The sequence below is a fragment of the Flavobacterium resistens genome, assembly GCF_900182645.1.
In the GTDB taxonomy this organism is placed as follows: domain Bacteria; phylum Bacteroidota; class Bacteroidia; order Flavobacteriales; family Flavobacteriaceae; genus Flavobacterium; species Flavobacterium resistens.
In genome coordinates, this window is record NZ_FXTA01000006.1 from 230,685 (window position 1) to 346,027 (window position 115,343).

Genomic DNA, 115,343 nt, shown 5'->3' on the forward strand with positions numbered 1-115,343 from the left:
TTTGATTAAGGCAGATTATTTTAAAGAAGAACATTCGACTGAACTTAAAAAAGCAGCCGATAAAGAAAAGAAAGTCGAAACGGATAAAGGAAATGATTATCACCGTGGCGAACACGATGGTTATAAGAACGCTGAAGTTGTTTTGGAAACCGAATATACGATTCCGACGGAAGTTCATAATCCAATGGAATTAGCCAATATAATCGCAAAATGGGAAGGAAATAAACCAATTTTATATACCAAAAGTCAAGGTGTTGAAGGAACGCGCAGAAGTGTAGCAGGAGTTTTTGATGTTCCTGCGGAAGATGTTGAGGTGCATGCAGAATATGTTGGAGGTGCATTTGGAATGGGATTGCATACTTGGCCCTATGAAATTGCGGCTTTGATTGGTGCGAAAAAATTAAATCGTCCAGTGAAATTGGTTTTGCATCGCGAACAAATGTTTACGAATGTTGGTTTCAGACCTTATACAATTCAGAAAATGGGTCTTGGCGCTACCAAAGATGGAAAACTTACTGGCTTGACGCATGAAGCCGTTGCGATGACTTCAAGCTACGAAGATTTCATGGAAGGAACGGTAAACATGTCTCGTTTTATTTATGATTGTGCCAATGTTTCAACTCGTTATCGTATAGTACCTTTAGATACTTGTACGCCAATCTGGATGCGTGGTCCGGGAGAAGCAACGGGTTCATTTGCACTTGAATGTGCTATGGATGAAATGGCCTATAAATTAGATTTAGATCCAATCGAATTTCGTAAACGTAATTATGCCGAAAAAGATTTGGAACAAAATAAGCCTTGGAGCAGTAAATATCTTTTAGAGTGCTATGAAGGCGGAATGGAACGCATTGGCTGGAAAAACCGCAAAAATAAACCTGGATCAGTTCGTGAAGGGGAATGGTTAGTAGGATACGGAATGGGAACTGGAACTTTTGGCTGTTATAGAAGTCCAACTTCAGTAAAAGCAAAATTTTCGGCCGATGGAAATTTAATACTTCAGTGTAGTGTGAATGATATGGGACCAGGAACGGCAACGATGATGACAGCTATTGGTGCAGAAATTATGGGAATGCCTGTTGAAAATGTAATTATAGAAATGGGTAAAAGTGGTTTGCCGAAAGGTCCTACGCAAGGAGGATCAGCGACGACTTCATCTGTGGGTTCTGCAGTTCATGATTCTTGTAATTTATTAGTAAGCAAAATACTTGGTTTGGCTAATGAAACACCGACTTTTAAAGGAATTCCTATTGCAGATTTGACTTTTGCCAATGGCTTAATTTCTTCAAAAAATAATTCAAAAACGGTTTCTTTGGCTTCGTTATTGGCTTCAAATAAATTAGAAGATTTTGCAGTAGAAAAACAATCTAAAGGAAATGAAGAAGCTAGAAAATATTCAATTTATTCGTTTTCTGTCCACTTTGTAAAAGTTTTAGTTAATCCAAATATTGGAAAAATAAGACTGGCGCATGTGGTTTCTTGTGCTGATATTGGAACTGTAATCAGTCAAAAAACTTCAGCAGGACAAATGTTTGGAGGAGCTGTTGGCGGAATCGGAATGGGATTAATGGAAGCTTTAGAAATCGATCATCGTTTCGGTCGTCCAATCAATAATAATTTCGCCGATTATCATGTTCCTGTAAATGCTGATATTGAAAAACAGGAAGTCTTTTTCGTAAACAAAAAAGATCCAATCAGCAATCCAATGGGAACAAAAGGTTTAGGAGAAACCGCTTTAGTCGGAATGGCGCCTGCAATTGCAAATGCCGTTTTTAACGCAACAGGAAAGCGTGTACGAGATTTGCCAATTACATTGGATAAGATTATTGAGACTGCCAAGGTTTAGGAAATAATATATTTATAAAATTTAAAAATCCGTCTGATTATTTCAGACGGATTTTTTTATGCATTAAAACCATAATGAAAGAAAAAGATTATAATTTGTATTTTGTAAGAAAATTATTTTAATTTAGGTAAAAAAAATTATGAGCAGAAAACATGTAGTAGTTCAAGGTGCAACGCTAAAATGTAAGTTTAGTGAAAAGCCTCAAACGGATATTTTAAAAGTAAAATCACAAAATAAACATTTTGCAAATGACAAAGATGCATCAAAAAAGCTAATTGCAACCACGAAAGAAATAGGACAAACTTTAGAGAAAAACACCTTTGGTAACTGTAAGCTACAGCCTACTGGAAATAGTTACAAACCTTGCCAGGCCGTAATAAATCAATGGAGTGCTTTCTACGAAAAAGTGACTCTAAGTAATCAGGGCAAAATATTAGTTGAAGACAGTAAAGCAACCTGTCCAATTGGAGGGCCAGACTGCATAAGCTTTGTTAAACATGGGCAGAAGGTGGAGATAAGCAAGCAAAATATCAAAAACGCAAGCGAGCTTTTGAGTAATCAGATAAATCCGTTGGTTAATATGGCTGAATTTAAAGAGCGTTTAGAAGATCACGATTCAATTTGTAAGTAAATGTATTATTATGTCAGATTTTAAAATAATAGGAAATCCAAACCCTGTGGTTGGTGTTCTTGAGATATATACTGTAAATGACTTTTTTGAAAAAGTTCCAAGTAGTCCTTTCAACGAAGAAAATAGTTTTTCTTATAATCCTGTTTTTTGGGAAGTTTATGTTTTAGAATTAGGTAAATGGCGAAAAACAAAAGAGAATGATAAAAGAGGAAATAAGGTTTCTTATACTTTTTTGGAAAAAAGCCTGACAAGAAATGGTATTCGTATTTTGGCAAGAAAAGGCGATAAAGTAGCTCGACTCGATATAAAACCACTTTCTGCACAACCTAAAATAGATCATATCGAACTATTAGATAAAAACGGTGCCAAAATAAAAGGACGTTTATCATACGGACAAACTGTTAAAGCAAGGGTATTTTGTTTTAATATGGAAAGACGCAGAGTATCGGTTACCATGTGGGAAGATGATGTAAAAGGTGCTGGGCATAATAAAGCCAATGAAAAAAACTTTATAGAAACACTTTCTGGAATTGTGAAATTCGGAAAGGCGGATATTGATTTTTTATTAAAACCAAGTTTTGCAAAAATTGCTGAAAGAAGAGGTCACGAAAAAGATAAAATTCATGAGTTTTATGTAACCGCAGAGTACAATGATGGCAAAATAGCCAGTAATAATATCAATGTAAATGCGCTTGAAACACCAGTTGCTCCCTACAAAGGAAAAACAACTCCGCATCAGGCTGTTAAAAACAAAACCACAGAGCAGAAACCTAAAAATGATTCACAAAAACCTAATGTGCCAACTGCTATAAAAGCAGTAAAGGGTAAAATTAATGCTGTACATATTACAGATATAGCAGGGAATCAGATTAAAGGTGTGTTTAAAGAAAAACAGATTAAAGTCTGGATAAATTCGACAGGATTAACAGGAAAAGAAGTTCGCCTTAAATTATACGATGAAGATTTGTTTAGCAATGACTTGTTGTTTACTGATAATTTCACTATTAAATCTGACCTTCATACAGTAACAGTACCATTAGATACTATACCAAGAAGCCTAGGCGGAAGCAATTGGGCTGAGGGAAACGAGCAGCAATTATTTGCCGAAATCGAAGTTTTACAAACTCATGATTTTATTAAAAGTGCAATTGTTGATGTTGATGCTACTGTTTTTAAGCAGGATCCCGTTGAAACAACTAATAAGGTTTTGAAGGTTGATGTAGAAGATAGTAAAAAAGATGAAAAAAAGAAAAGTAACTGTTATTGTAATAGGGATTTTACCCTAGAAGAATTTACCAAAATCTTAGAAAAGTTAAGAGATAGTGAATCCATAGTAAAAAAAGCTAGTAAATATACTCTGTTTGGATCTGATAATTGTGAATTAGATTCGAAAGATAAAACTATTGAAAAGTTTTATAACCAATTGAATATTATCTTTAAAAAATATAATATTAATACTTGCTTGAGAAAAATCCACTTTTTATCTCAAGTTTATCTTGAAACGGATAGGTTTAGAACTACAAAAGAATATAGTGAAAAGGGTGAATATAAACCATATTTTGGTAGAGGTCTAATGCAATTGACATGGCAAAGCAATTATGAAATTTATAAAGCTTTTAGCGGTACAGAGTGTGTAGATGATTATGAAGTTATTGCTAATAATTTAGAAAATGCTTTCGACTCAGCGGGATGGTATTGGAAACAAGGAAAAGTTCTTAGTGTCGGAGACAGATGGACACCTGCATCAAGTGCTCCTTCATATGTTACAATTCATAAGCCTAATTATCCTAAAAATAAAATATCATACAAAAAAGGAGATAAAAATATAAATTATGGCACTGTTGATTTTAGTTTAATTGCTGATGATGATAAGGTTGATGTTATTAGTTATTTAGTTAATGGAGGCAGTAACGGATTGTATGAGAGAAGAAATTATGTCACCACTTTAAAAAATATATTTAAATTTCCTCAAGAATGTGATAATAAAGTTTCCGAAAAGGTATCGACAGATACTATTAATGATAAAGCTGTAACTATTCGATTAATTAGGAAGTGGGAAACTAAAAAATCAACAATTGGAGAATTTACAATTGATGGTAGTGAAATAAAGGGATTTATATTGGAAGAAAAAGGGCCCGATACTACTATTTCAGGGATTGAACAAAGAATTCCCATTGGAACTTATAATTTGGCATGGCATAATGGTACAAAGATAAAAAAAGGTTTAAAAGTTTATAATAGTGATGTCTCTAAAGATAGAGCAATTTTAATTCACTCAGGAAATACAGCAGATGATACTGAGGGTTGTCTTTTACCCGGTTCAACTAGATCAGTTGATTTTGTTGGAAATAGTAAAAATAAATTAAAAGAAATTTTTGAATATATCGAAGAAAAAGGAATCGATAATGCCAAAATAATAATAACCCAGAAATATGAATAAGTATATTTTGATATTGCTCTTATTAATTAGTTGTAGAAATTCTTCACAAGAGAATAAAAATGTAATTAATATTAAAAAAGCATATAATGAAAAAAATGAGATTGAATTTTTAAATCAATTCCCTGATAAATTTGAAAATTTAAATGAATATTTTGGATGGAATAATTTAACTGATAAGCCAAATGCTTTATACAATGATGCGAATAAATATATAGATTATTGGTTTTCTTTGCTATTGAAGAAAGAATATAGGCAATACGAAAAAAACATAACAAGTATTTGTTATGGCGGCAAATGGGATGCGGATGCGATTAATTATTTTCAAGATAAGTCAATAAATTATTTTTTGAAAAACAAAAGAATGGAGTTGCTGAATTCTTTAAGTGAAAAAAAAGCTAAATCAGTTCTGTTTTTCCTATTCGATTCACCTCATCCAGAAATGCATAATGAGTTGTTTTTAAAGTTGAACACAAAAAATAAAATTATTGTAAAGAATCTATTTGCAAATAATTTAAAAGGTGATGAAGATGTTAAATATACTATCACCTTTTATGAGAAAAATGACGATTACATTATCAAAACATTGGATATAAATGGAGATGATATTCTTGATAAGCTTATAAGTAGTGCACCTTATAAGGGAAACGAATTGATACTTTTTTTAGGGGATGGAAAAGATTACATTTTTTCTATAAAGACAATTAATTTTTCTGAAGACGGAGGAAATATCGTTTATGATATTGTAAATAATCCTAACACAAAAAAAGGCTTATTAATAAAAACAAAGTTTCCGGATAGAGGATTTTCTGAAAATGATTATTTTATAATATATGAAAATAAAAATTGGGTACTTAAAAATATAGTTTATAAAACACTAACCGACCAAAGTAAAAACGCTATAGAATATTATTGTGATGTATTCCAATATATTAATCTTAAGGAAACAAATATTGAAAGCAAATTAATTTCTATACCTGATGAGTCTGAGAGAGCTAAAAAATGCATAACAAGAAAAAGTAATTTACAAAAATACAGTATTGTAGATTCAGATGGTTATACAAACCTAAGGAAAGAGAAAAATTCATCATCTGAGATTTTGCAAAAAATAATTACAGGATCAGAAGTGGAAGTTCTAAGCAATTCTGGAGATTGGTGGTTCGTTCAAACAAAGGAAGGCAAAAGAGGATATGTATTCAAGACAAAAATAAAGGTAGACTAGTCTGTTGGTTTTGAATAAACTTTTATCGAATGTATTTATAACGTCGCGATATTAAGAATTTATTCTAGAATTATAGTATCTGTGAAAATCTTAAGAAACAAAAAAAAAGAGACATTGAAAAATGTCTCTTTTTTTTATCTGTAAAACGATTAAATTATTTAACCGTAATAGGCAATTCAACTGTAGTTTTATCCCATCCAATAACTAAATTAGCCACATTACCTTGAGTTGTAAAAGCAATAGATAAAGCTTCAATAACATCAGAAACTGGTTTAACAGGAACTGAAACTCTTACAACATCTTTGCTTTCATCATAAGCATATCCGCCCCATAAATCCAATTCTTTATTGATAATGATGGTCCATTTGTCTTTTTCTGGAATAGCAAATAAGCTGTAATATCCAGCAGGGATTTTTTTACCGCCGATTGTTACATCTTTGTAGAATTTGATTTCTGTATTTTCGTTAGCACCAACTCTCCAAACTTCACCAAACTTCACAATATCACCAAAAATAGTTCTCCCTTTTACAGAAGGTCTTGAGTAAAGAACTTTGACAACTGGGTTTGGAGTATCTGTTTTTTTGAATTTAACAGATCTGTTTGGGAAATAAGAAATATCAGCCGGACTTGCATCAAGAGGAGCAAATTTCACCACATCTTGTGCCTGCACTGTAAAAGCAGCAAACAATGTAACTGCTAGTAAATAAATTTTTTTCATAAGGTTACAATTTTTAGAATAACTACAAAGTAAGTTAATAATTAAGAAAAATCATGAAATTACTATTTGTTTTTTGTTAATGAATTGATAACGGTTTATTTGCCCAAAGAATAATTCAATTGTTCTTTTTTCTTCTGTGTGTACCAATCCTGCATGATGTAAAAAGCCTTCTTCTTTTCGCCTTCATTTGAGATTAAGCCTTTACGGTTGTATCCGTCCTGAATACCCGGTAATAATCTTTTTGGTGATCTAAAATCCACTAAAATCCACGGGCTTGTACCACTTAAATGTGGAATTTTTTCAATCATTTTCAAATTCTGGATGTATAAATATTCCTGATATTCTTCGGTCCAACGCTCATTTTTTTCTCCGTGGAAACCTGCTTTTGCATCACCTCCAAATTCAGAAACAACTACAGGTTTGTTATAAGGCGTTTTCCAAAGATTCTTTTCTGCATCTTCAAGTTTGCCACCATACCAGCCTAAATATTGATTGAAGGCGATAATGTCAAGTGATTCGCCAATTTTATCATCAATCACTCCAAAACCGTCTACATGGCGTGTTAGCAAAGCAGCGCTAATTAATCTTGTATTATCTAATGATTTTGTGTGCCTTGCTAAATTCTGGATAAAAGTATTTCTAGCATCTGAAACAGGAGTTTCATTAGCCATTGACCAAATAATAATACTCGCTCTATTTTTATCTCTGGTAATTGCCGCTGTTAATTGATCTTGGGCATTTTGATACGTATTTTTATTAGCAAAATCCACTGTCCAGTAAACCGGAATTTCCTCCCAAACCATTAATCCCAATTTGTCAGCTTCGCGAATAATGTTTTCGTTATGTGGATAATGTGCCAAACGAACATAATTACAGCCTAATTCCTTTGCCCAATTCAATAAGCGTAAAGCATCTTCTTTTGAATTTGCACGTCCGCCTTTTGCATTTTCTTCGTGAATCGAAATTCCTCTCAAAAAGATTTGTTTTCCGTTTAACAGAATTTTGTCTTCCTGAGTTGCAATAGTCCTGAAACCAATTTTATCGGTTAATTTTTGTCCGTTAAAATCAATCGTTACATCATATAATTTCGGATTTTCAGGTGACCAATAGGAGATTTTTTTAGTAGGAATTTCAAAATTTAAGATTCCGTCAGCGCCAACTTTTCCTTTATAATTGATTTTTAATTCGGGAATTGAAATAGAAACTGCATTTTGTGCGATATCTAAATTATTGATTTTGATGAAACCCGAAATGCTATTTGCATTCCCTTTTTTAAGCTGAATATTATAATCTTCTATAAATGAAGCTTCTTCTTCAATCAAAGTCACATCGCGCGTGATTCCTCCATAATTCCACCAATCTGTGTTTACTGTCGGAACATCTTCTTTATGGCGTGTATTATCAACTTTTATGACCAAATAATTGTCATTTGGCTTTACGATTGAAGTGACTTCATAATTAAACGGAGTAAAACCGCCTTCATGTGTTCCTAGTTTTTTTCCGTTTAAATAAACATCAGCTTTATAATTTATAGCTCCTAAATATAAAAACAGACGCTTTTTGTCTTTTAAATTATAATCGAAAGATTTTTTGAACCATACATTTCCTTCATAATATTTTAGTTCAGGAACTTGTGAGTTCCAATCGCCCGGAATAGTAATTGTCGCCGATTTATCAAAATCATATTCTACCAATTCTTGTTTATTGACAGCATGATAATTACTATAAAACGCCGATTTTGGGGCTTTTTCCTGTTTATCATATTGATCTAAATGGAAACTGTAAAATCCGGTTTGGTAAGGATCGATAATGTAATTCCAAACGCCATTTAAAGAAGTTGTATTTCGGTTTGGAACGTTTGAAATTAGGTTTTGTTGTGCAAAAGTAAACAGTGTTGTGGTTAAGAGTACTGCGGTTAATAGTTTTTTCATTTTAATTTGTTTTTTTATTTTTTGCAGAGTGCTAAAGTTTATGGTTTCACGCAGATTTAGCAGATTGATTTTTTAGAAATATTATCATTTCGAGGAACGAGAAATCTCCACGAGAAACTCCACAATAAGAATCCAAGCTTTGTAGAGCTACTTGTAGAGATTTCTCGTTCCTCGAAATGACAAACCACATTTTAAATCAGAACAACGAAAAAAAAATGGTAAATCTGCATGAAATAAAATCTTAATTAACGGGAATCTTCAAATATTCTCCCTTAAAACTTTGGTTGAGTGCCGTCATTTCGATTGGGTTATTTGACCCATCTGGAATTACTTCAATCGAAGCTTTTCCGTTTGCCATTTTGATAGATTCGCTTCCCGTTGGTGTTCCTTGATTTTTCAAAGTTTTTCCGCCTTTCAGACATTGGAAATAAACACTCGCTTCATAATCCAGACAGCGCAAATTATTGTTGTCAATTGCAATTGCAGTTACAAGATAATTCCCGTTTTTTAGTTTTTCTGAAGACAATTGGAGTGAAGTTGCGGCTTCATTTTTCTTAAAGCGATAATTCACTTTTAAAGTATCAGAAACTGTTATTCCTTCTTTGTTTTTTCCAACAGAAACCAAAACGTTTTCTCCTTTTTTGAAATTCACATCCCAAGTGAGTCCATTCGCAGGATAAAGCGCAAGATTGCGTTGTTTTTCGCCTAATGATTTTCCGTCGTGATACAAAGTTACTTTCTCACAATTACTGAAAACATTAATTGTTCTTGGCGTATTTTCAGGACCTTGGCGTTCTGTCCAGGTATGCGATTCAATGTAAGTAAAAGGTTTTTTAGCCCAATAGCTTTTAAAAACGTAATAAGCATCTTTAGGATTTCCGTTTCGATCGGTAAGTCCTTTTTGATTCATATATGGAATATCATCTTCGGGACGGAGCGGCGTTGCAAAATCCTTGAATGCCCATTGAATATTTCCCACAAAATTTGGGTCATTCTCGGATATATGCAAATGCCAGTCAAATAAATCAACAATGTAATTTTCGCTCCAATCACCAATTTGTGCGATATTGGCAATTTTAGTTTGTACAATAGCTTCTTCCCAGCCTTCGGCTTTAATTACATTCTCGCCATTAACAGGGTTTTCACTATGACGGCCAACATGGCTGTCTCCGCCATATTCGGCGTGAATAAAATGGTTGTATTCTTTTTTGTAAACATCAATCGCTTTTTGATAGCTTTTGTAGCTTCCAGAATACCAACCCGACCAGATAGAAGGGGAGAAGACATCAACAATATGCGAGCCTTCATAATATTTTCTAATTGCCGTTTTTCTTGTTGGATCAAGTTTATGGGCAATATCATTTAATTCGGTTAAAAAAGCATTTGTTTTTTCCGGATTATCGCCATCAGGAAAATCTGGAAGCCAGTTCATTTCGTTTCCTAAAGACCAAATTATAATGCTAGGATGATTGTAATTTTGATTGATAATTTCAGCCAACATGTTTTTGGCATTGGTTTTCCAAACCTCATTTCCAATTCCGCCACGACACCAAGGCAATTCGTCCCAAACCAATAATCCTAATTCATCGCAAGCTTTATAAACTTCAGGATCTTGAGGATAATGTGCCAAACGAACGAAATTTGCACCCATTTCTTTAATCGATTCCATATCAGCGCGATGTTGTGCATTTGTCATAGCGGCACCAACTCCGGCTTGTTCTTCATGACGATGCGTTCCTCGAAGAAGCAAACGTTTTCCGTTAAGAAAAAATGGTCCGTGATCTTTAAATTCAAACCATCTAAAACCAACTTTCTCTGTAACGCTATCTTTTACTTGATTTTTTTCAGATAAAGAAGCAGTTAGTTTATACAAATTTGGATTATCTGTATCCCAAAGTTCTGGGTTTTTGATGTTTTCAAATGAGATTGTTGAAGTTTTATCTGAAACTGGAATCGTTTTGCTTGCCACTTTTTTTCCTTTCGGAGTTTTTAAAGTAATCGTCAATGATAAATCTTTTGAGTTATTTGGGTTTACAATTGAAGAAACAATTTGTACTGAAGCCTTTTTAGCTGAAACTTCTGGAGTTGTAATTTTTAGATTTTCAATATGATTTTTGTATTTCGAAACCAACCAGACATCGCGCGTAATTCCGCCATAAATATAGAAATCACTTTTTTGAGAAGGAATAATTTCGATATCATAACTATTGTCAACGCGAACAAAAATATCATTATTTCCTTCTTTAATAAGATTCGTAATGTCAATTGAAAATCCGATATAACCACCAATATGAGACCCGGCTTCTTTACCGTTTACATACACTTTTGTAGTAATATTTGAGCCTTCAAAATACAAGGAATAACGCTGATTTTTATCAATCTGCGGAATATTTAATTTTTTTTGATACCAACTGGCGTCACGTCTGTAGCCCGGATATAAGTCGGTTGCGTCTTCAGCGTTCCAGGTATGAGGTAAATTTAGAGAAACCCAACTTTGGTTTTTTTGAGCTTCGTTTAAGTTTGAAGTATGATTTTCTAAATAAAGCCAATTGTCATTAATATTCATCTTTGTCTGAGCAAAACTGCTGCTCAGACAAATCTGAAAAAAAACAAAAAGCGCAAAATTTGAAAATGTATTGTAGTATTTTGGTTGATAGTTCATAGATTGTAAAGCTTTTTTTAGGTTCAAAGTGACATAGTTACAAAGTGACAAAGGTTTTTGGCCTTTGAAGCTTTGTCATTTTGTATCTCTGTGCCTTTGTTATTTTTTTCTGAGTAATGCTTCCAGAAAATAATAATCAGCGTAAATTATTGGTTCGTCAATTTCATCGTGTTTTGGCCAGTTTCCTGTGCTGTGATCGAGTAGGAAAGGCGCTTTGATATTGGCATTTAAAATATATTTATCAGATTGTACCGAAGTCATTAATTTATCGGCGAAAGCCAAATAACTTTTATTTTTGGTATAACCGTACAATTCATATAATCCTGATGCCATAACCATTGCTGCAGAAACATCTCGAGCAGCATTTGGAATGCTAGGATCTTTAAAATCCCAATACGGAATTCCGTCTTCTGGCAGGTTTTTATTCGACATAAAAAACTTTGCAGTTGCTTCGGCTTGTTTTAAGTAAGTTGGATCTTTTGTATATCGGTAAGACATTGTGAATCCATAAACCGCCCAACCTTGACCGCGTGCCCAAACCGAATCATCATTATAACCCTGAAGTGTAGTTTTCTTTCTGACATTTCCTGTTTTCGGATCGTAATCAATAACGTGATAACAACTATTGTCTTCTCTAAATTGGTTTTTTAAAGTTGTATTAGCATGTTGAATTGCAACTTCACGATATTTTGGATTTCCAGATAATTTTGAAGCTTCAAAAAGCAATTCTAAATTCATCATATTGTCAATAATAACTGGGAAATCCCAGATTTCTTTATTGAAATCCCACGAACGAATAGAACCTACTTTCGGATCAAATCTTGTGCATAAAGTTTCGGCGCCTTTAATAATTACATCTGCATATTCTTTTTTGTTTTCAACTTTAAGCGCTTCTCCAAAACTGCAATACACTTTAAAACCTACATCGTGAGAATTACGGTTGACACTTTCTTTTTTGCTGAAAGCGGTCCATTTTTGAGCTTGTTCTTTGTATTTAGAATCGCCGGTAAGTCGGTATAACTGCCAAAGATTTCCGGCAAAAAAACCGCTTGTCCAGTCTCTCGATGGCACTTTATGTATTTCATTGGTTTTGACATTCATGCTGCGAGGCATCGACAGAGAATCGACTGGATAATCGAGCAACATTTTATAACGTGTATCCAACAGTGTTTTTGTCGTTGGAGAGACAATTGTTTTTTGAGACTTAATTCCGGATTTGCATGCCGTTGTCAGCGATGCAAACCCTAGAATTAAAGAAATGAAACTAACTTTATTCATATTTACTAATTAATCTTTTTTAAAAAACCACAATTACTTGGCTTTAAATTTGGGTTTGGGATCATTTCTATTTTTTTATTAAATGTAATTAAACTATATAAGTTCTTGCGTGTCTATGTGTCAAAAACACACATATCAAAAACACATCATGTGTAGAATTTGATTTTTTGGTTGGTGAACATTCATTATTTTGGTTTTAAGGTTAAGGTTAGATAAAATAGAAAAGCAAAAGACTCATTCCGATTATGATGACGACAAATAAGATTTGAAGAAATAAATAGTTCGGTATTTTGATTTTCATATGGCAAATGTAGATGCCGAAAACGATATAGAAATACAAAAAAGGGTATCTAAAAATACAGATACCCTTTTTTAAGCCCATAAAACAGTGGGATTGCTAAATTACAACAGTAGTTTTGTAAAATTTGTCAGCATATTGTGATGGCGTTTCGCCGTACTTTTTCTGGAAGCATTTGCTGAAATATTTCGGATTATTGAAGCCCACTTTATAGCTGATTTCAGAGACAGTTAACTTATCTTGTTCCAATAATTGAGCGGCACGTTTTAATCTAATTTCATGAATAAATTCGTTTGGCGTGCAATTTGTCCAGGCTTTAATTTTTAAAAAGAGCATGGTTCGGCTGACACCTAATTCGGTACAGAAAAACGGAACATCAAATTGTTCATTCGAAATGTTCTCTTCAACAATTTTAAATGCTTTTTTCAACAATTCTTCATCTATTGAAGAAACTGTAATTTCTGACGGAATAAAACTGTCTTCGCTTGAAAATTTGATTTTTAAACGCTCGGTTGTATTCAAAAGATTTTTGACACGAAGCTTAAATTCCATTAAATTGAAAGGTTTACTAATGTAATCATCGGCACCACTTTCAAGTCCTTCGAATTTATAAACTAATGAAGATCTAGAAGTCAATAAAATAACCGGAATATGACTGGTTTTAATGTTTTCTTTTATTTTAGCGCACAATTCAGTTCCAACCATTTCAGGCATAATAACGTCGCTGATAATCAAATTCGGAACAAATTTTAATGCTTTGTCCAAAGCAATTTTACCATTTTCAGCTTCGATAATATTGTAATCTTTTTTGAGTAGGTTTTTCATAAACTTTCTCAAAACCTTATGATCTTCTACAATTAAAATAGTTTGTTTTTCTTCGTTTACAATTAAATCTTCGATGTCCTCATTTTCTATTGCTTCAGAAGTTTCAAGTTGAGCGTTGTATTGTTCAATATCATCACTGATTTTAAAATCAGAAATAATTTCGCTGTCCAAAAGATGTTCTCGTCCAAGTGGCAAAGTCACTTTGAAAATAACACCGCCAGTTGGTTTGTTCGTAACATCAATTTTTCCTTTGTGAAGCTCAACAATGTTTTTTACAATCGAAAGCCCGATTCCAGTTCCTTTATTATAGTTTTTCTGAACTTGGTTGTGCGTCGGAACTTCAAAAAACAAATCAAAAATCTTATCGATATGTTCCTCGGAAATTCCAACTCCTGAGTCTTCAACGGCTATAAAAAGATGCTGCTGATCTTGATTGATTTTAATGTTAATAGAACCGCCTTTTGGAGTATATCTAAAAGCATTCGAAATCAAATTATAAAAAACACGTTCGAGTTTATATCGGTCAAAATACACCAACATTTCTTCGTTTTCGGCTTCAAATGTATAATCGTAACCTCCATCTTTTGCATATTCGATAAAAGATAAAAAGATTTCTTTTGTGAATTTGACAATGTTTCCGTTTGCAGATTCCAAAGCAACTTGATGATTCTCCAGTTTTCTGAAATCCATTAAACGATTGATTAAACCTAAAAGATGATTCGCGCTTCCTTCTATAACCAAAAGCTTTTTGTACATTTCATTGGTTCCGTTATAATCGGCTAATATTTGTTGCAATGGCCCTAAAATCAACGTTAAAGGTGTTCTGAATTCATGCGAAATATTAGTGAAGAAATCCAGTTTTAATTTGTTGTTTTCTTCAATACGCTGTGTTTCCAGATATTCCAGTTCCAGTTTTTGTTTCAATCTGGCTTTTGATTTCATAATCCAGATCAAACCATATAATCCTAAACCAATTATAATTCCATATAATAAAAATGCCCAAATACTGCGCCACGGAGCCGGATTTACAATAACGGTCAAAGTGGTTGGATTTTTGTTCCAAACCCCATCATTATTCGCACCTCGCACTTCAAATGTATAAGTTCCTGGATTTTGAATAGCAAAATTGGCCTCGCTGTTTTTGGTTATCGTCCAGTTGTTTTCCAGTCCGGTTAAACGATAACTATACTGATTCTTTTTTGATCGAATGTAATTCGGAATCGCAAAACTGATAGAGAAATTGGCTTTATCATAATCCAAAGTGATGGTTTTGGTATATCCAATGCTTTTTTCTAAAATGCCTAAAGAATCATTTGGATTTGTAGTTTTATTTTTGATTTTCAAATCAGTTATCAAAACCTGAGGAGCATATAAATTTTTGGAAATTTTTCGGGAGTCAAAATAAGTTGCTCCGGAAGGGCTTCCGAAATAAAATGTATTGCCATCAAGTTTTAAAGCTGCATTATCATTAAACTCATTATTTGCTATACCATCTTTTTGATCATAACCGACAACTGTTTTTCGGGTAGTGCTGTATTTTAAAATTCCCTGATTGCTGCTAATCCAAAGGTTTTTATCATCATCTTCCAAAATAGAATGGATTGATGTAACAACCATATTTCCAATTTTCAAGTTGATTCTGTTGAATTTCTTTCCATCAAAATAATGCAATCCTTTTGCTTTTGTTCCTACCCAGATTTTATTTTGAGAATCCTGAAACAATGTTAGAATATCATCTCCCGATAAAGCAACATCATCATAAAAGTAATGTTTTACAACATATTTATTGGATTGGAAATTTTGAAGTCCAATAAGATTCAGCCCGCTCAGAGTTCCCACCCAAAGCCTTTTTTGCTTGTCAACAAAGACTGTTCGCACGTAATTATTGGTTAGATAATTTGCCTTTGTAGTATCATTTCTAATAAATTGAAAATCTTTTGAAACAGTATTATAACGAACTAATCCTTTGCTAAAAGTACCCATCCACAATACGCCGTTTCCTTCTGTTTTAATGGAATAAACTCCAACATCTTTAAGTGAATCCTTTAATTTGGATGAAATTCTGTCACTTTCAATATTTTTAGTCTGGGTATTATAAGCTGAAATTCCTTTAGAGAAAGTTCCCATCCACAAAATGTTATTTTCTGCAACGCACATTGATTTAATATCATTTATTGGCGTTTGTCCAATTTTGTTGTTTAGGTAACTTGTAGCTTCTGTATTTTTATTGTAAACGGTGATGCCGCCACCTTCAGTACCAAAATAAATATTCCGATTTTTGTCGGCTACAATAGAACTTACTACATCATAACTCATCGGAATCTTTTTCGAATTCTGATCGTAATTGAGGAAATTTACACTTGAAATATCCCACATATTTACGCCTTTGTAATAACAGCCAATCCAAACGGAACCTTTTTTATCGATGAAAATTGATTTTACTTTTTCGATTCCGGTGTTATGATTACTACTACTGTAACTATTGTTATTGTTTATCTTTTGAATGCTTTTATCTTCTCCTAAAATATAAATTCCGTCATAAGCACCAATCCAGATTGAGCCTTTGCGGTCAATAGCCAAAGCACGAATTTCATTGTTGATTTCTTTGCGTTTTTCCTCAGGTAAAAAAGAAACAAAGCTGTTTGTTGATGGGTTAAATTTTAAAAGCCCTTTGTTTTTTGTTCCAACCCAGATATTATTGAAGCGATCTTCAGCAATTGCTGATACATTTAATACATCAATATTATTTAACGGATAATTTTTAAAAGAAAATTTTCCATTTTTTCTACCTGTAAATAAACACAATCCTTTTGTAGTTCCAATCCAGACTTTGCCTTTTTTTGTTTTAAAAATACTCAGAATATTATTGCTTGGAATTGATGCATTATCAGTAGCAGAATGAACAGCAGAAGAAAATTGTCCTGTTTTTTTGTTATAAACAGACAAACCTTTTGAGGTTCCAAACCACATTTCATCGCCAATTTTCTTGATACACCAAATAGTATTACTATTTATGGTATGATTCGTCTTGTCGGTTAAGTATCGTTTGAAAGTATTACTAACAGGGTCATAACAGTTCAGACCATTATAAGTTCCAATCCATAATTTTCCGGAATTATCTTCTTCAATAGCTAAAATATCATTACTGATAGACGTTTTATTGGCAACATCATTCCTAAAAATGGTAAATCGACTGCCGTCATATTTATTTAGACCGTCGCGCGTACCAAACCACATCTGTCCAAATTTATCCTGATGAATGGCAATAACAGAATTCTGTGAAAGTCCGTCAGTGGTTGAAAAATTTTTAAGTCGGTATTTATTTTGGGAAAACAAATTTCCTGAAATAAAAAGTAAAACTAGAAAGACGCTCGTGTATTTCATAGCATTTATTTTTTTTGGTTAGAGTTATATTCAAGGTGCAAAGGGACAAAGATTTCAACAGAGAAATACCTCTGAACCTTTGTTCCTATTTCATGCGTTTATTTAATTGATAATCGTATAATGATGGAATTTTTTCAATTGGCTTATTTAAAAACTCTATATACGGATCTACGTCATATTTGATTTCAAATTTTGTATTTCCGTGCACACCGATAATTCTTGCGAAAGCGCCGTCTTTCATTCCATACAATAAAACCGGTTTTGATTCATCAGGATTTTCAACCTGAACATTCAAATTCCAAAAAGTACTGTAAGGCGCGTGAGAAGGTTTCCAATATTCTGCTCCGCCGCCACCAAATATGGCATAACTATTATTTTTACCTGCTTTGAAGTGAACGGTAATATTGTCAAATAAATTTTGATGATTGGCTCCCGAATGCTGATCTAAAACAGGATCTTTAAAAATCTCACAGTTTTGATATACGTTTTTAGTCGCAAACGTGTTGAAACTTAACGGATGAACGGCCGAATTATAAATTTTAAGATTCTTAACTAAAATATTATGAACACCACCCAAAGTCACCGTGTAATGTGCTAAATGCGTTCCATCTGTAGTAATATCCTGAATCGTGGTATTAGCAACTTCTTCAGCTAAAATACCGCTATCGGCATTGGTTATTTTGACATCTTTAACCCAGCTATTGAAAAGGCGAGTCAGGAAAATTCCATTATTTCCGGGTTCAACATGATGTGCGACTCTAGGAATATCTGGAAAAGTAAAACGAAGATGCTCAATCCCAACTTCATTTAAATGTTTCCATTCGACTAATTGCGCCTGATAACTTGGTTTAATCGAAATAGTCAACGGCGTTTTTAAAGTGATTTTTGAGCCAGAAATTTTAGTGATTTCAACTTGTTGACGAACAATAGGAAGTTTTGGAAAATTCCAATGGTGCGAACCTGGTTTTACTTTCGCTCCTTGGTATAAATCTTTGATGATTTCGCCATTTTCACCATCTTTATTAAACAACTGCAATTCGACAATATCACCAACTTTTAAGCCTTTTACATCCGAAACCGTGATACTATGTTCGCCCATTTTTCCTGAACTAACTTTCGCCAACGGATTAGATTCAGGCTCATATTTATCCAAATACGATTTCACGCGCTCGCCAGGAACCTGCGTCCAGATAAAACCACCAGACCAAGCATATTGTGAAAAAGGCAAATCAATATTGTTTTCCGATTCACGTTGTCTTTTGTCAAAAGTGGTCAGATATTCACGAAGTTCAGCCAAAGCATCAGAATCTTTAAGATACATCATCGGTCTTGGACAGTATATTTCGGTTCCGTTTTCAGCCGAACCAGCACCGCGAAGCACAAAATTACTTCTTTCGATATACAGAATTTCACTTAGAATAATTCTTCCTGCAGGCAATTGAAGAATTACATTTCCTTCAACTGCATTAGCTGCTTTGAAAGCTTTCAAAAGTGCTTTTGAATCATCTAATTCATCATTAGCTTTTACTCCAAAATCAATGGTATTAATTATTTTTCCATTAGCATCAGGAATTTGGCTTTCGCCGAAATGATAACCAGCATAACTAAAATCCGGAAGATAATTGGTTTTTGGAGAAGTAATAATGGTAGGTAATTCCTGCGCCAGTACGGTATTTATAAAAAGACTACAAGAGATAAAAATGACTTGGCGAATCATGGTTTTGTGGTTTTATGGTTAGTTAGTTTTTTTCACCGCAAAGTCGCAAGGAACGCAAAGTTTAAATTTCTTGCGTACTTTGCGACTTTGCAGTGAAATTTTACACGGATCGCTTAATTCCCAATTCAAGTCCTCGTAGCTCTGCCAAGCCTCTCAAACGGCCAATTGCAGAATATCCTGGATTTGTTTTTTTCTTCAAATCATCCAACATTTGGTGTCCGTGATCTGGACGCATTGGTAATTTGCTGTTATTTCTTTTTTCAACTTCGAGAATCGCTTTTACGACTTCATACATATCAACATCGCCTTCTAAATGATTCGCTTCGTAGAAACTTCCTTCTTCGTCACGTTGCGTGCTTCTTAAGTGAATAAAATTCATTTTATCGCCATGACGTCTTACGATTCCAGGTAAATCATTGTCAGCGCGAACGCCGTATGAACCTGTACACATTGTAAATCCGTTTGATTTTGAAGGAGCCGCATTCATTAATTCAATCAAATCTTCTTCAGTACTAACAACTCTCGGCAAACCTAAAATCGGGTAGGGTGGATCATCGGGGTGAATGGCCATTAAAACACCTTTATTCTCTGCAACTGGAATGATTTCTTTTAGAAAATGAAAAAGATTATTCTTTAAAGCTTGTCTGTCAATATGATTGTAAGCGCTCAAAGTCACTAAGAAATCTTCAACAGTATAAGCTTCTTCAGCTCCCGGAAGTCCTGCTAGAATATTTTGTTGTAATTTGACTTTATCTTCTGCAGTCATGGCTTCAAAATAGCTTTTTGCTTTTTGAATTTGTTCTGAAGAATATTCGTTTTCTGCTCCTGGTCTTTTCAAAATATACAATTCAAAAGCGGCAAAAGCATTAATATCAAAGCGAAGCGCTTTAGAGCCATCTTCAACGGTATAAGATAAATCGGTTCTTGACCAATCTAAAACTGGCATGAAATTATAGCAGACACATTTGATGCCGCATAAAGCCAAATTTCGAATGCTTTCTTTATAGTTTTCAATATATTCCAGATATTTTCCAGTTTGTTTTTTGATGTCTTCGTGAACTGGAATACTTTCTACAACCGACCAAGTCAAACCAGAAGCGCCTTTTTTAGGATCTCCATCTTCGTGTTCGATTTCAACTTTTCGTTTGATAATTTCTTCAATACTCCAAACTTGTCCATTTGGAATGTGGTGTAGCGCAGTTACAATTCCGGTTGCTCCGGTTTGTTTGATATCTTGTAAAGAAACAGGGTCATTTGGTCCGAACCAGCGTAATGTTTGTTCCATTTTTGTGTTTTTAAAAAATTAAATACTCGCAGCGGCAAAACCACCGTCAACTTTTAATACTGTTCCCGTTACGAATTTTGACATATCGCTGCACAAGTATAAAAGTGCGCCGTCAATATCTTCAGGTTTTCCAAATCTTCCCATTGGAGTTTGTCCGATGATTTTTTCACCTCTAGGCGTTAAATTTCCTTCTGGAGTAAGCAGTAAAGCGCGGTTTTGTTCTCCAATGAAAAATCCTGGCGAAATAGCGTTTACACGAATTCCCTCGCCATATTTTGAAGCCAATTCAACCGCCATCCACTGTGTGAAGTTATCAATAGCCGCTTTTGAAGCGGAATAACCAACAACTCTTGTAAGAGGTCTTTGCGCCGATGCCGATGAAATATTGATAATGTTTCCTTGTTTTTGTTCGGCAAAAAGTGCTGAAAAAACCTGTGAAGGCAACATTGTTCCGATGATATTTAAATCAATAACCTGCTGTAAATCTTCGGTTTTCATGTCATAAACCGCTTGATCTGGCTGAATTGTTGCGCCAGGCATATTTCCGCCGGCAGCATTGATCAAAATATCCAGACGACCATATTTTTCAACAATAAAATCTCTTACTTTTTCTACTTCTTCTTTATTCAAAACATTGGCTTGAACCGCAAAAGCCTGGCCTCCGTTTTTTTCTATATTTTGTACTGTATTTTCTGCTTTTTGAAGCGATTGTGAAACAATCCCAACGATTACGCCCTGTTTTGCCAGAACGTTTGCAAAGTTGCTTCCTAATACGCCGGCGCCGCCAGTTATAAGCGCAATTTTTCCTTTTAAATTAAATATTGAATCCATATAAATTATGATTGTTTTCTTAAAGTCTGAATGGTGTCCAGCACTTTTTTAGTTTCATTTTCAATTGTTGCATAATCGCTTTCTTCCATGCGTTTTTTGGTAATCAACTTGCTTCCTAATCCTACTGCTGATACACCAGCTGAAAACCAATTTTGTATGCTAGTAGATGTGGTGTCAACACCTCCGGTTACCATAAAGGTCAAAGAGGGAAAAACATCTTTGATGGCACTCATAAAATCTGGCCCAAGTATGTTTCCCGGAAAAAGTTTAATGAATGTAATGCCTGTATTTTCGGCAGCAATAATTTCGGTAGGTGTCATGCATCCAGGAGCGTAAAATGAGTTTTTGCTTTTTAAAAAATCAGCTACTTCAGGAACAAAGCCCGGACTTATGAAAAAATCAGCACCAGCATTGTGAAAATCTTTGGCTTGTGATTCATTTTTTATTGTTCCAATTCCTAAAAGCATTTCCGGCATTTCAATATTTTTGATTTCTACCATTTTTTTGAAATTCACTAATGCTTCAGAACCGCGGTTTGTATATTCTACTGCTCGTATGCCTGCGTTGTACAAAGCACGAAGCACTTCAACGCTCACATTTTCATCTGTATTGAAATACAAAGGAAGCATGCCTTGTTGTGCTATGATTTCTATTGACTCTTGAATCGATTTCATAACTAAATTTTTACTTTAAAAACTAGTTTTTTCAATGAACCGTCACCAATCATTGCTGCGTGAACATCCTCTGGAAATAAAATGGTGAACTGTTTTTCCTGCAATTGAAAAAACATGTCGGGTTTGTCATGAAAAAAGCGAACATCTTTTTCATCACTATAATCTCCATTTGGATTTACACATTTTTCTCTCGGTTTCCATGCATAAGTTTCCGGACCTTTTACTACAATTTGGATATCAATGTTTTTGTCGTGACATTCAAAACCTTTGATGCTTTCTTCTTTGGTCGTTCCTTCGCCAGCAATTACGATTACTTTTAATCCTTCAGTAATTTCCAAAACGCCTTCCTCCAATTTGCTGATGTCATTTTGCGTTACAAAATCAAAAGCTTTTTTAAAGTTTGGATGCAAACCGTAATATTTTGCGGCATTGTGTAATGAATCTACTATCATTTTATTTGTTTTTATATTTTGTGTTTTTTGAATAATCCTCCTTTGTCAGAAACATCAGGAAAGAAGTCCCATTTTCCAGTTAAATCAAAAAAATGTAACATGCTATTATTGCTATAAAATATTTGAATTTTTAATTTAAATAATTGCATTTAAACAACTGGTTTTTAGTTGTTTGTTGTTTGTTTTTCTGTTTTGTGTCAGATTTTGATTTTTATCCTATATAACTGATTGAAATAGTTTGTCTTATCTTTTTATTTTACTTAAACCAATAATTTAATATATTGAATTAAAATAATTGATTATTAGCTAAATAGAGTCTTTATTTTTTTTAAATGCATTTTAATTTTTTTAAACAATTAGATTAAAAAAAATACAAAAATTATATTGTTGTTTTTATTGTTTGTGTATTTTTGCGTGTACGCACACGGTGTTTTGCAAATGTATATAAAAAGACATGTAAAACAACTTATATTTGATAAAAAAAATAATAATTTTACGCAGCTAATCTATTTTTTTAACCTAAATATCAGAAATATCATAACAATAAAAAAAATAGCAGAACTTGCTAATGTATCACCAGGAACGGTTGACAGGATTATTCATAATCGCGGGCAGGTTGCACAGGAAAATGTAGACAGAGTTAATGCAATTATTGAAGAATATGGTTATAAACGCAATATTTTAGCGAGTAATTTGGCATTAAACAAAAAGTTTCATTTTGCTGTTTTTTTGCCCAAATATGAAAATCTCGAATATTGGAAAAGCCAAATTACAGGCGTAGAAAAAGCAGCTGCCGAATTTGGAAAATTTGGCGTGGTGCTGGATTATTTTTTCTATGATTTTAACAAGGAATCTTTTCAAAAGCAAATTAAAAAAGTAATTGATTTTGACTGCGACGGATTACTTTTTGCTCCAATTTTTTATGAAGATTCTGTTCGTTTTTTGAATGAATATCAAAAAAAACAGATTCCGATTGTCATGATCGATTCAAATATTTCTGACGAAAATGAACATGCTTATGTTGGCCAGAATGCTTTTCAGAGCGGATATCTTGCCGGAAGACTGATTAGTTTTGCCGTAAAAAATGAAAGAAAGGTTTTGGTCTTTAAAATAACAAGAGAAATTGAAAGCACATCAGTTTATCTTCAACGAATCGATGGATTTTATTCTTATTTTAAAGATCATGATGAACTTACCAATTTCAGTTTTTCTGAAATTACAGTTAAAGATTCAGGAACAGATCAATTGTGTATGGAAATGTTTAAAGACATTCATAGCGTTTTTGTGCCCAATTCAAGAGCTTATATTGTAGCCCGTTTTTTGGAAAAAAATAATATAAAAGGCGTGCGAATTATTGGTTTCGATTTATTGAAAGATAATATAGAATACCTGAATAAAGGCATAATCGATTTCTTGATTAATCAGCGTCCGGAAGAGCAAGGATATATGGGAATTAATTATTTGTACAAGAAATTAGTCCTTCAGGAAGAAACGGAATCAACGAATTATATTCCATTGGAAATTATTTTAAAAGAGAATTATTTTCCTGTGAAGAAGTAAAACTCATTTTTGTCATTTCGAGGAACTAGAAATGACAAAAATGAGGGGAAATTAACGAACAATAAATCTATTTCTTAACCTTAACAACAAGCGGATTGTTTATTTTCTCAGCAAATGAACTCAAATAAGTTTCCCATTCTTGTTTGTTTTGAAACGGACTTCCTTTTTTCCATCCAAAACCAGTATAATAGATTGCTTTATTATTTTTAAGCGGAATATTTCCGTACAAATTGCTTAAGTCAGCCTCGTTTGTAACGTGATTATCAAAGCTTGTCATTGCATTTTTTGGAGCAACTAATCCTAAACCAATTTCAGAATCATCGATTGGTTCCCAATAACTCAACCAGCCCTTTTTTAAATCAGTTCCGATGGTTCCTTTTTTCTCATGAAGCGTCAATCCAACCGAAATGCTTTTTGCTCCAGTTATTGTAGTTTCAAAACGAGAAAGATAGCTTCCGTAATCTAAACTGATTAATTTCGATTCCGTTATTTTGTTTCCTTTCGCATCCCAATCGGCGTAAGTCAAAATAAAACTGGTTCTGATTGGTCCGGTTGTAATGGTTTTCCAGCTGACAAAATTCTTTGAAAAATAATATTTCCCATCTGCATTTACTGCAATTCCGCCAATTCCACGACTATCGCCCACATGAAAATTATCCAAACCTTCGCCAGTATCTTTATGGTAAGTTCCTTTTCCAGAAGTCATTTTTTCGTACCATTTGTTGATAATCGGGTAATCTACTCTTTTTAACCAAGCATCCATTCCGCTAGTCAAAGTCCCGCCAGGAATCTTATCTTCAACCATTTTTTGCGCGACAGGACCATAAGTTCTAAAAGCGACTTTGTTGTTTTCCCAAGCATAATCGTCTGTTCTTTCAGGAACAAATCGTGAATAACAGCTTATTGTTGTTGATGCCGAAGGATTTGTTCCAACTAAAACCTCAAAATCCTGTTTTGAAGAAGCTTTGACTTTTGGCTGAAATAAAAGCACATCCATAGTTCCGTCGCCATCATTATCAACTGTTTGGGTTTCTAGAAATGAATTGGAGCTTTTATCCTTTATCGTGTAATTTTCAAGTTTGGCATCGGCAGGCAATCCAAGTATTTTTTTAGTCAATTCGATTGTTTCAAATTCGCGGTCAATTTTTAGGGAATTGCTTACTGTGATTGTTTTGTTTTGAGAATGTATGGCAAATGTGCCAGTCAAAAGAGTTATCAGAAAAAGTTGTTTTTTCACAATTTGTAGTTTTTATTTTTAATAGGTTCGATAGGATTATAAAATTACAAATCAAATACCACATATAAATACAGAAGTGGAGTAATTTTGTACAGAAACATTGAATATCTGGTAGGGTTTGCTTTGCAATGAATTTGACATAAAATATTTTTCGTAAATTTCAATACTTGTCTTTTGTACAAGTATGAATTCTAATTAAATGAAAATCAATAAAATGGTTAAATGTATAATTTTCGATTGTGACGGAGTTTTAGTAGATACAGAAAAAATTGGCAACGGAATATTGCTAGAAATGGCTTCAGAACATGGTTTTGATATGAAAATTGAAGATGCCTACCGCAATTTCAATGGACGAAATTTAAAAGATTGTTTTCGACATATAGAAGAAGCAATCGACCAAAAACTTCCCGAAAATTTTGAAACCGAATACCGCCAAAAAAGCTTTGAAGCATTTAAAACACAGGTAAAACCGATGGAAGGTATTGTTGAATTTATCGGAGATATCGAAAAATTAAAAATCCCATATTGCGTGGCTTCCAGTGGTCCGGTTGAAAAAATAAGACTGAATCTTGAAGTGGCTGGCTTATTGAATAAATTTGAGAATAAACTATTTAGTTCCTATCAAATAAATAGTTGGAAACCAGAACCAGGAATTTTTTTGTACGCTGCCAACGAAATGGGTTTTGATGTAAAAGACTGTATTGTTTTGGAAGATAGCAAAGCAGGAGTAAAAGCCGGAATTAGTGGCGGATTCAAAGTATATGGCTTTGCAAACGGTTATAATAATGAAGATTTAGAAGAAGAAGGAGCGGTACTTTTTCATAGTTATGAGGAGTTGAGTGAATTGCTTGGAGTTTAGTTTTTGTTTCAGGTTTCAAGTTTCAGGTTTCAAGTTTCAGGTTTCAGATTTTGTGAGGCGTGTCTTTGACTTCGCTCAGCCTGACAAGATTGGAGATTAAGTTATTTTTAAGTTGTCAGCCTGAGCGAGGTCGAAGGCACGCAAAGTGTATCTACTTTTTTTGTCATCACTAGTTTCTTAGAATGACAACATTTTACGAATAGAACTTTGTCAAAGTTTAAAACTTTGGCAAAGTTGATTCCTAAAAATTAAAGTTTAAATTTTATCTTACAATTACAAAATTGTTTGATTAAAATGTAATTTGTTGCATTAAAATAAATTTTTATATATTTGAATTTCGACATTCTCTTTTTTATTTTGATAATAATGAATAATTGTTATTAATACATTTAAAATTGAATGTTTTTTGCCTAAAAAGAAATGACTTCTCCCAAAGAGTTGTTTTTTAAAATTGTGATTCCAAAAATCGCAAAATAACCTACAGACAGAAACAAAAATGACGAAATTTATAAGAATTTTAATTTTATCAATATTGCTCATTTCTCCAGTTTTAAATGCGCAGATTAAAAAAATTGGTGTCCCTTTTATAATTAATTATAATCCGAAAACTTACAAAGCCGCTTCCGAAAACTGGGATGTTTTGCAGGATTCTAAAGGAATGATGTTTTTTGCCAATCATTTCGGAATCATGCAGTTTGACGGCGTTCGTTGGAGCATCGTTACACAACCGGAAAACAAGAGTATGGTTCGCTCGCTTGCCATCGATAAAAAAGATAAAATGTATGTTGGCGCCCAGGGCGATTTTGGTTATGCAATTCAATTGCCAAACGGACAGTATCAATATACATCTTTAGTAAAATTACTTCCGGAATCAGCTCGAAATTTTGGAGATGTTATACATACGATTATCCGAAATAATGAAGTGATTTTTTTCTCTTATGAAGAAATTTTTATCTATAATAACAATAAAATCAAGGTTTTAAAGTCTAAAGAAAAATTTGATGATTTCTTCGAAGTCAATAAAGAAATCTATATTTCGCATAATACCAAAGGTTTATTGAAATTAAAAGGCGATAAATTAATTCCGGTTACAAATGGAGAGAAGTTTGCGGGAATGAAAATCAGGAAAATGTTTGAAACTCAAAATGGTCTATTGCTTTTTACGCAAAAAAACGGACTTTTTACGTTTAAAGACAATCAGGTAAAACCATTTTTAAGCGAAGCAGACAATTTATTAAAGCAAAATCAGATCTCGGTTGCGGTTGAACTTTCTGATGGATATTTCGGAATTGGAACCCGACAATCCGGGTTGATAGTTATAGATAGTTCGGGACATTTGATTCAGCATATTGATAAACAAATGGGACTTCAGAATGATTATGTAACGAATCTTAAGGTTGATAAAGAAGGCAATTTATGGGTTACTCTCAAAGAAGGAATTTCACAAATTCAGATTTCTTCGCCTTTATCAAGAATTTTGGATACTTCGAGTTCAGAAACTAAAATATACTGCAGTCAGATTTACCTAAATAAATTATATATCGCCACAGATAACGGTTTGTTTTGGATGGATTGGCAGTCTTATAAAAACGGAAAACATGAAAACGCGAACTTTCAGCACGTTTCTGGAATGTTTGAAAATGTTTGGAATATTAGTGTTTTTGGAAATTCGCTTTTGGCTTTTGAAAAAAATGGAATCTTTGAAGTTTCAGGTAATTCAGCAAAATTACTGGCAAAAGTTGATGGCGCGTGGAAAGGAATTTTGATCCCTAATCATTCTGATTTACTGCTAGTTGGTGGTTATAACGGATTATATCTTCTTAAAAAAATAAATAATTCGTGGGTTTATCAAAACAAATTAAAAGGTTTTGAGGAAAGCAGCCGAGTTATAGAAACTGATAAAAATGGAAATATTTGGATTGCGCATGGCTATAAAGGGATTTATAAAATTCAACTAAATAAAACTTTTGATGCTGTTGCTGATGTTCAGTTTTATAATGATAAAAATGGTTTTCCATCGAGTTTGTTTTTGAATACTTTTAAAATTGACAATCAGATTCTTTTTGGAACTACAAAAGGGGTTTATAAACAAGATTCTCATTCGAAAAAAATGATTCCTGAGCCCGTTTTTAAAAAATATCTGGGAATGGAAAATCATATTCGATTATTAAAACCTGATTATCAAAATAATATATGGTACATTTCTGGAGAAAATACCGGAAAAATGACGAAAAAGCCAAACGGAAGTTTTGAGGTTGAAGAACTTCCTTTTAGAAAACTTCGTTACTTATATGTTCCTGGGTTTGAAAATATTCAAACAACAACCAGTGGTGATGTATTTTTTGGAACACAAGATGGTTTAATTCATTATAATGTCATTAAAAACAAGAAATACAAAACGAAATATAAAGCAGTAATTTCAGAAGTGAAATGTATTTTTCCGAAAGACAGTTTAATATTTTCAAGCCGTTATGATGTGCTTCCGAATAAAACAAAAGATGCAGGAGAAAAAATCTCACATGTTTTATCCCATTCTAACAACGCATTACATTTTTCTTTTTCATCTCTTTTTTATGACGAAGCCGATGCTACAAAATACGAATACTGGCTGGAAGGTTTTGAACCAAAATGGTCGGAATATAGCCTTCAAACTGAGAAAGAATATACCAACTTACCTGAAAATGAATATGTTTTTCACGTAAGGGCAAAAAACATTTATGATGTGGTAAGCGAAGAAGCGGTTTTTCGATTTGAAGTTTTACCGCCTTGGTACAGAACAATCTGGGCTTATATTTTGTATTTTATACTTTACAGTGTTGTCATTTATTTGATTATCAAATATCAAAAATTTGTGGCTGAGGGTGATCGTCAGCAATTGATTCTGAATCAGGAAAAAGAATTATTGCGCGCCCGTGCTGAACTTAACGAACAGCGATTGAATTTGGAACAGGAAAATATGGCTATAGTTCGGGAAAATCTCGAAACAACGATCAATCTTAAGAATGCCAAAGTAGCTTCAAATACTGTGAATCTTATTCATTTAAATGAAATTTTGCTTTCGATAAAAGAACTGATCGGACAGATAGACAAGAAAAATGATTCAAATGTGAATTTTGGTTTATTGAGCAAAATAAACAAACTAATCGATCACGAATTGCAGGGCGACAAACATTGGAACGAATTTGAAGAAATCTTCAATCAACTGCATGATAATTTTATGCAGAGGATGAAAACAACTTATCCGGAACTGACTCCGCGCGATATGCGATTGTGTGCTTACTTGAGAATGAACTTTAATACAAAAGAAATTGCTCCGCTTTTAGGAATTTCTGTTCGTGGAGTTGAAGATACCCGATACAGAATTCGAAAAAAATTACAGCTTCCTTCGGATGCAAATATCACAGAATTCATTCTGAATTTTTAATTTTTTATTATGATGTAAAATCCTAAGTAGTTTTACGTGTTTTTTCTTCATTTTTTTTAGATCACCGTAGTCAAACCGTACTCAAAAATGTAAGTCTAGCCTGATTTATTTGTTAATATTGTCGGATTATTATTAAGATAATTACCTGTTTACTGCAAAATGGGTTTTTATTACGGTAATAAGCTTTACTAACAAAAAACTAAAAAAATGAAACAAAATGACTTTTTTTTCGGCCGACCACCGAAAGACAATTTCTATTATTTTAAACAATTTTTGGCCATAGCTATATTTGTGCTTTTGCCATTTTTAAAAGTTCAGGCGCAATGTAAAACATTGGTTTGGTCTGATGAATTTAACGGTACTACTGTCGACCTTACCAAATGGCAGAGTATTTCCGGAAACGGTTGTCCTTCACTTTGCGGATTCGGAAATGCAGAAGCTCAGCGTTACGATCCAAATCAGGCCACAATTGTAAAAGAAGGAGCAAATAGTTACTTAAACATTGAGGCTAAATATCAGCCGAATGGGTCTTTTCCAGATCAGCCGTATGCTTCTTCAAAATTAACTACAGAAGGAAAGTATTCACTTAAATATGGCAGAGTTGAAGCTCGTATGAAGTTGTCAAACGGACAAGGCGCATGGCCTGCGTTCTGGATGCTTCCCGTTAACGGAAACTGGCCGTATACTGGTGAAATTGATATTATGGAAGCCAAACACAGAAACCCACAATCTGTAGACGGAACGATTCATTATGACGGAAACGGATATCATTTTACAGGAAGAAGTTATAGTTCTCCAACAGATTTATCTACAGACTTTCACATTTATGCGGTAGAATGGGGACCAAACTTTATTAAATGGTATGTTGATGATGTTTTATTTCACACGGCAACTCCAAATACTACAGTAAATGGCGGATGGCCTTTTAATGATAGTCAGTTTTATATTATTTTAAATCTTGCTGTAGGTAGCGCAGGAACGCCTTATACAAGTGTAAATGGAGCAGGAGTAGCGCCAATTCCTGGAGATTTCCCTGCAAAATTACAGGTAGATTACGTTCGTGTTTATGACGGAAGTTATAAATATGCTGTTGCAGGTGATGCAAAAGTGTATCAAAACGAAACTAGCAAAACGTATTCCATAAATGCTATTGCAGGTGCAACTTACAACTGGACAATTCCTGCGGGAGCGACAATTACAGCAGGACAAGGAACAAATGCAGTAACAGTGAATTGGGGAACTTTAGGCGGAGATGTTTCGGTAACGGCAACAACTTCTGGTTGTACTGCAAATACTTATAAATTGGCTGTAACGACAGAAGCTGCAATTCCAGTAGAGAAAATTCAGGAAGATTTTCAAACGAACAGAAATGTTGTTTACGGAAATAAAACGGGAGTTTTGACAGAAGCAATTGCAAATCCATCTGCAACCGGAATTAATACTTCGGCTTTGGTTGGAAGATATGTTCGTAATTCTTCTGAATTGTATGATGTTTTCAATATCAAAAATATTGTAATCAGCAATGCAAATGATTATGTGTCAGGAAGAAAAAGAATCTCTTTTGATTTGTATACTTCGGCGCCAGTTGGAACTAAAATTTCTATGCAGTTAGAAAATAGCAATGTTACAACAGCAACCAATTATCCATCAGGAAGACATAGTGGTTACAAAGCGACTACAACGGTTCAGAATAAATGGGAAACCATTGAATTTGAATTTGAAAAAATTATCGATCCAAACACAAGCGCTTTGACAATCAATAACGTGGCTTTACTTTTTGAATCGAATTCAAATTCGGGAGCAACGTATTATTATGATAATTTGTTGACAAGAGCTACTCCAGAAAAACCAATTGTTGCCACGGACGTATTGCAGAACTACGATGGCATCAATAAAATTATAAAAGGAACTACGACAGGAACTTATACAGTTGTAGCAAATCCGGGCTCAAATTCCGTTAACTCGTCTGTAAATGTGGCGAGATACGTTAGAAATGTAACAGAACAATATGATGTACTTTTCTTTAATACGCAAACATCAATTGAAGATGCTGGTTTATTCAAAAACCAAACAAATAAAATCATGATTGATGTTTATACAACAGCTCCGGTTGGAACGGTTGTTAGCATGAATTTTGAAAATAGTGCGACTTCGCTTCCGGCAAATTACCCAACGGGGAGAAATAGTAATTATGTAGCGATTACAACGAAACAAAATCAATGGGAAACGCTGACATTTTACTACAATTCAAGTCCAGATGCAGGAACTTCTAATTTAGCTATTAACCAAATGGTTTTATTATTCAATTCAGGTTCTTACACAAGCGATACGTATTATATAGATAATATCAGAATTGGTGCAACCAAACTTCCGGATACTTATACTCCTGGGGTTGTTTATGAAGATTATCAAACGGTTCACAATATTACATTTAGAGATGCTATCGGAACGTATACAGCAAACGTAGCAAATCCTAGTGCAACAGGAATTAACACGTCTTCAAATGTTGGAAGATACGTTCGTAAATCAACAGAATTGTATGATAATTTCTCATTCAATACAACTCTAACAAACATTGGAGATTTTAAAGCGGGAACTAAAAAATTCGCCATGGATGTTTATACATCGGCTCCGGTTGGATCAATTATTTCATGGCAAGCAGAAAGCAGTGCTTCAGTTCCGTCAAACTATCCAGTTGGAAGACATAGTATTTATCAGGGAGTTGTAAAACAAACGAATACTTGGCATACGGTAACTTTTACGTATGTAAGTACGCCAGATGCTTCGACTGCAGATAATGAAGTAAACCGTTTTGTTTTCTTATACGAACCGGGAACAAATTCTGGAAACACCTATTATTTTGATAATCTGAGAGCTTTAAATTTAGTTTCTACAGAAACTCCAGTTGGATTGCCTTCGCCGTGGGTTAGTACAGATTTAGGTGCGGTAACGCCAGCGGGAGAAGCCACGCATTCTAACGGAACTTTTACCATTAAAGGTTCAGGAACTGATATTTGGGAAACAAGTGATCAATTTCAATTTGTAAATCAATCCATTACGGGCGATGCTGAAATTATTGCCAAAGTTAATTCGCTTACTAATACAAATACTTATGCAAAAGCTGGAGTTATGTTTCGCGAAACGCTTACACCAACTTCCAAACATGCGATGACCGATGTGACGCCAGCTGCAGGAGTTGAGTTTCTATCAAGAAATGCTACGTCAGGAGTAACAGTTGCTGATGTTGCAGCAGGAACGGCTCCAAAATGGGTTCGTGTAGTTCGCTCTGGAAATGTATTTACATCTTACACTTCTGATAATGGCACAACATGGACACAGCTTGGAACTTCAAAAACAATTACAATGGCAAACACCATTTATGTTGGAATGGCTGTTACATCACACGCAAACGGAACTTTAGGAACAGGAGTTTTTAGTGATGTTATTGTTCGAAATATTACACCAAATCCGAATGTAAATTTAGCTTTAGCTAAAACTGCAACGGCTTCTACAGAAGAAAATCCAACTTTATCAGCGAGTAAAGCGACAGACGGAGACGGAACAGTTTCAAGATGGGCGAGTTCTTTTGCCAATGCTACAGAATGGATTTATGTTGATTTAGGAAGTAATTATAACTTGAATCGAGTGGTTTTAAAATGGGAAGCAGCTTATGCAACGCAATATAAAGTACAGCTTTCTACAGATAATGTTTTCACCGAAAATGAAACTATCAATACACAAACGGCAAGCGACGGAGGAACTGATGATTTAACCGTAAGCGGAACAGGAAGATATCTTCGTATTTTATGTACGACAAAAGCTTTAGCTCCTTACGGATATTCATTGTATGAAATCGAAGCCTACGGATCTGCTTCTGCCGCTAAAAAAGCGAATGTTGTAGTGGAAGAAAGTGCGCCTGAAAATGTTGTTTTTGCAATCTATCCAAATCCGGCGAGTAACTATATTCAAGTTACAATTCCTGAAAATTTAGACAACAAAATCATCACGATTTATGACAATTCAGGAACATTAGTTCTTCAGAATAAACCTGAAAAAGAAGCAAGTGAAAGCGTAATTGATTTGAGCCGACTGAGAGAAGGAATTTATATTCTGAATTTCAAATCAGATCAAAAAAGCTGGACTAAAAAGTTAATTAAGAAATAATTAAAAACAAATTGGGTGTGATGATCCTAAATAGTTACACCCAATTTTTTACACATTTTATTTTCTCATTCTTACTAATTAGAAACAAATTTTTATTAATCAAAAAATCTAAACAATGAGAAATTTTAAGTTACAAAAGAAGTTTTTTTTAGCAGTAATGCTAACATTCCTATCTGTTTTAATGTACGGACAAGGTGCCATTCCTTTTACTATTAGTAATAATTCAACTTTCGCCGACAGCGACTTGTATGTAGCGATTGTTGGAATTGATTACACAACTGGAAATCACGTTTGGGTAAATGCCAAAACAAGTCAGGTTTTACCAATGAGTGCCTCTTACAATACCGTTACAGGACCAACTTATGGCGGAAATACCGGACCGGGGCAAAACTCAAAATATGCGGCGTGTTTTACAAAGCTGAGCGAAATTCCGAATAAAACCTTTACACTGCCTTTAATTGCAGGCTGCAGGGTTTTTATTTCTAAAGGTTCGCAGTTGTATTTTTACTTTTTTGGTGCAAATGGCGCTCCGTCAGGATATGCTTCGCCAAATCCGCAGAATGCAACCGATCCGAATCAGGGAATTTTATATGAAATGATCGAATTGACTAACAATCAATATGGTTTCTTCGGAAATCCAACGCGTGTAGATTCATATAAATATCCAATGGGATTAGAATTATTTGGCGCAAACGGTTACCAAAAAAGAGTTGGAGATTTAAAAAAACATGCTGATATCGTTGCGGCTTTTAAAGCCAATGTTCCGGCAGAATTTCAAGGCTGCGTAAACGATGCAACAGGCGAAATTACAGCTCCTTCTAAAACACCAGCTTATGCAACAGGAGGACCATACGAAAACTACTTAAAATCTTATATCGATGCGATTTGGAACAAATACAAAAACGAAGATTTAATATTTTATGCTGGAGATGCCGGAGTTTTTAAAGGAAGAGTTATTGGCGAACAACTTGAAATGGTTGGACAATCTGGAGGTTTTGTTGGCCGTACAGGAAGGGTTCAATACAGACCAAGTACTCAGGAAGCTCTTGAAGGAAAAGGTGTTTTGGACAGAAGGTTGGTCGACGGAGATTTAGATCTTGTGATTCAGGCACAATTAACAGCGGCAATTAACCGACATGTTGTAAATGTTACAACAACAAATCCTGGACAACAAAATTGGTACGATGCATCAAAATATTATCAAGTAAACCCAACAAACCATTATTCTAAATTTTGGCATTTACCAGGAATTAATGTTGATAATCTGGCTTATGGTTTTGCTTATGATGATGTTGCAGATCAGTCACCATCGCTTCATTCTCCACAGCCAACAAAAGTTATTGCTACTTTTGGAGGTTATGCAGGTACCGTTCCTTCAGTGCCGGCTTCGACAGATGTTATTACAGTTTATAAAGATTGTAACTACACAGGTTTCTCTGGCGGATTAACTATTGGAGATTACAATTTAGCTCGTTTAAATACTTTAGGCGTTTTAAATGATGATATTTCGTCACTTAAAATCACTCAGGGTTATCAGGCAATTTTGTATCAAGATGATAATTTTACTGGAGCTTCAACCGTAATTAATTCTGATAATTCTTGTTTAAACACAACTTGGAATGACAAAGTAACTTCTATAAGAGTTATTGCAAACGGAACTACAACTTTAGGAAACCAGACTTTCTTTTTACAAAACAGAAACAGCGGTTTATACATGGATGTTTGGAATTCAAGTATGGCAAATGCTGCGGGAATCAATCAAGGAGCATTGAATTCTGGTAATAACCAAAAATTTGTATTTACGCATTTAGGTGATGGATTATATAAAATCATTGCTAACCATAGCGGACAATCTTTAGATATCAACAATTTCAATAAAGCAAACGGAGCGCGTTTAGAGCAATATCCCTACAATGCAACTACAAATCAACAATTTGTATTGGTTTCAACTGGAGACGGATATTACAAAATTGTTGCAAGACATAGCGGAAGAATTGTTGAAGTTGCCGGAGCAAGTACAGCTTCTGGGGCAATTATTCAGCAATGGGATAACAACAATCAAACTTGCGGACAATGGAAATTAGTTCCAGCGACAAGTTCTCAAACTTCAGTTTTAATTCAGGCAGAAGATTACTCAGCAATGAGCGGCATTCAGGTTGAAGCAACTACGGATACTGGTGGCGGATCAAATGTTGGTTATACAGAAACTGGCGATTGGTTAGCTTATAACAGCATCAATTTTCCAACAACAGGTTCTTATTTAATTGAATACCGAGTGGCAAGTGCAGTAACTGGAGGGAAATTATCTTCTGATTTAAATGCAGGAGCGATTCTTTTAGGAAATGTTGATATTCCAAATACTGGAGGATGGCAAAACTGGCAGACGGTTTCGCAAACGGTAAATGTAAATGCTGGAACCTATAATTTCGGAATTTACATTCAAAATACTGGAATGAACATCAACTGGATTAAAATTACTAAAGTAGGTGCGGGCGCTGCGGCAAAAACTGCTTTAGCAAAAGCTCCAGAAGAAGAAGCTCCAGTGGAAACAGTTTTAAATGTTTATCCAAGCCCGGTTGAAAATACACTTTATGTAACTACAGATCTTTCTGGAGGAAGTGTAAAAATAGTCGATTCGCAAACGGGATCTACTGTTGCATCTCAAAAAATCAATAATAACAGTTTTGATGTTTCGCATTTGAAACAAGGAATCTATTTTATTGTTTTTGAAAAAGATGGCAAACAAACGATCAAACGTTTCATAAAGAAATAGTTTTAAAAACCGGATTTCTGGCTTTAGATTTTTAGATAATAATTAGGTAGTGTTAGTTCTACGAAATTAGATTGCATAGCCAATCAAATCTAAAATCTAAAGTCTGAAATCTAAAATAAAAAAATATAACTCAATAACCGTCCCCAATATTTACGAGTTTATTAATCTATTAAAACAATTATTATGAAAAACAATTACCGAAGAATGTTGCAGAAATGCATGATTATTTTAGTTTTGAGCGTTTTTAATTTAGCTGCAGCTCAGCAGAAAAAAGTTATAGCCTACATTCCAAACTGGATAGATTTGAATGCTTTTTCAAGTACCATTCAGTACAGTAAATTAACGCACATTAATATTGCGTTCGAAAACCCTGATGCTAATGGATATTTAACTTTTAATTCCGGAAGCAATGCTATTATTAATGCTGCGCATGCACAAAATATTAAAGTTTTTGTTTCGCTTGGAGGAGGTTCTGTTTCAGAAGGCGGTGCCATTCGCGACAATTATTTTAATTTAATTACTCCCGCAAACAGAACGGCTTTTATTCAAAAACTCTACGATTATGTTGTGGCGCACAACTTTGATGGAATCGATGTAGATTTAGAAGGTCCGGCAATCAATGGTGATTACGGCGGATTTGTTATTGCCTTGGCGAATAAATTACATGCCAATGGTAAACTGATCTCAGCAGCGCTTTCAGAAGGATATGGTGGTGCAAATGTACCTGCATCTACTTTTGCGGCTTATGACTGGATCAATATCATGGCATACGATGCAACTGGGCCATGGCAGCCAAACAATCCGGGGCAGCATTCTCCATACAGTATGGCTGTTAACCAATTTAATTACTGGACAGGAAGAGGTTTACCGGCAAGCAAAGCCATCATCGGATTACCTTTTTACGGATACGGTTTTGGAGCATCTGCAAATCAGGGAATTTCTTATGCTAATATCGTAGCACAATATCCGGGAGCAGAAAATCAGGATCAGGTTGGAAACACGATTTATTATAACGGAATTCCAACAATCAAAGCAAAAACAACTTTTGCGATTCAAAACGCAGGCGGAGTTATGATTTGGGAATTATCTCAGGATGCAACAGGTTCAAAATCATTGCTTACTGCAATTAATCAAGTAATTACCGGAAGTAATCCTCCTGGAACAGGAACTTTAATTCAGGCTGAAAGTTACAATACAATGAGCGGTGTTCAAACAGAAGCTACTACCGATACTGGCGGAGGATTAAACGTAGGTTATTGCGATACAGGAGACTGGATGGCATATTACAATGTTAATTTCCCAACTTCAGGAAATTATGTTATTGAATATCGAGTGGCAAGTGCTGTTAACGGAGCAAGAATTTCATCTGATTTAAATGCAGGAACAATTCAGCTTGGAGCAGTTAATATTCCAAACACTGGAGGCTGGCAAAATTGGCAAACGGTTTCTCAAACCGTAAATGTAAATGCCGGAACGTATAATTTCGGAATTTATATCCAAGCTTCCGGAGCCAATATTAACTGGTTCAGAATTACGAAATCGGCTTCAGGTTTAGCTGCAAAATCAGCTGCTCCAACTGCAGAAACTCCTACAGACATTGCAAGTGTTAGTATTTACCCAAATCCAACGGAAGATACACTTTTCTTTAGTTCAGAAGTTTCTGGCGCAAATGTAAGTGTTATCAATTCTGAAGGAGGTGCAACGGTTTCATCTCAAACTGTAAACAATAACAGTATCAATGTTGCTAATTTAAAAAGCGGAATTTACCTGATTTCATTGGAAAAAGATGGAATCAAAACAGTAAGACGTTTTATTAAAAAATAAGTTCTTTTAACCGCAAAGTTCGCAAAGAAAAAACGCAAGGATCGCAAAGGCAATAAAACACCTGGCGAACTTTGCGTATCCCGATAGATATCGGGATTGCGCTCTTTGCGGTTAATTTTTTATCAGAATTGTAACCCCCTTTAACCCCCAAATTATATGAAAAATAGTTACAGATTTCGGTTAAGTTTACTCTTGATCCTCTCTTTTGGATATTTTGCCACGGCACAGACGTCTTTAGGATCGAGCAAAACATTTCTGAACAAGATTAAAAATGAATTAGTTACTTCTACTACTGCAAAAGGCACCGAAAAAACAATTCAGCTTCAGGCAGCCAATTCTAAAAGCTTTAGCGGAAAAATAAATTATAAAGAATCAAATGCATCAAGCGAATTTTTGATTGGAGAAATTAAAAATATTGCAGAATCATCTTTTTATATAAAAGTTCAGGATCAATCTCTGGAAGGTCATATTATTTTAAAGAAAACCAAAGAAGCCTACAAATATTACTCTGATGCAAAAGGAAATGCTTTTGTTTCAAAAGTTGATATCAATACTTTGGTATGTATCGATTATAAAAATGTTCCATCCAAAACCAATACAACAGGTAAAACTGCGGCCGCTGCAGAAATTGCTCCGGCATTATTGAATCTGCAAAGTTTGCCAGGTGCTGCAGGCTGCGTTTTATTAGATTTTGATGGCTATTATATGCCGGCAGGAAACCTTTGGAACAACGGTAACGCTATTAACGCTGCGCCTTCAGGAATGAGTGATGCTGCCGTGCAACAGCATTGGGAAGTAGTTGCAGAAGATTATCGTCCGTTTAATTTAAATGTTACCACAAGCGAAGCCGTTTTTAATTCTTATCCAAAAAACAGAAGAATGCGCGTTGTAGTTACGCCAACAAATACTGCTGCTCCGGGCGCGGGAGGTGTGGCGTATATTGGTTCTTTTAACTGGGATAATGATGTTCCTTGCTGGGTATTTATTACTTCTGGAAAATCTGGTGGAGACGCTTCTTCTCACGAAGTTGGACATACTTTTGATCTTGGTCACGACGGACGTACAAATCCTGCGGAAGATTATTTCTTAGGATTAGACGGAACTTCATATGCACCAATTATGGGCGCTGGTTATTACAGACCTGTTGTACAATGGAGTAAAGGAGAATATAATTATGCGAACAATTTTCAAGATGATGTTGCTACAATTGCCAGTTCAAAATTTGGAGTTGGATATCGAGGTGATGATTATGGAAATAATATCGCTTCAGCAGCAAATTTAGATTATAACGGAAGCGGAGCAATCAATCAAAAAGATGGAATTATTTCAAGTGAAGCTGATTATGATTTTTTCACTTTTACAACCGGAGGAGGAAATGTAGTTATTAACGCTAATACCGTTTCGAGAGACGGAAACCTGCATCTTTTAATGAGATTGTATAATTCATCAGGAACAGAAATAGGAACATTTTGGAACTCTGATCCGTTTGCTTTAAATGCTTCTATGAATGCAAATCTGGCAGCAGGAAGATATTACGTAGGTGTTGATGGAACTGGAGCAGGAAATGTTGGAAGTGGCGGTTATTCAGCGTATGGTTCTATCGGAAGTTATTCTATTACAGGAACAATTCCACCAGGAGGAAATATTAGTTCATCTACAGATGTAATTACGGTTTATAAAGATTGTAACTATACAGGTTTCTCTGGCGGATTGACAATTGGAGATTATAACTTAGCGAGTTTAAATTCTTTAGGAGTTTTAAATGATGATATTTCTTCGCTTAAAATTACACAGGGATTTCAGGCGATTTTATACCAAGATGATAATTTTACCGGAGCTTCCACAGTAATTAATTCTGATAATTCGTGTTTGAATGCAACTTGGAACGATAAAGTAAGTTCAATCAGAGTTATTGCAAACGGTGTTACAACTTTAGGCAATCAAACTTTCTTTCTTCAAAATAGGAACAGTGGTTTGTATATGGATGTTTGGAATGCAAGTATGACAAATGGAGCTGGAATTAATCAAGGTACTCTTAATTCAGGAAACAATCAAAAATTTACATTGACTCACTTAGGAGACGGTATGTATAAAATTATAGCCAACCATAGCGGACAGTCTATGGATGTTAATGGTTTTAATAAAGCGAATGGTACACGCGTTGAACAATATCCTTATAACGGAACTACAAATCAACAATTTATTTTAGTTTCAACTGGAGACGGGTTCTATAAAATTGTTGCCCGTCATAGCGGAAGAATTGTTGAGGTTGCAGGAGCAAGTACAGCTACTGGAGCTATTGTACAACAATGGGACAATAATAATCAAACTTGCGGACAATGGAAATTAATTGCAACAACAACTTCTCAGACATCTACTTTAATTCAGGCGGAAGATTACTCGGCAATGAGCGGAATTCAGGTTGAAGCTACAACAGATACTGGCGGAGGTTCAAACGTAGGTTATACCGAAACTGGAGACTGGCTTGCGTATAACAATATTAATTTCCCAACAACAGGTTCTTATTTAATTGAATACAGAGTGGCAAGTGCAGTGACTGGCGGCAGATTATCATCTGATTTAAACGGAGGAACTATTGTTTTAGGAAATGTCGATATACCAAATACTGGAGGCTGGCAAAACTGGCAGACAGTTACACAAACAGTAAACGTAAATGCAGGAACGTATAATTTCGGAATCTATATTCAAAATACGGGAATGAACATCAACTGGATTAGGATTACAAAAGTTGGAGCAGGAGCACCGTCGGCAGTTATAGAAGATGAAATAAAAGATGTTGCATTTAATGTTTATCCAAATCCGGTTTCAGAAACGCTATTTTTTACAAAAGATGTTTCGGAAGGGAATCTTAAAGTAGTAGATTCTCAAACAGGTTCTATAGTTTCATCTCAAAAAATAAATGACAATAGTTTGAACGTTTCGCATTTGAGACAAGGAATTTATTTTGTTGTTTTTGAAAAAGATGGAGAAAAAATAATAAAACGTTTTATAAAAAAATAATCCATTCGCCATAATGGTTTTATATACATTAAATTTTAGGTTTTAATGTAAAGGCTGTCAGGAATGACAGCCTTTTTTTATAATGAAAATTTTACCGCAATCCCGATAGCTATCGGAATCGCATAAATCTTTTTGGACTTCACGTTTAAAAAAAACCTCAATAAAAACATTATCATTCCATAACAATAGGATAAACTCATTTCATCATTAAATTGATAAAATTGCTGCATATTAAAAGTTTAAAGACTTTTAATAAATTCTCTATTTCCCAAAAGCTTAAATCCTATGAATTTAAAATTTACTTCCCCAATAATTATACTCTTTATATTATTCTTCAATCATACAATTTCAGCCCAAAATCAAAAGAATTTAGACGGTGTACAGGTCGCATTTTTATCCGACGTTCACCTTCAGGATTTGTTTGGGACATTTTCAGATAATGATTTTAAAGGAGTTTTGAATACCAAAACAAAAAAATACACGTTAATAAGAACGATGGCCTCGCAGTTGCATTCGACGAGAATTTTCAACGAAAATTATTTTGCCTTCATCGCCGCTCTTGAAGATATTGCAAAAAGAAAAATAAAATATGTTGCACTTCCAGGTGATTACACCGATGACGGACAGCCAATACACGTGCGTGGATTAGAGAAGATTTTAGATCAATATCAGAAAAAATATGGTATTGAGTTTTTTATAACCACTGGAAATCATGATCCGGTTGGACCATTTGCTCAGGAATCGGGTAAAGAAGATTTTTTAGGAAAAGAAGGAAAAAGCCAACCCATTTTTAGCAAAGACGGCATGTATAAGCCAAACATGAATATCGAACAGCCAGTTGTCATAACAGCCGATATTGCTAAAATGGGTTATTTAGGCATAACAGATGATCTAAAAAATTTCGGATTTTATCCTAATAAAAAATATAAATTCTGGTCGACTCCTTTCGCAAATTATACTTCCCAGAATTATGATTTCAAAAAAGCTGAAGAAGCTTCAAAACTTACTAATAGAGTGTATAATGTTGCGTCTGGATTTGAAGTTCCAGATGTAAGCTATGTCGTTGAACCAATCGACGGACTTTGGTTAATGGCAATTGACGGAAATGTTTATATTCCGAAGAAAACCGATGGTGATCCAAAAGATCCTAAAAATTATTCGGAAGCAAGTACAGGTTATAATAATGTGCTTTCAAACAAAAAACATCTTATAAAGTGGGTTCAGGATATTTCGGCGGAAGCCAAACTTCGAGGTAAAACTTTGATTGCTTTCAGTCATTTTCCGATGATTGATTTTAATGATGACGCTTCTACGGAAATTAAAGAATTATTAGGTCCGAATAAATGGCAATTAAACCGAGTTCCTGTTGAAGAAGTAGCGCAGGTTTTTGCCGATGCTGGTTTGAAAATCCATTTCGGCGGCCATATGCATATCAACGACACGGGATTGCGTACGACGGCAAAAGGCAATACTTTGGTAAATATCCAAACGCCTTCACTTGCGGCTTATATTCCGGCTTATAAATTATTGACTATTCAAAAGGATAATCTGGTCGATATTCAGACTATCACGATTGATAATGTTCCGAGGTTTGATGAACTTTTTGATTTGTATAAAATGGAATATCAGTTTTTAAAAAGTCAGAATACCAAGGATATTTGGAATAAAGCTATTTTAGAAACTAAAAATTATCACGAGTTTACCGATTTTCATTTGAAGGAATTAGTTCGTCTTCGTTTTCTTAAGGACGATTGGCCTTCTGCGTTTAAAGATTTTATTCTGAATGTTTCGGCTCAGGATTTATTGGTTTTGGCGAATATAAAATCGGTTCAGGATTTTGATTTTATTCTGAAAAACAAATCTCAATTTCAGAAAGAATGGAATGAAGCAGAAGCAAAATCGGAACAAATTTTAGCTCAAAATAATCTTAAAAAAGAAGATTTTAATTGGACAGGAAATGATCTTTTAATTGATTTTTACCGTTTTAGAAGCGCCGATGAATTGGCTTTAGCCGATGTTGGCTTGGAAAGAGCAAAACAATATAAAGTGTTGTCGAATTTGTTTTTAGAAAATAAAGACGCTTCAAACGATACATCTCTTCAAAAGCAAATAAAATTGTTCCTGATTATTTTCAATAAATTTATGCGTGAAGTTCCTGCAGATCATTTTACGGTTGATTTGAAAAGTGGTGAAATTAACCGCAAAGAACCTTAAGGTTTAGTTTGTTTCAAGTTTCAGGTTTCAAGTCCCAACAGGAACCTGAAACCTGGAACAAATAAAACTTGAAACTATTTTCCATTTACAGGATTCGTTCTCACATAAGTTCCATCATCATATTTAATTTGATAAGGAGAATTGAAGAAAGTACTTGGCAAATAATAATCTGTCGAGATGACTTGAGCTCCTGATTTTTTTGCCACTTCAAAATGTGAATAATCATTTTTTCGTGCTTCTTTCGTATCAGAATCAGCTCTGGTTCTTATGATATAGCCTTTTTTGACCAAATCAGTAATTGATGTATCCTCAGAATTATTTCTAAACATCCAGGCTGCTTCTGGTTTTCCTGGTTCAGCATTAATAAAAACGGCGCGTCCCTTAAGGGACGGATGATTCAATGCGTACAAATCTCTTTTTGCGCCGTTATTATCTAAAAGAAATATAAATTTTCCTTTTGCATTTTTTAGAGTTGGCCAGTTGTTGTTCAAAACGGCTTCTTCAAGTGTTTTGTATTTTCCGCGAACCATATCGGGCGTGATAATTTTATTTCCTAAACCTTTACGAAGTTCTTTGTCTAAAGCATCAAAAAGTTCAGGTGTAAATTTTTCTGCTTTTGTGCCCAAGTAACTATCGTCGTCTTTTGGTTCTAAAGTGATAAAAACCGGAACATGGTCAGGATTTGCATTCGACCATTTTTTTAGTTCTGCAAGACAGCTTTGAAGCGTGTAACATGAAGTTCTAAAATCGATATCAATCATGTGAAAAACTTTAAAACCCGGTTTTTTCATTTCTCCATTTGGATCGTAAGCTTCTTGTGATTTTGCAATATCAAGACCTTTTGGGTGTACAAATTTTCCGCCTTGAGGATCGCCCTGAACATCAATTTCTAAATTGCGTAAACCTTTATTTAATTGATCTGTAAGACTAATGTGTGTGTACTGAAGTCCTTTTAGCGAACGCGAAGTATCTTTTGCCTGAATGGTGTTGTATAAATCAGTTTCAATGGCATGGCGGTAACTGTTGTGCGAACCTATAACTTGTATTTGGTTGATTTTTAAATTGTCGCTTTGTGCGTGACTCAATTGAAAAGCTCCAGCAAATAATACTGTAAACAAAATTTGTTTCATGTTTTTGATGAAATTAGGATTGTGGAATTAAGAGGACGCAGCAACAGAGAATTGCTTTTTTTAGAGATTACTAAAATAAACTTGGTATTTTGTTTTTGTGTTAGCTAAAGTAAAAGAAATAGCAAACCAAATATCATTTTTGCCTAAAAATAGTAGTATTAATAAAACAAATCAATTCAAAATTTAATTTAAAGATAACTTTCAGACAAAAACTATTGATGTCGTATTTCATTATTTTACATCACCAAATACTACCAAAATCCATTATGAAGAATCCTGAAATTTTTGAAAAAACGTATACGCAATACTGGAAAAAGCTCAATGCTTTTTCGTATACGATGACTCAGGATAAAGACTTGGCACAGAATATCGTGCAAGATGTTTTTATTGATTTGTGGGAACGAAAAGACGATTTGAATATTAATGCGATTGAACCTTATTTATTTCGCGCTGTCAAAAATCAGGTTTTCAAACATTATCAAAATAATAGGTTTGACAAGACAATTTTGGAAGATCAGTTTGAAGATTATATAATTGACAATTTTGCTTCGATTGATCCCGAAATAATGGATTTGCTTTATTCTTTATTAGATCAGCTTCCGGAGAAAAGAAAAGAAGTTTTATTAATGTATAAATTTCAGGATATGTCAATCGATCAGATTGCAGATGAACTTGGAATTTCCAAACAAACGGTGAAAAACCAAATTTCATCGGCATTAAAACAATTGCGCGAAGGCTTGAAAGACTTGGCCTGGATGGCGCCTTTAATCATTTTTCATAAAAACTTTTAAGATAACTTTCTGTTGATGTTTTCATAATATTTGCGGATAGTACGATTTCAAGATTCTGGTACTTATAGGTAACAATAAGTATTATGATAAAAAGAATCAAGCATAGTTTAGAATATCTTATCGATAAAAGTTCAAGAAATAAAACTTCAATTGCAGAAGAAAATCTGCTTAATGATTTTGCCTTTAATCAATATCAAAAATCGAAATGGGATGAAGTTTCGATGGGAAATTCTGATGAAGTTTCTCAGGATATCTACAATAATATTCAGTATCGAATAGGAAAAAAGAGAACCTTTAATCCTTATTTAAAATATATAGCAGCTGCCAGTATTCTTTTTCTTGCCGGTTTAGGCTTTTGGCTTAAACCAAAAATTGCTGTCGAAAGGCAATTATCGTTTAAAACGTCATCGATTCCCAAATCTATCCAACTAAGTGACGGCTCGAAAATTTATCTGGCAGCAAACTCATTATTTCAATATCCTGAAAAATTTGAAGGAGATGAAAGAAAAGTTTCTCTTTTAAAAGGAAATGCATTTTTTGAAATCGCTAAAGACAAAAAACATCCTTTTATAATTACTTCGAGAGAAATTAAAACCAGAGTGGTTGGTACATCATTTCACATTCAATTATCAAAATCAAAATGTGAAGTAATTGTAGTAACTGGAAAAGTAAATGTGAGTTCGAAAGGGCAGAGCGTTGATTTGGTTCCGAATGACGAGGCTTTATTCGAATCAAACAAACTGACGAAACAATTGGCAGACAAATCATTTTTAGTGAATTGGTACACAACCGATGTAACACTAAATCAAACCACACTTAAACAAGTCATTACGATTTTACAATATAAATACGGAGTTTCATTTCAGTACGATAATGAACGTGTATTAGCAACGCCGTTAACGGTATTCATAAAAAAAGACGCAACATTAGAGAATGTTTTAGAGCAAATAAATTATATCACAAACCTAAAATTCAAAGTTTATGGCGAAATAGTAAAAGTGGATTAAAACAAAAAAGCAGTTGCTGAGAACAACTGCCTTTGAATAAATTAAGTATCGTAAAAAAACCAATAACTTAAATCATGTATTTTAAAACTTCTTATTTAAATCTAAAGAGTCTTTTCTTTTTAGTTCTGGCTTTACTGACCTTACAGACAGGTTATAGTAAAACTTTAGTAAAAAAATCAAATTTAGAAAATAAAATAGAAAAAGCAACTCTTGTTTCTATATTTTCAAAATTGAGCCAACAAACAGATTATAAATTCAGCTACGGACAAGCTGTAATTGCTGACAATACAACTTATACAGTGAATTTTGCTGGCGAAACTGTTTCGGCAATTTTGAATGATCTTTCAAAAAAAGCAAACTTCAATTACAACATTAACGGAAAACTAGTTTTGATTCAGAAAACTGCTGCGCCAAAACCTGCAACTACAAAAGCGGTAGACAGAGTTAAAGTAAAAGGAAAAGTAGTTGATGAAAACAATGTGCCAATTCCTGGTGCAACGATTATGGAAACAAGTTCATCAAACAGTGCTGTTTCTAATTTTGATGGTGAATTTGAAATCACGGTTGGCGACGGAAAAACTATCGAAGTTTCATATTTAGGTTATAAAACTAAAGTTGTTACTGTACAAAAAACTTTTATGACAATTCAGTTAGAACCAAATACTTCTGAATTGAGCGAAGTTTTAGTTGTAGGTTACGGAAAACAATCTAAAAAAGATGTAACGGGTGCGGTTACCCAGCTTGAAGCAGCAAGTTTTAAGCAAGGTGTAAACATTTCTGTAGATAATTTGATGCAAGGAAAAATTGCCGGAGTTCGTGTAGTGAATACAAGCGGAGAACCAGGAGCAGGTGTAAACGTAACAATTAGAGGTGTTGGATCTATCAGAAGCGGAAGTACGCCTTTGTTCGTTGTTGATGGTGTGCCTTTGTCAAATGATGATGTGAGTCCGTCTGGAAGTAATGTTGGTTTCGGAAATTCATCAGCTAAAAATCCATTAAACTTTTTGAATACAAGTGATATTGAATCGATTACAGTTTTGAAAGATGCTTCGGCAGCGGCGATTTATGGTGCAAGAGGATCAAACGGAGTTGTTTTGGTTACAACTAAAAAAGGTTCAAAAGGAGAAGGAACGTTGACTTTTGATTCCTATACAGGAGTTTCGAATGTAGCTCACAAATTAGATGTTTTAAGCGCTGACGAATATAGAAAAGCAATTAAAGACCCAGCTTTTGATCACGGAGGAAATACAGATTGGCAAGATGTGATTTTTAGAACAGCTATTACAACAAATAATTCATTGGCTTTTTCAAAACAAACAGAATCAGGGAATTACTATGCTTCGATTGCGCAAATGAATCAGGAAGGAATTATCAATAAGAGTAATTTCAAACGTATGTCGGGAAGAATTAATGCTGCGGAATCGTTTTTGGATAACAAACGTCTGAAAGTAAAAATGAATCTTACGGCAAGTGAAACTAAAGATAACGGAGTTCCTACAAGTGATGACGGAGGTTCAAACGGACAGTTGATCGTTCATACTTTAATGGCAAACCCAACAAGATCTGTTTTTGATGCTAATGGGAAGTATACAAACTTTAATATGAATGCGCATTATAATCCAGCTTATTTATTGAGCATTTATGATGATGTAACGCGTACGTTGAGAGTTTTAGGAAATTTAGAAGCGTCGTTACGAATCGTTGACGGATTAGAATACAAATTAAACATTGGTTTTGACCGTTCTGCATCAGAAAGAAATACTACTATTTTTCCAAACTTGACGGATTTGAATCCAAAAGGAAAATATGTTCAGAATAATTTAGATTCAAGAAATTCTTTGATCGAGCATTATTTGACTTACAATTTGAATTTGGATAAACATAAAATTGAAGCTTTAGGCGGATTTTCATACCAAAAATTCGAAAGATCTGGAACGGCTTTCAGTGTTGACGGAATTTCAAATCAAGGAGTTGGTGTACCGCCAGCAATTAATCCTGGTTTTGCAGGAACACAATCTGGAGTTTCTGGATATGCGCAGGAAAATGAACTTCAGTCTTATTTTGGAAGAGTAAATTATACTTTCAACAATAAATATCTTTTGACAGCTTCGATGAGAGCTGACGGCTCGACTCGTTTTGGAAAAAACAATAAATACGGTTATTTCCCTTCAGCAGCTTTAGGATGGAATATCTCTAAAGAAAAATTCTTAGAAGATGTAACAGCAGTAAGCAACTTAAAATTAAGAGCAAGCTGGGGAGAAACAGGAAATCAAGAAGTTGAAAATAAAATTACTCAAGCAAGTTATTCACTTTCAGGAGCTGACGGATATTATTTATATAGTGATTTGAATTTGGTAAACGGAGTTTCTGTAAACAGAACACCAAATCCTGATTTGAAATGGGAGGTTGTAACGCAATACAATTTAGGTTTAGATTTCAGTTTCTGGAATGACAAATTGTACGGAACTTTGGATTATTTCAACAAAACTACTACAGATGCAATCTTAAATGTTCCATCACAAGCTTTAAGTCCAACAACGACAATCTGGACAAATATCGACGGAAAAATCATCAATAAAGGTTTTGAATTTATGTTAGGTTCTAAATTGATTGACAAAAAAGATTTTTCTTGGAACATCGATATGAACGGTGCGACTTTGAATAATAAAATTCAAGATTTGCCAGTTTCAGAAATTTTGACAGGAACTATTTCAGGACCTGGACAATCTGGAGTTAATGCGAATATTTACAAAAGTGGTTATGCAGCAGGATCTTTCTACTTATTGGAACACATTGGTTTTGATGCAAATGGAGCTAATATTTTTAAAGATCAAAATGGAGATGGTAAAATCGACAACAGCGACAGAATTATTATCGAAGGAGCTTTGCCAACTTTCTACTACGGATTTAACAGTGATATGAGATATAAAAACTTCACGTTCTCTTTCTCAATCATTGGACAAACAGGAGGTTATTTATTGAATAATACAGGATTAAATGCCTTGAACATTAACAACTTGGCTTCTGATAGAAACGTGGCAACTGGATATTATGAATCTGGAGCAAACGCTACAAATTCACCTATTTTATCGACACTTTTCTTAGAAAAATCAGATTTTATCCGATTGAATACAGCACGTGTTGGTTACAATTTTGATTTAAAAGGAATCAACTGGATTAATGGTTTAACACTTTATATTACAGGGCAAAACTTAGTTACAATTACAAATTATACAGGTTTTGATCCATTAATCAACAGTCCAAAATCAAACGGAGGAAACCAGTCAATTGGTATTGATTATGCTGCTTACCCAACTTCTAGAACGTTCAGTTTTGGAGCAACTTTAAAACTATAATTTATTATGAAGACAAATACATTTTTTAGTATAAAATTAATCGCATTGTTCTCGTTTATATCGCTATTTGCTAGCTGTACAGATCTTGATGAAGTTGTTTTAGACGAGGTTTTGGGAGACAATGCATCAAATCCTGCCGGAGCACTTGCGGCAGCATATGACCGATTAGGAGACGGAACTTTCGTAGATCACGGATGTATGTTTTCTTTGCAGGAATACACAACTGATGAAGCTATTTTACCAACGAGAGGAAGTGACTGGGGAGACGGCGGAAAATGGAGAGATATGCATGAATTTACATGGAAATCTGATAATGCTGTTGTGGGTGATAACTGGAATAAATTGACTAACGGAATTACACGTTCGTTAACAGCAATTCAGTCTGTTCAAGAAAGTTCAATTCCGGAGAAAAAATTGTTTTTGGCCGAAGCTAAAGGACTTTTAGACTTTTATTTATACACGACTTTAGATGTGTTTGGACAAGCACCGTATAGAGATCCAATGAACCCAAATGCGCCTTTGGAAATTTTAAAAGCAGATACTCAAATCGATAAATTAATTACAGATGTTGAGGCTTTAATTCCGGATTTGGCAAGTATGGGAGAACAGCAAACGCACCACGGACGTTTTACTAAAGAAGCTGCTTATGGATTTTTAGCAACAATGTATTTGAACCGCGCTGTATTTAAAGATCGTTTCAATGCAAATTCAAACTTTAATTTTAGTGAAGCAGCAGTTTCAGGCGGTGGAACAGATATGGATCGTGTAATTTACTATACTTCATTATTGATTAATTCTGGGAAATATTCTTTAGAAAGCGATTATTTCAAAAACTTTGCGCGTGATAATGACAAAGGAAAAGAGCTTATTTTTGCAATTTCTCAAAAGATAGATTACATCCGTAACGGTTCAAACAGTTTTGCGTATGTATGTATGGAACGTAATCAAAGAACTTCTGCAGCAAACAGAGGAACAAATGCGGCTTGTACAACTCCAGAATTCTTCGCAACATGGGACGGAAATCATGATGATCCAAGATTTCAGCAAAAATACCAATATTCAGATGGAACTTGGTTCAAAAATGATGGAACAGATGTAAGTGTTCCTGCAACAGATATCGTTCCGAAAAGTGCTAATTTACCTTGGTTCCACTTTAATAGAGGAATTGAGTATGGACCACAATATGGACCAATCTTATTGTCTTCAGGTTCTTTAGAAATGATCAACGGAAGAATTAAAGTTTCTCCATTGTTTATGGAAAAAAGTACAACGACTAGAATGGATTTTACACCTTCATTAACTTTCAAAAATCCTGCTCAGGCTGTTTTCGCTCAAAATGAAATCAATCAAGGAGCACGTGTATTTAAATACGAATTTGATCCTGAAGGAGGAAATGGTAATAGTAATGTTGATATTCCATTATTCCGTTTAGGTGGAATTTATACAATGAGAGCTGAAGCTTACTTCAGAAAAGGAAGTGTAGGATTAGCAATGGATGATTTAAACAAATTACGTACAAGCAGAAAGAGAGAAGCTTTGTTTGGAAGTGTACCAGGAAAAGCACTTACATCACTTGATGCTACGCAATTATATAATGAAATAGGTTTCGAATTGTATTGGGAATTATACAGAAGACCACAAATGATTCGTTTTGGAAAATTTGATTTGCCAGGAACTGCTAAATCGGCTTCACTGCCATTTAGAAGAGTGTTTCCAATTCCGCAATCAACTATTGACGTAACGAAACAATTTACACAGAATCAAGGTTATAACTAAGTTGTGTTAGTTAGTTTATTTTTTATTTATTTTTTATTAGAAAAGCCTGTCTTGAAAAAGACAGGCTTCTATTTTTTAATGTTTTAAGTTTGAGGTTTCAAGTTGGAATGCGACTTGTCTTGAGCTGATTTTAACCGCAAAGTTCGCAAAGCTTTGCGTTTTTTTACGTTTGTAAACACAATCCAAGCAAAAAAAACCTTGCGAACTTTGCGGTTAAATCCCATACATTTCTGCTGCTTACAGCTTCTTTCATTTGTGCGATAATGATGTTGTTGCTATCGCAATTAGTATTGGTAATTATATGTAAATCAAATAGATGAATGTCTATTTTTGTATTATGATTGTTTTGTTTTAAATAACTTTTTGGTTTCATATTATAATTTGAAACCAATATGAGCCATCAATTTGCGGATGACCTTTCTCAATTGGATAATTTTGGGCTAAATCAAATAACAGCTGAATGCTGTTGGTAAAATAAGTGGATATTCTTACAGTAAAGAAGCTTACAATTCTTCTTATTTTATTAAAAAGTAATAAAAAAAGCAGAGTAACAAACCCATTAAAAAAATCAAATTATGAAAAAGTATCATTTATTAATCGTTGTTTTTTTGTTTTCGCTGACTATGTCGGCACAAGGTCAAGGCGCATTCTTGCTTAATTTGTACGGAGGTTATACCTTTTCGGACAAAGTAGATTTTGATTCTTCATACGCAAAAGTGGAAGATGGTTTTGAGTATGGTGCAGGTTTTGAATATTTTATAATGGATAATGCTTCTATTGAATTAAAATATAACAGACTTGATACAAAAATGCCTTTATATACAAAAGTTCCTATACCAGGTTATGGAATTCCTGCTGGAGGTCAAGTTAATGCCGGAGATGATAAAGGTGCTATTAATTATATCTTAGCAGATTATACCTATTATTTTGGGTCAAGTTCTCAAAAAGCGGTTCCGTTTCTGGGAGCCGGTGCAGGTATTTCAATTCTTGAATCACCAAAAAGTGGTAGCGGAACTTATTTTGCATGGGAAATTAAAGGTGGTGTAAAAATAAAAACAGACTCACCAGTATCTATTAGTCTTAATGCTTATTTACAATCTATGTCGGCAGCTGTTGGATATGATTATTATTGGGATTACTATTGGGGGCCAGTGGCGGTTACTGATTATGCATCAACATTTCAATTTGGTTTAGGAGCAGTTGTAAGTTTTAATCTGAATAAAAAATAAAACGAATACTAAGCCTTAAAAATTTAAATGATGAAAAAAATAATTTTATTAGTCCTCATACTTGTTTCAGCACATTCTTTTGCGCAATCTACTTTGAAAGAAGATGTTGAAGTAATTCAATCCATTTATGGAAAGTCTAAAGCAGATTTGGTTAGACAATATATGAATTTGTCTGAACCACAAGCTTCAGCATTTCAAAAAATTTATGATGAGTATGAAGTTTCACGAAAAGCACTCGGACAACAAAAAGTCCAGATCATAAATGATTACGGAAATAATTATGCAAATCTTGATGATGTAAAAGCAGCAACGCTAACCGAAGCAAGTTTAAAAAACGTCACCGACTACGATAAATTGCTGACCAAAACTTATGGCAAGGTCAAAAAAGCCGTTGGCGGACGAAATGCTGCAAAATTTGTACAACTTGAACAATATCTACAAGTTACAATAAGAGGGGAAATTCAAAATTCAATTCCTTTTATTGATGAAATAGATAAAACAAAAATCAATAAAACATAATGAAAAAGCGATAATGCCAAACCGTATTATCGCTTTCTTATTTGCTGTCCTTTTGATATGACAAAAGGACATCGTTATTTTATAAGAATACCGAGAGATGATATAATTTTTAAAAGGTATTCAGGAGTTATTTTTGATTGGAGTTTTATATATGTTTTTCACATTTTAATCATAGTAATCTCGAAATTAAATAACATTCAAAAATATTACAATTATGATACATCAAATTGATACCACAGATAATGTTGTTGCTTTTAGAGCTTTGGCAGAAGTAACAAAAGAAGACTTTTTAAGCACGGTTGTTCCTGCAGTTGAGCATTTGGTTAAACAGACAAACGAAATTAATTTTTTGTTGGTTCTGGATACCGATATTGAAAATTTCACTGTTGGAGCATGGCTTCAGGATGCTTTGCTTGGCTTAAAACATCTTGGAAAATGGAACAGAGCCGCTATAATTTCAGATTCAGAAGACATTATTTCTTTCACAAATGGATTTAGTTTTGTGGTTCCAGGCGAATTCCATGGATTTAAGAAAGAAAATTTCAATAAAGCCTTAAATTGGGTTGAAGGAAATATAAATCTTTCATAGAAAATTGTTTTTCAAGTTTCAGGTTTCAGGTTTCAAGTTGCTCAGCAGAAATAAATCAAAAAAAAGGCGCAAATTCATTAAAATTTGCGCCTTTTTTTCGTCAGGAAACCTGAAACCTGAAACCTGAAACTAAATCTTAATGATTGTATTCAATTCCGCTGCTTTCTGTAAGTTCTTTTTTTGCTTTGTATGATTTTGAGATTTGTTTGTAGCAAGCTGTAGTTAAAAGAGGCAATGCTAAACTTCCAACAACTGCTGCCGATTTATTATGCCCTGTTTTCTTTAAAATTGCACCAACTAAAAGTGCTCCGATTCCAGCACCCACCAAGTTTTTTACTGATAATTTAGAAGCCGGATTTGGCGTTATTCCGTGTAATAAAGGATCTATAAATTTCAAATTTTCCATAATTATAATTATTTATTTAATTCAACTAAGTTTTATATTCAATTAGACAATTTTTCATTGTCTGTATCATTTTCAATCTTTTCAATTTCGGCTTTTTCTTTTTTAATAGCCTGTCGAAGCAGAGCAAAAAAACTCATATAAACATTTGCCATAAAAACCAGCGAGAATCCTGCCAAAATGTAGCCGCGCCAGTCATTTAACAAAAGTTTATAATCACAAAGTACTAAAAACGCAATTGTGACATAATGACTAAAACAATATTCGCAAGTGAAAAGATAAAACGCTTTTCGTGACAGAATTGTTTTATCGAATTTTGAATGTCTGACACACCATTCACGTGGTTCCCTAAAAATTTCCTCGTGCGTTACTGTCCAGCTAATACAAGCAATTGGAACAGCTAAAACAAAAAGCCATATAATTTGCGAGATCAAATCCATATTTACGCTCTTGGATGATTTTCAGGATAATGTTCTGCATCAAAATCATTTAAATCTTCGGTATCATCGTGGTCTAAGTCGTGATCATTTTCGAAATCTGTGTTGCTTTCATAATCCGAATCAGGTTCAAAATCATTCCTTCTTTCATCATTTGTAATCGCATCGTCTTCATTTACGACACGATCCTGATTTGGAATATTTTCGGCTCTTATAGAATGACTTTCAAAATCTGGAGATAAATGTCTTAGATCGTCTATAAATTCGTCCTGATACTGATACGGATTTTCATTTCTGGCATAATTATCATTATCTACAAGTGTATTTTGATCAATATAATCAGGATCGCTTTCGCCAAATTCATGATGCTCCTGATTTTTTAAATCTTCTCTGAATTCATCTTCATTAAAAGAGCCGTTAACGATGATATTTTGTTCGATAAAATCAGGATCATGCTGATTATAATCGGGGTTGTGATACTTTTCCATAACGCTGTTTTTTAAGTTGCTGTTATCTTTTTCTGGATGCGAATCGGTATTTTACAAATTTACGAACTTAGGTGAGATAAGTTCTTATAGGAATCTTAATTATAGTTGTATAATTAACAGTTGCTTATGTTTTTATGGTTAAAAAAGCAAAAACGAGCATTTTATAAAAGTATGAGTTATTGTACTGAATTGAAATGGATTATAAGTAATATTTTACATTTTTGTACTGAATTATAACTCTCAGTTATATTCTATAAGAGAGATTGTAAGAAAAAAAAGAAGGTATTGCGTAATATTGCGTTTGAGCTTTTTATTTACAGTAAGAGCTCTGAAAAAAAATCCCAAAATCTTTTTTACTTTCTAATTTTATGTTCCTTACACTTACCCAGACTCAAGTCCATTTTTGCTACAGTAAAAGGAAATGGCAATATGCTTTTGATGAAATAGCCGAACTCGGTTTAATTCGTAAAAAGAGAAATTATTTTTTTATAAACGGTTTATTTGTTCTCATTACAGCTGCAACCTATTATTGTATGCTTTTTACAAAAATAGCCGACTTGTATTATGTAATTCCGGCACTTTTATCTTTTACAATTCTAATCATTTTACGATTTCATGATTCGGCAGAATTTGATTATTATGTTTTAGTTCGGGATTGTTATCAAAAAGAAATTATTGTAAAAATTAAAGGAAAAGACAAAAATTATATGAGCAAACAAATTGAAGAATATGTAAATATTCAGTTTGAGCGCATCACAAAGAAAACCGCATAATTTTACAATCTAAAAATGAAAATATCCGGAATTCCCCAGTACGACCTAGCTCTTATCGTTATTGCTGTTGTATACGGGTTTATTATAACTACAAAGAAAAAATAACGATAAAACTGCTTCATTAACCTACGAATGAAGTAGCTTTAGAACCCATTTTAAATTCGGTTTAGCTGCAATATTAAATTTTAATATTGGGCTGTATTTGCTAAGCCAGATCCCAAATCAAAAATATGGCCACTTCGATTAAAAACAAAATTAAAAGCATACGTGAATTAAAAAATTACACTCAGGAATATATGGCGGAACAACTTGGCGTGACTCAGGCAGGTTATAGTAAAATTGAAAAAGGTAAAACCATTTTATCTTATGTGAAATTAGTCGAGATTGCCCGCATTTTAGAAGTAAGTGTAGAAGATATTTTAAGTTTTGACAGTGAAAGATACTTTAGCAGTTTTAATAAAGTAATAGGAAATAACAACGGAAGTATTTTGATTAATACCGATGAAAATTCAGCGACATTAAAACTTTTGTATGAAGACAAAATCATGCTTCTCGAGAAACTTCTCGCTAAAACAGAATCTGAGTTAGAACGCTACAAGGAAAAATTTGGTCCGCTTTAGATTTTAAATAAAAAGATAATTAAAGCTAATAATTCTGCATAGCAAAAATCATTATTTATAGTGATGTGAGAAATTTATTCGAATTATAGTTTTGCCCTTTATGAAAAGAGGTAAAACATATAACAGCAGAATGAAAAATATCACAATTGTTTTCAAAAAAGCAACCAGGTTTCCAATTCTTCTTACCGCGTTTTTTGCAGGAATAACTGCTTATAGCCAAAATGGTTGTCCGCAAATTCCGATGTCCGCTTTACAGGGATTTAATGGTTTTTCTGTCGAAGGAAAAGCCGCAGCCGATGATTTAGGAAAAAGTGTAAAAAGTGCCGGAGATATCAATAACGATGGAATTGATGACGTAATGATTGGCGCTCCAAATGTAGATTTTGGCGGAAATGCAAATGTTGGAGAAATTTATGTGATTTTTGGAAAAGCAGGACTTTCAATCAGCACTTTTGACGTTACAACTTTAAACGGAACAAATGGATTCGTTATAAGAGGAGTTAATGCAAATGAGCGACTAGGAGCAGTAATTAGCGATGCAGGGGATTTGAATAATGACGGAATTGATGACATTATTATAGGAAACAAAATTGGCAATCAGGCAACTGCGTATGTTTTTTATGGTTCTTCTTCGCCATTTTTGCCTCTTTATAACCGAACGGATTTAAACACTTCAAATAGTGCAGCTTTTTTAGTTAATTCTGCTACATATACAGAAATCGTTGATGTAAGCAAAGCAGGCGATATGAACCACGACGGAATCAGCGATGTACTTTTAACAATTGACGGTGGGTTTTATGTTCATTACGTTATTGTTTTTGGAAAAACCGGACTTACAAATCTAAACACAAATACATTAAATGGTTCCGACGGATTTATAATTGGCGGTTATCATATATCTTTTTTAGGCACAACTGCCGTTGGCCATAACGCCGGCGATATCAATAACGATGGAAGAGATGATTTGATTTTTGGTCTTCCGGGATTTAGCGACGGCGGTTATTCAAGTAATGGGCGAGCGGTAGTTTGGTTCGGAAAAAGCACACCTTATGCAGCACTTTATAGTTTAGATACAATGGGTGCTACAGAAGGTTTTGCAATAACCGGAACCGGCGATTATAATTATCTAGGAAGTTCAGTTGCTGGTGTAAAAGATTTTAATGCAGATGGTATTGACGACGTTTTAATAAGCGGATATGGAAAAACGATAAATGGAGCTGCGCAGGCAGGTGAAGCTATAGTTCTTTTTGGAAGAAGCACAGCATTTCCTGCTATTTTTTCCAATAGTACTTTAAATGCAAGTACGGCTGTAATTTTTCAGGGAAAAAACGCTTACGAATATTTTGGATACAAAGTAAATTCGGTTAGAGATATAAATAATGACGGGAAAAACGATATCATAATTGCCGCCAAAAAAGGCGGACGAGCGAATAATGGTGCCGCGTACGTTGTTTTTGGGGGAACAACAGCGGCAGGCATTATGAGCGGGGATCAAATTACCGGAGCAAAAGGATATCAGGTTTTTAACGATGAAAGTTATTATTCATTTTATAATTTCGGAATTGATGTAAGCGGAATTGGCGATATTAATGCCGATGGAACAAATGATTTTGCCGTTGGAGCAAACGGAACAAATGCAATCTACGGACTTAAAGGAAAAGCCTATATTTTTTATGGAGAAAAAACAGATCGTACAGATGCTGTTCCGCCAGTAATATATTGCCCAACAGGATTGGAATTGTATGCTAATTCTACACTTCCAAATTACGTTCATAATTTAGGAATTATTTCAGACAATTGTACTGATATTAATGATTTGGTTTTTACTCAAAATCCGCCGGAAGGAACTCTTTTTACGGCTGATACAAATGTTACCATAACAATTAAAGATGAGTCAGGTAACGTAAATTCATGCACATTTTTAGTAAAACTTAAAACCAATATTCCAGTTTTTGATTGTAAAACGCCTTATCTAAGGCATACTGATTTAGATGGAAAAATAGGTTTTACAGTTTACGGCGAAAAAGCCGCAGGTTCTGCAGGAGCAAGTGTAAATACAGCAGGCGATGTCAATGGTGATGGAATAACCGATTTTATTATTGGTGCGCCAGGAACGTATGACAGTACAAGTGGTCAATACGAAAATATATATAGAATACTCAATGGAGCCGGATATGTTGTTTATGGAACAGCCGCAGGTTTTCCGCCAAATATTGATTTGGCTTTATTGAATGGTACAAATGGTTTTATTATCCGAAATGATTTGCCTCAAACTAATTTTCCGGTAACAGGTTATGACGTGAGTGTTGCAGGAGATATTAACGGCGACGGAATTGGTGATTTTATGATTAGCGATCCTTATCGACACACTACTTATGGAAATGAAGTCGGCCATGTTTATGTTGTTTTTGGAAAAGCATCGGGCTTTCCGGCTGAATTCTTTTTGTCTTCTTTAAATGGAACAAACGGATTTGCATTAATTGGAACAACTGGATATTCAGCAGTTGGAATTAATATAACAGCACTTGGAGATATAAACGGAGACGGAATCGACGACTTAGGAACTGTGGATAATGGAAGTGGCTGGCAGGCAGGAAATGTTTTCGTGGTTTATGGCTCACCTTCGGCTTTTCCAGCTGTATTGCGTACCAATCAAATTAACGGTGCAAATGGTTTTCTTATAAAAGGTGACGCGACGGCAGGAACAACAGGTAGACAAATTTCTGGTTTGGGTGATGTGAATGGTGACGGAATTCCAGACATCGGAATAGGAACGGGAGATGCTTCACCGGCTATCAGAAAGTATGTGGTTTTTGGACGTTCTTCTAATTTTCCTGCTTCTCTAAGCACAGCAGATTTAAATGGTACAAACGGATTTATAATTGAAAATTCTGTTGATCCTTTATTTGAAGGCATGGGAATTGACAAAGGTGGCGATATGAATGGCGACGGAATTGGCGATATTTTGATCACCGGAAATTATGTTTTGTTCGGAAAAAACTCTTTTCCTGCAAAAATAGATTTAAAAGATTTGAATGGAACAAATGGTACTAAATTCTTAAACAATGGTTTTTCTGAAGTTTTTAGCGGAGGTGGAGATTTTAATAAAGATGGTTTTGACGATTTTCTCTACAGATTCGGACATGGTTTCACGATTTACTACGGAAAAAGTACATGGACCGGGACTGTAGATATTAATACTTTGACCTTAAAAGATGGTATAAGTATGAATTCGTTTTATCCTGGTGCATTGAATTTCGCAGGAGATATAAATCATGACGGAATAGACGATATCATAGTAGGGACTAGCTCACATTATTATTCTATACAGCCCAATTATCTACCTGGTTATGCTTATGTTATTTATGGAAAGAAAATTGAAGATAATCAAAAGCCCGTTATTACAAATTGTCCTGTAAATCAAAATTTGAATATTGGAGATGCCATTCCAGATTATAAAACTACAATAACGGTCACAGATAATTGTGATACAAATCCCTTAATCGAACAAACGCCGATTCCTGGAACTATTTACACAGGAGGAACACAAACCATAACTTTAAAAGCAACTGATGCTAAAACTAATTTTGAGATTTGCACTTTTACTATTTCATCTGGTAGCGACATTTTGCCTCCTTCTTTAACTTGTCCTGGAGATCAGCAATTGGCATGTGGGTCTTTGGTTCCAAATTATTTAAATCAGTTAATTGTTTCTGATGATACAGATACAAGTATTGATGTGACGCAATTTCCAGGTGCAGGCTCTACATTTTTTGACGGAATGCAGATTAATTTTACTGCAAAAGATGATGCAGGAAACGAAAGTCATTGCAGTATTACATTAACCGCTTCGGGCGCAGATAATCTACCACCAACTTTCACTTGTCCAACAAACGTAACCCTGAATTGTGGTGATGTAACGCCAAATTACGCGATTGATCCCATGATGAATCTCGCGGATAATTGTAGTGAAACAGTGCATTACGAAATGACACCTGCTGATGGAACGCCATTTTATGACGGAATGCCAATCCATATAAAATACACAGACGAATCCGGAAATTCATCTTATTGTGATTTTATCGTGCATAATGCAACGCCAGATATTACAAAACCTGTAATCGCATGCACAGGAAATAAAACTTTGGCTTGCGGAAATGTTTTACCAGATTACAGAAGTTCTGTAACTGCTGCGGATAATTGTGCAGGAACAATTACATATACTCAAAATCCTGCACCGGGAAGTTCTTTTACGTCAGGAATGACCGTTACCATTACCGCAACAGACGTTTCAGGAAATTATTCCGATTGCAGTTTTGTAGTTAACGCTTCCGCGGATGTTACAAAACCTGTAATAACTTGTATTGGAAATCAGACATTGGCTTGCAACAGCACAATTCCGGATTACAGAAATTTAATTTCGGTTACAGACAATTGCGACACTTCGCCAATTTTGACGCAGAATCCAGTTGCAGGAAGTGTTTTTACAACGGGAATGACCGTTACCATTACCGCAACAGACGTTTCAGGAAATTATTCCGATTGCAGTTTTATAATCAACACTTCCGCGGATGTTACAAAACCTGTAATAACTTGTATTGGAAACCAAACGTTGTCTTGCAACAGCACAATTCCAGATTACAGAAATTTTATTTCGGTTACAGACAATTGTGATACTTCGCCAATTTTGACGCAAAATCCAGTAGCAGGAAGTCCTTTTACATCAGGAATGACCGTTACCATTACCGCAACAGACGTTTCAGGAAATTATTCCGATTGCAGTTTCATAGTTAACGCTTCCGCGGATGTTACAAAACCTGTAATAACTTGTATTGGAAACCAAACGTTGTCTTGCAACAGCACAATTCCAGATTACAGAAATTTAATTTCGGTTACAGACAATTGTGATACTTCGCCAATTTTGACGCAAAATCCAGTAGCAGGAAGTCCTTTTACATCAGGAATGACCGTTACCATTACCGCAACAGACGTTTCAGGAAATTATTCCGATTGCAGTTTCATAGTTAACGCTTCCGCGGATGTTACAAAACCTGTAATAACTTGTATTGGAAACCAAACGTTGTCTTGCAACAGCACAATTCCAGATTACAGAAATTTAATTTCGGTTACAGACAATTGCGACACTTCGCCAATTTTGATGCAGAATCCAATTGCAGGAAGTCCTTTTACAACGGGAATGACTGTTACAATTACGGCAACAGATGCTTCAGGAAATTATTCCGATTGCAGTTTTATAGTTAACGCTTCCGCGGATGTTACAAAACCTGTAATAACTTGTATTGGAAATCAGATATTGGCTTGCAACAGCACAATTCCGGATTACAAAAATTTAATTTCGGTTACAGACAATTGCGATGCTTCGCCAATTTTGACGCAAAATCCAGTAGCAGGAAGCCCTTTTACAACGGGAATGGTAGTTACAATTACGGCAACAGATGCTTCAGGAAATTATTCAGATTGTAGTTTCATAGTTAACACTTCCGCTGATGTTACAAAACCTGTAATAACTTGTGTTGGAAACCAAACGTTGTCTTGCAACAGCACAATTCCAGATTACAGAAATTTAATTTCGGTTACAGACAATTGCGATGCTTCGCCAATTTTGACGCAAAATCCAGTTGCAGGAAGTCCTTTTACTACGGGAATGATAATTACAATTACGGCAACAGATGCTTCAGGAAATTATTCCGATTGTGGTTTTATAATTAACGCTTCCGCAGATGTGACGAAGCCTGTTATTACTTGTATCGGCAATCAAGAATTGTCATGTGGTAGTGTAATTCCAGATTATACACCTTTAGTTACAGCAAATGATAATTGTGATGCCTCGCCAATAATTACGCAAAGTCCCGCTGCGGGAAGTGTTTTTACATCTGGAATGACCGTAAAATTGACAGCAACAGATGTTTCTGGAAATTATGCTGATTGCACTTTCATTATTAACGCTTCCGCAGATGTTACAGCGCCGGTAATAACTTGTATTGAAAATCAAAACCTGAATTTTGGAACACCACTTCCAGATTATCGTTCAATGATTACGGTTACAGATAATTGCGATTCAGGTTTGACTGTTTCACAAACGCCAGTTCCCGGAACTGCTATCACAAACGGAATGAGCGTTGTAATGTCAACAGCAGATAATAGCGGAAATTCAAAAAGTTGTTCGTTTATAATCAATGTCGTTGCCGATAATGAAGCACCCGTTTTCACTTGCCTCCCTGATCAAATGGTAGCGTGCAATACTAAATTGGTACCAGATTTTACCAAAATGATAACAGTGAAAGATAACTTCGATCCAAATCCCGAGGTTACGCAATCACCTACGCCTGGAAGCGCTTTTACTGAAGGAATGATTGTCGAAATAAAGGCTGTAGACAAAAGCTATAATCTTAAAAAATGTTCTTTTAAAGTACAGTCAAATCCGGTAGTAGTTGATGCCGGAGAAGATCAGGAAGTCAATGAAGGAGAATTGGTTAAACTCGATGCTATGGCTTTAGAATCTGGAACTTTTTCTTGGTCGCCTTCAAAAGGATTAAGCAACAGCAAAATTGCAAATCCGTCATTTTTTGCGACAGAAACAACAACTTATACTGTAAGTTTTAAAAATGCTTTAGGATGTGAAACTACTGATGAGGTTACAATCGTTGTAAAACCAATCGATAAAGACGAAACCAAATACGGTTTTTCGCCAAATAATGATGGAATAAATGATTTCTGGGAAATTGATGATATCACACAATATCCACAAAATCAAGTTTTGATTTACAGCCGTTGGGGAGATTTGGTTTTCCAGATGGACAATTATAACAACACCACAAATGTATTCGCCGGAATTGCCAACCGAAGCAGAAAACTAGGAGCCAACGAACTTCCCGAAGGAACTTATTTCTTTGAAATTCGTGTAAATCAGCCTCATCATTTTAAAAAACTCAAGGGTTACCTTGTTTTAAAACGTTAATTCATGAAAAATAAATTGAATGTATTCATTGCATTATTCATCATAATCATTTTTATAGATGGCACTTACGGACAGCAAACGCCAGTTTTTTCAAGTTACAATTACAATGCAGTTTTAATCAATCCGGCGCATGCAGGTTATTATTCGGATACAGATATTGTGATGACAACAAATGGCTATTTTAATTCAGTTGATGGAAGTCCGAAGAATTTTGATATTTCCATAAATACATTGTCGTGGTCAGAAAAAGTGGGTTTGGCTGCCGGAATATCGCACGATCAGATTGGAGTAACCAATACAACTTCCTTTTTTGGCTCATATTCTTATAAAATCAAATTTGATTCTGATTATAAATACGGAAAATGGTGGGCGTACGATCCAAATGTTATTTCGTTTGGAGTTACGGCTGGAGCAATGATCTACAATGAAAACCTAACGCAATTAGGTTTGGAAAATGATCCTGAATTTCAGGAAAATGTAAACAGTTTTACACCAACTGTCGGACTTGGTTTTCTATATAATAAAGATGCTATTTATTTTGGAGTTTCTGCGCCAAATGTGTTGAGCAGCACGTTCAATTCAAAAAACAACACCAATTTGCAAAATGTGTATTACAGCTATTTTGGCTACCGATTTTTCACAAATCGTTTTGAAGAAGTGCTGATCAATCCAAGTGTTTTATTGAAATATGTTGAAGGAGCACCTTTTCAGGCCGATTTTAATCTTTTGGTGAATTATAAAAATAAACTGGAATTTGGAGGTGGATATCGCTCATCAAACACATTAAATCTTTTGGCAGGTTTTCATTTGAATGAAAATTTCAGAATCATTTGCACGTACAATAAATCATTTGAAAATGTCGTGATTCCAGATACTTTTGGTTTGGTTTTAAATTATAGATTTGGTGATGGATTTGAATAAAATTAAATCGTTTGGCTCTTAAAGCCCCATCTTAAGGACAATATTGTCATTTCGACGAAGGAGAAATCGCACTAGTTAATCGACAAAAATTGGCGATCTTCTGTTCGGAATTTCGCGTGTGATTTCTCCTTTCAGTCGAAATGACAAAACGTTGTGTAGAATAAAAATAGAACCTCTAAAAGATTAAATTTAATCGACTAAACCATTTTCTACCGCATATTTTACAAGGCCCGCCGTATTTTTCGCATTCAGTTTTGAGAGTAAATTACGGCGGTGCGTATTTACAGTATTTAAGCTGATAAAAGTCTTTTCGGCAATTTCGGCTGTATTGTATTCGTGGGCAATTAAAACTAAAATCTCTTTTTCGCGTGAACTTAATTCAGTTAAAATAGAAACTTGTTTTTCAATTTTTAAATGATTTGCCAAATGTTTTTCTTCTGTTTCTTCTGAAAAATAATTTTCACCCGAAGCGATACTATGAATTGCTTTTAACAATTCAGATTTCTCAGCATTTTTTAGTAAATAACCATTTACGCCAATTCTGATTAATCGTGAAATAATTTTGACATTGCTGTGCGTGCTTACAATCAAAATTTTCACTTCTGGAAAATCTTTTTTCAAAATTTTGCTCAGTTCAATTCCGTCCATTTCCGGCATGCTGATATCGAGAATGACCAAATCCGGTTTTTTGGTTTTTATAATTTCCAACGCATCAATTCCGTTTATAGCCTTTCCAACAATGTTTATTTCAGATTCCTGTTCCAATAAAGAAACAATTCCCTGTAAAAACATGGTGTGATCATCGGCAATAAGCAGGTTAATTTTTTTCATTTTAAGTGGCATTTTGGGGTTAAAATCAGTTTAAGTAATAAGCTGATTTTTTATCTGAATTCCCTGAACAGGATTTTTTTTGACATTTGAATGATCTAAAATCGGAATTTCAATATTAGCAATTGTTCCTCTTTTGAGTTTTGAATCCAAAGCGAAAGTTCCGTCAAGTTTTGCAATTCTGGCTTCTAAATTAATAAATCCGATTCCTCTGGAATAATTTTCGGTATTAAATCCAACGCCATTATCTTCAAATAAAATGTTCAAAGAATTGTCGATGAGGTTGAACTGCAACTCAACAGCTGAGGCTTTTGCATGTTTTATGGTATTGGTTAAAAGTTCCTGAACAATTTTAAAAGTTTCAATCTGAATCGTTTCATCCATCGCATTTATTTCTGCTTTTGGATAAGTCGTAAACGAAATTTTAATTCTGCTGGCTTCGCTGATATTCTTCAGATATGATTCTAAAACTTCACAAAATTTATGATTGCTGAATTTCTTCGGAATCAGATTATGCGCCAAATTGCGAACCTGTTGATATGTTTCATCGAGTTGTGAGTTGAGGTTTTCAACATTGGATAAATTTGATTCGTTGAGGTTGGTTAGCTGCAGTTTTATCGCCGCCAAATTACCACCAATACTATCGTGAAGTTCCTGCGAAATGCGTTCACGTTCTTTATCTTGCCCGCTTATTGAAGCTTTTATCAATTTCAATTCCTGATCTTTCAAAATCCCATTTATCCTTTGTGTACTGATTTCAATTTGTTTAGCATTTAGCAAACGCTGATTTTTCAGGCGATTTCGGTATTGAAATGAAAGACCAGCGATCGGAATTAAAATAATCAGAAAAGCTAAAATAGTAAAAGCTCTGTTTTTCTTTTGTTGCGAAATTTCAAGTGTTTTTAATTGTTGGTCTTTTTTTAGAAGATTAATTTCATTTCGTTTTTTATCGGCTGAATTCTGAAAAAATAAGATCGTATTTTCATTTATTTTCTTCGTAATTTCCTCACGAAGGCTCATATTTTTTAGCGCTTCGGTTTGATTAGCCAAAGTCAGTTTTTTAGTTTCATTTTCGAATTCTAATTGTTTTATAGCTTTCTCTTTTTCAGAAGTATTGTATTTGATTTCGAGTTCGTTGATTTCTTTTATTTTCTGAAGTTTATTGATAGAATCCTTAATCTGATTTGATTTTCCCAGATAATTATAAGCATTTTTATAATCGTCTTGCAGAACAGCAATTTTTTGAAGTTCATCATAAAAATGAACCTGATCTTGCAGAAAACCAAATTGAACTGCTTTCTGAATTCCTTCAGAAAAAATGAGTTTGGCTTCGTTGTATTTTTTTTGATCAATATAAATATCAGCAACATTTCCGCGCGCAATCACCGCAATCTGATTCAATTCACCTTTATCGGCTATCACAACCGCTTCCTGATACATTTTCAAGGCTTCGTCAAGTTTGTGCTGTAGCTGATAATTTGCTCCAAGACCAAGTAAAATAACAGCTCTTCCTTGATTATTATTGGTTTTTTCGCAAAGTGTTTTTCCTTTTTTATAATACGAATTAGCGTTATCATATTCTTTCATGTCCGAATAAATATCGCCAATGTTTATGCAGCTTCCCAGAATAATTTCTTCATCTTCTTTGTATTCAAGACATTTTTTAAAAAGTTCGAGCGCTTTTTTGTAATCGCCTAAATCAGCATACGTCTTTGCCAAACCGTGTGTGTGCGTGTAATACAGATTTTTCTCGTTGTATTTTTGAGAAACTTCAATTCCTTTAATGTGCCACTTTTTACTTTCTTCGAATAAACCGCGTTTTTTGTAATTGATGGCCATTAAATTATAACTCAAACCATAAAGCCTGTTTTTGAGCGAATCATTGACAGTTGTATTGAATTTTAAAGCTTGTCTGGTATAATAAAGTGAAGAATCTACAAGCGCTCTTTTGTTGAAATAATAAGCCAAAAGCAAATCTGCTGAAGCAATTAATCTATTGCTGGATGAAGATTTTAATAGTGAATGTGCTTTTAAATAGGCTTTTTTTTCGTCGCCTTTGTTGTATAAAGCATAAAGGGCTTTAATGTTTTTTTCTTCGGGGCTTAAGGCAGTGTTTTTGTGCACGAGTGTTTTCTTTCCGTTTTCAAGCTGTGCCAGCGCAGAAAAAGAAAAGAACAAGAACATCCAGAAATGAAGTCTTTTAAAATAAACTGCCATAATCTTAATTTGAGCTCTAAAAAATAGAGCAGGGTTAAAGTCTTGTAAATTTGGGATTTATAAGAAATTACAAAATTTTAATTAGCGCTTAAAAGTACTACAAAAGGATTAAAAAAGACTTGATTTTAATTCAATTTTTTGGGTTAAATTGTGATATAATTTCTGTAAAACAGAAAAGTTTAGAATTGTTTCTGCAAAACTTCTAATTCGGCAATAATTAAACCTTTCATCGTAGTGTTCACATAATCTTTTACTTCGGCATACGAAATCCCATATTTTCTTTTAATATCTTGAAAATGAATAGGGAATTCATTTAGAATCTTGTCGTAATAAAGATCTAATTGACTTTTATTTGGCATTTCGAAATTCAGTTTAATCTGAAAACGTCTTAATAAGGCAGAATCAATACTATTATAAAAATTAGTTGCACAAATGAGCAGGCAATTTGCAGGAAAATAATCTATTAACTGAATAATAGTATTGACAAGACGTTTCATTTCGGCAACATCTTTGTCGTCGTTTTCACGGCTTTTGGCAATTTGGTCAAATTCATCTAAAAACAAAACTGCGTTTTCGCGAGCCGCTTTATCAAAAAGTGCTTTTACATTTTTAGACGTTTCACCAATTCTGGCATTTATAATTGTGCTGAGATTTACAATAATAATTTCTTTGTTCAAAGCGGTTGCAATGGCTTTTGCAGTAGTAGTTTTGCCACAGCCAGAATGACCGTGAAGCAATATTTTATTGTCAACCTGAAGATTGTATTTTTTCAGCTCGTTAATATAACGATGCTCCTTTATAGTCTGTTCTAAAACTGCGTTGTTTTCAGGACTGAAAAACAAATCCTGAATCGCAATTTTTTCGGTATCGTTTACGGTAAGCTCGTACAGATTCATTTGAATTTTATTTGGTGCAAAATTAAGCTTATTTGGTAATACTTTCGCACCAAATGTTATAGATAAAATTGATTTTTAGATGATTATATTTTATTTCTTTTTGAGCTTTAATTTGAAAAAATCAATCGTTCTTTTCCATGATAATGTCGCTGCTTTTTCATCATATCTTGGTGTTGTATTGTTGTGAAAACCGTGATTTACTCCTTCATAAAAGTAAGCAGTATGTTCTACTTTATTTTTGTTGAGAATTGCTTCAAAAGCTGACCAGCCATCATTTACACGCGTGTCAAGACCTGCATAATGCAGCATTAACGGAGTGACGATTTTTTCTGCTTCTTCGGCAGTTGGTTGCCCGCCATAATACGGAACTGCTGCTTTTAGATCAGGTAATCTAACTGCCATCATATTAGCAATCCAACCACCAAAACAAAACCCAACAACACCTATATAGCCGTTACAGTCTTTATGCGATTTTAAATATTCAAAAGCGGCGATAAAATCTTCGAGCATTTCTTCGCGGGTACGTTTCTTTTGCAACTCTCTTCCGGCATCATCATTGCCTGGATAACCGCCTAAAGGTGATAATGCATCTGGCGCAAGTGTAATGAAACCTTCAATTGCGGCTCTTCTTCCCACATCTTCAATGTAAGGATTTAGGCCTCGGTTTTCATGAACGACAATTATTCCTGGAAGCTTCTTTTTGGTTTCTGCTGGCTGTGACAAAAGTCCTTTTATGCTTCCGCCTCCTTTTGGGGAATCATAATTGATATAACCGGTTTTTAATCTGGGATCTGTAGGCTGAATTAAAATGCTGTCAACATAATTAGGTGTCATAAAACTCAAAAGCGACGGAAGTGTCAATGTCCCAACCGCAAAAATGGATAATTTCTCAATAAATATTCGGCGGTCAATTTTATTGTGAGCATAATCATCATATAAATCAAATACTTCCTGACTGATATCTTCTTTGGTTAATTTATTCATAGCTTTTAATTTTAAAACTAATGTAGGAAATAAAATGATTACTTTTAAAGTTGATTTAATTCATACTTGTTTTGAAATACAGTGCACACTATCAACGTTATATATAATTGTATAAGTTCTGATGTAAATTATGTAAAGTATTCTGATTTCTATTTTGGAAATTTGGATAACATTAACCCAAAACTGTTTTTAAATTTTAAATAATCAAATAAGATGAAAAAAATAACCTGCTCACTTGCGCTTTCTCTGATATTTTTTATGTCGTTAAGCTGTTCTAGTTGTTCTAATGATAAAGATAATCCTGCAGATCCAGGAACAGCTACAGATCCAGTAGAAACAAATGCTCCAAATAGTGCTTATACGCCTGCATTTACGGGGCAAACTAGAATTGGCGGAATCAAAACAAATACGAGCTATGAAGGAGTTGTGGTAACAAGTGCATTGGCAAGTCCGTGGGGCGTAAAAATGCTTCCTGATGGCCGACTTTTAATTACAGAAAAAGCGGGACAAATGCGTATTGTAACCACTGCAGGTGTTGTTAGCAGTCCTATTACCGGACTTCCTGCTGTTAATGCTTCAGGGCAAGGAGGTTTACTTGGTTTATGTCTTGATCCGGATTTTGCATCAAATAAAATGATTTATTGGGTTTATTCTGAATCGACTACAGGAGGAAATAATACGGCTGTAGCCAAAGGAAAACTCTCTACCGATGAAAAAACGATTGAAGGAGTAACGGTAATTTACCGAGCAAAACCTGCAAATCCTAGTAATTTGCATTATGGAGGAAGAATTCTTTTTGATAAAACTGGAAATCTTGTTGTAAGTACAGGAGAACGCTCTGTTTTAGAAACTCGTCCATTGGCACAATCTGTTTCTTCTGGTCTTGGAAAAGTTGTACGATTAACGAAAGAAGGTCAGGCTGCTTCTGGAAATCCTGTTTTCACAGGAACTGGAGCTTTACCGGAATTATACAGTATTGGACATAGAAATCCACAAGGATTAGCACTTCATCCAATAACTGGAGAAATTTGGGAAAGCGAACATGGTCCTCGAGGTGGTGACGAAATCAACAGATTAAAAGCTGGCGCAAATTTTGGCTGGCCAACGATCACATACGGAATTGAATATAGTGGTGAAAAAGTAGGAGCAGGAATCCAGCAGCAAAGCGGAATGGAACAGCCTGTTTACTATTGGGATCCAGTTGTTTCTCCAAGCGGGATGACTTTCTATACTGGAAATCGTGTTCCGGAATGGCAAAATAATTTATTTATAGGGGCATTGAGCGGTATGCATATTGTAAGGCTGGCAATTGAAAATAATAAAGTGGTAGGAGAAGAACGATTATTGGTTTCAGAAAATCAACGTTTTCGTGATATCACACAAGGAAATGATGGTGCGCTTTATGCGGTAACAGATCAAGGCCGACTCTATAAAATTGACAAGAAATAAAAGCTAAAAACGCTGTTGAGAATAAAAAATCAGCAGCTTTTTTTTTAATGCAAAATCTTTTTTTTGAAATAAAGTATTTGAGTTTTATAAATTTTATTACTTTTACTAAATCGATTTAGGAATGTTTTTATTTTTACTTTACATGAAGAAGATATTATTTAGTTGTCTGTTTATTTTTGTTTTAAACCTGTTTACAAATGCACAAGAATTAAAATCACCTGATGGAAATTTGAAGTTGGAATTTCATTTAGATTCAGCTGGAAGCCCTGTTTATTCTTTGGATTTTAAAGGAAAAGAAGTATTGAATAAAAGTAAAATGGGATTTATTCTGAAATCAGATATTTTGCTAAATAAAGATTTTAAGATTACTGATTCTCAATTTCAATCGGAAAACAGTGTTTGGCAACCCGTTCTTGGAGAACAAAAAGAAATCAGGAATAATTATAATGAAATGAGAATTTCGTTAGAGCAGGAAAAAAGCAAAAGAAAGCTAATAGTATGTTTTCGTTTGTTTAATGACGGATTAGGTTTTCGTTATGAATTTCCTGTTCAGGAAAATTTGCGACATTTTATAATTCAGGAAGAAACAACCGAATTTAATCTAACCGGAGATCATAAGCTTTTCTGGATTCCGGGCGATTATGACACAAACGAATACAGTTATACGACTTCAAAAATATCTGAAATGCAAGCTTTAGTTTATGATGCCGTACATGTACCATTAGCCGCGCAAAGTACGATTAAAAATTTAGCGACACAGACACCGCTGATGATGAAGACTAATGAGGGGCTTTATATTAATATTCACGAAGCAGCTTTAAAAAATTATCCGGCAATGTGTCTGAATGTGAACGATAAAACTTTTTCATTAAGTTCACATCTTGTTCCCGATGCAGTGGGCAATAAAGGATATATTCAGACAGGAAGTTTTACACCTTGGAGAACAGTTGTTGTCAGCGACGATGCCCGAAATATATTGGCTTCAAAAATGATATTGAATCTTAATGAACCTTGCAGTTTTGAAGATGTTTCGTGGATTAAACCAGTAAAATATATTGGTGTTTGGTGGGAATATTTTACAGGAGTCGGATCGACTTGGGCTTATTCGGATAATCAGGATGTAGTAATTGGCAAGACTGATTTTTCTAAACTAAAGCCAAATAACACGCACGGAGCAAATACCAAGCATGTCAAAGAATATATTGATTTTGCTTCTTCAAATGGTTTTGATGCTGTTTTGGTTGAAGGATGGAATGAAGGCTGGGAAGATAATACAGCTTTTAAAAAAGAGCGTATTTACAGTTTTACAAAAGCTTATCCAGATTTTGATGTAAAAGAACTAAGCGAATATGCAAAGCAAAAAAAGATAAAAATCATTATGCATCATGAAACTACATCTTCAGCTTCAGAATATGAAAGACAACTAAATGATGCCTTAGATTTCATGACCGCCAATAATTATAATGCTGTAAAAACAGGATATGTTGGTCCAATTATTCCGAGAGGAGAACATCATGACGGACAGCAAATGGTGAATCATTATACCTATGTAGCAACTGAGGCAGCAAAACATAAAATTATGGTAGATTCACATGAAGCGGTTCGTCCAACTGGTTTACACAGAACATATCCAAACTGGTTTGCTCAGGAATCGGCGCGAGGAACCGAATTTGAGTCTATGGAAGGAATTCATCCAGATCATACTACTATTTTGCCATTTACAAGATTAATGGGTGGTCCAATGGATTATACGCCAGGAATATTTCAAGGTGATTTGTCAGTTTACGGATCTAAGAAAAATAAATTGAGTACAACAATTACGAAACAATTGGCATTGTACGTGACGATGTATAGTCCGTTACAAATGGCAGCTGATTTGCCTGAAAATTATATCCGATTTAAAGATGCCTTTCAGTTTATTAAAGACGTTGCTTTAGATTGGGATGAAACCTATATTCTGGAAGCTGAACCTGGTGATTATATTACAATTGCAAGAAAAACAAAGGGAAAACAAGAATGGTTTGTGGGTGGCATTACAGATGAAAATTCACGTACAGCTTTGATCGATTTTAGTTTTCTTCCGGCAGGAAAATCATTTACAGCAACTATTTATGAAGATGGCAAAACAGCTGATTATAAAACAAATCCGCAGTCGTATAACATTCGGAAAATAACCGTAAATAGTAAAAGTAAATTGAAACAAAAATTGGCTTCTAGCGGGGGAGTGGCCATTTCGATAAAATAGAAATTAAAAAAAAAATTAAACATTTAAATATGAATACAATAATTTATCCATTACAGTTTGAACCAATTCTGAAAGAAAGAATTTGGGGCGGAGAAAAATTAAAAACGCTTCTTAATAAACCAATTGTTTCTCCTATTACAGGTGAGAGCTGGGAATTATCAACAGTTGAAGGTGATGTAAGTGTTGTAATAAACGGTTATTTAAAAGGAAAATCTTTAACAGAATTAATTGAAGATGCTCCAAATGAAATTTTAGGAACTGCAGTTTATGCCCGATTTGGAAAGCAATTTCCGCTACTTTTTAAGTATTTAGATGCCAGAGAAGATCTTTCAATTCAGGTGCATCCTAATGATAAATTGGCTAAAGAACGCCATAATTCATTTGGAAAAACTGAAATGTGGTACGTAATGCAAGCTGATACGGATGCGCGAATTATTGTTGGTTTTAAAGAAGATTCAAGCAAAGAAGAATATTTGGAAAATCTAAACAATAAAACTTTGGTTTCGATTTTAGATGATGTAAAAGCCAAAGCAGGCGATGTATTCTTTCTGGAAACAGGAACAGTTCATGCGATAGGGGCAGGTTTGGTTGTGGCCGAAATTCAGCAAACCTCGGATATAACCTATCGTTTATACGATTTTGACAGAACAGATGCAGAAGGAAACAAACGTGAATTGCATGTAGATTTGGCATTAGACGCTATTAATTACAGTAAAGTTCATACGTATAAAAATTACGAGAAAGTCGAAAATAAATCAAATGTTATTGTCGATTGTCCTTATTTTACCACCAATATTATTCCGCTTGACGGAGAAGTTGATTTTTCGAAATCAGGGGAGACTTTTACCGTTTACATGTGTACAGAAGGTGGTTTTAAAATTGAAATCGAAGGTGAAACTTATTCTTATATAAAAGGAGATACAATTTTGATTCCGGCAGCAGTAAAAACCTTTACAGTAAAGGGAACAGCTTCAATTTTAGAAGTATTTATCTCATAAAATAAGAGCATTCAATTTTCAGTAGAAAAAATTAATATAGCATATAAACCTTGTAAATACTGAGGAATATATGTTATATTAACTCTAAAAAAATGATTCATTCAAAAAAATATTTACAAAATCGTTTTAGTAATCATTTTTAATATATATTTGTGAAATAATTAATAACCGCTTAATAAAAAAATTAACTTCTTCAATGAAAAAAATAACTATAAAAGATATTGCTACAGAAGCTGAAGTTTCTATATCTACGGTATCTTTTGTTATTAATGGTAAGGGAGAGAAAATGGGCATTAGTGCAGCGGTTATTAAAAAAGTGCAGGATGTTGCTGAAAGTCTGAATTATAGACCTAGTATGATTGCAACCAGTTTAAGAACTGGAAAAACAAGATCAATTGGTCTTATAGTAGAAGATATTTCGAATCAGTTTTTTGCTGATTTGGCGCGAGTAATTGAAGATGAAGCAAAAAATATCGATTACAGGGTTTTCTATTGTAGTACCGGTGATGACGATGAACGTTCTGAGGAATTGATTCATAGTCTTTTACAAGCAAATGTAGATGGTTTTATCATTACGCCGACTAAAAATTTGGAAGAGAAAATTGATCTGCTTTTAAAACTGAAAAAACCGGTTGTTTTAATTGATAGATATTTTCCAGGACAGCGAGTAAGTCATGTGGTTGTAGATAATTATGAAGCATCAAACTCGGCAACAAAATTCTTGATTAACAAAGGTTGTAAAAATATTGCCGTTGTCAATAGTACCTCTGAAATGGTTCAGATGAAACTAAGGGAGGATGGATACAGAGATGCTTTAAAAGAAAATGGAAATTACAATGAAACGCTTGTTCTTCATATTGATTACCATAGTAATGAAGAAGGTAGAATTGCAGCAATTGTGAATTTTTTTGAAAAGAATCCAGACATTGATGCTGTTTTATTTTTAGCAAATTATATGGGACTTGCGGGCCTTCAGGCTTTTAGAAGAATAGGGATCAGTATTCCTGAAGATATTTCGGTAATTTGTTTTGATGATCATGACAGTTTTAAATTGCATACACCTACAATTACTGTTGTTGCACAGCCAATTGAAGATATTGCAATTAAATCAATACAATTGTTAATGAGTCAGATGACGGATATGGAAACATTTAAAGTTGAAAAAAGTTTGAAAAAAGGAAATTTGATTATTAGAGAATCGGTTTAATTTTTACGATGTTATTAAATAAAAAGAAAGAAAACGTTTTCGTTTTTTTTTACTCATTTTACTAAATCGTTTTAGTAAAATTTTAGAAAAATAGATCTGATTAGAATTTGTCTTTTTCGATATAAAATATTGATTTTTTGGAGAGTAGCAAAAAATTATAAAGCATAGTATTTAAAGGTGGAGATCTTTAAGTGCCTATTACAATTGAGTTCGAATTTATTACTAATTATTAAAAACAATCACGTTAAAACAAACAAAAATCAAAACAAATAACCAAAAAAAATGCTTATGAAACGAATTTTAGCAGTGTTAGGAATGGTATTGTTAAGCAGCCTTGGTGCTGTTGCGCAAAATCGATTAATAACAGGCATAGTTGCTGATGCAGAGAACAAGGGAATTGTTGCTGCATCCATTGAGGTTCAAGGAAAACCATTTAGCGCAGTTACTGACGCTGAGGGGAGATTTAAAATGAATGTTCCGGAAGGTAAGGTTACACTTAATGTATCTTCTATCGGTTTTGTAACAAAATCAGTAGTACTTCAGGAAAACGAAAACAGAGTTTCGGTTGTATTAATCGAAAATGCACAAGAATTAAAAGATGTTGTCGTAACTTCATTTGGAGTTAAAAAACAAAAGAAAGCTTTAGGTTACGCAGTTGGAGAACTGAAAGGAGATGACCTTACAAAGAATAAAGAAATTAACTTAGGAAATGCCCTTCAGGGAAAAATTGCCGGGGTTAACGTTTCTGCGCCGGTTACAGGACCTTCTGGTTCAAGCCGTGTGGTTATTCGTGGAGCAACTTCGGCTTCTGGATTAAACCAGCCGTTGTATGTTGTAGATGGTATTCCGATTGATAATAGCCAACAAGGAAATGCTAACATGTGGGGTGGAGCTGATAAAGGAGACGGAATGTCGTCATTCAATCCAGAAGATATTGCTTCTATGTCAGTATTAAAAGGTAGTGCTGCTTCTGCTCTTTATGGCTACAGAGGATCAAATGGTGTTATCTTGATTACGACAAAAAAAGGTAAAAACGGAACTGGTTTAGGAGTAGATTTCAGTACAAATTCTACTTTCAATACACCAGCAAGTCTTTTGCATTGGCAAGATCAATACGGAGCGGGAGCGCCTGTAAACGGTGTTGCTACAAGATTCAGCGATTTGCAGGAACTTAGAGATTCTTACTATTTTGCTTGGGGAGATAAATATGACGGAACGCCTTCTCTTTCGCTTGACGGAAAAACAAGACCTTACCAAGCATATGGAAAAGACAATGTTGAAAATTTCTACAGAAACGGATATTCTTTCAGTAATACATTAGCGGTTTCTGGAGGTAATGAAACAACTAATTTCAGATTATCTTTTGGAAATACTAAAGATGAGTCAATTATGCCTGGAACAAATTTCGCAAGAAACAACGTGGCATTAAGCTTGAATTCGGCTCCAAACAAAAAAATAAGTATTGAGTCTAATGCGCAATATATTACAGAGAAAAGTCATAACCGACCTTATTTGAACGATTCGCCTAGAAATCCTTCTTTCCCAACCACTTTTATGACGCCGGGAACAGACATCAGATGGATTAGTGATGCTTATGATGCTAACGGTGGTGAAGCAGATTATTTTGGTGCAAACACATATCATACAAATCCATATTTTGCTACTCAGGAGCCTTTAAATGACGACCTTAGAAAACGTTTCATTGGTTCTGCAAAAGTGAATTATAACATTACAGAAAAAATTTATGCTAAAGGTGTTATTGGTATTGACGATATTAATTATGAATATACTGAAATCGAGCCTACTGGAATAAACTATAATCCTGGAGGATCTTACGAAAACAGAGTAGAAGGTCGTACAGAGTACAATGCTTCTGGTTATTTAGGATACAAAGGTGATATCGTAAAAAATCTTTCATTAGATGCTTTTGTTGGAGCAAACCGTCAACACAACAGATATAGTGGAATCAAAATGAAAGGAAATAATTTTATTGTTCCATTCAAATATTTCTATGGAAATACACAGCCGGATAAAACAGAAAAATTATTTTCTGAAAGTGAAGTAAATTCTCTTTTCTATTCTGCTGATATCGGATACAAAGATTTCTTATATGTAAGTTTAACAGGTCGTGAAGATTGGTTTTCTACTTTAGATCCATCAAACAACAGCACTTTTTACCCATCTGTAAGTTCAAGTTTCATTTATTCTGAAGTTATTGATATGCCAGAATGGATGTCATACGGAAAATTCAGAGCAGGTTGGGGTAATGTAGGAGGAGCTTTGCCAGATGCTTATGCTTTGTCATTGACTTACACTGCGCCAGACGGGCAAACAGATTCTCAAGGACAACCAATTTTAGGTGTTAATGGAGAAACAGTTCCAAACAAATTCCTTAAACCTTATAATGTAAGTACAATCGAATTTGGTTTCGAAAATACTTTCTTCAATAACAGATTAAGTACAGATTTAACTTTCTACCAAAAAAGAACAACAAACGATATTGCTGATGCTGATATTTCTCAGGCTTCTGGTTACAGAACAACAAAAATCAACGTTGGTGAAATCCTGAATAAAGGGGTGGAGTTTGCTGTGAATTTAAAAGCAGTTAAAACACCAAGTTTCTCTTGGAGTGTTGGATATAATTTTGCTTACAATGACAGTGAAGTAATTAGTCTTTCGGATAAAATTACAACAAAATCATTGGAAGGAAACAGAGATTCTAGAGCTTCTGTAGTTTTAGAAAAAGGACAGCCTTTTGGAGTAATCAAAGCGTATGATTATTTAAGAGATGCAAGCGGAAACATTGTTCTTGATACAAATGGAAAATTCATGAGAGGAAATCTAATCATTGCTGGTCAAGGTGTTGCACCAACTTCAATGGGACTTACAAATGATTTCTCTTATAAAAACTTTACACTTTCAGTTTTTGTTGATGCGAAATTTGGAGGCGAAATTTATTCTGCTACAAACCAGTTAGGAACTCGTTACGGATTATCAGAAATCACACTTCCAGGTCGTGAAGGCGGAATCGCAGTATCAGGAAAAGACGTTAACGGAAATGCTGTAAACACAACAGTTTCTGCTTACGATTACTGGAGAAGCTACAGTGATGTAACATCAAATTTTGTTTACGATGCTGATTTTGTTAAGCTAAGAGCGATCTCTTTTGCTTATAATTTCCCAAAAACATATTTGCAAAAAACTCCATTTCAATCTATCAGTTTAGCATTTTCTGCACATAACTTATGGACAATTTATGACAAAGTGCCAAATATCGATCCAGAGTCTAACTATTCTAATAGTAATGCTCAAGGTCTTGAAAGAGCTTCTATGCCTTTGACAAGAAATTATGGTTTAACGCTTAATGTCAAATTCTAATCATAAAAATTGAAAGATGAAAAATAGATATATAAAAATATTTTGTGTCGCAATTGTTAGTGCAATGACATTAGCAGGCTGTGACAAAGGATTCGAAGAAATGAATACGAATCCAAATGCTTTGACTGATCCGGCCGTAAAATCAATGTTCACACTTGCTGAAATTTATGTTGACGGACAGGATTATTCAAACACAAGAGGAAACAATGCTTATGCAGCTCAAATTGTACAGCACTTTTCTTCATTAGGAGGACCAGGTTCAAAATACACTTATTCTTCTGAGTATTCAGGTTCTCTTTTTGGAGAATCATACGGAAAAGGATTAAACCAGATTTTTCAGTTGATGTCTGTTATAAAAGACGCTCCGGATAATACAAATACGATTCAGGCATGCCGAATCATGAAGGTTTTCTTGTTCCAAAAATTGACAGATACTTATGGTGAAATTCCTTATTTCGAAGCCGGAAAAGGATATAACGGAAATATTTTTGCCCCAAAATATGATACACAAGAAGCTATCTACAATGACCTTTTAAAAGAATTAGACGAAGCTGGAGATGCTTTAGATGCTAACAAAGCATTTGTAGGCAATGCCGATTTGTATTACCAAGGTGATGTAACAAAATGGAAAAAACTGGCAAACTCTTTAATGTTGAGAGTAGCAATGCGTTTGTCGAAAGTAAATCCCGCAAAGGCAAAGCAATATGTTGAAAAAGCAGTTACAAAAGGTGTTTTTACTTCAAACGATGACAGTCTTGTTTTAAAACATGATGCAGGACCGCAGGGAGTTAAAACAAATCCAATTACTTCATCTTGGGTTAGAAATGATTTAAATGGAGGAGATGCTAACACAAAATACAGCAAAACCTTTATTGATTTATTGAAAAACAGTAATGATCCTCGTTTGAGAATTTACGCTAAACTTGAAGCGACAGGAAACAATAATCCTGCTAGCCAGCAAGGTCTTGCTAATGACGCAAAAGAATTTCCTGGAGGAGACAAAAAACTGTTTTCAGATCCAAATACTTCTACAGTATTACGTTTAGATGCTCCAACTTTGATTATGTCTTATGCTGAAGTTAAATTCATCTTGGCAGAAGCAGCTGTAAAAGGCTGGAATGTTGGCGGAACAGCTCAAAAATTATATGAAGACGGAGTTAGAGCAGCTATGGAAGTTTTGGTAATCTTTGGAGACAAAGTGCCTGCAGTTTCACTTGCTGAGTACAATACTTATATCACAGCAAATCCGTTTAAAGCTGCCGGAACTGAAGCACAAAAAATTGAGCAGATTATTACTCAAAAATGGATTGTATTATTATTTAATGGTTTTGAAGCATTTTCTGAATACAGAAGAACTGGATATCCAGTTTTAGTTCCTGTAAATGATCCTACAGGAGAAACTAAAGGAACAATTCCAAGAAGATTAATTTATGATCAGTCAGAATTAATCACAAATGCTGTAAATTACAAAGAAGCAATTTCGCGCCAAGGGTTGGATTTAATGACAACCAGAATTTGGTGGGATAAACAATAGTTTTTAAATATTGGTTAGTTAGTTGAATTAAGCCGGGTAGGAATACCTGTACCTCCTCCCGGCTTATTTTTTAATTTCTATTTTGATTTTCACTAAATTAGAAGAGTTTTATCATCAAATTATTCTCCAGTTTTCAAAATCATTTTTTTCGCAGACGATAAAAATTTGCTGAAAAAGATGAGATTATTTTCAAAAGAATATAATTAGGATGGTAAGGATTTTTAAGAGTTATGAACCTAAAATCAGAAATCTAAAATAAACTAAGCTTGGCAGCCGTAAAAGGGAAAATTTTTCTGAATATTTTGTTAGTTGCTTTTATTCTAAAATGTAAACCTAAAAGAGAAGCGCAATTGCGGTCAATTGCACTTCTCGAACTGCCGGCAATCAATTTGATTCGATAATAATTTAGTATTCAGTAAAAATGAAACATTTAAAGAGAGTTTATTGGTGTTTGGGCATTTGTGCAGCAAGTTTTTCATTTGTTGCCAATGCCCAAAATATAAATATAAAAACGGGTTGGCAATTTCGTGAGACCAAAACCGAAAAATGGTTTCCGGCGACAGTTCCCGGCGAAGTCCATACTGATTTGTTGAATAATAAAACAATTCCGGATCCATTTTACAGAGATAATGAAAAGAAACTGGTTTGGATTGAGAAAAAAGATTGGGAATACAAAACCACTTTTCAGGTTTCGCCAACACTTTTAAAAAAGAAAAACGCCGAATTAGTTTTTGACGGATTAGATACTTACGCAACTGTTTATCTAAATAATAAAGAAGTTTTAAAAGCAGATAATATGTTTCGTCAATGGCGAGTTGATGTAAAAAAACTTTTGAAATCAGGAAATAATGATTTGGTTGTTGTTTTCAAATCGGCACAAAATGTTGTTGATTCTTTGGCAAAAAAAGATCTTCCTTTTGTAATTCCGGACAACCCTCGTGCTTATGTACGTAAAGCGCAATATCATTTCGGCTGGGATTGGGGGCCAAAATTCACCACTTGTGGTATTTGGAAAACACCTCGTTTAGAAGTTTATGACGAAAAAGCGCCAGAGAAACCCTATGTCCTGGATCGCAAAATAGAATTGGTTCAACAGCCGGATAATCTTGGAAAAACTTTCTTTTTTAAAATTGATGGAAAGCCAGTTTATATGAAAGGCGCCAATTATATTCCTTCTGATGCGTTTCTTTCAAGAGTAACCAAAAAAGAATACGAAAAAGTAATTGGCATGGCTAAAGATGCCAATATGAATATGCTTCGTGTTTGGGGAGGCGGTATTTATGAAGATGATTATTTCTACGATTTATGTGATAAAAACGGAATTTACATTTGGCAGGATTTTATGTTCGCCGGAACAATGGTACCGGGAGATGATGCTTTCTTCGACAATGTAAAAAAAGAAGTTCAATATCAGGTAAAGCGTCTCCGTCATCATAAAAGTATTGTTTTGTGGTGTGGTAACAACGAAGCTGATGAAGCTTTTAAAAACTGGGGATGGCAAAAAAGCATGAATATGTCCAAACAAGATTCGACTCGTTTATGGAAAGATTATGTTCGTTTGTTTCAAGACAGTATTCCAAAATGGGTAAAAGAAGTTGATGATAAACGCCCGTATATTAGTTCTTCGCCACGATTTCACTGGTCAAGACCTGAAAGTCTAACAGAAGGCGACAGCCACTATTGGGGAACTTGGTGGGGATTAGAAGATGTAGAAGCAGTTCAGAATAAAACAGGCCGTTTTGTGAGCGAATACGGAATGCAGGCAATGCCAAATTATTCTTCAATGGAAAGAATTACGTTACCAGAAGACCGATATTTATATTCTGATATTTTAGAAGCGCATCAAAAAGCAGGTAAAGGATTCATGAAATTAGATTCGTATTTGAATCGATATTTTATAAATGAGGCAAAACTTAAGAAAATGAGTGTTGAGGATTATACGTACCTCACACAATGTCTGCAATATTATTCACTGAAGAATATTATCGGAATTCATCGTTCAAAAGCGCCTTATAATATGGGAACTTTAGTTTGGCAACTTAATGATTGCTGGCCGGTAGCAAGCTGGAGCGTAACCGATTATTACGATCGTCAGCCAAAAGCCGCTTGGTACGCTATGAAAGAAGCCTATAGAGATGATAAAACGCCAGAAATAGATTTAACCCGCCCGATTAATTTGAAATTGGAAGACCCAAAAATTACTTGGGAAATAAAAGGAAATAAAGTAGTTTTAAAAGCGTCAGAGTTGGCTAAATATGTAAATGTTTCCATAAAAGGCTATACAGGAAAATGGAGTGATAATTACTTCGATTTAAAACCAGGAGAAGAAAAAACGATCACTTTTGAAGGGAAAATCATAAAACCAGAAATAAAGGTTTATTCTTTATTTGAGGTTTTGAATAAATATTAATTAAAAGTTATTGAGTTGTCAAGTTTCGTAGTCTCTAAGAAAAATTAGAGAAAAAACTTAGAGCCTTAGCATCTCAGCATCTTAGAATCTAAAAAATATGTTTACAAAATATACCAAAATAGCTTTTAGCGGTTTTTTAGCTTTAAATCTATTTTTTGCTAATCCTGCAATTTCACAGGAAAAGAAAGCAAAAAAAACAACTTCAGATTATACACAATATGTAAATCCGTTGATTGGATCCGCGGGTCACGGTCACGTTTTTGTGGGGGCCAATGTTCCTTTTGGAGCCGTTCAATTGGGACCTGTAAATATTTTTGAAGGCTGGGATTGGTGTAGTGGTTATAATTATGTGAGTAATACTATTTTAGGTTTTACACATACACATTTAAGCGGAACTGGAATTGGAGATTTAAATGATATTCTTTTGCTTCCTGTTTCAGGAAAAGTGCCTTTGTTTAAAGGAACAAAAGAAGATATGGTAAACGGTTACGGATCATATTTTTCGCATGAAAATGAAGTAAGCAAACCAGGATATTATAGTGTTTTATTGGATAAATACAAAATCAAAGCCGAATTAACTGCAAGCGAAAGAGTTGGTTTTCATAAATATACTTTTAATTCTGCCAATGATAATCACGTTTTAGTAGATCTTGCAGACGGAATTGGTTGGGATAAACCTGTAAAAACATTCATTAAAAAAATAAATGAAACTACATTGGCGGGATATCGCTTTTCAGCTGGATGGGCAGCAGATCAACGCGTTTATTTTACAATGGAATTTTCTGAACCAATTTCGAATTTAGCTTTATACGATGATAAAACTGCTATAAACGGAAATGAAGGCGAAGGTCTAAAAATGAAAGCAGTTTTGGATTTTGCAATCTTAAAAAATAAACAAGTTTTAGTAAAAGTTGGAATTTCTCCAGTAAGTGCTGAAAACGCTGCCGCAAATATAAAAGCAGAAATTCCGAATTGGGATTTTGATCAAACGGTTAAAACAGCTTCTTCAAAATGGAACGCCGAATTAAATAAAATTCAGATTACAGGAAATGATAAAACAATGAAAGTTTTTTATACTTCATTGTATCATACCATGTTTGCTCCTTCAATTTTTAATGATGCCAACGGAGATTATAGAGGAACGGACAAAAAAGTGTACAAAAAAGCAAATTTCACCAACTACACGACTTTCTCACTTTGGGATACTTACCGCGGACTTCATCCATTATATACAATAACACAGCCAGATAAAATTAATGATATTGTAAAATCATTTTTGGCAATTTACCAACAGCAAGGAAGATTACCGGTTTGGCATTTGATGGGCAACGAAACCAATACAATGAACGGAAATCATTCGATTGCTGTAATTGCTGATGCATATTTAAAAGGATACCGCGATTATGATGTCGCTTTGGCGTATGAAGCAATGAAGAAAACGGCCATGCAAACGCGTGACGGAATGGATTATGTTCAAAAACTGCAATATATTCCTGCTGATAAAATGCTGGAAACTGTTGGAAATGCTTTAGAATATGCCATTGATGATTATTGCATTGCACAAATGGCAAAAGCTTTAAACAAGACTAAAGATTATAATTACTTCACAAAAAGAGCCAATTTGTACAAACTTTATTTTGATAAAGAAACCACTTTTATGCGTGGTAAATTGACTGACGGAAATTGGAGAACACCATTTAATCCGCTTTCATCAGCGCATCGTAAAGATGATTATGTTGAAGGAAATGCGTGGCAATATACTTGGCTTGTTCCTGAGGATCCTTATGGTTTAATTGATTTATTTGGAAGTGAAAGTAAATTTTTGGCTAAATTAGATTCGCTTTTTCAAATTACTGATAAAGTAGAAGGAGAAGAAATTTCGCCAGATATCAGCGGTTTAATCGGTCAATATGCACAAGGAAATGAACCAAATCATCATATTCCGTATTTGTATGCCTTTGCCGGACAACCTTGGAAAACAGCAAAATTAATTCGAGAAATCGATGATAAATTCTATTCGACAAAACCTGATGGATTGTGTGGAAATGAAGATTTAGGACAAATGTCGGCTTGGTATGTTTTATCTTCAATGGGATTTTATTCGGTTAATCCTGCAAATGGAGTTTACGTTTTAGGAAGTCCTCTTGTAAATTCGGCAGTAATTCATCATAAAAAGGGAATTTCATTTTCAATAAAAGCAATTGATAATAGTGCAACGAATATCTATATTCAAAAAGCGGAATACAACGGAAAACCTTATACAAAATCATATATTACGCAAGAAATGATTGTAAAAGGAGGAGAGCTGAAATTGTTTATGGGAAGTAAACCATCAGCAACTTTTGGAGTAAAGAAATCAGACAGACCTCTTTAAGAAGTTTTCAATTTCAGTTTTAAGGCAAGGTTTTGTAGACTTTGCAAGTATAGAATCACCTATTATTGAGTCACAATTTTAAGCTTAAAGCCTATTGCTTAAAGAGCTTAAAGCAAAAAAATATAATTATGAAACTAAAGAGTTTAATTTTTTTAGGAGTATTACAAAGCTGCATTTTTCTTAATGCACAAGTAAAAACCGTTGATCCCGCAGAATATGTAAATCCGTTAATGGGAACACAATCGTTACATAGTCTTTCTAATGGAAATACGTATCCAGCGATTTGCAGACCTTGGGGAATGAATTTCTGGACGCCACAAACCGGAAAAATGGGTGACGGATGGGCTTATATTTATACCGCCGAAAAAATTAGAGGATTTAAACAAACGCATCAACCATCACCTTGGATGAATGATTACGGTCAGTTTTCGATTATGCCTGTGACGGGTAAATTGGCTTTCGCGGAAGCGGACAGAGCAAGTTGGTTTAGTCATAAAGCAGAAGTTTCAAAACCATATTATTACAGTGTTTATTTAGCCGATTATGATGTTACAACAGAAATTACAGCGACAGAAAGAGCAGCGCATTTTCAAATAACATTTCCAGAAAATGAACAATCTTCAATTGTTGTAGATGCATTTGATAAAGGATCATATATCAAAATTATTCCTTCAGAAAATAAAATTATCGGTTATACAACGCGCAATAGTGGAGGCGTTCCAACTAATTTTAAAAATTATTTTATATTGGTTTTTGACAAACCTTTTGCATCAAATTCGACTTGGAATGACAAAGGTTTAGAAAAAGATAAACTGGAATTGCAAGATAATCACGCAGGAGCAGTTGTAGGTTTTAAAACTAAAAAAGGTGAAATTGTAAACGTAAAAGTGGCTTCATCATTTATAAGTCCAGAACAGGCAGAACTTAATTTGAAAGAATTAGGAAATGCTTCTTTTAACGAAACCGTTGCGGCTTCTAAAAATGAATGGAATAAAGTTTTAGGAAAAATAACTGTAGAAAGCAACGACGCTGATCAATTAAAAACTTTTTACTCATGCTTATATCGCGCAACTTGCTTTCCGCAAAAGCAATATGAAATAAATGCAAAAGGAGAAACAGTTCACTACAGTCCGTACAACGGAAATGTTGTGCCGGGATATATGTATGCAGGAACTGGTTTTTGGGATACTTTCCGCGCTTTATATCCATTACTGAATTTGGTTTATCCTTCAATAAATAAAGAAATGCAGGAAGGTTTGATCAACGATTACAAAGAAGGTGGATTTTTGCCAGAATGGTCAAGCCCTGGTTTCAGAAATGTAATGGTTGGGAATAATTCGGCTTCTGTAGTTTCTGAGGCCTATATTAAAGGATTACGCGGTTACGACATCAATACTTTGTACGAAGCTTTAGTACACGGAGCAAATAATGAAGGTCCTCTGGAAGCAGTTGGACGAAAAGGAGTTTCTTATTACAATACACTTGGTTACGTTCCTTATGACGTAAAAATTAACGAAAATGCGGCTAGAACTCTTGAATATGCTTACGATGATTTTGCGATTTGGAAATTGGCGAAAGCCTTAAATCGTCCAAAAAAAGAAATCAGTTTATTCGAAAAACGAATGATGAATTATAAAAACTTATATAATCCGTCAATCGGCTGGATGAGCGGTAGAAATAAGGACGGAAGTTTTCCTGCAAATTTTAATCCGCTAAAGTGGGGAGATGCTTTTACAGAAGGAAATGCATTGCATTACAGTTGGAGTGTTTTTCATGATGTTCAAGGCTTGATCGATTTAATGGGCGGACAAAAGAAATTTACAGATAAATTAGACGCTGTTTTTACAACGCCTCCTGTTTTTGATGACAGTTATTATGGATCGGTTATTCATGAAATCCGTGAAATGCAGATTATGAATATGGGGCAATATGCACATGGAAATCAGCCAATTCAGCACATGATTTATTTGTACAATTATGCAGGCCAACCTTGGAAAACGCAATATTGGTCAAGAGAAGTTATTAATCGTTTGTATAAGCCAACTCCAGACGGTTATTGTGGCGATGAAGATAACGGTCAGACTTCGGCTTGGTATATTTTCTCAGCAATGGGATTTTATCCGGTTTGTCCGGCAACCGACGAATATGTTTTGGGAGCACCGTTATTTAAAAAGCTGACTTTGAATTTAGAAAACGGAAAACAGCTTATTATAAACGCTTCAAAAAATTCAGAAACCAATAAATATGTAAATGATTTAAAATGGAATAATGCTTCTTACTCAAAAAATTACATCAATCATTTTGATGTTTTAAAAGGAGGCGAATTAAATTTTGATATGTCTGCAGAACCTAATTTACAAAGAGGAACTTCTAAAGACGCTTTTCCATATTCTTATTCAAATTCAAAATAACACTATGCAGTCACGTAGAAAATTTATAAAAAATACAGGCATTTTTTCAGCAGGATTATTAGCGCTTCAAACGGATGTTTTTGCGATGAATTCAGACAGTTTTAATTTTGCACTTAAAGATTTTATCAGCAAAAGACCGCCTTTGGCAGAAAGAAAATTTACAAGCCCAGCTATTGAAGCGGCGATTGTCAGAATCAAAAAACAAATTGCAAATCCAGAATTGGCATGGCTGTTTGAAAACTGTTTTCCAAATACATTAGATACAACAGTTGATTTTGAAATCATCGACGGAAAACCAGATACTTATGTAATTACGGGAGATATCGACGCAATGTGGCTTCGTGATAGTACGGCTCAAATCTGGCCTTATATTCCGTTTGTAAAAGAAGATAAAAAATTAGCCGAATTGGTAAAAGGTGTTATCAACCGCCAGACAAAATGCATTTTGCTTGATCCGTATGCAAATGCTTTTTATAAAGATTTTTCTAAAATAAGCGAATGGAAAAATGACCTGACCAAGATGAAACCAGGAATTCACGAACGCAAATGGGAAATTGATAGTTTGTGTTATCCTATTCGTTTGGCACATGGATACTGGAAAGAAACAGGCGATTTAAGTTTGTTCGATAAGCAATGGAAAGAAGCAATGCTTTTAGTATTGCAGACTTTTAAAGAACAACAAAGATGGCATGATAAAGGGCCTTATACTTTTCAGAGAGAAACGGCGTGGGCAACAGACGGCGTACCTTTGAGCGGTTACGGATATCCTGTAAAGCCTTGCGGATTAATTGTTTCTACATTTAGACCAAGTGACGATAGTACTTTATTTGGTTATTTGATTCCAAGTAATATGTTTGCGATTGAAGTTTTGGGTTATTTGATTGAAATTTTCTCTTTGCCGGCTATGTTGGACAAAGATTTGGTTGCCAAAGCTACAGAATTAAGAAATCAGGTTCAAAAAGGTTTAGAAGAAAACGGAATTATCGAGCATCCAAAATTCGGAAAAATCATTGCTTTTGAAGTAAACGGATACGGTAGTTTTCATATGATGGATGATGCTAATGTTCCGTCATTATTATCGCTTCCGTATTTAGGAGCTATTGAACCAGACAGTCCATTGTATCTGAATACGCGTAAAGTAGTGCTTTCAGAAAACAATCCTTTCTTTTATAAAGGAAAAGCTGGAGAAGGAATTGGCGGCCCACACACTGGTGCAGATACAATTTGGCCAATGAGTATTGTTTTGAGGGCGATTACGAGTGTTGACGAAAAAGAAATTAGAGCCTGCATTGGCAATTTGATCAAAACAAATGCTGATACTGGTTTTATGCACGAATCGTTTCATAAAGACGATGTAGCAAAATTTACACGAAAATGGTTCGCGTGGGCAAATACACTTTTCGGAGAAATGATTGTTCACACGAGCATCAAATATCCGCAGATTTTAAAAGAAAAATACATCTAAAATTTTCCTTTAATCAGAAATAGAATAAGTTAATAAATCAGTTGTAGTTATAGTTTCAATATTATAATGAAGGAATTTTTATGCCGTAAATGAAAATTGAAAAACGAAAACTGAATTTCAAAATAAGATAAAATAGAAGAAATGAATAAAGAATATGCCGTTGGAATTGATATTGGAGGAACTCACATTACCGCTGCAATCATTGATATTGTAAATATGAAAGTGATTGATTTTTCAGTGCAAAAAGAATCTTTTGATTCTAATTTGCCTGTGAATGAGGTAATGTCAATATGGGAAAAAGTAATCCGGACTTCGGTTGAAAATTCAAAAGTAGAAGCAATTAATGGACTTGCAGTTTGTATGCCTGGTCCGTTTGATTATACTAACGGACTTTGCTGGATCAAGGACCAGTCAAAATACGAACATTTTTATGGTTTGAATGTGCGTTATTTATTTCAGGGAACATTAAACCTATCAAGCGAATTTCCAATTCTTTTTGAAAATGACGCGGTTTGTTTTGGAAAAGGAGAAGTTTTTAAAAATGCCGAAAATTTATCTAAAAAAGTGATGGCAGTGACGCTTGGTACTGGACTTGGAGCTTGTTTTATAGACAAAGGAGTTTCAGTTTCAACTGGTGAATTTGTGCCTGCTGATGGAGAAATCTACAATTTACCATACAAAGATAGCATGGCCGAAGATTATATTTCGGCAAGAGGTCTTTTGGCGAATTATGAAAGTTTGACCGGAAAAAGACGCAACAACGGATTAGAACTTTACAATCTTGCGCTAGACGGTGACGAAATCGCTATAAAAGTTTTTGAAGAAATGGGAGAAAATCTGGCTTCAGTTGTAATTCCGTGGTTGGAGAAATTTGATGCGGATCAATTTATCATTGGTGGAAAAATTGCTAATGCGAGTCAATTTTTTCTATCGGCTTTCAATAAAAAAATAAATGAAAGCGGAATCGAAATTGGTGTTTCTATTTCTACTGATAATGAAATTGCAGCTTTATTAGGTGCTTCAAGTATGTTTTATAAAGGATAGATTTTATAATTTTACAGTTAAGCAAAACCTTATTTTCTCCAAGTTTTAAAATACAAGTCATGACAAATCGCAGAAATTTTATAAAAACAACCGCAATTGCTTCTGTTGCGGTAGCATTGCAATCTTTTCAGACAAATTCTGAGAAAGATGAAAAAGTACTTTCTAAAAAAGGAAAGAAACCAATTGTACTTTCGACATGGCGATTTGGAATTCCTGCAAATGAAGCAGCCTGGGAAGTTCTTAAAAAGAATGGAAAAGCACTGGATGCTGTAGAAGCAGGTGTAAAAGTCCCAGAAGCTGATCCAAAAGAAAGAAGTGTAGGCTATGGCGGACGCCCAGACAGAGACGGACGTGTAACGCTCGACGCTTGTATTATGGATGAAAACGCTAATATTGGTTCTGTTGCTTGTCTTGAATTTATAAAACATCCTATTTCTGTTGCGAGAGCCGTAATGGAAAAAACGCCTCACGTAATGCTTGTTGGTGACGGTGCTTTGCAATTTGCTTTGGAACAAGGTTTTAAAAAGGAAAATTTACTTTTAGAAGAATCTGAAAAAGAGTGGAAGGAATGGCTGAAAGACAGTAAATACAAGCCAATTGCGAATATTGAAAATCACGATACCATTGGAATGATCGCTTTAGATGCGGATGGAAATCTTTCTGGAGCATGTACCACAAGCGGAATGGCGTTTAAAATGCACGGACGCGTTGGTGATTCACCAATTATTGGTGCAGGTTTGTATGTTGATAACGAAATTGGTGCCGCAACTGCAACAGGTCATGGAGAAGAAGTAATCAGAATTGCTGGTTGTCATTTGGTTGTTGAATTGATGCGTCAGGGAAAATCGCCTCAAAAAGCCTGTGAAGAAGCTGTAGCCAGAATTGTCAAATTGACTAAGAACAGAAATAAAGATTTAAAAGATATTCAGGTTGGTTTTATTGCTTTAAATAAGAATGGCGAATATGGTTCGTATTGCGTTCAGGGCGGTTTTAATTATGCTGTTTATGACGAAACCGGAAATCGTTTAATTGATGCTGATTTTTTCTTGAAATAAATTATTCATCGCCAGAATTTTCAGTAGTTGAAGAGGCTTTTTTTCGGATACTTGTATTTAGATAAAAAAACAACCTAATAGTATGATTCATATCATATTGATAACCTGAATATTTTTGCTGATACACATTCATATACCCAAAATCATAACTCCATTTTGGGTTTATTGTTTTTTTGATTCCGATGAAAAAACGGTTTTGGTCAAAGGTATTGTAGACGGCTTCTTCACCAAATTGTAAAAGAATTTCATCTGAAAGTACCATGGACGGCCATGATTTATTATCGGAAATTCGGAAAGTAAAACTCATTAAATAACGAATTCTATTCGTAAAACGCCAATCTCCGCTGGGTTTATCGTCAACCATTTTTTCCTGCCAGCGTTGCTCGTTTCTTAAGCGCTGCAAAATACTCACATTGGCAACTTTAGCATTTAATTGTGCCTGTTGATAAATCCTGTTTTCATCAGCAAAAGTACTCCAGTCTTCATTTGAAGGTGCCAGCCACATATGTGCATATCCTAAGTTCAATGAAACGTTTGAATTAGGAATATAAGTGACGCCTCCTCTTATAAAATAAAAACTAGGATCAGAAACAAAATCGTTTCGACGGATATGAAAATCCCCAATTATGCCCCAATGATCTGCAAATTTTGTAACCGTATTGATAGAAACCCAAGTTTGAAGCTGTTGGTTAATATCCTTTTTTTGGTCGGTTTGTCCTATTACTGTAATTGGAAATAAAAGGATATAAATCCAAGAAAAATTGTTCTTCATATATATAACGATAGAAATTAGTTTAATCAGTAAATTTCTTTAGAATCGATAAAAGGCCTTGAAAACAATGTCAAGTAAAGATACTCATTTTCTCTATAAATCAGTTTAAACAAAATATTTAATCATTTGATTAAAAAATTTGTTTAACTTATTTTGAAATATTTTATATTTGCATTTAAATAACTAAAAATGAGTGTTTCAGAATCCAAAAAGAAAGATACAAGTACAGAAGAAAAAATAAAATCAGCTGCAAAAACTGTTTTTTATAACAAAGGTTTTGCCGCAACCAGAACAAGAGATATTGCCGAAGAAGCAGGTTTGAATCTTGCTTTGCTTAATTATTATTTTAGAAGCAAAGCAAAACTTTTTGAAATAATAATGTCGGAAACTTTCGTTGGTTTTATAAGTGGTATGAAAGTGATTTTGAATGATGAAGGAACATCATTGGAGGAGAAAGTAAAAATTATTGCCGAACGCTACATTGATTTCATTATAAAAGAGCCGGAAATTCCAACTTTTATATTGACTGAGATTCGTAATAATCCCGACGGACTTTTGAAAAGACTTCCAATCAGAGAAATTGTAAACGAATCTGTTTTCATTAAACAATTTCAGGAAGCAGTGGAGAAAAAAGAAATTTCAGAACCAAATCCGTTGCATTTTCTAATGAATCTTTTGGGTTTAGTGGTTTTCCCATTTATTGCAAAACCGATTATTATGGGAAGCAGAAATTTGGAAACAGAGCAGTTTAATAACTTGATTTTGGAACGCAAGAAAAAAATCCCAATTTGGATCAAAGCAATGTTTACAGCAGTTTAAATGATTTTGAAGTTAATTTATTTATACAAATGAGGAAATTAAACTTACTTAAATACATTGGAATTCTATTCTTTATCAATGTCACTTCGGCGCAGACTTTGACAATTGATCAAAGTTATCAGCTTGCAGTAGAAAATTATCCTTTAATCAAGCAATACGAACTCATTGAAAAAAGCAAAGAATATACAATAAGTAATGCGAACAAAGCTTATTTGCCTCAAGTAAGTATTACGGCAATTGAAGGTTATGTTTTTGGCGATTTTCCAACTATGGGAAATTCAGGAAACGACAGCAAGTTCAAGTTTATTGGTTTAGGACAGGTCAATCAGGTGATTTGGGATGGAGGTGCGACCAAAACTCAGAAGAAAATTATTGAGGCTTCTTCTAATGTTGATAAGGCTTCTGTTGAAGTTTCGCTTTATGAATTACGTTCCAGAGTAAATCAGCTTTATTTTGGAATGTTGCTGATTGATGAACGGTTAAAACAGTTGGAAATCCAAAATACAATTCTTCGCAATAATATCGACAAAGTAAATAAGCTTCATGAAAATGGACTTAACTATAAAACCGATGTCGATGAAATGAAAGTCGAGCAATTAAATTTAAACCGACAAAAAAAGGATTTTCAATACACCAGAAATGGTTATCAAACAATGCTTTCTTATTTAATTGGAAAAAATATTGGTCAGTCTAAATTAGAAAAACCTGTAAATCCTATTGCTTTTGATACGCTGATCAAACGACCGGAACAACTTCGTTTTGCAAATCAGCGCAATTTGGTTACGGCACAGGCAGATATGCAAAAAGTAAATCTTATGCCAAAAGTCGGTTTGCTTGGAGCAGGCGTTGTATTGGCGCCTGGAATCAATCTCGGAAATAATAAAATTTCAACTGTTGGAGTTGCTGGATTAAGCGTTGGTTGGGATATTAAAGGGTTGTATAAAAATTCAAATGAAAAGGAATTAACAAAACAACAATTAAATCAAATCGACATTCAGGAAGAAACATTCTTGTTCAATACCAGATTTCAAATGAATCAGAAAACGGCTGATATTGAAAGACAAACAGCAATTTTGAAAGATGATGATGATATTGTAAAACTTCGTCAAACGATTCGTGAAGGTTATCAGTTAAAGTACGATACTGGTGCTGGTCCGCTTATAGATTTGTTAAATGCAACCGAAAAAGAAGGAAATGCACGTGCCGAGAAAGCTTTGCACGAAATTCAATTGCTCATGACTGCTTATGAGTATCAAACAATCAAAGGAAATTAATAGTACATATTATGAAAAAAATAAAGCTTTTATATTTTTTAATGCCTGTTATCTGTTTATTGTCGTGCCATAATAATGAAAATGATTTTGATGCTTCAGGATCTTTTGAAGCCGTTGAAACTATTCTTTCTGCGCAAGCGAATGGGCAAATTGTAAAACTGAATTTAGAAGAGGGACAACAATTAGAAGTTGGGCAAAAAGTGGGCTATATTGATAGTACACAACTACATATTAATAAAATGCAATTGTCACAAAACAAAAAAACAATTCTAAGCGGAAGACCTCAGGAAAACATTCAAACTGAAAGTTTAAAAAAGCAACTTGCGAATGCAATTCTTGATCGCAATAGAACCGATAAATTGGTTAAGGGCGGCGTAGCTTCTCAAAAAATGCTTGACGATGCAAATGCTAAAGTGGCAACATTACAAGCGCAAATTGGTGCACAGAAGAGCTCTTTGGAAATTACAAACGAAAACCTGACCGAGCAAAGCAATACAGTTGGGGTTCAATTAAAAGGTGTTGATGATCAGTTAAACAAAACCGTTATTGTAAATCCAGTGAAAGGAACTGTTCTTGCAAAATATGCTGAACAATATGAAATGGCAATGGTTGGCAAGCCATTATATAAAATTGCAAATCTCGAAATCCTTGATCTTCGCGCTTATATTACAGGCACGCAATTGCCACAAATAAAAATTGGACAGCAAGTTAAAATACGAATTGATCAAGGCGAAAAGAAATACAAAGAATATCAGGGAACAATTAATTGGATTTCTAATAAATCGGAGTTTTCACCAAAAACAATTCCAACTAAAGATGAACGCGCAAATTTGGTTTACGCGATAAAAGTTAGAGTGAAAAATGATGGTTACCTTAAAATTGGTATGTACGGAGAAGTTCTTTGGTCAAAATAATAGTTTTATGTCTGCAGTAACATTAAAAAATTGTATTAAAAAATATGGTGATTTTGTCGCTGTAGATGATGTTTCTTTTGAGGTTCAGAAAGGCGAACTTTTTGGATTGATTGGTCCTGATGGCGCTGGAAAAACTTCCGTTTTTAGGATTCTGACAACACTTTTGCTTGCTGATAGTGGAACTGCAATTGTTGAAGGACACGATGTTGTAAAAGAATTTCAGGAAATACGAAACAAAGTTGGGTACATGCCAGGGAAATTTTCGCTATATCAAGATTTGACAGTTCAGGAAAATCTCGAATTTTTTGCCACTATCTTCGGAACTACAATTGAGGAAAATTATGAACTGATAAAAGATATTTACGACCAAATAAAACCTTTCAGTAACAGACGTGCCGGAAAACTTTCAGGCGGAATGAAACAAAAACTAGCTTTATGCTGCGCGCTGATTCATAAACCGGAAGTTTTATTTTTAGATGAACCTACAACCGGTGTTGACGTAGTTTCACGAAGCGAATTTTGGCAAATGCTTATCAAACTCAAAGAGCAGAAAATCACCATTGTAGTTTCAACTCCTTATATGGACGAAGCAAAGTTATGTGACCGAATTGCGCTGATGCAAAACGGAAAAATAATGAGCGTTGATGAACCAAAAAACATTATAAAAAGCTTCCCGAAAACTTTATTTGCTGCGAAAGCCAAAAATATTTACAAATTATTGCAGGATTTCCGAACGGATAAGGAAATAGAAAGTTGCGATGCTTTTGGAGAATTTATTCATATAACATTAATTTCTGAAGACGCAAATGAGGAACGAGTTAAAGAAATCGCAAAAAAATACAATCCTGAAAATTTCAAAGTAAAAATTATTGAACCAACAATTGAAGATACTTTTATTCGATTGATGCGGGAACAAAATAATTTAGGAGAATTAAAAGAAATCGTAAATGGAAAATAAAGCCATAGTTTGCAAAGAGTTGACCAAACAGTTTGGTGATTTCAAAGCGGTTGATAAAATCAGTTTTGAAGTCAGCGAAGGAGAAATATTTGGTTTTTTGGGCGCTAACGGAGCTGGAAAAACAACGGCAATGCGAATTCTTTGTGGACTTTCGTATCCAACATCTGGAGAAGCAAGTGTGGCCGGATTTGATGTTTACAAACAACAGGAAAAAATCAAAAAGAATATTGGTTATATGAGCCAGAAATTCTCTTTGTATGATAATCTAACGATTCTAGAAAATATTGAGTTTTATGGCGGTGTTTACGGCGTTTCCCGACCTGAAATAAAGGAAAGAAGTACAGAATTGGTCAAAATGCTTGGATTAGAAAAAGAGGCTAAAAAACTCGTTGGTGGTCTTCCTTTAGGATGGAAACAAAAACTGGCATTTTCTGTTGCAGTATTTCATCGACCAAAAATTGTTTTTTTGGATGAACCAACCGGAGGTGTTGATCCTATTACAAGAAGGCAATTTTGGGATATGATTTATGAAGCTGCGGCAAGCGGAATTACGGTTTTTGTAACCACGCATTATATGGACGAAGCGGAATATTGCAACCGTATTAGTATCATGGTTGACGGAAGGGTTGAAGCAATTGATTCGCCGGCCGAATTAAAAAAACGTTTCAATACGACTTCTATGGATGAAGTTTTTTATGAACTGGCACGCAACGCCCAAAGAGCAGCAGATTAATATGAAAAGATTATTGGCTTTCATTAAAAAAGAATTTTACCATGTTTTCAGGGATAAAAGAACCCTGCTGATTCTATTTGGGCTGCCAATAGCCCAAATTATTCTTTTTGGGTTCGCATTGAGTAGTGAAGTCAAAAATATCGGAATTGCATTTCAGGATAATTCACATGATATTCACACGGAGAAAATTATAGCAAAAATACAATCCAGTTCTTATTTTAATGTTGAAAATCCGATTTTGAATTATAAAGACATTGAGAATCGTTTTAAAGACGGGAGCATCAAATGTGCCGTTATCTTTTCATCTAATTTTGGTTCTGATTTGCAGCGTCCCGGCGGAGCTAAAATTCAGGTAATTGCCGATGCATCAGATCCTAATACAGCGACAATAGTAACCAATTATTTGACTGCTATTGTAAATGATTATCAGCAACAGCTAAATCCAACAGCAAAGTTGAATTATCAAATCATTCCCGAATTAAGACAACTTTACAACGAGCAGCAAAATGGTTCGCTAAATTTTATTCCGGGTGTAATTGCCTTGATATTTATGATTGTAAGCACTGCGTTGACTTCGGTTTCTGTGGTTCGCGAAAAGGAACTTGGCACAATGGAAATACTTTTAGTATCGCCTTTTAAACCCATAATGGTTTTGATTGCAAAAGCGATTCCGTATCTCGTACTTTCACTAATTAATTTTATACTTATTTTATTTCTTTCAGTATATCTTCTTCATGTAGAAATTAAAGGAAGCTTTTTATTACTTTTTGCCGAAAGCATACTGTTTATTATTACTTGTCTTTCTCTTGGTTTGCTGATTTCAAATGTTACTGATTCTCAGCAAACCGCAATGCTGATATCGATGATGGGAATGATGTTGCCAACATTGATACTTACAGGTTTTATGTTTCCATTAGAAAATATGCCCTGGATATTCCGCGTCATTTCTCATGCCGTTCCTTCCCGATATTATTATAGTATTGTAAAATCTGTAATGCTTAAAGGACTAGGCTTTGAATTTGTATGGAAAGAGACTTTGATACTTGCAGGAATGGCGGCTTTTTTATTGACTATTGCACTGAAAAAATTTAAGATTCGATTATCATGAAATTGCTTCGTTTTATATTACAGAAAGAATTTCGTCAGATTTTTAGAGACAAAACCATCCTGGCGATGATGTTCGTTGTTCCAACAATGCAACTCATTATTTTGCCATTGGCAGCAAATTTTGAAGTAAAAAATGTCAATATTGCTTACGTAGATCATGACCACAGTTCTTATTCTCAAAAATTGATCAACAAAATCGGTTCATCAGGATATTTTCATATTGCAGGAACGCCTGATTCTTATTTGGGTGGCTTAAAATTAATTGAAACTGGCGAAGCCGATTTGATTTTAGAGATTCCGTCAGGATTTGAAAGAAATCTGGTGAGAGAAGGCAGTCAGAAAGTAAATATCGCTGCTGATGCCATCAACGGAACAAAATCAAATATTGGAAATGCCTATTTAAATGTCGTATTGGCTGATTTTAGCCGTGACCTTGATATTCGTTTTAAACTGCCACAAACTTCTTCGATTTCTCCTTCATTAATTACCTTAACAAGTACAAATTGGTACAATCCACGAGCGGAATATAAATATTATATGGTTCCCGGAATTTTAGTTTTGTTGCTGACATTAATTGGAGGTTTTATTACGGCATTGAACATCGTAAAAGAAAAAGAAATAGGAACAATTGAACAGATCAATGTAACGCCTATTCAAAAATGGCAATTCATTTTAGGGAAACTTATACCATTTTGGATTGTGGGAATGATTGTGTTTACAGTTGGTCTGATTGTAATGTATTTGATTTACGGAATATTTCCAATGGGAAGTCTTGCAGTACTTTATCTTTTTGGAGCGGTTTATTTAATAGCTTTATTAGGCCTCGGGCTGTTGATTTCAACTTTTGCAGATACGCAGCTGCAAGCCATGTTTATTGCCTTTTTCTTCATGATGATTTTTATGCTCATGAGTGGTTTTTTCACCAGCACAGACAGTATGCCAAATTGGGCTCGAACAATGTCTGAATTCACTCCCGTAACTCATTTTATTAAAGTTGTCCGTTTAATAGTTTTAAAAGGAAGCGGTTTAAACGAAGTAGGCAAGGAGCTTTTCTATTTATCTATTTTTGCCGTTGTTTTAAACGCACTCGCGATTTATAATTATAAGAAAACAAGTTAACTAAAAAAACAGCATAGTTTTTAGATTAATTACTCATAAGGTAATACAGGCGGAGCATCAAATAAATAAGATTTTTGATCTGAACTTATAATATTGTTTTCTTTGTCTAAAGTCAAATATATAATTCCATATGCAACAAGATATTTTTGCACAGTATTTTCTTTAAATCCAAGATAAATAGGAAGTTGTGTTATAGCCTTAGTTATATTCTCTCCTTTTTGATTAAAGTAAGTATACAGCTTTGATCTTTCTTTTACAGGCGGATATGTTGCATCTTCTGCTAAATACAGCCCTTCAGAAACTTCATATATCTCAGTCCTGATTTTTGATGAAGGAAGAATTATATCGCCATTATAATCAATAATGTATTGATTGTCAGTGTCGCCGTTTCTTATGTCTTCATATCTTCGATTTACAATAATCTGCCCGTATTTATTAAAACTGCTGATTGTTCTTTGTATGTCAGGAAGTGATTTTACAATCTCAAAATTTTCATTTATTATTTTAAAGCTTCGGGTTTCGCGTCGCGGAAATGGTTCTCCGTAATAATTATACCGCTGTTTTTCTTTTATTATTTCCAATACAATACAATGTCCGTTATAAAAATTGCTATGCGGAACAAAATCGCTTTCTATTTTATGACCATTTTTATCAAAAAATCCATTGTTATAAGTGAAGATTGTGCTTTTGGATAGCGGAATGCCGTTTAGTCTTTTGAAATCTTTTGGAACAGGTTGTATTTTTCCATCATGAACTAAAATGTACTTTTCCTTTTTATACTTTTTAACCAAATAATTGTTTGGATTCCAATATTCCACAATACTGTCTTTTGTTGCCAATACTTCTTTTCCAGTTATTTGATCGATCAAAACAGAAACAAGCTTTTTTTTCTCGAAATAATAGTTCAAATGCGGATTCTCTCTATAGTCAAAATCATTTGTATATTTTAAATCGGTTAGGAATTTTCCCTTGCTATTAATCAATGCATATTTCCCATTTCTTGATGCATAGCCGTATTCTTCTGTCAATCCTGAACGAATATTTCCATTTGTCAGTTCATTTGTTCCTTCAAAATTGTATTCATCAATAAAATGCAGTTCCTTCATTAATTCTAAAATATGAAAGTCACCCTGAATGCCGTGATTATCATTATCTTTTTTTTGTTTTAGACGACTTTGATTGCTATCTGTTTTTTTTAAAATTGCCGTAATTCTACAGTTGTTATCTGGCATATATAGGTAGTCATATTCTTCAGATTTTTCACCTTCAGGACCGATGAAAACATAACCGTTTTGTGTTTTTAGTATAGACAAATATCGGTTGATGATTTTAATTTCTCCCGTTTTTTGTAAATCTTGGGAAAAACTAAAAAATGATTTCACCATTAAAATAAGCAATACAACTTTTTTCATAATTTCTCTTTTATAAGAAGATGCTCTTTTTTATAAAAAGGTTGTGACGAATGTATCACTTTTTAGTTTTTTCCAATTAAAGTAGTGAGTTTATTATTTTTAAAATTTACTTCAGAAATTATAGTTCCGGCAAAAATCAGACTTCCGCCCAAAAGAAGACGCCAGGAAAGATTTTCGCCTAAAATGAAAAAAGCTCCAATTGCTCCGAAAACAGGTTCAAATAAATAAATCACAGCAACTCTTTCTGCCGATAAATAACGTTGTGATATATTTGAAACGGTGTACATATAAGCCGTCGAAAATAAGGCACAGTAAATTACACCAAGCCAGAATGTATTATTTTCAGGAAACCAATCTGCATTGTGATCTGTGATGGCAAGGATAAAAGTAAAAAGCGCGCAAAAGGCAAACATTGGAACAATAGAATATAAAAGATTTTTTAAAGCCGAATGTTTTTCAACTGAAATCAAATAAACCGCAAAAGCAAAAGCGCCCGCAATGGTATATAAATCGCCTAAATTGATCGTAAATTTTTCTTTTATGGCGATAATAAATAAACCTGCTAAAGCCGTCAAAGCGGCGCCCCAGATTTTTAAAGAAGCATTGGTTTTGTAAATAGCCAATTTTAATAACGGAATTATGATAACGGTCAATCCAGCAATGAAAGAACATTGTGAAGCATCGGTATGTTTTAGTCCAATTGTTTGCAAATGAATTCCTAAAAACATTGGAATTGCTAGAATCCCACCAGTTTTGATCGCTTCAAAATTGGTTTCTCTAACGTATTTCCAAAAGATTATGGTCAAAATAATAACAGCCAATAAAAAGCGATAAAATAAAAATGTGGCTGGAGAATAATTTCCAATTGCCATTTTTGTTACCGAATAAGAAATGCCCCAAAAGGCTGTACCAATGATTAATAAAATCAATAAAAGTCGTTTTTTTTCCATTTTGAAATCTTAAGATTTTAGGATTTTTTTCATCATCAAATCGGTTTGTTCGTCATCGCCTAATCTAAAAATATGCGTGTCAAATTGCTCAAAACCGTTTTTGGTATAAAAACGCACCGCTCTGAAATTCTTTTCCCACACACCAAGCCATATGAACGAAGCATCAAGTTCTTCGGCAATTTGCAAAGCCTGAGCATAAAGTGCCTGCGCTACTTTTTTGCCGTGAAATTCTTTTGCAACATAAATACGTTCAATTTCTAAAGCATTTTTTCCTTGTTTTTCGGTTTGCGCGTCTCCCGTATTTAATTTTAGATAACCAATTACTTTTTCATCCAATTCTGCCAAATAGAAATAAGATGCTTCATTTTTAAGTTCCGAAGCTAATTTTTCAGCCGCAAAACTTTCTTCCAAATATTTAGCCATATTTTCTTCTGAATTCACTTCCGCAAAAGTTTCAGAAAAAGTTTGTCTTCCAATATCTTGAAGCATTCTTAAATCGTTAAGCGTTGCTTTTGTAATTTTTAGCGTATTCATTTTTATTTTTTTAATGCGTTAAAACATGTTTTTGGTTCTTAATAAATGCGTAAATTGCATCAATGGACTTGCAACAAATCAAATATTTTTTGGCTCTTGCCAAAGAACTTCATTTCTGGAACACAGCCGGAAAGATGAATATTACACAATCGGCATTGAGTCGTCAAATTCAGTCTTTGGAAAACCAATTGGGCGTTCAGCTTTTTGAGCGCAATAAACGCAATGTCAAACTTACTGCTGCTGGCCAGTTTCTGAAAGGAAAATGGGAAGTCGAGCTTAATAAACTTGAATTTATTCATCAGTCGGCACGTCAGATTCAATTGGGTGAAAGCGGAACTATTACGATTGCACATCCAGATTCGATTTCTGCTTCTATCATGCCGGATATTTTGTCCCGAATTTCTGCGGCTTATCCAAAACTTAAAATCAAATTAGTTCAGGTTCTTTATGAACATCAGCAGGATTTTCTACGTAATTATAAAATAGATCTGGCGATTACCAGAGATATTAATAATGCCAAAGATATTCAATCAGAAAAATTTCATACAGATCATTTAGCGATTGTTGTTCCCGAAAATCATCCTTATAAAACACCCGAAGATTTGACCAAAGAAACGCTGGCATCTCAAAAATTCATCTTACCAACCAATGATGAAGGCAGCAGTTACAGCGATTTGATTCAAAGATTATTCAATTCTTTTGAAAACGCTCCTGAAGTTTATCTTCATTCAGAATTCGGTTCAGCGATTATTGCTTTGGTTCGAAAAGGACTCGGAATTGCAATTTTGCCCGATTCTTATCTTTTTCATGAAATTCCAGGCATCCGATTTATTAAACTTCCAATGGAAACCGATTTGTACATCAATTGGAGAACCGAAGATCATAATCCTGTTTTGGCCAATGTTTTAAAATTGATTATTCCGTAATTTTTAAGCTCTAAGCATTTCGATATGCGGAATTCCGTCTTCGTCATAAGGTTCCCCTTGTTCCACAAATCCAACCGATTGGTAAAATTTCGATAAATGATATTGTGCACTAATCCGAATTGGGCCTTCGCCAAATTTTTCCTGACAGCCTGCAATTGAAGCTTCCATAATTTTTGTTCCTAATCCCAATCCGCGAAAGCGTGGAGCAATTACAACTCTTCCAATTGCAATTTCACTATACGATAATCCTGCCGGAAGCAATCGTGTACAGCCTGCTAATTCATCATTTACAAAATATAAAAGATGAAAACTTTCCTGATCTTTATTATCCAGATCAAGATAAGGGCAATTTTGTTCTACCACAAAAACCTCACTCCGTAACCGAAGCATTTGATACAGTTCGTGATTCGTAAATTCATCAAATGATTTAATTGTATGGTTAAATGTCATTTTAGTTTGTATTATTTACCACAAAGATAAAAGTAGGAGTAATGATATAAAATGCTATTTTTTTATCAATTGATGCTAAAAACGCATTAATAAAGGGGGTAATATTGTACAGAATAAGGAGTATTACTAAATTACCCCTTTTAGTATATCGGATTGCCCCTCATGTTTTTTTAGTGAATATCTAAATTTGTGATTCAGAATTTGTTATTCCAAATTGATTTAAGGTTTACGTTTTTAAGATTTGGTTAGTGTTAGGAAGGTGCTTTTTATAAGTTTTTTATAAAAGAAATACTTTAAATCAATTTGGAATGACAATTTTTTTCTGTTTCAAAAACAAAATTTAGACAATCAAAAAAAGTTAGATGAAGAAAATTTTTTTAGCAGCTGCGCTGTTCTTAAGTGCGCAAATTAATTTTGCACAAACCAATGAATGGGAAAATCCGCAAGTATTAGACAGAGGAAAAGAATCTGGAAGAAGTTCGTTTCTTTTATACGGCAATGCCGATGAATTAAAGGAAAACAATCCTAAAAAATCAGCATTGTACCAAAGTTTAAACGGGCTTTGGAAATTTGATATTGTTAAAACTCCGGCACAACGACCAACGAATTTTTTCGAACCAGGACTTGATGTCAGCAAATGGTCAGAAATTCAGGTGCCTTCAAACTGGGAATTACAAGGTTATGATATTCCGATTTATACTAATATTACGTATCCATTTCCTAAAAATCCACCATTTATTGCAGGAGATTATAATCCGGTTGCGAGTTACAGACGCAATTTTACAGTTTCAGATTCCTGGAACGATAAAGAAATTATTCTTCATTTTGGTTCTATTTCGGGTTATGCGAGAGTATTTTTAAACGGAAAGGAAGTCGGAATGACAAAAGCGTCAAAAACGCCGGCCGAATTTAATATTACTTCATTTTTGAAGAAAGGAGAAAATTTAATTGCTGTTCAGGTTTTTAGATGGCACGACGGAAGTTATTTAGAAGATCAGGATTTCTGGAGATTAAGCGGAATCGAACGCGATGTTTATTTGCAGGCAATGTCTAAAACTGCGGTTTGGGATTATTTTGTAAAAAGCGATTTAGACGATCAATATAAAAACGGACTTTTTAATCTTGACGTAACTTTAAAATATTTTGAAAATAACAAAATAAAAAATCCTTCGGTTAAAGTTGAATTGTTTGATAAAGAAGGAAAAACAGTTTATTCTGAAAGCAAAAAAGTTAACGCGAAAGAAACTAAAATCAGCTTTTCAAAAACCATTGAAAATGTAAAACAATGGAATGCAGAAACACCAAATCTATATCGCTATTCTATTACTTTGTTAGATAACAAAGGAAATGTTCTTGAAGCAGTTTCTAAAAAAACAGGTTTCAGAAAAGTAGAAATTAAAGACGCACAGCTTTTGGTTAACGGAAAAGCAGTGATGGTAAAAGGAGTAAATATTCACGAACATGATGATGTAAACGGGCACGTGCCAAACGAAGAATTGATGTTGAAAGACCTTAAGTTAATGAAGGAATTCAACATTAATGCTATTCGTATGAGCCATTATCCGCATGATACCAAGTTATATGATTTGTGTGATGAATATGGATTTTATGTAGTTGATGAAGCGAATATCGAGTCGCACGCAATGGGCGCAGAGTGGCAAAATTGGTTTGATCAGAAAAAACATCCGGCGTATTTGCCAGAATGGGCGCCGGCGCATTTAGATCGTATTAAAAGAATGTTTGCTTTTGACAAAAATCATCCTTCAATTATTATTTGGTCTTTAGGAAATGAATGTGGAAATGGGCAAGTTTTTTATGATGCATACGATTGGTTAAAACAAGTAGATTCGACACGTCCGGTTCAATTTGAACAGGCTGGAGAAAACAGAAATACAGACATCGTTTGCCCAATGTATCCGGGAATTAAAAGTATGAAAACCTATGCAGCAGCCGATAAAAAGCGTCCGTATATTATGTGTGAATATGCACACGCAATGGGTAATAGCGGCGGAAATTTTCAGGAATATTGGGATATCATCAATAGCAGCAAGCACATGCAAGGCGGTTTTATTTGGGACTGGGTTGATCAGGGAATAAAAACGAAAGATGCAAACGGAAAAACATTTTGGGCTTACGGTGGCGATTTAGGCGCTTCAAAACTTCAAAATGATGAAAATGGTTGTGCTGATGGTGTTATTTTTTCGAACAGAACTCCAAAACCAGCTTTAAGCGAAATCAAAAAAGTATACCAAAATATTCATTTTGAGCTTAATGAATCTGATTTGACGGTAACAAACCTTTATAATTTTACCAATCTTTCTGATTTTAATTTTAAATGGGAATTGGTTAAAAATGGCGCAATCGCAAAATCAGGAGAATTTAATTTAGAAGTTGCTCCTGCAGAGAGTAAAAAAGTAGCTTTAAATTTAGGTTCAATCGATGCTGATTCTGAATATTTTGTAAATGTTTATGCAGTTTCGAAATACGATACACCTTTGGTTGCAAAAGGTCATGAGTTTGCAAGAGAGCAGTTTGCGATAGGAAAAGGTTCTTATTTTAAAAATAATAAGATTGCAGAAAGCACTTCAAAACTGAAATATTCGGTAAAAAATAATGTGCTTTCTTTTGAAACTGAAAGCGTTTCTGGAGAATTTGATCTTCAAAAAGGAGAAATTTTAAAATACAATTTGAAAAATGAAGCAAATCCAATTTTCAATAATTTCCCAACGCCTTATTTCTGGCGAGCTCCAACTGATAATGATTTTGGAAGCAACATGGAAAATAAATTGGTAATCTGGAAAGAAGCATCACAAAATCCATCGACTGTAAGTGTGACTTTGGACAAAAAATCAACTGAAGGTTTATTGATAAAAGCTGTTTACAAATTAGCCGCTGCTGATGTTCCTTATACTGTGGATTATTTAATTCAGGATAACGGTTCAATAAAAGTTACTGCAGCTATAGATTTGGCCGGAAAAGAATTACCAGAAATGCCACGTTTTGGGATGCGTGCCAAATTAAATGGAGCATTTGACAATTTGAATTATTACGGAAGAGGCCCTTGGGAAAATTATTCAGATAGAAATTCGGCGGCGTTTATTGGCGAATATTCAGACAAAGTAATCAATCAATACACAAAAAGTTACATTCGCCCGCAAGAAGGCGGTTACAAAACTGATGTTCGTTGGTTGACTTTAAAAAACGCAAAAGGACAAGGCGTAAAATTTGAAGGATTGCAGGCATTAGGTTTTAGCGCATTGAATATTTCAACAGAAATGCTGGATCCAGGAAAAACTAAAGCACAACGCCATCCATCTGATTTGGATTTAGATTCTAAAGAAGCGGTTTATCTTCATCTAGATTATAGACAAAGAGGAGTAGGAGGAGATGACAGTTGGGGGCGTTTGCCACATGATCAATACCGCTTAACAGATAAAAAATATACTTACTCTTATATAATTTCATTGGTTAATTGATAAGAATTGTATGTGTTTTTTTACATGAAAAACCTATGATTTATTTTCATAGGTTTTTTTTAAGATTAATTTAATAATTGTATTTTTCACACGAATAAATTATGCCCCTGATTTTTTAAAGGAAATAAAAATATACTTAATCTCAAATCCGAAATTTTGAAAACCAAAATTCTATTATTTTTTGCACTTTTAGTTCATTTGTCTGCTAAACCACAGGCTGGAGGAACTTCTATTCCAAAATTTGGAGAGAAAAAATATGAAATTGGGTATCTCGGAATCAAAAATGGCCTTGCCAATAATGCGGTAACTTCGGTTTATAAAGACAAAAGAGGTTTGATGTGGTTTGGAACTTATGACGGCGTAAGCAGATTTGATGGTTATAATTTTTTAAGTTTCAGAAACGAACCAAACGATTCTAAATCATTGGTAAATAATAGAATAGTTAGCGTTTGTGGAACTCAAAATAAAATTTGGATTGGCACAAAGGGAGGCATCAGCGTTTATGACTATTTGAGCAATCAGTTTACTTTAAAGAATTACATAAACGCAAAGACTTCTAAAAGTGAAAAAATAGATTTTGTTGTCAATCAAATTCGGGATTTTAAGTCGAAAATGTACATTGCAACAGCGGGAAAAGGTTTGCTCTATTCTGCTGGTGAAGATAAAGAGATTATCCAGATTCCGCTTTTGGTAAATGGAAAAATGCAATGGGATTTTCACGTGCAGGAAATGGATTTTGATCCGTCGGGTAAATTGTGGTGTTCTGTTGCAGGAGTTGGTTTGGTCGCTATGGAATCTGGAGCAAAAAGACTTTCTGTTGTTTTTGCGACTTCTGTGGGCAGTGGCTGTATTTTATTCGACAAATTTTCAAATATTTGGTTAGCTGCTGAAGAAGGACTTTTGAAATACAATACAAAAAACAAGGCACATTATCTTTACACGAATCAGGAAATTCAATATCCCATTTCGGACTTAATGTTTAAGGCTTCCGCCAATGAACTTTGGATTGCCACAAACGGAAATGGTGTTATTAAATACAATTATAATAAAGACTCTTTTTCGCTTTTAAGCACGAGCCTCGATGAAGAAAAACTCAACAGCAATGCTATTTCATCGCTTTATTTAGATAATGAAAATCGGGTTTGGATTGGGACTTTAAGAGGCGGAGTAAACACTATCGAAGAGACAAAAAGTCCTTTTGTAACGATTTCTAAAAATGAGCGCACAAAAAATACTTTGCCTAGCGATTTCATTCTTTCATTATGCGAACAAGATTCTGAAAATCTTTGGATTGGAACTGATGGCGCGGGCGCAAGTCTTTGGAATAGGAAAACAAATACGTTTACGAACTATTCTTATAATTCGGGAAATCCAAATTCGCTTAGCAATAATTTCGTTTCTGTAATTTTAAAAGACAATAAAGGAACCTGGTTTGGAACTTATGGAGGCGGAGTTTGTCTTTTTAATTCCCAAACGCACAATTTTAAAAAATACAATCTTTTTCATCCAAAACTTAAAGCGGTTCAAAAAAACATTTGGGTATTATTCAAATGCAAAAAGAACATTTTATGGGCAGCTTCGCCCGATGAGGAAGGCTTGTACAAATACAACGAAATGAAAGATCAGTTTGATTTTGTTGATGCAAAAATTCGCGGTATCATTTCGATGACTCAGGATCAGAATCATCTTTGGATTGGGAATTTTTCAAAATTATTCCGATTCGATCCCAATACAATGCAACGAAAAGAAGTTGATGTGAAATATCCGGTTCGTTCGATTGTTTCGCATTCAGAGACCAAAATGCTTGTTGGCACAGAAGGTGGAGGGTTGATGATTTTTAATCCGAAAACTTTTGAACGCAAATTCCTGACGCAGCGAAACGGACTCCCGAATAATTCGATTTTAAATATTGTTCGCGATAAACAAGGAGCTTATTGGTGCAGTACTTACAACGGAATATTTGTTTACAATGTTGACACCGGAAAAATCACAAGTTATCATGATACTGATGGACTTCAGAGCAATCAATTCAATTACAATGCGGCGTTGCGACTTTCGACAGGCGAGATTGTATTTGGCGGAATAAAAGGTTTTAATATAATTGATACAAAAATAAACAGTCAGGTTCACGCTTTTCCAAAGTTGATTATCACTTCGATTAAAGTAAATAATAAAGTTTATGATCAGGACGGTTTAGGCGCTTTTGGAATTGAAAAATTAAAACTTCCATATGATGAATCGATGCTGAATATTGATTTTGCGGCTTTAGAATACAGTTTGCCGGAAAAAATTTCTTATGCTTATTTTTTAGAAGGATGGGATTCGCAATGGCATTATGTGGATAATATTCGAAGTGCGAATTATTCGAGAATTACAGAAGGCGATTATGTCCTGAAAATCAAATCAACAAATGCTGAAGGATTATGGAATTCCAAATCTATTTCTTTGCCTGTTACCATTTTACCGCCTTGGTACAGAAGTGGTTGGGCGTATTGTTTCTATTTTGTTGTTTTAATTCTGCTGATTTATGTAGTAGATAAATACCAACGCGAACAAGCGAAGCTTAAATATGAAGTGCGACTTTCACAGGATTTGGCAAAACAAGAAAAAGAACTGAACGAGAAAAAATTGACCTTTTTCACGAACATTTCTCATGAATTCAGATCACCTTTAACGATGATTATTAATCCGCTAAAGGATATTATTTATGGAACGGAACAGCAAATTGATCCAGCAGCGATTGAAATGGTTTACAGCAATTCAAGAAGATTGTTGAGTTTAGTCGATCAGCTGTTACTTTTTAGAAAAACAGAAACCGAAACCGGAAAACTTAAAATTGGACAAATTGATATTGTGGAGCTGTGCAAAGAAGTTTTCAGCTGTTTTGTGCATCACGCAAAATCAAAAAAAATAGATTACAGTTTTAGCATTTCTGAAGAAAAACTGTTGGTTTATGTCGATCGGGAAAAAATAGAAATGGCTTTGTTTAATTTGATTTCGAATGCCTTAAAATTCACAGAAAAAGAAAACGGAAAAGTGGCTGTTAATTTAAGATGTACTGAAACAGAAGTTATTATAAATGTTACCGATAACGGAGAAGGAGTTCTGGATGCTGACAAAGACAAAATCTTTAATTTGTTTTATCAATCGGGCAAAAATGTCAAAAATAACCGCAAAGGATTTGGTATCGGATTGTATTTGGTACAACAATTTATAGCGCAACATCAAGGAAAGGTAAGCTGTCGAGATAATGAAAATGGAGGCTCTGTTTTTGAAATTAAACTGCTTCTCGGAAAAGAACATTTTGGAGATATCGAAATCCGTGAAGATTTAAGCGACCGAACTTTATTTCTGGATGAAGCTTTAGAAGAAACTGCTATTCGGGAAAATGTTTTGCAGCCAATTGAAGAAGAGCCTGAAAATGTAAAAGATGTGATTAAAGATGCAAAAAGCATTTTAGTTGTTGACGATAATGTTCAGATCAGGAATTATCTCAAACGAATATTAGCATCAAAATATCACGTTACTGCAGCCGAAAATGCAGAAACAGCTTTAAATATTGTAAAAAACGTACAACCCGATTTAATTATTTCGGATGTTGTAATGGGAGAGATGAACGGAGTAGCTTTCTGCAAACACATAAAATCCGATCCTGACTTAAAACATATTCCCGTGATTTTGCTTACCGGAGGAACATCTGAAGATGTAAAACTAAAAGGAGCTGAAGTAGGCGCTGATGATTACATCACAAAACCATTTGATAATGATTATTTATTGGCCAGAATTAACGGAATCTTGACGCGTCGTGACAGCGAACAGAATTATTTACTTAATTCGGTTACAAAAAATGTTGCCGGACCAAAATTGTCTGACGAGGATAAAAAACTGCTCGATAAAATCATCGAACTCATTGATTCTAATCTAGATGTCGACAATTTTAATATCAAAGATTTAGCATCTGAATTGGGAATGAGTCATTCTTTGGTTTATAAAAAAATCAAAAAAATTACAGGAAAATCGGTTTTAGAATTTACCCGAAATGTTCGTCTTAGAAAAGTAGCAACGTTATTAATCACAACCGATTTGCAGATTAGCCAAGCCGCTTCAATAGCTGGTTTTGGCGATATAAAATATTTCCGAAAACACTTTCAACAATTTTATAATTTGAATCCTTCGGAGTTTAAGAAAAAATATCAGAATGTAAAGGACAACAAATACATTCTGAATGAGAGTTTTTGGAAATCAACGTAGAAGAAAGAAGCAAGAAAAAAGAAAAAGGAAAAAAATATATGAGTCATCGTTTTAAAAATGCTGTTTTAGCAGTATTGATTTGTTTTATAATTTCAAATGTAGAAGCACAATCAAAGAAGCCGGAAAAAGATTCTCCTGAAAAAGTTCGCGAGTTTTTTGTTGCTTCTTTAGTAAAAATTGGAGATCCTGTTTTGACCGCTTTAAGTAATAATCAATTGAAAGCCTTAATGCCTGTTGAAAAATCACCTGGCGCTTGGGACGAAAGGACACATGTAACTTTTTTAGAGGCTTTTGGAAGAACACTTTCGGGAATGGCTCCTTGGCTTGAATTAGGTCCAGATGATACTTCCGAAGGGAAATTAAGAGCTAAATATATTGCTTTGGCACAAAAATCAATTCATAACGCAACCGACCCAAATGCGGCTGATTTTATGAATTTTGTAAACGATAAACAGCCTTTGGTTGATGCTGCTTTTTTTGCTCAAGCTTTGCTTCGTGCGCCAAAACAACTTTGGGAACCGCTTGATGCCGTTACAAAAGAAAACGTTATTACAGCTTTAAAATCATCCAGAAAAATTGAACCTTACAACAGCAACTGGCTTCTTTTTGCCGGAATGGTTGAAGCGGCGATTATCAAATTTGATAAGGAAGAAGATGCAAATAGGTTGAATTTTGGTTTGACTAAACATAAAGAATGGTATTTGGGAGACGGAATTTACGGCGATGGCCCAGATTTTCACTGGGATTATTACAATAGTTTTGTCATTCACCCGATGCAGCTTGACATTTTAAATTTGCTGAAAGATAAAAATAGCGATTATAAAAAAGATTATGAAACTGTGTTGAACAGGTCCCGAAGATATGCTGCAATTCAGGAAAGATTAATTTCTCCAGATGGAACTTATCCGCCAATCGGACGATCATTGGCGTATCGTTTTGGCGCTTTTCAATTGCTTTCACAGATTGCACTTTGGAAAGAATTGCCAAAAGATATTGCTCCGGCGCAAGTTCGTTCGGCACTTTATTTTATGATCAATAATCAAATAAATGCCAAAGAAACTTTTGACAAAAATGGCTGGCTTCAGATTGGATTATATGGTCATCAGCCTAATATTGGCGAAGGTTATATTTCAACAGGAAGTTTGTATTTGTGTACAGAAGCCTTTTTAGTTTTGGGTTTACCAGCGACAGATTCGTTTTGGACAACTGCTTACCAACCTTGGACACAAAAGAAAATATGGTCAGGTCAGGAAATCCCGATTGATCATGCTTCAAAATAATTAAACGCTTAATCTAATTATAATTATGTTTTTTAAAAAATCAATTTTTATTGTATTGACAGCAGTTTCGGTACTTGCTGTTGGCTGTAAAAGCAGTGCCGTAAAACAGAAAACGGCAATAAAAGAATCTAAAAAAGAGGTTATCGCTATTATCGATAAAGTAAATAATCGTTGGCAAAGTACGCACCCGGAATCAGGAAATTCTTTCTGGCATGTTTCCGCTTATCATACCGGAAATATGGAAGCGTATAAGGTAACTAAGAACAAAAAATATTTAGATTATTCAATGGCTTGGGCAGATAAAAACCAATGGATGGGCGCCAAATCAACAGATAAATCAGAATGGAAATACAATTATGGCGAAACCGATAAACATGTTTTATTTGGCGATTGGCAGATTTGTTTTCAGACTTATATTGATTTATACAATTTCACAGGAAAAAAAGATCCACAAAAAATTGCCCGCGCAAAAGAAGTTATGGAATACGAAATGAGTACTTCTGCAAATGATTATTGGTGGTGGGTTGACGGTTTGTATATGGTGATGCCAGTTATGACAAAGCTTTACAACGTTACCGGAAATGAAATGTATTTGGAAAAATTAGATTCGTATTTGAAATATGCAGATAGTATTATGTACGATTCGGAAGCAAAATTATATTTCCGTGATGCCAAATATGTTTATCCAAAACATACAAGTGCTAATGGGAAAAAAGATTTTTGGGCTAGAGGAGATGGATGGATTTTTGCGGGTTATGCTAAAATTATTCAGGATTTGCCAAAAAAAGCAAAACATAGAGAAGAATATATTCAACGTTTTAAAGAAATGGCTCAGGCATTGGCGGAAGCACAACAAAAAGAAGGATATTGGACCAGAAGTATTTTGGATCCAGAACATGCGCCAGGTCCAGAAACAAGCGGAACTGCTTTTTTTACCTACGGATTTTTGTGGGGAATCAACAACGGAATTTTGGATAAAAAGACCTATTTGCCAGTTGCAGAAAAATCCTGGAACTATTTAACCACTTTTGCGCTTCAGGAAGATGGAACTGTGGGCTATGTCCAGCCTATTGGCGAAAAAGCAATTCCAGGACAAGTTGTAGATAAGAATTCTACAGCTGATTTTGGAGTGGGAGCTTTTCTATTGGCAGCTTCAGAAATGTATCGTTTTGTGAAGTAGTTTTTAGTATTAAATTTATTTGAATCGGCTTGATTTCTGAAATGAAAATTAGCCGATTTTTTTTTGTAAAAATATTTGCGATTTACTTTTTAAAGGAGTTTTAAATAGAATAAATAGTTGCGGGAAATGTTCTTTTGGTTTTCATTTCAAAAAATGGATTCTCTTGTTATTTATATAAATTCTTGCAATTACTTTAAACATTCCCTCTCTAATAAACGGAATATATATTTATTAAATTTTGATTTCTGAAAGGCTTTTTTTCTGAAATATATTAAAAGCGCTGTGTTTTTGCGGTCTTGTACTAATTTGACCCTTCTTTATTATCAGAAATCCCCCCTCCTGACGCAGAGTGTTCTACTAGATTTGTAGCTCAGATTGAATGTCGCAATTTGAGAAAAATGAATAAGAAGGATGTTTTCCCCAAAAATAGCAATCATGATTTTTTTTGTTTCAAATGCGACTGAGATTTAAACCAAACTAATTATTTAACCAAAATTACAACCAAGAAAATGAAAAACTTTATTAGGAAGATGACGACTCCTGATTATGTATCTGGATTTGATTTTAAAAAGAAATTGGCCATTTTTTGTGTGCTGGTTTCATTATCTCAAGTACAGGCATATGCAGGAGAACCATCAGGAACAAATGCGCTGGAAAAAATAGAACAGCAAAATGGAATTAGCGGGCAGGTTAAAGACCAAAACGGATTGCCGCTTCCAGGAGCTACAGTTTCGATTAAAGGAACTAAAATTAGTACAATTACAGATTTTGACGGAAAATTTGAATTAAAAGGAGATCAAAACGCAATATTAGTAGTGTCTTATATTGGGTATGTGACTCAGGAAATTCAAGTAAAAAATAAAGCAAATATCATCGTTCAGCTTGCAGAAAATGCGGCTTCATTAAATGAGGTTGTAGTAGTTGGATACGGTAAAATGAAAAAAAGCGATTTAACAGGAGCAATTGTTCAGGTTAAAGCAGAATCGTTAGCAAATCAAAACCCGCAGACTGTTCAGGATTTATTAAGAGGAGTTCCAGGTTTAAAAGTAGGTTATGATCCTGCTGCAAAAGGAGGAGGATCTTTGCAGATTCGTGGGCAGACTTCTGTTTATAATCCGGATGGTGCTGGTCATAATTCACCGCTTATTATTTTAGACGGAATGCAGTTTTATGGAGAGCTTTCAGAAATTAATCCTGATGATGTTGGTCAGATTGATATTTTGAAAGATGCATCTGCAACTGCTGTATATGGTTCTAAAGCAGCAGCAGGAGTTATTGTTCTTTCAACTAAAAAAGGAAAAACGGGTAAGCCTATTATTAACCTGACAACAAACATGACGATTGTTAATGAAAGCGCTTATCGTGATGTATATTCTCCAGAAGGATATGTAAAATATCGTGAAGATTGGGAAACTGCTAAAACATATGGTACAAATACAACAACCGGAAATTACGAGGCATGGGTTACAGGAACTGCTGCAGGAAAACCGGGCTATTATACAAATCCTAGCCAATTAAGTCAGTATGGTATTACTCAGGCGCAATGGTTAGCTTATCAGCCAGCTGCACAAATCCAAGGTAAAAGTTTGAATGAAGTTTGGGGATTACGTCTAGGAATTACTGATGCTACGCTTTTGAAAAATTTCACAGATGGAAAAACGCACGATTGGTATGATAGTACTTTTAGAACAGGAATAAATCGTGATAATAATTTAAGTGTTTCCGGAGCAAGTGACAAAGTAAATTATTATATTTCTTTGGGATCTTTAACTTCAGAAGGCGCTATTCAGGGAAATGATTATTCTGCAGTTCGTGCGAATATGAAAGTGGATGCTAAAGTTACAGATTGGCTTGAATTTGGAGCAAATGTTAACTTTCAAGATCGTTCAGACGGAGATATATCTGTTGGTACAGGAACTAATTATTGGGATGCAAATATGTTAAGAAACAGCCCGTTTGCTAACTTTAAAGAAACAAATGGCGATTATGCAAGACAACCAATGGGACCAACAATTGGAGGTTATAACTATTACTATGATCGCCAATATATGGATCTTGACAGAGGATATACTGTATTGAATACTATTTTTAATACAAAGGTAACTTTGCCTTTAGGTATTACGTATTCATTTAATGCATCGCCGCGTTATGAATTCTTTTACAACCGTTATTTTCAGTCGGCTGGGAACAAAAACTGGAGTCCTGCTAACATAGGAGTTGACAGAGAAAACGGTAAAAAATTCACATGGAACATAAACAATACTGTTGCGTGGGATCATACATTTAATGGAAAACACCATATTATAGCAACTTTTGTTCAGGAAGCTGAAGATTTAAAATCATGGTCAGACCGTGTTGATGCTAATAATATTCAGCCTTCAGATGCCTTAGGATATCACAATATTTCT

At 34.3% G+C, this 115,343-nt stretch carries 72 protein-coding genes (2 of these 72 cut by a window edge); 48 read left to right on the plus strand and 24 right to left on the minus strand.

The annotated features are described in order from the left end of the window. From FN795_RS19970 to FN795_RS19985, 4 genes are all read left to right on the plus strand, one after another. Positions 1 to 1,846 carry the 3' portion of a xanthine dehydrogenase family protein molybdopterin-binding subunit gene (locus FN795_RS19970; protein ID WP_142452251.1) on the plus strand. It extends 356 nt beyond the left edge of the window, so only the last 1,846 of its 2,202 coding nucleotides appear in the window; the start codon falls outside the window, past its left edge; its stop codon occupies positions 1,844 to 1,846. A gap of 139 nt (positions 1,847 to 1,985) precedes the next feature. After that, a complete protein-coding gene (locus tag FN795_RS19975; protein ID WP_142452252.1) occupies positions 1,986 to 2,477 on the plus strand; it encodes a DUF4280 domain-containing protein in 492 nt (163 codons plus the stop codon). Positions 2,478 to 2,487: 10 nt separating this feature from the next. Then, positions 2,488 to 4,917, plus strand: coding sequence for a DUF5675 family protein (locus FN795_RS19980; RefSeq protein ID WP_142452253.1), 2,430 nt, complete (start codon positions 2,488 to 2,490; stop codon positions 4,915 to 4,917). Beyond that, on the plus strand, positions 4,910 to 6,136 hold the full coding sequence (locus FN795_RS19985) for an SH3 domain-containing protein (RefSeq protein WP_142452254.1): 1,227 nt from the start codon (positions 4,910 to 4,912) through the stop codon (positions 6,134 to 6,136). The genes FN795_RS19980 and FN795_RS19985 overlap by 8 nt, the downstream gene beginning before the upstream one ends. 154 nt (positions 6,137 to 6,290) lie before the next feature. Here the strand turns inward: FN795_RS19985 and FN795_RS19990 are convergent, their stop codons facing one another. The 10 genes from FN795_RS19990 to FN795_RS20035 form a co-directional block, all read right to left on the minus strand. Further along, a complete protein-coding gene (locus FN795_RS19990) occupies positions 6,291 to 6,854 on the minus strand; it encodes a DUF2911 domain-containing protein (RefSeq protein WP_035651182.1) in 564 nt (187 codons plus the stop codon). Between the two features lie 95 nt (positions 6,855 to 6,949). Further along, positions 6,950 to 8,785, minus strand: a complete 1,836-nt coding sequence (locus FN795_RS19995) for a glycoside hydrolase family 2 protein (protein WP_142452255.1) — start codon at positions 8,783 to 8,785, stop codon at positions 6,950 to 6,952. 241 nt (positions 8,786 to 9,026) lie between these two features. Further along, entirely contained in the window at positions 9,027 to 11,447 is a 2,421-nt protein-coding gene (locus FN795_RS20000) for a glycoside hydrolase family 2 protein (RefSeq protein WP_142452256.1), read from the minus strand. 99 nt (positions 11,448 to 11,546) lie between these two features. After that, complete coding sequence (locus FN795_RS20005; RefSeq protein WP_142452257.1) at positions 11,547 to 12,725, minus strand: glycoside hydrolase family 88 protein; 1,179 nt, start codon at positions 12,723 to 12,725, stop codon at positions 11,547 to 11,549. A 397-nt stretch (positions 12,726 to 13,122) separates the two neighbouring features. Next, a complete protein-coding gene (locus FN795_RS20010; RefSeq protein WP_142452258.1) occupies positions 13,123 to 17,232 on the minus strand; it encodes a two-component regulator propeller domain-containing protein in 4,110 nt (1,369 codons plus the stop codon). Between the two features lie 85 nt (positions 17,233 to 17,317). Further along, on the minus strand, positions 17,318 to 18,949 hold the full coding sequence (locus FN795_RS20015; protein ID WP_142452259.1) for a hypothetical protein: 1,632 nt from the start codon (positions 18,947 to 18,949) through the stop codon (positions 17,318 to 17,320). Between the two features lie 100 nt (positions 18,950 to 19,049). Continuing rightward, positions 19,050 to 20,234, minus strand: a complete 1,185-nt coding sequence (gene uxuA / locus FN795_RS20020) for a mannonate dehydratase (RefSeq protein ID WP_142452260.1) — start codon at positions 20,232 to 20,234, stop codon at positions 19,050 to 19,052. Between the two features lie 18 nt (positions 20,235 to 20,252). Then, complete coding sequence (locus FN795_RS20025) at positions 20,253 to 21,065, minus strand: SDR family oxidoreductase (RefSeq protein ID WP_142452261.1); 813 nt, start codon at positions 21,063 to 21,065, stop codon at positions 20,253 to 20,255. Between the two features lie 5 nt (positions 21,066 to 21,070). Next, complete coding sequence (locus FN795_RS20030; RefSeq protein WP_142452262.1) at positions 21,071 to 21,739, minus strand: bifunctional 4-hydroxy-2-oxoglutarate aldolase/2-dehydro-3-deoxy-phosphogluconate aldolase; 669 nt, start codon at positions 21,737 to 21,739, stop codon at positions 21,071 to 21,073. 2 nt (positions 21,740 to 21,741) lie between these two features. After that, entirely contained in the window at positions 21,742 to 22,191 is a 450-nt protein-coding gene (locus FN795_RS20035) for a YhcH/YjgK/YiaL family protein (protein WP_142452263.1), read from the minus strand. A 438-nt stretch (positions 22,192 to 22,629) separates the two neighbouring features. On the opposite strand from FN795_RS20035, the gene FN795_RS20040 reads away from it, so the two are divergent. Then, positions 22,630 to 23,751, plus strand: coding sequence for a LacI family DNA-binding transcriptional regulator (locus FN795_RS20040; protein WP_142452264.1), 1,122 nt, complete (start codon positions 22,630 to 22,632; stop codon positions 23,749 to 23,751). A gap of 67 nt (positions 23,752 to 23,818) precedes the next feature. Here FN795_RS20040 and FN795_RS20045 read toward each other — a convergent pair whose 3' ends face one another. Continuing rightward, the gene (locus FN795_RS20045) at positions 23,819 to 24,988 is read right to left on the minus strand and encodes a DUF4861 family protein (protein WP_142452265.1); all 1,170 of its coding nucleotides are present in this window, start codon (positions 24,986 to 24,988) and stop codon (positions 23,819 to 23,821) included. 199 nt (positions 24,989 to 25,187) lie between these two features. Between FN795_RS20045 and FN795_RS20050 the strand changes: the two genes are divergently transcribed. The 7 genes from FN795_RS20050 to FN795_RS20080 all read left to right on the plus strand — a co-directional run bounded on the left by FN795_RS20050 (position 25,188) and on the right by FN795_RS20080 (position 43,267). Continuing rightward, entirely contained in the window at positions 25,188 to 25,847 is a 660-nt protein-coding gene (locus tag FN795_RS20050) for an HAD family hydrolase (RefSeq protein ID WP_244290012.1), read from the plus strand. A gap of 496 nt (positions 25,848 to 26,343) precedes the next feature. Then, positions 26,344 to 29,271 (plus strand): triple tyrosine motif-containing protein, encoded by a 2,928-nt coding sequence (locus FN795_RS20055; protein ID WP_142452266.1) that lies wholly within the window; start codon positions 26,344 to 26,346, stop codon positions 29,269 to 29,271. A 207-nt stretch (positions 29,272 to 29,478) separates the two neighbouring features. After that, positions 29,479 to 33,435: a family 16 glycosylhydrolase gene (locus tag FN795_RS20060; RefSeq protein ID WP_142452267.1), complete on the plus strand. Its 3,957-nt coding sequence runs from the start codon at positions 29,479 to 29,481 to the stop codon at positions 33,433 to 33,435. Between the two features lie 115 nt (positions 33,436 to 33,550). Then, positions 33,551 to 36,208 carry a beta-1,3-glucanase family protein gene (locus FN795_RS20065; RefSeq protein WP_244290013.1) on the plus strand — a complete coding sequence of 886 codons (2,658 nt, stop codon included), beginning with the start codon at positions 33,551 to 33,553 and terminating at the stop codon, positions 36,206 to 36,208. A gap of 183 nt (positions 36,209 to 36,391) precedes the next feature. Then, complete coding sequence (locus tag FN795_RS20070) at positions 36,392 to 38,032, plus strand: glycosyl hydrolase family 18 protein (RefSeq protein ID WP_142452268.1); 1,641 nt, start codon at positions 36,392 to 36,394, stop codon at positions 38,030 to 38,032. Positions 38,033 to 38,188: 156 nt separating this feature from the next. Beyond that, positions 38,189 to 41,053, plus strand: coding sequence for a carbohydrate-binding protein (locus FN795_RS21595; protein ID WP_244290014.1), 2,865 nt, complete (start codon positions 38,189 to 38,191; stop codon positions 41,051 to 41,053). 285 nt (positions 41,054 to 41,338) lie between these two features. Then, entirely contained in the window at positions 41,339 to 43,267 is a 1,929-nt protein-coding gene (locus tag FN795_RS20080) for a metallophosphoesterase family protein (protein ID WP_142452269.1), read from the plus strand. Positions 43,268 to 43,341: 74 nt separating this feature from the next. Here the strand turns inward: FN795_RS20080 and FN795_RS20085 are convergent, their stop codons facing one another. Next, positions 43,342 to 44,397, minus strand: a complete 1,056-nt coding sequence (locus FN795_RS20085; protein WP_142452270.1) for a phosphatidylinositol-specific phospholipase C1-like protein — start codon at positions 44,395 to 44,397, stop codon at positions 43,342 to 43,344. Positions 44,398 to 44,663: 266 nt separating this feature from the next. On the opposite strand from FN795_RS20085, the gene FN795_RS20090 reads away from it, so the two are divergent. The 7 genes from FN795_RS20090 (at position 44,664) to FN795_RS20120 (ending at position 53,664) form a co-directional block, all read left to right on the plus strand. Then, positions 44,664 to 45,188, plus strand: a complete 525-nt coding sequence (locus tag FN795_RS20090) for an RNA polymerase sigma-70 factor (protein ID WP_035651241.1) — start codon at positions 44,664 to 44,666, stop codon at positions 45,186 to 45,188. A gap of 83 nt (positions 45,189 to 45,271) precedes the next feature. Continuing rightward, a complete protein-coding gene (locus FN795_RS20095; protein ID WP_142452271.1) occupies positions 45,272 to 46,195 on the plus strand; it encodes a FecR family protein in 924 nt (307 codons plus the stop codon). A 74-nt stretch (positions 46,196 to 46,269) separates the two neighbouring features. Continuing rightward, positions 46,270 to 49,551 carry a SusC/RagA family TonB-linked outer membrane protein gene (locus FN795_RS20100; RefSeq protein ID WP_142452272.1) on the plus strand — a complete coding sequence of 1,094 codons (3,282 nt, stop codon included), beginning with the start codon at positions 46,270 to 46,272 and terminating at the stop codon, positions 49,549 to 49,551. 6 nt (positions 49,552 to 49,557) lie between these two features. Then, positions 49,558 to 51,327, plus strand: coding sequence for a RagB/SusD family nutrient uptake outer membrane protein (locus tag FN795_RS20105; RefSeq protein WP_142452273.1), 1,770 nt, complete (start codon positions 49,558 to 49,560; stop codon positions 51,325 to 51,327). Positions 51,328 to 51,902: 575 nt separating this feature from the next. Further along, on the plus strand, positions 51,903 to 52,556 hold the full coding sequence (locus tag FN795_RS20110; protein ID WP_142452274.1) for an OmpA family protein: 654 nt from the start codon (positions 51,903 to 51,905) through the stop codon (positions 52,554 to 52,556). A 30-nt stretch (positions 52,557 to 52,586) separates the two neighbouring features. Next, the gene (locus tag FN795_RS20115) at positions 52,587 to 53,075 is read left to right on the plus strand and encodes a hypothetical protein (RefSeq protein WP_142452326.1); all 489 of its coding nucleotides are present in this window, start codon (positions 52,587 to 52,589) and stop codon (positions 53,073 to 53,075) included. 214 nt (positions 53,076 to 53,289) lie between these two features. Continuing rightward, positions 53,290 to 53,664, plus strand: a complete 375-nt coding sequence (locus tag FN795_RS20120) for a SpoIIAA family protein (RefSeq protein ID WP_142452275.1) — start codon at positions 53,290 to 53,292, stop codon at positions 53,662 to 53,664. A gap of 136 nt (positions 53,665 to 53,800) precedes the next feature. On the opposite strand, the gene FN795_RS20125 is transcribed toward FN795_RS20120, so the two are convergent. From FN795_RS20125 to FN795_RS20135, 3 genes are read right to left on the minus strand one after another with little or no spacing between them, the layout of a single operon-like run. Continuing rightward, the gene (locus FN795_RS20125; RefSeq protein WP_142452276.1) at positions 53,801 to 54,070 is read right to left on the minus strand and encodes a PrgI family protein; all 270 of its coding nucleotides are present in this window, start codon (positions 54,068 to 54,070) and stop codon (positions 53,801 to 53,803) included. Positions 54,071 to 54,108: 38 nt separating this feature from the next. Continuing rightward, positions 54,109 to 54,507, minus strand: a complete 399-nt coding sequence (locus tag FN795_RS20130; RefSeq protein ID WP_142452277.1) for a hypothetical protein — start codon at positions 54,505 to 54,507, stop codon at positions 54,109 to 54,111. Positions 54,508 to 54,509: 2 nt separating this feature from the next. Continuing rightward, complete coding sequence (locus FN795_RS20135; RefSeq protein ID WP_142452278.1) at positions 54,510 to 54,992, minus strand: hypothetical protein; 483 nt, start codon at positions 54,990 to 54,992, stop codon at positions 54,510 to 54,512. A 368-nt stretch (positions 54,993 to 55,360) separates the two neighbouring features. Between FN795_RS20135 and FN795_RS20140 the strand changes: the two genes are divergently transcribed. From FN795_RS20140 to FN795_RS20155, 4 genes are all read left to right on the plus strand, one after another. Further along, positions 55,361 to 55,765: a hypothetical protein gene (locus FN795_RS20140; RefSeq protein ID WP_142452279.1), complete on the plus strand. Its 405-nt coding sequence runs from the start codon at positions 55,361 to 55,363 to the stop codon at positions 55,763 to 55,765. Positions 55,766 to 55,995: 230 nt separating this feature from the next. Next, positions 55,996 to 56,385 carry a helix-turn-helix transcriptional regulator gene (locus tag FN795_RS20145; protein ID WP_142452280.1) on the plus strand — a complete coding sequence of 130 codons (390 nt, stop codon included), beginning with the start codon at positions 55,996 to 55,998 and terminating at the stop codon, positions 56,383 to 56,385. Between the two features lie 130 nt (positions 56,386 to 56,515). Beyond that, entirely contained in the window at positions 56,516 to 63,364 is a 6,849-nt protein-coding gene (locus tag FN795_RS20150) for an HYR domain-containing protein (protein WP_167498103.1), read from the plus strand. Positions 63,365 to 63,367: 3 nt separating this feature from the next. Further along, on the plus strand, positions 63,368 to 64,285 hold the full coding sequence (locus tag FN795_RS20155) for a PorP/SprF family type IX secretion system membrane protein (RefSeq protein WP_142452282.1): 918 nt from the start codon (positions 63,368 to 63,370) through the stop codon (positions 64,283 to 64,285). A 189-nt stretch (positions 64,286 to 64,474) separates the two neighbouring features. Here FN795_RS20155 and FN795_RS20160 read toward each other — a convergent pair whose 3' ends face one another. The 4 genes from FN795_RS20160 to FN795_RS20175 form a co-directional block, all read right to left on the minus strand. After that, entirely contained in the window at positions 64,475 to 65,116 is a 642-nt protein-coding gene (locus FN795_RS20160; RefSeq protein ID WP_142452283.1) for a response regulator, read from the minus strand. A gap of 30 nt (positions 65,117 to 65,146) precedes the next feature. Next, positions 65,147 to 67,330 carry a tetratricopeptide repeat-containing sensor histidine kinase gene (locus FN795_RS20165; protein WP_142452284.1) on the minus strand — a complete coding sequence of 728 codons (2,184 nt, stop codon included), beginning with the start codon at positions 67,328 to 67,330 and terminating at the stop codon, positions 65,147 to 65,149. A 179-nt stretch (positions 67,331 to 67,509) separates the two neighbouring features. Beyond that, positions 67,510 to 68,226, minus strand: a complete 717-nt coding sequence (locus FN795_RS20170) for an AAA family ATPase (RefSeq protein WP_142452285.1) — start codon at positions 68,224 to 68,226, stop codon at positions 67,510 to 67,512. Between the two features lie 90 nt (positions 68,227 to 68,316). Beyond that, positions 68,317 to 69,210 carry a dienelactone hydrolase family protein gene (locus FN795_RS20175; protein ID WP_142452286.1) on the minus strand — a complete coding sequence of 298 codons (894 nt, stop codon included), beginning with the start codon at positions 69,208 to 69,210 and terminating at the stop codon, positions 68,317 to 68,319. A gap of 213 nt (positions 69,211 to 69,423) precedes the next feature. Here FN795_RS20175 and FN795_RS20180 point away from each other — a divergent pair, with 213 nt between their 5' ends. The 12 genes from FN795_RS20180 to FN795_RS20235 all read left to right on the plus strand — a co-directional run bounded on the left by FN795_RS20180 (position 69,424) and on the right by FN795_RS20235 (position 90,780). Beyond that, complete coding sequence (locus FN795_RS20180) at positions 69,424 to 70,659, plus strand: PQQ-dependent sugar dehydrogenase (RefSeq protein WP_142452287.1); 1,236 nt, start codon at positions 69,424 to 69,426, stop codon at positions 70,657 to 70,659. 142 nt (positions 70,660 to 70,801) lie between these two features. Then, entirely contained in the window at positions 70,802 to 72,904 is a 2,103-nt protein-coding gene (locus tag FN795_RS20185; RefSeq protein ID WP_142452288.1) for a glycoside hydrolase family 97 protein, read from the plus strand. Between the two features lie 29 nt (positions 72,905 to 72,933). Next, the gene (locus FN795_RS20190) at positions 72,934 to 73,902 is read left to right on the plus strand and encodes a type I phosphomannose isomerase catalytic subunit (RefSeq protein WP_142452289.1); all 969 of its coding nucleotides are present in this window, start codon (positions 72,934 to 72,936) and stop codon (positions 73,900 to 73,902) included. Positions 73,903 to 74,098: 196 nt separating this feature from the next. Continuing rightward, positions 74,099 to 75,109: a LacI family DNA-binding transcriptional regulator gene (locus FN795_RS20195; protein ID WP_142452290.1), complete on the plus strand. Its 1,011-nt coding sequence runs from the start codon at positions 74,099 to 74,101 to the stop codon at positions 75,107 to 75,109. A 288-nt stretch (positions 75,110 to 75,397) separates the two neighbouring features. Then, positions 75,398 to 78,487, plus strand: coding sequence for a SusC/RagA family TonB-linked outer membrane protein (locus tag FN795_RS20200; protein ID WP_244290015.1), 3,090 nt, complete (start codon positions 75,398 to 75,400; stop codon positions 78,485 to 78,487). 16 nt (positions 78,488 to 78,503) lie between these two features. Further along, entirely contained in the window at positions 78,504 to 80,021 is a 1,518-nt protein-coding gene (locus FN795_RS20205) for a SusD/RagB family nutrient-binding outer membrane lipoprotein (RefSeq protein WP_142452292.1), read from the plus strand. A 421-nt stretch (positions 80,022 to 80,442) separates the two neighbouring features. Then, positions 80,443 to 82,431 carry a beta-mannosidase gene (locus tag FN795_RS20210; RefSeq protein WP_244290016.1) on the plus strand — a complete coding sequence of 663 codons (1,989 nt, stop codon included), beginning with the start codon at positions 80,443 to 80,445 and terminating at the stop codon, positions 82,429 to 82,431. Positions 82,432 to 82,528: 97 nt separating this feature from the next. After that, the gene (locus FN795_RS20215; protein ID WP_142452293.1) at positions 82,529 to 84,805 is read left to right on the plus strand and encodes a GH92 family glycosyl hydrolase; all 2,277 of its coding nucleotides are present in this window, start codon (positions 82,529 to 82,531) and stop codon (positions 84,803 to 84,805) included. Positions 84,806 to 84,927: 122 nt separating this feature from the next. Continuing rightward, the gene (locus tag FN795_RS20220) at positions 84,928 to 87,216 is read left to right on the plus strand and encodes a GH92 family glycosyl hydrolase (protein ID WP_262711394.1); all 2,289 of its coding nucleotides are present in this window, start codon (positions 84,928 to 84,930) and stop codon (positions 87,214 to 87,216) included. Between the two features lie 4 nt (positions 87,217 to 87,220). Further along, the gene (locus FN795_RS20225) at positions 87,221 to 88,681 is read left to right on the plus strand and encodes a glycoside hydrolase family 125 protein (RefSeq protein WP_142452295.1); all 1,461 of its coding nucleotides are present in this window, start codon (positions 87,221 to 87,223) and stop codon (positions 88,679 to 88,681) included. A gap of 141 nt (positions 88,682 to 88,822) precedes the next feature. Next, positions 88,823 to 89,725, plus strand: coding sequence for an ROK family protein (locus tag FN795_RS20230; protein WP_142452296.1), 903 nt, complete (start codon positions 88,823 to 88,825; stop codon positions 89,723 to 89,725). 59 nt (positions 89,726 to 89,784) lie between these two features. Further along, entirely contained in the window at positions 89,785 to 90,780 is a 996-nt protein-coding gene (locus FN795_RS20235) for an isoaspartyl peptidase/L-asparaginase family protein (protein ID WP_035651310.1), read from the plus strand. A gap of 1 nt (position 90,781) precedes the next feature. Here FN795_RS20235 and FN795_RS20240 read toward each other — a convergent pair whose 3' ends face one another. Continuing rightward, the gene (locus FN795_RS20240; protein WP_142452297.1) at positions 90,782 to 91,552 is read right to left on the minus strand and encodes a DUF2490 domain-containing protein; all 771 of its coding nucleotides are present in this window, start codon (positions 91,550 to 91,552) and stop codon (positions 90,782 to 90,784) included. A gap of 189 nt (positions 91,553 to 91,741) precedes the next feature. Here FN795_RS20240 and FN795_RS20245 point away from each other — a divergent pair, with 189 nt between their 5' ends. Genes FN795_RS20245 through FN795_RS20275 form a run of 7 tightly spaced genes read left to right on the plus strand, consistent with a single transcriptional unit; the run spans position 91,742 to position 98,476 of the window. After that, positions 91,742 to 92,371, plus strand: a complete 630-nt coding sequence (locus FN795_RS20245; RefSeq protein ID WP_142452298.1) for a TetR/AcrR family transcriptional regulator — start codon at positions 91,742 to 91,744, stop codon at positions 92,369 to 92,371. A gap of 29 nt (positions 92,372 to 92,400) precedes the next feature. After that, positions 92,401 to 93,645, plus strand: a complete 1,245-nt coding sequence (locus FN795_RS20250) for a TolC family protein (RefSeq protein ID WP_142452299.1) — start codon at positions 92,401 to 92,403, stop codon at positions 93,643 to 93,645. Between the two features lie 11 nt (positions 93,646 to 93,656). Further along, positions 93,657 to 94,559 carry an HlyD family secretion protein gene (locus FN795_RS20255; RefSeq protein WP_142452300.1) on the plus strand — a complete coding sequence of 301 codons (903 nt, stop codon included), beginning with the start codon at positions 93,657 to 93,659 and terminating at the stop codon, positions 94,557 to 94,559. Positions 94,560 to 94,566: 7 nt separating this feature from the next. Further along, positions 94,567 to 95,517, plus strand: a complete 951-nt coding sequence (locus FN795_RS20260; protein ID WP_142452301.1) for an ABC transporter ATP-binding protein — start codon at positions 94,567 to 94,569, stop codon at positions 95,515 to 95,517. Beyond that, positions 95,507 to 96,250 carry an ABC transporter ATP-binding protein gene (locus FN795_RS20265; protein WP_142452302.1) on the plus strand — a complete coding sequence of 248 codons (744 nt, stop codon included), beginning with the start codon at positions 95,507 to 95,509 and terminating at the stop codon, positions 96,248 to 96,250. Before FN795_RS20260 ends, FN795_RS20265 begins: the two co-directional genes overlap by 11 nt. Position 96,251: 1 nt before the next feature. Continuing rightward, the gene (locus FN795_RS20270; protein WP_142452303.1) at positions 96,252 to 97,358 is read left to right on the plus strand and encodes an ABC transporter permease; all 1,107 of its coding nucleotides are present in this window, start codon (positions 96,252 to 96,254) and stop codon (positions 97,356 to 97,358) included. After that, complete coding sequence (locus FN795_RS20275) at positions 97,355 to 98,476, plus strand: ABC transporter permease (protein WP_142452304.1); 1,122 nt, start codon at positions 97,355 to 97,357, stop codon at positions 98,474 to 98,476. Before FN795_RS20270 ends, FN795_RS20275 begins: the two co-directional genes overlap by 4 nt. A gap of 29 nt (positions 98,477 to 98,505) precedes the next feature. Here the strand turns inward: FN795_RS20275 and FN795_RS20280 are convergent, their stop codons facing one another. The 3 genes from FN795_RS20280 to FN795_RS20290 all read right to left on the minus strand — a co-directional run bounded on the left by FN795_RS20280 (position 98,506) and on the right by FN795_RS20290 (position 101,372). After that, the gene (locus tag FN795_RS20280; RefSeq protein WP_142452305.1) at positions 98,506 to 99,888 is read right to left on the minus strand and encodes a hypothetical protein; all 1,383 of its coding nucleotides are present in this window, start codon (positions 99,886 to 99,888) and stop codon (positions 98,506 to 98,508) included. 62 nt (positions 99,889 to 99,950) lie between these two features. Further along, positions 99,951 to 100,838 (minus strand): DMT family transporter, encoded by an 888-nt coding sequence (locus FN795_RS20285; protein WP_142452306.1) that lies wholly within the window; start codon positions 100,836 to 100,838, stop codon positions 99,951 to 99,953. 9 nt (positions 100,839 to 100,847) lie between these two features. Beyond that, positions 100,848 to 101,372, minus strand: a complete 525-nt coding sequence (locus FN795_RS20290; protein ID WP_142452307.1) for a GNAT family N-acetyltransferase — start codon at positions 101,370 to 101,372, stop codon at positions 100,848 to 100,850. A 62-nt stretch (positions 101,373 to 101,434) separates the two neighbouring features. Here FN795_RS20290 and FN795_RS20295 point away from each other — a divergent pair, with 62 nt between their 5' ends. Next, the gene (locus FN795_RS20295) at positions 101,435 to 102,298 is read left to right on the plus strand and encodes a LysR family transcriptional regulator (protein WP_142452308.1); all 864 of its coding nucleotides are present in this window, start codon (positions 101,435 to 101,437) and stop codon (positions 102,296 to 102,298) included. A 3-nt stretch (positions 102,299 to 102,301) separates the two neighbouring features. Here FN795_RS20295 and FN795_RS20300 read toward each other — a convergent pair whose 3' ends face one another. Then, positions 102,302 to 102,748, minus strand: coding sequence for a GNAT family N-acetyltransferase (locus FN795_RS20300; protein ID WP_142452309.1), 447 nt, complete (start codon positions 102,746 to 102,748; stop codon positions 102,302 to 102,304). Positions 102,749 to 103,110: 362 nt separating this feature from the next. Here FN795_RS20300 and FN795_RS20305 point away from each other — a divergent pair, with 362 nt between their 5' ends. From FN795_RS20305 to FN795_RS20325, 5 genes are all read left to right on the plus strand, one after another. After that, positions 103,111 to 106,224, plus strand: a complete 3,114-nt coding sequence (locus FN795_RS20305) for a glycoside hydrolase family 2 TIM barrel-domain containing protein (RefSeq protein ID WP_142452310.1) — start codon at positions 103,111 to 103,113, stop codon at positions 106,222 to 106,224. Between the two features lie 156 nt (positions 106,225 to 106,380). Beyond that, positions 106,381 to 110,475 (plus strand): hybrid sensor histidine kinase/response regulator transcription factor, encoded by a 4,095-nt coding sequence (locus FN795_RS20310; RefSeq protein ID WP_142452311.1) that lies wholly within the window; start codon positions 106,381 to 106,383, stop codon positions 110,473 to 110,475. Beyond that, complete coding sequence (locus FN795_RS20315) at positions 110,460 to 111,755, plus strand: DUF2264 domain-containing protein (protein WP_244290017.1); 1,296 nt, start codon at positions 110,460 to 110,462, stop codon at positions 111,753 to 111,755. Before FN795_RS20310 ends, FN795_RS20315 begins: the two co-directional genes overlap by 16 nt. Positions 111,756 to 111,780: 25 nt before the next feature. Beyond that, entirely contained in the window at positions 111,781 to 112,935 is a 1,155-nt protein-coding gene (locus FN795_RS20320; RefSeq protein ID WP_142452312.1) for a glycoside hydrolase family 88/105 protein, read from the plus strand. 509 nt (positions 112,936 to 113,444) lie between these two features. Beyond that, positions 113,445 to 115,343, plus strand: the 5' portion of a protein-coding gene (locus FN795_RS20325) for a SusC/RagA family TonB-linked outer membrane protein (RefSeq protein ID WP_142452313.1). 1,434 nt of this gene lie beyond the right edge of the window; 1,899 of the gene's 3,333 nt are visible here — the first part of the coding sequence; the start codon lies at positions 113,445 to 113,447; its stop codon lies beyond the right edge, outside the window.

Excerpts from the sequence above, each read along its gene's own strand:
- FN795_RS20055 (WP_142452266.1), top strand. The coding sequence starts at position 26,344 with ATGACGAAATTTATAAGAATTTTAATTTTATCAATATTGCTCATTTCT.
- FN795_RS19985 (WP_142452254.1), top strand. The coding sequence starts at position 4,910 with ATGAATAAGTATATTTTGATATTGCTCTTATTAATTAGTTGTAGAAAT.
- FN795_RS20165 (WP_142452284.1), bottom strand. The coding sequence starts at position 67,330 with ATGGCAGTTTATTTTAAAAGACTTCATTTCTGGATGTTCTTGTTCTTT.
- FN795_RS20275 (WP_142452304.1), top strand. The coding sequence starts at position 97,355 with ATGAAATTGCTTCGTTTTATATTACAGAAAGAATTTCGTCAGATTTTT.
- FN795_RS20175 (WP_142452286.1), bottom strand. The coding sequence starts at position 69,210 with ATGAATAAATTAACCAAAGAAGATATCAGTCAGGAAGTATTTGATTTA.
- FN795_RS20010 (WP_142452258.1), bottom strand. The coding sequence starts at position 17,232 with ATGAAATACACGAGCGTCTTTCTAGTTTTACTTTTTATTTCAGGAAAT.
- FN795_RS20260 (WP_142452301.1), top strand. The coding sequence starts at position 94,567 with ATGTCTGCAGTAACATTAAAAAATTGTATTAAAAAATATGGTGATTTT.
- FN795_RS20130 (WP_142452277.1), bottom strand. The coding sequence starts at position 54,507 with ATGGATTTGATCTCGCAAATTATATGGCTTTTTGTTTTAGCTGTTCCA.
- FN795_RS20230 (WP_142452296.1), top strand. The coding sequence starts at position 88,823 with ATGAATAAAGAATATGCCGTTGGAATTGATATTGGAGGAACTCACATT.
- FN795_RS20300 (WP_142452309.1), bottom strand. The coding sequence starts at position 102,748 with ATGACATTTAACCATACAATTAAATCATTTGATGAATTTACGAATCAC.
- FN795_RS20140 (WP_142452279.1), top strand. The coding sequence starts at position 55,361 with ATGTTCCTTACACTTACCCAGACTCAAGTCCATTTTTGCTACAGTAAA.
- FN795_RS20095 (WP_142452271.1), top strand. The coding sequence starts at position 45,272 with ATGATAAAAAGAATCAAGCATAGTTTAGAATATCTTATCGATAAAAGT.
- FN795_RS20245 (WP_142452298.1), top strand. The coding sequence starts at position 91,742 with ATGAGTGTTTCAGAATCCAAAAAGAAAGATACAAGTACAGAAGAAAAA.
- FN795_RS20225 (WP_142452295.1), top strand. The coding sequence starts at position 87,221 with ATGCAGTCACGTAGAAAATTTATAAAAAATACAGGCATTTTTTCAGCA.
- FN795_RS20285 (WP_142452306.1), bottom strand. The coding sequence starts at position 100,838 with ATGGAAAAAAAACGACTTTTATTGATTTTATTAATCATTGGTACAGCC.
- FN795_RS20000 (WP_142452256.1), bottom strand. The coding sequence starts at position 11,447 with ATGAACTATCAACCAAAATACTACAATACATTTTCAAATTTTGCGCTT.
- FN795_RS20250 (WP_142452299.1), top strand. The coding sequence starts at position 92,401 with ATGAGGAAATTAAACTTACTTAAATACATTGGAATTCTATTCTTTATC.
- FN795_RS20210 (WP_244290016.1), top strand. The coding sequence starts at position 80,443 with ATGAAACATTTAAAGAGAGTTTATTGGTGTTTGGGCATTTGTGCAGCA.
- FN795_RS20185 (WP_142452288.1), top strand. The coding sequence starts at position 70,802 with ATGAAGAAGATATTATTTAGTTGTCTGTTTATTTTTGTTTTAAACCTG.
- FN795_RS20115 (WP_142452326.1), top strand. The coding sequence starts at position 52,587 with ATGAAAAAAATAATTTTATTAGTCCTCATACTTGTTTCAGCACATTCT.
- FN795_RS20125 (WP_142452276.1), bottom strand. The coding sequence starts at position 54,070 with ATGGAAAATTTGAAATTTATAGATCCTTTATTACACGGAATAACGCCA.
- FN795_RS20105 (WP_142452273.1), top strand. The coding sequence starts at position 49,558 with ATGAAGACAAATACATTTTTTAGTATAAAATTAATCGCATTGTTCTCG.
- FN795_RS20110 (WP_142452274.1), top strand. The coding sequence starts at position 51,903 with ATGAAAAAGTATCATTTATTAATCGTTGTTTTTTTGTTTTCGCTGACT.
- FN795_RS20135 (WP_142452278.1), bottom strand. The coding sequence starts at position 54,992 with ATGGAAAAGTATCACAACCCCGATTATAATCAGCATGATCCTGATTTT.
- FN795_RS20240 (WP_142452297.1), bottom strand. The coding sequence starts at position 91,552 with ATGAAGAACAATTTTTCTTGGATTTATATCCTTTTATTTCCAATTACA.
- FN795_RS20060 (WP_142452267.1), top strand. The coding sequence starts at position 29,479 with ATGAAACAAAATGACTTTTTTTTCGGCCGACCACCGAAAGACAATTTC.
- FN795_RS20040 (WP_142452264.1), top strand. The coding sequence starts at position 22,630 with ATGTATATAAAAAGACATGTAAAACAACTTATATTTGATAAAAAAAAT.
- FN795_RS20270 (WP_142452303.1), top strand. The coding sequence starts at position 96,252 with ATGAAAAGATTATTGGCTTTCATTAAAAAAGAATTTTACCATGTTTTC.
- FN795_RS20145 (WP_142452280.1), top strand. The coding sequence starts at position 55,996 with ATGGCCACTTCGATTAAAAACAAAATTAAAAGCATACGTGAATTAAAA.
- FN795_RS20180 (WP_142452287.1), top strand. The coding sequence starts at position 69,424 with ATGAAAAAAATAACCTGCTCACTTGCGCTTTCTCTGATATTTTTTATG.
- FN795_RS20150 (WP_167498103.1), top strand. The coding sequence starts at position 56,516 with ATGAAAAATATCACAATTGTTTTCAAAAAAGCAACCAGGTTTCCAATT.
- FN795_RS20035 (WP_142452263.1), bottom strand. The coding sequence starts at position 22,191 with ATGATAGTAGATTCATTACACAATGCCGCAAAATATTACGGTTTGCAT.
- FN795_RS20235 (WP_035651310.1), top strand. The coding sequence starts at position 89,785 with ATGACAAATCGCAGAAATTTTATAAAAACAACCGCAATTGCTTCTGTT.
- uxuA (WP_142452260.1), bottom strand. The coding sequence starts at position 20,234 with ATGGAACAAACATTACGCTGGTTCGGACCAAATGACCCTGTTTCTTTA.
- FN795_RS20200 (WP_244290015.1), top strand. The coding sequence starts at position 75,398 with ATGAAACGAATTTTAGCAGTGTTAGGAATGGTATTGTTAAGCAGCCTT.
- FN795_RS20120 (WP_142452275.1), top strand. The coding sequence starts at position 53,290 with ATGATACATCAAATTGATACCACAGATAATGTTGTTGCTTTTAGAGCT.
- FN795_RS20155 (WP_142452282.1), top strand. The coding sequence starts at position 63,368 with ATGAAAAATAAATTGAATGTATTCATTGCATTATTCATCATAATCATT.
- FN795_RS19975 (WP_142452252.1), top strand. The coding sequence starts at position 1,986 with ATGAGCAGAAAACATGTAGTAGTTCAAGGTGCAACGCTAAAATGTAAG.
- FN795_RS20205 (WP_142452292.1), top strand. The coding sequence starts at position 78,504 with ATGAAAAATAGATATATAAAAATATTTTGTGTCGCAATTGTTAGTGCA.
- FN795_RS20190 (WP_142452289.1), top strand. The coding sequence starts at position 72,934 with ATGAATACAATAATTTATCCATTACAGTTTGAACCAATTCTGAAAGAA.
- FN795_RS20100 (WP_142452272.1), top strand. The coding sequence starts at position 46,270 with ATGTATTTTAAAACTTCTTATTTAAATCTAAAGAGTCTTTTCTTTTTA.
- FN795_RS20215 (WP_142452293.1), top strand. The coding sequence starts at position 82,529 with ATGTTTACAAAATATACCAAAATAGCTTTTAGCGGTTTTTTAGCTTTA.
- FN795_RS19995 (WP_142452255.1), bottom strand. The coding sequence starts at position 8,785 with ATGAAAAAACTATTAACCGCAGTACTCTTAACCACAACACTGTTTACT.
- FN795_RS20080 (WP_142452269.1), top strand. The coding sequence starts at position 41,339 with ATGAATTTAAAATTTACTTCCCCAATAATTATACTCTTTATATTATTC.
- FN795_RS20070 (WP_142452268.1), top strand. The coding sequence starts at position 36,392 with ATGAAAAACAATTACCGAAGAATGTTGCAGAAATGCATGATTATTTTA.
- FN795_RS20160 (WP_142452283.1), bottom strand. The coding sequence starts at position 65,116 with ATGAAAAAAATTAACCTGCTTATTGCCGATGATCACACCATGTTTTTA.
- FN795_RS20305 (WP_142452310.1), top strand. The coding sequence starts at position 103,111 with ATGAAGAAAATTTTTTTAGCAGCTGCGCTGTTCTTAAGTGCGCAAATT.
- FN795_RS20025 (WP_142452261.1), bottom strand. The coding sequence starts at position 21,065 with ATGGATTCAATATTTAATTTAAAAGGAAAAATTGCGCTTATAACTGGC.
- FN795_RS20015 (WP_142452259.1), bottom strand. The coding sequence starts at position 18,949 with ATGATTCGCCAAGTCATTTTTATCTCTTGTAGTCTTTTTATAAATACC.
- FN795_RS20295 (WP_142452308.1), top strand. The coding sequence starts at position 101,435 with ATGGACTTGCAACAAATCAAATATTTTTTGGCTCTTGCCAAAGAACTT.
- FN795_RS21595 (WP_244290014.1), top strand. The coding sequence starts at position 38,189 with ATGAAAAATAGTTACAGATTTCGGTTAAGTTTACTCTTGATCCTCTCT.
- FN795_RS20265 (WP_142452302.1), top strand. The coding sequence starts at position 95,507 with ATGGAAAATAAAGCCATAGTTTGCAAAGAGTTGACCAAACAGTTTGGT.
- FN795_RS20290 (WP_142452307.1), bottom strand. The coding sequence starts at position 101,372 with ATGAATACGCTAAAAATTACAAAAGCAACGCTTAACGATTTAAGAATG.
- FN795_RS20255 (WP_142452300.1), top strand. The coding sequence starts at position 93,657 with ATGAAAAAAATAAAGCTTTTATATTTTTTAATGCCTGTTATCTGTTTA.
- FN795_RS20065 (WP_244290013.1), top strand. The coding sequence starts at position 33,551 with ATGAGAAATTTTAAGTTACAAAAGAAGTTTTTTTTAGCAGTAATGCTA.
- FN795_RS20280 (WP_142452305.1), bottom strand. The coding sequence starts at position 99,888 with ATGAAAAAAGTTGTATTGCTTATTTTAATGGTGAAATCATTTTTTAGT.
- FN795_RS20320 (WP_142452312.1), top strand. The coding sequence starts at position 111,781 with ATGTTTTTTAAAAAATCAATTTTTATTGTATTGACAGCAGTTTCGGTA.
- FN795_RS19980 (WP_142452253.1), top strand. The coding sequence starts at position 2,488 with ATGTCAGATTTTAAAATAATAGGAAATCCAAACCCTGTGGTTGGTGTT.
- FN795_RS20090 (WP_035651241.1), top strand. The coding sequence starts at position 44,664 with ATGAAGAATCCTGAAATTTTTGAAAAAACGTATACGCAATACTGGAAA.
- FN795_RS19990 (WP_035651182.1), bottom strand. The coding sequence starts at position 6,854 with ATGAAAAAAATTTATTTACTAGCAGTTACATTGTTTGCTGCTTTTACA.
- FN795_RS20005 (WP_142452257.1), bottom strand. The coding sequence starts at position 12,725 with ATGAATAAAGTTAGTTTCATTTCTTTAATTCTAGGGTTTGCATCGCTG.
- FN795_RS20050 (WP_244290012.1), top strand. The coding sequence starts at position 25,188 with ATGAAAATCAATAAAATGGTTAAATGTATAATTTTCGATTGTGACGGA.
- FN795_RS20085 (WP_142452270.1), bottom strand. The coding sequence starts at position 44,397 with ATGAAACAAATTTTGTTTACAGTATTATTTGCTGGAGCTTTTCAATTG.
- FN795_RS20030 (WP_142452262.1), bottom strand. The coding sequence starts at position 21,739 with ATGAAATCGATTCAAGAGTCAATAGAAATCATAGCACAACAAGGCATG.
- FN795_RS20195 (WP_142452290.1), top strand. The coding sequence starts at position 74,099 with ATGAAAAAAATAACTATAAAAGATATTGCTACAGAAGCTGAAGTTTCT.
- FN795_RS20170 (WP_142452285.1), bottom strand. The coding sequence starts at position 68,226 with ATGAATCTGTACGAGCTTACCGTAAACGATACCGAAAAAATTGCGATT.